The sequence below is a fragment of the Rheinheimera sp. 1928-s genome, from assembly GCF_029269265.1.
Taxonomy (GTDB): Bacteria; Pseudomonadota; Gammaproteobacteria; order Enterobacterales; family Alteromonadaceae; genus Pararheinheimera.
Map to the genome: position 1 here is coordinate 173015 of NZ_JARIXP010000004.1, position 115343 is coordinate 288357.

Genomic DNA, 115343 nt, shown 5'->3' on the forward strand with positions numbered 1-115343 from the left:
AATTTTCAGGCTGCCTATGGTAATGACGCACGACAACAAACACAAGCAAGGGACTGTCACACAGGTGAAATTTACGCTAAATATGCTAAACTTCGCAGCCGTTTTTCATTCAGAGACATCAACTTAGCATGCCACAACAATTGGTCGTCACTGCAATAGGTGCAGACAGAACAGGGCTGGTCAGCCGTCTTGCCCGCCTGGTTACAGACTGTAACTGCAATATAGTCGATAGTCGTATGGCTATTTTTGGTAATGAATTCACTTTTATTATGTTGTTATCCGGTGATGCAGTGGCCATCAGCCGTATTGAACATTTATTGCCTGGATTAGGTTTTGAACTTGATCTGCTGACCATGACCAAACGTACATCTGCTCAGCCAACCGCAGCGGTCAGTGCACATTATGTGCTGGAATACACAGGTAAGGATAAAGTAGGCACTTTAGGCGCCATTGCGACTTTGCTTGCCAATCACCAGATTTATATAGGTGCACTGCGCACCGAAACTTTAACCCAGGCTGAGACTCAACAGCTTTTAAACCATTGCACTATGACGGTACAACTGCCACAAGGTGCACAAGTTGAGCTGATTAAGCAGGACCTGTTTGCATTACTTGACCAGCTTCAACTGACAGGGCGTTTTGAAGCCCAGCTTTAATTAAAGGAAAAGTGAAACCCCATGAACAGATTAACAGCAGGACAACAAGCACCGGATTTTAGTTTGCCAGACCAAAAAGGGCAGATAGTACAACTCAGCACTTTGTTAAAACAAAGCCGTGTGTTGGTGTACTTTTACCCTAAAGCCATGACGCCAGGTTGCACAGTTCAGGCCTGTGGCTTACGTGACAGCAAAACACAGCTTGCACAATACAAGGTTCAGGTTGTGGGGATCAGCATCGACGCCCCTGCCCGTCTGGCTAAATTTGAACAAAAAGAGCAATTAAATTTTACCTTGTTGGGTGATGAAGATCACAACGCAGCTGAAGCCTTTGGGGTTTGGGGTGAAAAGAAATTTATGGGCAAGATTTACGACGGTATTCATCGTATTAGTTTTTTAGTAGAACAGGATGGTACAGTCAGCAAAGTCTTTGATGACTTCAAAACCAGCAATCACCATGATGTAGTGTTAGCTTACCTGAAAGGTCAGGCTTAACTCCGTTAATCCCGTCCATCTGGATAACAGCCGCATTTTCGGTACTTTTTTTCGGTATCCATTATGCTCAATTTTTTAATTTGTTTAAAAAAGGATCTGTTGTATGCATAAACTGTCCCTGCTCAGCCTGATTGTAGGCCTTAGTCTGACCGCTCAACCTCTGTTGGCCGAATCTTTAAAAACTGAAAAAGTGACTCTGGACATGCAAACGCTATCCTCCGGACTCAGTCACCCATGGGCCATGCAGTTTTTGCCAGACGGCTCCTTCCTGGTTACAGAGCGCACAGGCACTTTGCGCTACATTAGCAAAACTGGTGAAAAAAGTGAGCCTATTCAAGGTGTTCCAGCTGTTCACGCCAAAGGTCAGGGTGGTTTATTAGGCTTGGTACTGGATCCGGATTTTGCCAAAAATAAAATGATCTACATCAGTTACAGTGAACCTCGCGATGGCGATGTCAATGCAACAGCTGTGGCCAGCGCAATACTGGATGGCCAGACATTAAAAGAAGTGAAGGTGATTTTCCGACAGGCTGAAGCCATCAACAGCAACCACCATTACGGTGGCCGTCTGGTATTTACCCCTGCCGGTGAATTGTTTATCACTTTGGGTGATCGGGGCTCACGTCGTGATGACGCTCAAAAATTGTCAGGTCACTTTGGTAAAGTGGTCAAAGTAAATAAAGATGGCTCAGCAGCTGCTGGTAATCCTTTTGCAACCCAGGCTGATGCCAAAGCCGATGTCTGGTCTTATGGTCATCGCAATATTCAAGGCGCTGCCATTCACCCACAAACCGGCCTGTTATGGACTCATGAACATGGTCCTCAGGGTGGCGATGAAATTAATATCGCTACTGCTGGTAAAAACTACGGCTGGCCTGTGATCACCTATGGTGAGGAATACGGCGGTGGTGTAATAGGCAACAAAACCAAAGCAGGTTTAGAACAACCATTGCATTACTGGGTGCCATCTATAGCCCCTAGTGGTATGAGTTTTTATACCGGCAGTCAAATAAATGGCTGGCAAAACAACCTGTTAGTTGGCTCACTTAAATTTGGTCAATTGGTTCGTTTAGAACTGACGGGCGATAAAGTCAGCCACGAAGAACGTATTCGCATCGGTTCGCGGATACGTGACGTACAGGCAGGACCTGATGGCGCAGTCTATCTGCTGACAGATGAAAATGACGGTAAGTTATTACGTTTATCACCACAGTGATGAGAACCTTCTCTAAATGAATTATTTACCTTTTAAACTGAGCGCTTTAGCGCTCAGTTTTTTTTCTGTAGCCCTAAGCGCAGAAGAAAATAAAATTCCCGATGAAATCCCGAACGAAATAATAGTGATCACAGCTCAGGCACAACAATCGCCCTGGCTCGGCAGCGCTGCCAGTAGTTTTCGCAAAGACTTTAACAGCCCCTCGCTGCAGATGGATGCCGCCGCTTTATTACAACATATTCCAGGTATTCAGGCCGACAGCAGAGCCAACTATGCGCAGGACAGCCGTTTAAGTGCCAGAGGCTTTGGCAGTCGCAGCAGTTTTGGCATTCGGGGCATTCGCCTGCTGCAGGATGGTATTCCGCTGTCCAGTCCGGACGGTCAGGGCCAATTGAGTTCAGTGTTACTGGATCAACTGGCATCCGTTGAAGTGCTCACAGGCCCGCTTGCAGTCTTGTATGGTAATGCAGCTGGAGGTGTAGTCGCGCTGCAAAGCCGCTGGCCAACAGAAAACTCAGCCTCAGTACAATTAAGTCACAGCCCGTTTGCCCGCCAGCAGCTGCTATCAGGCGCTTTGGTGCAGGGCAATCATGCGACGTCCCTGAGCCTGAAGAATGCAGAGTTACAAAGCTCTCGCCCCCACAGCAATGCAAAAAAACAACAGGCGCAGTGGTTATGGCAAAGCAGTTTTGACAATGAGCTCAAACTACAGCTGCGCTACGATTGGTCTTATGATCCGCTGTTACAGGATCCATTGGGCTTAACTGCACAAGAGTGGCAAGACAATCCTCGCCAGACTGCGGCCAATGCGCGCAATTTTAATACCCGTAAATTTACCAAACAACAGCAATGGAGTCTGAACCTGTCGCAACAATTGGCGGAGCAAAGCTGGCGTCTGGCAGCCTGGTCTGGTCAACGTGATGTGGGTCAATACTTAGGTTTTGATGGCATAGCCCCAACCTCAGCCGGTGGTGTAGTTGATTTGAGCCGGCCCTATCAGGGACTGGATGCGTCGTACAGCTGGCAATTGGAGCAGCTTCGTTTCAGTATCGGCGGCGCTTTGGAACAAAGCACAGACGAACGCCGGGGTTATGTCAATAATCAGGGCATACAAGGAGATTTACGCCGCGATGAAGAAGGTGAAGTGCAGTCAGCTGATTTGTATAGCCGTTTTGTGCTGGATTTAAGCTCTGCCTGGCAATTAAGCGGCGGAGTACGACACTCTGAACTGGATTTTGATGTGACAGATTTTTATATCACAGCACAAAACCCGGATGACAGCGGTTCCACGTCTTTTGCCAAAACCTCTGCAGCTTTAGCCCTTAATTTTGCCCAGACTGAGCATTTATCCTGGTATATCAGTGCCGGTCGTGGTTTTGAAACCCCAACCTTTACTGAAATGGCCTACCAGAGTAATGGCGATGGTCTGAATCTCGACCTCAAAGCCAGCACTAATCAGCAATGGGAACTGGGGAATAAATGGCAGCAAAATAACTGGCGTTCCAGTGTGGCTGTGTTTTTAGTTGAAAGTGAAGATGAGTTAGTGGTGGATCAGTCGCTTGGCGGTCGCACCAGCTACCGTAATGCCAGCGAAACTAAACGCACCGGGGTCGAATTATCAGCCTTATGGTTTGCTTCTGCTTCATGGCAACATCAATGGACTTTGACTCAACTCAATGCCAGTTTTGTGCAGGGTGATCTGGACGGTAAGTTACTGCCAGGTGTCGCTAAGCAACAGGCTCAGTGGCAAATCAGCTGGATGCCATTGCAAAGTTCAGAATGGCTGTTGCAACTGGACACTTTGTATCGCAGCAAAGTAGCAACCAGCGATCAAAACCTGTTATTTGCGCCCTCTTCTACTGTGTACCACCTGAAACTGATGGGTGAATCAAGCTTGTCCTCTATGCAACTGCGCTACTGGTTGGGTTTGGACAATCTGACCGATAAAAACTATGTCGGAGCTGTTGTCGTTAATCAGGCCAATGGACGTGCTTTTGAACCTGCTTTGCCCCGCTCAGTTTCTTTGGGACTTAGCCTGAGTTTTTAATAGTATCGCAGAGCTTCTCTTTAACGGGGTAAGCTCTGCGTTCTGTTAAAAAACAGATTGTGTTGAACTTCGTCGGTTTTTTTCTGCCAAAGACAATGAAATTAATCAGTGGCTTACCAACATTTAACTGAACCACTGTAGACTCTGTTTTACCTTTGCTTTGTTAAACACCATGGCACAAATATAGAGATGATCTATCTCTTTGCTTTGGTTGCAGATTTATCAAAAAAAGCTGGGGTAAGCAGACCAAGTGAATTAAAATTGCCTGTGTTTAAAGCCGGTATGACTGAGTTCAAAAAATAAATGAAGCAATTTGCAGTAAAAACACAACTCGTGAAACTGAGCCTGTTCAGTTTATGTTTAGCTCTGGCCTCCGTAAACGCAGTGCAGGCAAACACTGCTTTGCCTGATATTGGCGGCAATGCCTTTTCAACCTTAACGCCTGACAAAGAAAAACAGTTGGGCGATGTGATGATGCGTCAAACCAAAAGCCAGCTGCCTATGGTATATGACCCCTTACTCGACGAATACCTGAACTCCATGGGCAACCAAATGGTGGCTAAAGCTCAGGACGTCAAATTTCCGTTTCGGTTTTATTGGGTCAATGATAAGAACATTAACGCCTTTGCCACGCTCGGCGGCAATATAGCGTCCCATACCGGAACTCTGGCTGTTTCAGACAGTGAAAGTGAATTTGCCTCGGTAATAGCACACGAAATTTCTCACGTCACGCAGCGCCATATAGCCCGTTCTGTCGAAGCCCGCTCACAAAACGGGCCATTAACACTTGCTGGTATTTTAGGTTCAATTTTGCTGGCGACAGTCAATCCTGAAGCAGGCATGGCCGGGATTATGGCGTCTCAGGGGCTGGCACAGCAAAGTGCGATTAATTTTACCCGTAGTAACGAACAAGAAGCAGACCGTATAGGTATTCAACTGCTGGCCGATGCAGGCTACAACCCTTATGCTGTGCCTGAGTTTTTTAACAAGCTGGCGGAAAAAAGCCGTTTTGCTAATACTCAGCTGGCTTTTTTATACACTCACCCTTTGTCACAATCCCGGGTTGCCGACTCACGCTTAAGGGCGGAACAATACCCTAAACGTTTTGTTGCAGACAGTCAGGATTATGCTCTGGCCAAAGCCCGGGTGATGGCACGCTATCACTACAAAACCAAAGATGCACAAAGCTATTTTTTGCGTAAACTGGCAGAACCAGGCGGCAATACCAAGGCCAACCAGTATGGTCTGGCTTTAGCTTATTTTGATGACAAGCAAGTGGGGAAAGCGGATCAAATTATCACTAAGCTGCGTCAGCAAGAACCAGATAATTTGTATTACATAGATGCTTACACTGACATTCTGCTAGCACAAGGCAAAACTGAACAAGCAATGACCATGCTGGAGCAACAGTATTTACTCAAACCAAACAATCAGGTGGTGACACTGAATTATGCCAATGCGGCTATTCAGGGAAAAGCCTACCGACTGGCTGTTCACTTGCTGCGCAATTTACTTTATTACAAAGATGATCTTTTCCCAGCCTATGAAATGCTGGCAGATACCTACAAAGCGATGGAAGATTTTGCGCGTTACTACGAAGCCAGAGCTGATGTGTATTACCAAATGGCAATCTACCCTAAAGCTATTGATGATTTAAACGAGGCATTAAATCATCTGGAGCCAAATAACAGCTTAGAAAACCGACGGATTGAAGCTAAGAAAAAACAATGGCAAACCGAATTAAACCGTCTGAAACGTTTATAAACTCAAGGCACTATTTATGATTACGCTGTATCACAACAATCGTTGTTCAAAAAGTCGTGAAGCATTAGCTCTACTGGAGCAAAGCGGTAAAGATTTTTCAGTTCGTTATTATCTGGAGCAACCTTTATCTGCAGATGAGCTGACTGTGTTACTCAAAGCGCTGCAGTTACCTGTGCGTGATTTATTGCGCAGTAAGGAAGATGAATACAAGGCGCTGGATCTGGCAAACCCTGTTTTGTCGGAACAGCAACTGATTGAAGCTATAGTGCTGCACCCAAAGTTGATGGAACGGCCTGTACTGCAGGTGGGGAACCAAGCAGTGATAGCTCGTCCTGCCGATAAAATGCTGGCACTGCTGGCATGAGTGTTCAGCTTTTAATTTTGTATTATTCCCGCCACGGCTCTGTTGCGGCTTTAGCTGAAAAAATTGCTATTGGTGCCCAGCAAGCAGGCGCAGATGTGATACTACGCACAGTGCCAGCTTTGGATGGCTCTGCTGTGGGTATGCATCCGCATGTGACAGAGCAGGATTTACTCGCCGCTGATGGCTTTGCCTTTGGCAGCCCTGTGCGCTTTGGCAATATGGCGGCCCCTCTGAAAGCCTTTTGGGATAACACCAGTAGCCTGTGGCTTAAAGGCGCGTTAATGGACAAACCTGCTGGTGTTTTTACCTCCTCCGGCAGTATGCATGGCGGTAATGAAGCCAATTTACTCAGTATGATGTTACCTTTGTTGCATCACGGTATGCTGATTGTTGGGCTACCTTACCTTGAACCAGAATTGCATCATACTCAAACAGGTGGTACTCCTTATGGTCCAAGTCATGTGAGTGGTTTGTCTGGTTCAGACAAGTTAAGTAAAGATGAACATCAACTGGCTGTTCAATTTGGCAAACGTTTGGCATTAGCTGCTATCGCATTAAAAACTTCCGGATTCAGTACTTTATGACACATTCTTCTGTAGCTATGGCCTCCTCCACCCGCCTTTATCTTTGGCTTGGCCGTCTTGGTTTTAGCGGGCTTTTTCTACTCATCCCTCTCTGGGTTTTATGGTTAGCACCGCCGGAGCTTGGCAGCGCCAAAGTTCTGCTTGCTCTGTTGTGGACACCTTTGTGGTTCCCACTTTGGGGTATGATCACCGGCAAAGCTTATACCTTTGCCTGGGCAAATTTTATTGTAATGCTGTATATGATCCACAGCCTGACCCACTTGTGGGTAAGTTCCGGCACAGAGTTTTATCTGGCGCTACTGGAGCTGCTGTTTTCCTGCCTGATGTTTGTTGGCTGCACTTATTATGCCCGCAACAGAGGCAGGGAACTGGGCTTAAAAATCCCTAAATTAAAAGATGATCCAATAAGAACAGTCAAAGACTAATCTAAAGCAACAACGCCAGCGTACATAACCGCAGAGTAGTTAACGACATGCGGTTATGAACCCAACAATAGCTTTATTTCCACTCAATACCTTGCTGCTGCCCGAAGGCAGAATGCGTCTGCGTTTATTTGAACCCCGTTATTTACGCCTGATGAAAGAAGCCAGTAGCGGCACCAGGCCTTTTGCCATCGCCAGTATTAATCCTTTGGTGAGCCAGCATCATCAGGACAGAATTTGTCCTGAAGTCACACTGGTTTCTATTGTTGATTTTGAACAATTACCCGATGGTTTACTTGGTATCACAGTCGAAGGAACCGGACGTTACCAAATAAGCAAAAGGTGGCAGGAATATGATCAGTTGCATGCAGCAGAGCTGACGCCGATCCCATTTTGGACCGCGCAAAACACCAGCGCGGAGCAACAGCTGTTGTGGCAAAAATTACAACTGGTTTTTAAACAGTATCCTGAACTGGCCACACTCTACCCTCAACCAGAACCACACAACTTATGCTGGCTGGTATCACGCTGGATGGAGTTGTTACCACTGACGCCTCACTTAAAACGTCAGTGGCTGAAACAGGACCTCGCTGAAACAGCCAAAGATCTGGAACTCTGGCTGGAAGACAGTCTGGAGGAAATTAGCTAGTTTTTTGTTAGTTAATGCCAAGATACTTGTGCACTTGCACACTTAAACGCCAGTTGTATTGTTTACAGAACTCAATAGCCAACTGAGTGGCTTTGGCTTTTTGGCTGATAGGCTGCAAGTACACCAAGGTATTGGTTAAATCCAGGTCTTGCAGCAGTTCCAGTAGCTCGTCGATATGTTTTTCCATAGCTACCGGATGCTTAATTTCGTTCGCGCGCTCCAGCGCTGTACGCAGTACTTCATAGCCACCTTTCATATTCACTTTGGGTGATACTGTGACCCAGGTACTTTGGGGCGCCAGAATTTCAAAGGTACCGCTGGTTTCAATTTGCGTAGAAAAACCACGTTCATGTAACAGCTCACACAAAGGCCTTAAGTCATACATACAAGGCTCGCCGCCTGTGATCACTACATGTTTAGCGCGGTAGCCTTTGTCGGCAAACAACTGCAGCACTTCGGCACCAGATAAACTGCACCAGTGATCCGAATCAGCTTTTTTCTCTAAAATGGCAGCGGGGCTTAATTGCAGCTCCGGATCTATGTCCCAGGTCTGTTTGGTATCACACCAGGAGCAGCCTACAGGACAGCCTTGTAAACGCAGAAAAATAGCAGGAGTACCGGTGTAACTGCCTTCACCCTGAATGGTCTCGAAAATCTCGTTTACTTTATACACTTTATGGGGTTTTCCTTTAGCTACAGGCTCAGATACAGTACAATGCGCGCCCGAAATTTTGCCTATTATAGCGAGAGAGCCTGACAGATGCCGCAAAAAGTTGTTGTGATCTATTCCGGCGGTATGGATTCATTTACCGTGTTGCACAAAGCCATAGCAGATGGTCATGAAGTTTATGCCCTGTCTTTTAACTATGGACAGCGCCATGTTAAAGAACTGGTCTGTGCCAAAAGCGTCTGTGAAGAATTAGGCGTACCACACAAAGTAGTAGATATTTCTGCGATAAATCAGTTACTGGCAGGGTCCAGCCTGATGGCGCCGGACAGTACTCATGAGGATATTCAAATTCCTGAAGGCCATTACGCTGCCGATACGATGAAATCCACTGTAGTACCGAACCGCAATATGATTTTATTGTCGTTGGCCGTCGGTTATGCGGTGTCGCTGAATGCTCGCGCTGTGTATTACGGTGCGCACTCTGGTGATCATTTTATCTATCCGGATTGCCGTCCTGATTTTGTGCATAAAATGAATGAAGTTTGTCAGGTGGCTAACTACGAGCCGGTAGATATTGTCAGTCCGTATTTAAGCCAGACCAAAATTGAAATTTTACGGGATGGTTTAGCCATGGGACTGGATTACGGCAAAACCTGGACCTGCTACAACGGCCGCGAAAAAGCCTGTGGTAAATGTGGTTCCTGCCAGGAACGCCTCGAAGCGTTTGAATTAAACAAAGCAACAGATCCTCTTTCTTACGAAGGCTGATGCAGGCTTATTTGCTCTAACAACTGTCGCAGCGGGTTAGCCTCTTGCTGCCCCTGTCGACAGGCTGCGTACATAGTTCTGAATAAACCTTGTTCTCCTATCGGCAGAACCGCCAGCAGGCCCTGAGCCCTATAAGGCTCCATCAGCCAACGTGGTAATAACGCCACCCCCTGCCCCGCAGCAATCAACTGCAAAATCTGGCTGCTTTGCGCCACAGCTCTGAATTTTGCCTCCAAACCAGCCGGCGCCAGTACATAGCGGTATAAATCCTGCCGGTCCAAAGGCAATGGATAACCTAATAAAATGTCCTGCTTTAATTGAGGTGCTTTTACAAAAGGTTGCTGCGCCAATGGATGATCGGTGCTGACTCCCAAACACAACTCCATTTCAAATAAAGCTGAAAAATAACAACCTGCCAGCTCACGTTGGTCTGTCGTCAGCACCAAATCCAGCTCATCGCTCAATAAGGCATCCAGCGCATTGTGTTCAATTTCAGCAGAAAACTCGACCGGGCAGTCAGGCTGTAACAGCCCAAAAGCTTTCACAGCAGGCATTAGCCAATGAAAACAAGCATGGCATTCCACAGCCAATCGAATACGGTTTAAACTTTTGCCTTTGAGCTGTGCTTCCGCCTGCGCCACCAAAGGCAGGACTTGTGCGGCTAAATCCAACAGCAACTGACCTTGCGGGCTAAATGATACAGGCTGGCTTTTACGCAGGTAAAGTGCAGCCCCAAGATAAGACTCAGCCTCCTTGAGCTGGTGCGATAAAGCCGACTGTGTCAGACACAGTTGATCAGCAGCAGCCACTAAGGTGCCGGTCTGTTGTAACGCCTGTAAGGTACGCAGCAGTTTTAAATCGATCATCTTTCACTCTCTTTATGTCGAACTTGCTGCATCTTCAGTTTGCTTCATTCTGATCATGCATTTATTTGGTTGTCTCTATTTAGCATAACCAGCAAGATGAGCCATGTAAACATCCAGACATCTAAAATAAAAAGGATAACATAGCTTTCGTACATCCCCCTGCACATTGCGTTGGTATTTACTGATGAAATACAGGATGTAAAGCAGGCGGGTATAGGCATTATTCAGATTTATGGTACATATGCTGAAAATCTGTCAGGAGCGGCGGCAAGAGTTTGCCCTTTCAGCTGCAGAGAAACAAAAAGGGCCAGCAAGGCCCTCTGTGTTGTCTGGAAAGGCTACTTAATCGGCAGCTCAAATTTGGCAAACATTCGGTCTATATCGTCCTGGTTACGCAGCATATTGGCTTTTTCTACCACCTCACGGGTTAAATGCGGCGCAAAACGTTCAATAAAATCATACATATAAGTACGTAAAAAGGTGCCTTTTCTGAAACCAATTTTAGTGGTGGAGGCAGCAAATAAATGACTGGCGTCTATAGAGACTAAATCTTTATCTAACTCTTTATCCATGGCCATCGAGGCAATCACCCCTACGCCCAAACCTAAACGGACATAAGTTTTAATGACATCGGCGTCTGTGGCAGTAAAGACAATTTTAGGTTCTAAGCCTTTTTCACCAAAAGCACGGTCCAACTCAGAACGACCAGTAAAACCAAACACATAAGTGACAATAGGATGTTCAGCCACGTCTTCCACTGCAATTTTACGGTTTAAGGTGGCCAGCGGATGGTCGTGGCGCACTATCACACTACGGTTCCAGTGGTAACAAGGCAGCATCACTAAGTCATTAAATAAATGCATAGCTTCAGTGGCAATCGCAAAGTCTGCATCACCACGGGACGCCGCTTCGGCAATTTGTGATGGTGTGCCCTGATGCATATGCAAAGATACTTTGGGAAATTTCTTCATAAAGCCACTGATCACAGGAGGCAAGGCATAACGGGCCTGAGTGTGTGTCGTAGCTATGTTAAGCTTACCTTGATCAGGCAAGGTATGTTCTTTGGCAACCGCCTTGATACTCTCAACTTTTCCTAGTATTTGTTGAGCGATTTCAATAACATCTCTGCCAGCTGGTGTAACATGAGTTAAATGTTTACCGGAACGGCCAAAGACCTGGATACCCAGCTCATCCTCCAGCATCCGCACCTGTTTACTGATGCCGGGCTGTGAGGTATACAAACTCTCTGCTGTTGCAGAGACATTCAGGTTGTGGTTTAGAACTTCAACAATATAACGTAGCTGTTGTAATTTCATGTGTCAGTGATCCGTTCTTGGCATATGATATAAACACTATACATATTCATCTGGATATTCCAACTTATTTTGATTTACTTGGAATATATAACCAATAGTAACTAAAAAAACTGCTGTTTAGTTATCCATGGCAGTACAACGGGATCATCGGGGACTGTATGTCAACTTCAGACTCATCCATCGACTTTGCTACAGTGCTGGCATCAGCGGCACATGATATGAAAAACTCTTTGTGCTTATTGATCCAGTCCATTGATAACCTGCAACAAGAGCAGCAACAACTGGACAGCAACGGCCGGGAAGAATTGTCCCGTATTCATTACGAAGCCAACAGACTTAATATCAATCTGTTGCAGTTACTGTCCTTGTATCGTATTGAAAAAAACCAGTTACCTTTGCAAATCGACCAGTATTATATCTCTGATTTATTTGAAGAAATCCTTCTGAAAAATGAAATGTACAGCAGTCAAAAAGATATTCAGGTGGAAGTGCAGGATGGCAGCGACCTACTCTGGTATTTTGACAGCGATCTGATCAGTAACCTGCTCAATGATATGTTTGTGAACGCGCTACGCTACACAAAAAGTAAATTATTATTAAGGGCTGAGCTGACAGAACATGGGTTGGCGATTGAACTGCATGATGATGGGCCGGGTTATCCTGAATTTATGCTGGAAAATGCCGATACCCTGATGAAAGACTTAAATTTAGCCGCTGGTCGTACTGGTTTAGGCCTGTTTTTTGCAGGATTAATCGCCAAAGCGCATAAAAATCATGGTAAAACTGGTTTTATTCGTTTAAGCAATGGGGGGCTGTACGGCGGCGCTATGTTCAGCCTGTATTTACCTTGATTTGCACTTAACATAGATATTTTTCAAAGCTCGGCTTAAAATCGGCCACAGCTGAAATTCCCCGATGAATCTGGGGGCAACGGAGTTTGGATGCTTTTTACTATTATCATTGTGCTGGTTGTTGCACTGGTGATTATCGCCGTGATTGTCAACGCTGTGCAGCAACATAAAGAGCGGCTGGCGGCATTGAAAAGAGCTGAGTTTTCTAAGCTCCGCACTTTGCTGGAAGATACAGAAGACATTCTGCTGAATGCTGCCAACGTACCTATCACCAAAGGCATCATACAAATGCTGCTCAAACGTATAGTGGTTACGCTCAAAGCTATGCTGGAGCTGGAGCCTAATTCAAAGGATCTGAAAAAACGTATTGGTGAGACTGAAGCCCGCTTAAATGATACCGCTGTTGGCGATATGACAGTCGAAGGTTTAACCATGCCTGATAATGACAAACAAATCATTGGCATGATCCAGGGGATTAAAAAACTACGGACTATTTTGCGAAGCGAACATGCCCGCGGCAACATTGATACTCAAACTGTAGTGCAGGAAGACAGACGACTGGAGATGTTGCAACTGCGCATTAATGTGGAAAGCCAGATTAAAAGAGGCAATCAGGCTCGCGCAGGCAATATGTTGGGTTCAGCCCGTCAGTGTTATGAAAAAGCACTCACCACTATGTCAAACTGTGCTCACTCAGACGATTATATCACCACTCGTAAAAGTGAAGTGATGACCATACTTGAAGACATTGCCACCGAGTTGAAAGAAGGTAACCTGCGCGACCGGCAGAAAAAAGCAGAGCAGGAAAACAACGATTTGGATGTATTATTTGCTCCTAAACGTAAGTGGTAATAAAAAAGGCGCTTAAGGCGCCTTTTTTAATGCTTTGAAATTACTTCGCTTTTTCTTTTGTCACTACCCAGCGTCCATTTTCGTACCAGGCCGACCATCCAGTGGCTTTGCCATCTTTTTCCGTCATCACATACTGCTGCTTGGTCTTACGACTCCAGCGGATGATAGTCGGATTGCCTGTAGCGTCAGCTGCAGGCGCTTCTGCCAGATAATGGAACTTCGGCATAATACGGTCTTTAAAACGAGCCAGTTCAGACACCAGTGGCGCTCGTGTTTCCCTCGATTTAGGGAAAGTCGCGGCAGCCAGGAATAAACCTGCAGCGCCATCACGCAGTACAAAATAAGTATCTGACTTTTCACATTTGAGTTCAGGCAAATGCACCGGATCTTCTTTTGGCGGAGCGGCTTCACCATTTTTCAACAGTTTACGGGTATTTTTGCAGCTGTCATTGGTGCAACCGAAATACTTACCAAAACGGCCTGATTTCAGCTGCATATCCGAACCACACTTCTCACATTCGATCAGTGGGCCATCATAGCCTTTGAGTTTAAACACACCAGCTTCAACCAGATAACCGTCACAACCCGGGTTATTACCACAGACATACAGCTTGCGCTGCTCGTCAATCAGGTAATGATCCATGGCGGTGCCACATTTAGCACAACGTTTTTTATGACGCAGTATTTCGGTTTCTAATTCGTCTTCATCTGCCACTTCTACCGCATCATCACCAGGAGTAAGGTTCATAGTGGTAGTGCAGCGCTCTTTTGGCGGCAGGTTGTAGCCTGAACAGCCTAAAAACACGCCGGTGGATGCAGTGCGGATCCCCATCTGACGACCACAGGTAGGACAGGCTATATCCGTCAGCACAAACTGATTGGTGCGCATGCCGCCTTGTTCTGGGTCAGATTCCGCCGTTTTTAGCTGCTGTGAGAAATCACCATAAAACTGGTCCAACACTTTACGCCATTGCAATTCACCATGAGCAATATCATCAAGGCGAACTTCCATATTGGCGGTAAAGTCATAACTCATTAAATCGCCGAAATTTTCTACTAAACGGTCTGTGACTATTTCGCCCATTTTTTCAGCATAGAAACGGCGGTTGTCGACTTTGACATAACCACGTTCCTGAATAGTTGAAATAATGGCAGCATAGGTTGAAGGACGGCCTATACCGCGCTTTTCCAGCTCTTTAACTAAACTGGCTTCACTAAAGCGAGCCGGTGGCTTGGTAAAGTGTTGAGCAGGAGTTAATTGCTCCAGCTTTAAGCTTTCGCCCGGTTTTACATCCGGCAATTCCAGCTCTTCTTCGTCTTTGCGCTTCTGCGCAGGCTGCACTTTAGTCCAGCCATCAAAACGTAATACCCGGCCTTTGGCTTTTAATTCAAAGTCTGCTGCAGCCACTGTGATCACTGTGACATCATACTGGGCTGAAGGCATTTGACAGGCCACAAACTGGCGCCAAATCAGCTCGTAGAGTTTACGGGCATCGGCTTCCATATCCTGCAGGCTGCTGGCCAAAACAAACACATCCGATGGACGAATGGCTTCGTGCGCTTCCTGAGCATTGGCTTTGCTGCCATAACTTAATGGCTGTTCCGGCAAATACTTAGTGCCAAAACTTTGTTCGATATAGTCACGACAAGCAGTCAGTGCATCGGCACTTAAATTCGTCGAGTCGGTACGCATATAGGTAATATGGCCCGCTTCGTATAAGCGCTGGGCCAGCATCATGGTTTTTTTCACGCCGTAACCTAAACGGGTACTGGCGGCTTGTTGTAAGGTTGAGGTGATAAAAGGCGCCTGAGCCTTACTGCTCGATGGCTTATCTTCACGCTCAATGACTTCGTAGCTGGCTTTTTGCAGTACGGCAACCGCAGCATCAGTCTGAGCTTTATTTTCAGGTCTGAAGGCTTTTCCGGCCTGTTTAGCTACATCCAACTGCAGGTTAACACCAGCCTTGGTTTGCGTATCAGCAGCAACAGTCCAGTATTCTTCCGGCACAAAGGCTTTAATTTCGCGCTCACGCTCCACCACCAACCGCACAGCCACAGACTGCACACGACCAGCAGATAAGCCCCGGGCTACTTTTTTCCACAGCAATGGCGAGACCATAAAACCAACAACCCGGTCTAAAAAGCGACGGGCTTGCTGAGCATTAACGCGGTGCTGATTGACTTCACCAGGTTCAACAAAAGCATTTTTTATAGCATTTTGAGTGATTTCGTTAAACACCACTCGCTTAAACTTCTGATGCTCGCCACCAATAATTTCCTGAAGGTGCCAGGCTATCGCCTCCCCTTCGCGGTCTAAGTCTGTTGCCAGATAAACGGTGTCCGCTTTTTCAGCCAGAGCTTTGAGCTCTTTGACGACTTTCTCTTTGCCGGGCAAAATTTCGTAACGGGCCTGCCAGTTATTGTTTGGGTCTATGCCCATACGTTCAACCAGAGCCTGATACTCTTTTTGCTCTTTGCTGAGCTTCGTTTTGTCTTCTTTGACTTTATCTTTGTTACTGCTGGTAGGCAGATCGCGGATATGACCAACGCTGGATTTGACGATAAAGTCATTTCCAAGGTATTTGTTGATAGTTTTAGCTTTCGCCGGTGATTCGACTATGACTAGTGATTTCGCCATTTTGTGATTGAGATCCCTGACCTTTTGGCGTGCCGGTGGGCACTTCTTTTTTAACGTATATCCGTAAACTCAAGTTGTGACAAGAGAATAAGTTCATTATTATGCCAGAAGGTCACAATTTAGTGACTTTTCGCTGAATAAATCAGCGGAGCCTGCATAAAGTAATAAAATCCGCAGCGCGGCGGCAAGCGAGCTAGACCCCGGGAGCATAGTTGTCCTATGTGACTGGGGTAAGTAGCGCAGCCCACAACGCTGTGGCTTTAAGTACGCAGGGTTGTTACCCAAAGTACTTAAAGCGAAAGCTTTAGTACACAGGGAAAAAATGAAGCAACGGCCGCAATAATAATAAAAGCAGAGCCCCTTCCCAAAAATGAAGGAATAAAGCAAAAATGAAGTTCTTTGAAGCAAACTTTGACGGCCTGGTCGGGCCGACGCACAACTATGCCGGATTATCCATCGGCAATGTTGCCTCGCTAAATAACGCCAAAAACACCTCCAGTCCGAAACAAGCCGCTAAGCAGGGTTTGCAGAAGATGAAGTCTTTGTCTGAATTGGGTTTAGTACAAGGCGTACTGGCTCCACAGGAACGACCTGATGTCTATACGTTAAGACGTTTAGGTTTTACCGGCACAGACAGCGAAGTGATAAGTTTGGCGGCAAAACAAGCGCCCGCTGTACTCAAAGCCGTCTGTTCGGCTTCCAGTATGTGGACTGCCAATGCTGCGACTATTTCACCCAGTGCAGACACAGCAGACGGTAAAATCCATTTTACGCCGGCGAACTTAACCAACAAGTTTCACCGTTCACTCGAGCCTTTAACCACAGGCCGTATCCTCAAAGCCATGTTCAGTGATGACAAACATTTTGCGCATCACCAGCATTTGCCGGATAACGATCACTTTGGTGACGAGGGCGCAGCCAACCATACCCGCTTATGCAGTGATTATGGCGATGCTGGCGTTGAATTGTTTGTCTACGGTCGTTATGCCTTTGATTCGTCTAAACCAGCGCCAAAACGCTTTCCGGCCCGCCATACGCTGGAAGCCTGTGAAGCAGTCGCTCGTTTACATGGACTGTCAGAAAATGGTGCTGTGATGATGCAACAAAACCCTGACGTCATTGATCAGGGCGTGTTTCACAATGATGTGATCGCGGTTGGCAACCAAAACGTGTTGTTTTTCCACGAGCAGGCTTTTGTTGATACCCAAAGCAAACTGGATGAAATTCGGCGTAAGTTTGGCACAGCAGCAGATTTACACTTTATTGAAGTAAAAACCTCTGAAGTATCAGTATCAGAAGCTGTGAAAACCTATCTGTTTAACACTCAGTTGGTGACCTTGCCAAACGGCGATATGGCCATTATTGCGCCAACAGAATGCCGTGACAGCGACACTGTATCGGCTTATCTGGAGCAACTGACAGGCCGGGGTACTCCGGTACGTCAGGTGCATTACTTTGACGTGAAACAAAGTATGCAAAATGGCGGCGGTCCAGCTTGTTTACGTCTGCGTGTGGCGATGAGTGCTGCTGAACATCAGGCGGTTAATCCGGCTGTGCTGATGAACGACAGCTTGTTTATCCGCTTAAATCAGTGGGTAGACACACATTACCGTGACCAGATCAGCGAAGCAGATTTAGCCGATCCGCAGCTGTTGATTGAAAGTCGTCAGGCACTGGATGAACTGACACAAATCTTAAAACTAGGGTCTGTGTATCAGTTCCAGCGTAATTAATTGTTTGAAACTGAGTAAAAAGGCGGATTTTTTTCCGCCTTTTTTGTATCCGTTTTTTAATCCGTGTTATGACAGAACGCACCAACCCCATAAGGATTTCGGGCAGGCCCTGAGTTTTCATCTGCAACATAAGGCCCTGACACTATAGTGACAAACTCCCGGCTGGAAACGTTCTCTGTGCCATCCGCAAAACCTGATACTGTCAACAGGACCGTTGTCCAAGGAGCTATATCTCGGGGGTAAGTTAAATCAAAAGTCGCAATACCGTTTGTATCAGCCCGCACTGTCCGTGGCACAGAGGCCACGTTTCCCGGAGTTAACTGGCCATCACCATTGAAGTCTTCACCAGGATCCAGGATGCCGTTGTTATTTACATCTTCACTGACACAACCATCTATTCCATCATTAAGATCAGGGTCAAAGGAAGTCACCACTGGATCCCAGTATTCAAAATCTACTAAGTCAGGAATAGGCTCCCATCTACCTTTTCTATAGCTGACAGGCAGCACAGAGACATTCAGGTCCTGTCCTGCCACCGGATTACCAGATGAATCAGTCACCAGAATAGAGAACTCTTTACTAAATAAAGAAGCTGTTGGCTCCTCAATGTTATTACCTGTACCAAAGCGAAAGAATAGAGTTCTGGTTCCCACAGAAACGGGAGTAGCACCACTGACCACAGGTGCAGTATTAAGTACAGTAGCCTGTACATTTAAGTTAGCTCCAGTGCCCGCTCCCGTAGTGTTGTCTGCAGTGAAAACTGTACTGGCTAAACCTTGCGAGTCTGTTATAGCTGTCGCAGGATTAATTTGTCCGCCAGGAGCGCCATCCAAAGTAAAGGCCACAGTGCGGTTTTTCACCGGATTATTGTTTCCGTCCCTTATAACTGCACGCACCACACTCTGTTCCCCAGGTCCTAACTGAGTCGGAAAAGCTGAAACGCTTATTGTATTTGGCACTGTGGCAATAAATTCGATCTGGGTCTGGGTAGTCAATAAATCAGTAGCGCCGGGGCGAATCTCTGTTGCGGCTACATTAGCGAAACCAGCAAAACTGGAGGTGACCAGCACTGAAGCCTGTCCTTGCAGATTGGTCGTTTGGTCAACAGATACCACAGTCAAATTGCCTGTCAGCAATCCCAAAGTGCCCCTGGTAGTGGTTAAATTCAGAGATTTATTTGTATTAGGTAAATTGTTCACCAGCCATTCCACAGTGAGTTGCTGCTCCGTGCCCAAAGGTACTTCAATCACTTCAGTATTTAAAAACTGAAACTGGTCGGATTGAACGCTGATAACAGCAACAGCGGTAGCACCTAAACCAGCAACCGTTAGCTCATCTGTGCCGCCCTGTGTTGCTCTGTAGGTAAACGTCACCCGGCCACTATTACCGGCAGTCACCAGTGAAGTACTGGTAATAGGGTTATTTAATGAAGAAGTCACAGCTAAGGTCCGCCCCTGAATACCTTTGCCGTCAAAGTCGGTTAAATCCGCGGTAATAGTTACTTCATCGGACAAGACCATGGAGCGCGGAGCGCTGATCAGAATCGAGGTGCCAACTACATTAATATCAACAGTCGCGCTCTTATCCCCGACCGCAGCTGTCACTGTGACTGTGCGCAATGACGGGTCTACACTGCTGGATAAATTGGCCTTGGCGACTCCATCTGATTCTGTGACAGCACTCACCACTTCCAACTCCCCAGAGGATGAGCTGAACTGTACTGTGACTCCAGGTTGTAAGACATTATTGGTGTCCAGAACCACTGCAGATAAAGCGACTTGTGCTGTACTGCCGGAACCTAACTGCAAAGTATCCGCAATTAAGCGCAGTGAACCGACCGGCTTTTCAGGTTCTACATCATCAGCATCCCCCGCGGAAGCAAAACTAATGGTAGTGGATTGTCCTCCTGTTAAAGTAGCGGCTATGGTACCGGCACCACTTTTGGTTCCGACCAGCACTCCTATCACAGCAACACCATTGCTGTTGGTTTGGGCTGTGCCAGCTTCATTATTAAAGTTGGCTAAAAGTGCATCATTGAGACTAAAAGTTACCAGTTGCCCTGCCATAGAGCGACCGGTTGACGAGGTTAAAGTGGCTGTTAATGTCAGGGGCTGCGCTTTACTTACTTCAGAGGATACCACTGCGGCTGCGTTGGTCAGTACCAGACTTATAGTGATCACTTCGGTTGTACCACCGTCGTCGTCATCATCAGTAATAGTGCCTCCCCCCCCACAAGCAGCTAACAGGAACAACAAAACGACGATAAAGTAGCACCTGACTCTAAGCATCTGGATTCTCCATTGGATGCGCTAACTTATTGTAATTATTCTAGCTTAGTCGAAACTTATTCAGTGGGCTAAGTCAAAGCGCAAAATAATTCCGTCAGTTGCGGTTTTTCTTTTGGCTCGCAAACTGTTAGGCTAAGCAGCATTTTCCGGGCTGATAACAAAATAAAAATGACTGTAAAAAAGAAATTAGGTCTAACCCCACGTATTCTGATTGGTATGGCACTAGGTGTTCTGGTTGGTGCTTTGTTTAAATTCTTGTTAGCAGGTGAAGCTGAACGAACCTTAAGTTTGTTTGGTGCAGAGCTGGGGTTAAGGGCATTTTTTGTCGACGGCATTTTTCACGCGGGCGGACAAATATTTGTCGCCAGTTTAAAGATGTTGGTCGTCCCCTTGGTTTTTGTATCCTTGGTCTGCGGTACCAGCTCGTTAAGCGATGGCAGCACGCTTGGGCGTCTGGGTGGTAAATCTGTTGGCTTGTATATACTGACCACGGCTGTCGCTATAGCAATAGCTATCTTTTTCGCACTTCTGGTCTCCCCCGGAACTGGTGTACAAATGACTGCGGATGCACAATTCAGCGTGCAGCATGCTCCCTCTATAACGCAAGTGTTTATCAATATGTTCCCCAGCAACCCGGTTGAAGCCATGGCCAAAGGCGAAATGCTGCAGATTATCGTGTTCTCTGTGCTATTTGGTTTAGCTGTTGCGTTAACAGGGGAAGCAGGTTCCAGAGTACGGGCTTTGTTTAATGACTTAAACGAAGTGGTGATGAAGCTGGTTAGTTTTATGATGGCCCTGGCACCTTATGGTGTATTTTTCCTGATGGCCAAACTCTTTACGACCTTAGATTTAAAAGATTTGGAAAGCCTGGGCTGGTATTTCAGCACTGTACTTTTTGTGTTGTTTTTCCATGGTTTTATTGTCTATGGCCTGTTTATCTCCATTTTAGGTCGCTTAAACCCACTGATGTTTTTCCGGAAAATGAAAGATGCTGCTCTATTTGGTTTTAGCATGTCCAGCAGCAACGCCACTATTCCGGTTAATCTGGAAACCACCACCAAAAAACTGGGGGTCAGTAACAACATAGCTTCTTTCACTATACCTTTGGGCGCAACCATCAATATGGATGGCACAGCCATTATGCAAGGTGTGGCGACTGTATTTATCGCTCAGGTGTTTCAGGTAGATTTAACCACTACGGACTATCTGATGGTGATTCTGACCGCCACTTTAGCCTCTATAGGTACTGCTGGTGTGCCTGGTGTAGGTTTAATTATGCTGGCTATGGTATTGCAGCAAGTGGGCTTACCTGTCGAAGGTATAGCGCTGATTATTGGCGTGGACCGCTTACTGGATATGACCCGTACTGCAGTGAATGTCACTGGTGATGCTATGGTGTCTTGCCTTGTCGCCAAAAGTGAAAATCAGTTTGATGCCGAGTGCTTTAACAACCCGGATGCAGGCAGAAACGTTTAAGTTTTCCTGATAAAAAGACGCCGCTTAATGCGGCGTTTTTTATGTCTTTTGTGATGTTACCACTGGATCCAGAACGCTTTTTCAAGCAGTTGACTGACGTTAAACTGGCGCTGCGCAAAAGGTCGTCCTGTCAGATTACGTACCGCCAGCAGTTGAATTGATTCGGCAAAATCAAACAAGCTTCTGACTTCCTGCTCTGTCACCGAAAACGGCGGGCCGGACATTTCTGCTTGCGGGTATTCCAGACTCAGCAGTAACAAAGAAACAGGTGCTGTACACAAGCGTTTGATCTGCTGCACATAGTCAATTCGCATCTGAGCAGGCAAAGCGATTAGTGCCGCTCTGTCATAAATCAGCCCGATATGGCCTAATTGTTGTGGTTCTAAAGCGAAAAAGTCACCTTGCCATATATCAACAGCCGGATGACTAAAGTGCTGAAATTCGTTTTGTAGAGAAATGGAAAACTCTTGCTGCTGCTCATGAAAAAACTGCTGACAAGCCAGTTCGGATAATTCAGCTCCAATCACTTTTCCATACCGAGCCAACCACCACAGGTCCAAACTTTTACCGCACAAAGGTGCAAAAACAGCTTTAGACTGATGCCAGTTCAGTTGAGACAATACCACAGGCAGCAGCGGGTGAATTTCATGTTGATGAAAGCCTATTCTTTGTTGCTGCCAGCAATTGTGCCAAAACTCAGACTGCATAACTTAACGCCAGAAACTAAGTTGCGACAATTTGTTCATGCTGGCAGTCAGCGCAGAGCTTGCAGCTAAACCAACTTTTTCCGCCAGTTTTCGCTTGATCTGGTATTTCACCTGCACTACTTTTTTGGTTTTGAATTGCTGCACCAAATAGTCATCGCTGGTTTGTAACTGGTCTATTAAATTTAAATCCAGAGCCTGATAACCAAACCAATGCTCACCTGTGGCCACTTGTTCCATCACCAGTACAGGCCGGTGTTTAAATACAAAATCTTTAAATAAAATATGGGTCTGTTCCAGCTCTTGCTGAAACTTTTCGCGGCCTTTGTCGGTGTTTTCCGCAAAGACGGTCACTGTGCGTTTAAATTCACCTGCAGTAAATTGTTCTACATCTATATGATTTTTCTTCAGCAGCTTATGGAAGTTAGGCAACTGAGCCACGACGCCAATAGAACCAACAATAGCAAAAGGCGCTGCTAAAATACGGTCGGCAATACAAGCCATCATATAACCACCACTGGCTGCAACTTTATCTACAGCGACCGTCAGACGGATATTTTGCTGCTTAATTCTGTCAAGTTGCGATGCAGCCAAACCATAACCATGCACTACCCCACCCGGGCTTTCCAGCCGGATCAGCACTTCATCTGTTTCTGTTGCAACGGCAAGCACAGCTGTCACTTCTTCACGTAATGCTTCGACTTCATGCGCATCCATACTGCCATTAAAATCCAGCACAAAAAGCCGCTCTTTTGGCTCGTCTTTTTGTTTTTGGTTTTTAACCCAAACTTTATAAGCTTTTTTATCCAGCAGCTGTTGCTGCAAATCAGCGGTTAAATCACGATAATCTTCAGATAGATCGCTAAACTCCAACTCACCTTTTTTAGCTTTTTGTTTAGCTGACAGCACAACAGCAACAATAACTGCGACAGCAATCACCACTGTGGCTGTTTTCGCTAAAAATAAACCGTATTGATATAAAAATTCCACTTCTATTCCTTTTAAAGAAAAACTAAGGGCATTGTAGCCTGATGTAGTATTAAAAAATATCGCTATGGTTATAACACTGTCGACACAAGTCCCGACCAGAGGCGCATCGACACTTTATTTTCGCTATAAAAAAAGCCCGGCATCAGAGCCGGGCTTTTACAGACGTAAAAGTATTAGTTAGCAGGAGCCATTACAGCACCGTTGGCAACCACAACACCAGCACCACGACCCATAAAGAAGCTCACGCTTTGGCCTTGCATTTCAGTTGTTGCTGCTGCACTGGCGGTTGGGCTCAGGATAGAGCTGTGTCCACCTGCAATAAAGCGGCTTAACGCTGTGCCAGTCACAGGATAAGTACCTGCCACATTATTGACAGCAGAAGCACCTAATAAAGCAGCCAGAGGCTCAGTACCAGCCAAAGGCATAGCTGCAGAGCTATTTGGGATCACCTGATCCGGTAACTGATCCGAGCCGTTGCCTACCACTTCAATGATATAAGTTGGGGTTTCAGAAGCCACCAGCATAGAAGCATAGTTATTTGGATCACCCGCATCTGTTACTGTCTGCGCTGCAAAAGCAAAAGACGAGAACGAAGCGTTTAATGTGGCCAGTGCTGCCGGATTAGATACAGCAAGCGCCTGAACAAAGTCATTAAAACAAGCAGCATAAGGAGCTGTCTGACCTGCGCCACACGCGTTGTTTGTAGCAAAGTCTATGTAACCCTGAGCAGTTGCACCACCAGCACCTAACAAGACGCTGGCTTTAATGGTTGGGCCAAAAGCAGCTGAATCCAACAGGAAGTTAGCAACAGCACCACCAGGCATAGCTAAGGTTGCAGAGCGAATGTTATATAAGGCATCCAGTTGTGCGCTGCCGGTTGTGCTGTTGGCTAATGCCACCATAGCAGTACCAGATATTGCACCCAACGAGTGACCTAAGAACTGCACGTCCTGAGTATTTAATAAACCAGGCTGGTTATTAAAATTCATGCCTAAACGTAAGCCCAGCATATCAGCGATACTTTGACGTAAATTGTCGCGAGTTACCAACAGGTTCGAGAGATTCATATAGTCTGTGGCGCTGTTAGTTGAAGCATTGATCACCAAATCGCCCACTGTAAAACCGCGACTACCATGTAACGGATGGTCAATCGCAATAGTGGCAAAACCACGAGCAGATAAAGCACCTGTGATGGCCAGCATATCTTCTTTTCTGGAGGTAATACCATGTTGCAGTATCACTACAGGCCAGCCTGCTGCAGGTTTCACCAAACCTAAAGCGGCACCACGAACCTCGTCAGGTACTGTGACCTGCACAGCTAAGGTCTGAGTGCTGTTTACTTTAGGGATCACGTTAAACTTAGTCAGGTGACGTTGTTTGTCCAGACCAAAATCACGTAAAGCACCACCTGAAGCTGCCTTACAGAAGGCATCATTCCCCGCCTGAGCCGGATCAGTGATACTGTTTTCCAATGCAGTAATTTGCTCCTGACTCAAAGAAGCGATAATAGCGCCTGAATCACAACGAGCCATCCAGCGAGTGCTTAAAGGAGCCATTGCGTTTTCAGCTGTTGCAGCACCCAAATAGTACGGCAGGTTAATAGTACCGCTGTACAGTTTTGCCAGTTTAAAAATAAAACGTGGGTCTGCCAGACTATCAGCGACGGCTTGTCCTGGGAACAACAGATCAGAGACCACTGCACCAGTATCCGCAATAGCGACTGAAGGAGGCGTATTGCCATTCAAAGGGCTTGGTGCCATCAACTGTTTGATAGTGGCAAACACCGGGGCAGTAGATTGAGTCGTAATAGCAGCAGTGTAGATAATGCCGGCTTTGTTAATCGACTGCGCCGAGACTGCATTTTCAAAACTGTTAATTACGCCTTGTAAAGCCAGCTGAGCCGCAGTACCTAAAGGTTTAGTCGCGATGTCTTGTTTGACCAACTCGTAAGTCGTCGAAGGAGCAACAGAACGGCCTTCACTATCTTTTAACGCATCAGTGAACACCAGAATATAAGTGGTGGCAGGTTTTAATGGCTTTAACGGGATCACAGCAATGCTGTTGCCACTGGCTCGGGTCACATAATCAACACCAAAGGTCAGACTGCCCACAGCCTTACAGGCAGCGCCACGAGGAACAGTACGACAATCTGCATCAGGTGAAGCAGGGTCGCCCATCAGGGTTTCCACTAAATAAACTGAACCTGGTTGCTGCACACTGGCCGCATCTAAGCTGACACCAGAGGTAAAGCTCAGTGCAATAGTAAATGGGTTTTGGGTAGACCAGCCATCTAATGCGCCTAACGCTGTTGAAGGATCGGCGTAATTTGGTGCATCAAGATGGGCACCGGCTGCATTTTTTTCACCTGGCATAAACAAGGTACCATCTGTAGTGCCTTGTAATAACAAATCGTTAGGTGGTGATAACACGCCGTTGGCCGGGTCATAAACAACACGTGATAAAGGGATCTGAACCTCACCACCTGTTTGAGTATCGTCTTTAATTTCGTCCAGTGATTCGCCACCACAACCGGCTAAACCTAACGCACTGGCAATAGCAAAGCTAAGCAAAAGCTTGTTCATATCTTCTCCCCGTGTCCTGTATTTTTCTTATTCTGCCCCGATAGTTACCTAAAGGAGTCATTCGTTTTGTGATATTAGCTTTTAACAGCTACGACCAGTTAAACTTAACCCAATCAGAAAAAATTCGCTAGCTCAAATTCAAGCTTGTTGAAGAAAGGTGCAAAATTAATACAGAGCAGGTATGCTGCCGCCGTTTTTCAACGTCTGGGACCCCTTTCTATGTTTAATTATCAAGCTAAGCCGCAAGCACTGGCAGACAAAGTTATTCTGGTAACAGGCGCTGGCGACGGCATAGGCAAAGCTGCAGCTCTTTGTTACGCTAAACACGGCGCTACTGTTATATTGTTAGGCAAAACCACGTCCAAACTTACAGCAGTCTACGATGAAATAGTGGCCGCTGGCTGGCCGGAACCCGCTATTGTTCCACTGGATTTAAAAGGCGCAACAGCCAAACACTATCAAGACATGGCGAGCACTATTAAAGCAGAATTTGGTAAATTGGACGGAGTACTGCACAACGCCGGAATTCTAGGGGTATTAAGCCCTTTTGAACATCTTGATTTACCCACCTGGCAGGATATTTTACAGGTGAATGTTACAGCAGCCATGCTGATGAGTCAGGCTCTGATCCCAGTGCTAAAATTAGCCCCACAAAGTTCAGTTGTCTTTACCTCTTCAGGTGTTGGCCGTCAGGCCAGAGCCTATTGGGGCGGTTATGCGGTATCAAAGTTCGCCACCGAAGGTTTAATGCAACTGATGGCTGCTGAGTATGAAGGCACCACGCTAAGAGTTAATACAATTAATCCTGGAGCGACGCGCACAAAAATGCGCAGCAAAGCTTATCCGGGTGAAGATCAGTTAAGTTTGCCGACAGCAGAACAAATTATGCCTTTGTATTTGTATTTAATGAGTGACGACAGCAAGGCCGTGAATGGCCAGTCGCTGGATGCCCAGCAGAAGTAACAAGCTTCGCTGTTCCAACAGCACTTTTTCAATGCATAAAAAAACCGGCTCAAACATGGCCGGTTTTTTTATGCTTCTGCGAAAACTACTTCTTCGACAGAATTTCTTCGCCGTTGGCCTGAGCCCATGCGTTCCACACGTCAACTTTGCTATTGAAGTTTTCAACAGCTTGAGTACCAGCTTCAGCTAATAAAGCTTCGATGTCCTTGCTGTATTTGCCTTCCACTTTATGAAACGGCACCACTTTAATACCACGGTCAACTAAGGCCTTTTTCATCGTATGTGTTTTCAGTAAATTTAATTTACCTGCATCTACATAGAAAAATTGGCTCTCTTTATTGATGGTTTTAAATTTAGGTTTAACCGGACGTTTACCTTTTGAATCCGAATCATCGTCATGGCTGACAACTACATCAGCATTCATTTGGTAGCCCAGCTGTTCCAGAGTAAAACCCTGAGCTTTAGCTAATGCACGGATCTGAGATAAAACTTCAGTTTCTTTCTGGCGTTCTACCAACACTGAATTTAACGTCTCAATGACTTCGTGCAGTTTAACTGTAGTGATTTCTTTCGCGGCTTTTTTCAGTTCTTTTTTATCGAGTAACAATGACATGAAAATCTCCCATGGATAAATACTATCAAGGATAGTACAGAATCATTCTGCTAAATTAAAGCTTAAATACAATCTTATTCACTAAATAAGATTGTATACAGCGAAGTAGAGATAAAATCTAACTGTGCGCCACCACTCATAGTGAGGTTAATGAAAAAAATGATAAGCCAAATAAAAATAACCTTCATCTTTCCCGAATTAGTCTTTTAACAGATACAATTCTTTCAAATAGTTACGGAATTCGTCGGACAATTTTTTGTCCTGCAGCGCATACTCCACCACAGCTTTGAGATAGCCGATTTTACTGCCGCAGTCATGCGACTTGCCTTGTAAATGATAGGCTTCAATTTTTTCAATCAATAATAAATGATGTAAAGCATCTGTCAGCTGAATTTCGCCACCAGCACCCGGAGCTGTTCGTCGTAACAAATCCCAGACTTTGGCCGATAAAACATAGCGCCCGGTAATCGCCAGGTTAGAAGGTGCATCTTCAATATCAGGCTTTTCCACCATAGTTCGGATTAAAGCAGATTGCCCTTGCAGCAGTTCTTCGCCCGAAATATCAACTATGCCATATTTATTTACTTCCAGTGCCGGTACTGGCTCCACCATAATCTGGCTGGCCCCTGTGGTTTCAAAACGTTCAATCATGGCTTTTAAGTTATGAATGCGGGCATCTGCATGATACTTGTCGATCAATACATCGGGCAGAATGACAGCAAAAGGTTCATTGCCCACTACAGGTGCGGCACATAAAACTGCATGACCCAAGCCCAAAGCCACAGGCTGGCGTACCGAAATCACCGTGACATTTTTTGGGTTTATAGAGCGAACATCTTCCAATAAAGACCTTTTTACCCGTTTTTCAAGCTGGGTCTCCAACTCAAAACTGGTATCAAAATGGTTTTCTATCGAGTTTTTACTGGAATGAGTCACCAGTACTATTTCAGTGATCCCGGCAGCAGCGGCTTCCTCTACTACGTACTGGATCAATGGCTTGTCCACCACCGGTAACATTTCTTTTGGAATAACTTTGGTGGCCGGCAACATTCGCGTGCCTAAACCCGCCACAGGGATCACTGCTTTTTTCAGCTTTACCATGCTGTATAGTTCCTTCAGATGAGCTTTAACTTATTGTTCTATCATACAGTGACCACAATTAAGCAGCCAGATAGATTTACAGTCGCTGAATTTATTTGTCTGCGCCATCTCTAGATTCAGTGCTGGTCGGTGTTCTCCAACAGGTAAGATCTGTTATCGTAGCGCCAGTTTTCTACAGGGTGATTCCATGCGTTCCTTAAAACATTTATTTGCCAATAACAGGTCATGGGCTGAGCGGGTTGAGCAGGAAGCTCCTGGTTTTTTTAAGCAACTCTCAGAACAACAGGCGCCTGAATATTTATGGATAGGCTGCTCCGACAGCCGGGTTCCGGCCAACGAAATCGTAGGTTTATTGCCGGGCGAACTTTTTGTTCATCGCAATGTGGCCAATCTGGTGCTGCACTCCGACATCAATTGTTTATCTGTACTGCAATACGCTATCGATATCTTAAAGATAAAGCATATTATTGTCTGTGGTCATTATGGCTGTGGTGGCGTTGCCGCTGCGATGAACAAACAGCGTATTGGTTTTGTCGATAACTGGTTGCGTAATATTAAAGATGTGTATGCGCTGCACAGAGAAGAGCTGGACGGTTTTGCCGATGATGGTGAACGAGTCAACCGTCTTTGTGAGCTTAACGTGATGGAACAAGTACGTAATGTGTGCCATACCAGCTTTGTGCAGGACGCCTGGGAGCGTGGTCAGCCTCTGACTGTACATGGTTGGGTATACAGCCTGCGCAACGGTCATATTAAAGACTTACGCGTCAGTCATTCCAGCGCTACTCAAATAGATAATATCTACGCACTGGAGCCGACTGAAGAATTTATTATCGAAAAATAACTGCCTTTAGCGAAACTTCACTTCGGTTTGGGGCACACGTTTATACAAAGCGCTGTGCCCTTTCACCCATTTACCGTTTTGTAAATACTCTGAACTAACTTCCAGTTTTCCGCTTTGATCCAGCACTGAATGTGAACGCACTTGCGTGATCCCCTGAGCATTATTTTCTACCTGCTCTACAGCCTCAATACTTTTAGTGACGGCGTTATAACTCATAGTGCCATGGGTATAAAAACCTGCTGTTGTAAAATAATAGTAGGCAATTTTTTGTTGTTTTTGATCCCAAAAAATCATGCTCTCGCCACCATAATCCCCATCATTAATCGAATGCACAGTTTTAATGGCCTGACCGTTTAACGCCCTGCTCCAGTTGGAGCGATCAATCATTTTTTTCTCTTTGCCAGGTTCTGTTAAATCACCTTCCCAGTGGCTATCCAAAAAAGGTCGGAATATTTCCAGTTCAGGGTGTAACACTGGCTCTGCAGCAACGGATGAAAAACTGAAAAGTACAAGAATTAAATACAAGGCTTTCATTGATGTTTCTCCTGATAAAAATCCAGCATGTTTTGTTCTACTTCTTGCGAAAAGGCTTTGGTTTTTACTGCATAAGCCTGTAAAAATTTGTCTTCTTCTGTTTGTGGCACCCAGGCTGGCACTGATGCTGTGTTGCCTTGTGCATCCAAAGCAACAAAACTGATAATGCAGTGGTTGGTCTCCAGCATGTCGCCGCCTTTGGTATCACCAGAGCGCACCTGCACCAGCACATGCATACTGGTATTGCCTGTGTAGACAATACGGGCGATCAGCTCCACCTGATGCCCCACCAGAATAGGCCGGCGAAACCTGATAGTACCCACAGAGATGGTGACACAATACAAACCACTCCAGCCGGCTGCGCAGGCATAAGCGACCTGATCTATCCATTTCATCACCATACCGCCATGCACTTTGCCACCGAAGTTGACATGGGTAGGTTCTGCTAAAAATCTGAATTCAACTTCTCTTTTACCTGACATCTGAAGGGGCCTTATTTTGTTTTCCTGAGCATAGCCGTTTTAGCGAAAAAATCGAGACAAGCCGCTGATCTGTCGTCCGTTTTATAAAACATCTGCTATAAAATCACTGTTTTATTGCCATGCACAAACACCCGGTCTTCGAGCACCAGCTGCAAAGCTTTACTCAACACGTTTTTCTCCACATCCCGACCCGCTTTCACCATATCCATAGCGCTGTAGGTATGATCCACCGGCGTTACCAGTTGCTTGATAATGGGGCCTTCGTCCAGATCGTCCGTGACGAAATGCGCTGTGGCGCCAATAATTTTGACGCCTCTTTTATGCGCCTGATGATAAGGATTAGCACCAATAAAAGCGGGTAGAAAACTGTGATGAATATTGATAATGCGCTCTTTGTAGTGTGCGACAAAAGCCGGGCTTAATACCCGCATAAACTTAGCCAGCACCAGATAATCAGCCTGATAAGGGTCTATCACCTGCTGCAACGCCGCTTCATGCTGTTCGCGGCTTAAGTTGATATGGCTGACAAAATGGTAAGGAATATCAAACTTCTCTGCCAGGCTTTGCAAATCCGGATGATTTCCCACTACTGCAGCTATATCCAGCTTTAGCGAGCCATCGTAAACCTTCATTAAAATATCACCGAGGCAATGCGCCTCCTTAGTCACCAGAATCACGACTTTTTTTCGCCCGGCGGCTACTAGCTGACGGCTGCTGCCTTTTGGCAAGGCCCGGTCTAAATCCAGCATCAGAGTTTTGTCATTAAAAATGCCCTCGAGCTGAGTACGCATAAAAAACTGCCCTGAATCCGGGTCAACATATTCAGTATTACGGATAATATTGAGCTGGTGTTTGTAGCAAATATTGGTAATTTGTGCGATTAAACCTTTTGAATCCGGGCATTCAATTAATAAAACTTTCTTTTCCATTATCAACTCTCGTCAAGCCATAGCAAAAACACAGCAAAGCGCTGCATAAAACAAAGTGGATTCAGGTGGTTTTGGTTATTGGTTTATGGCGGCTTTAGCCGCTCTTTGCTGCTTACTGCGAACCTGTTACCAATAAAACCGGTGCCAGATGATGCAATTGCCTGTTATTAATCCCAAGTTTTAACTCTGTTGTAAAGCTATTTTCAACTTCAGGCTTTTACCACTTTGCTTGTCCTTTAACTCTTGCAACGCCATAATAGACTTCGTTTTTTGCCGTCTGCTGGCTTTTTATCTACTGAGGATCTGATGCCCTCTTATCAAATGCAGGTGCTGGGCACCATTCGCTCACCCTACAAACAAAAGTTCGCCATACCCCGCCAGCCGGGCTTAATTGCCGAAGCTAAAGCTGAACTGGTGTTGGAAGCGGGTTATGACGATGATGCCATAGTACGGGGCATTGAAGCCTTCAGTCATTTATGGCTGGTGTTTGTGTTTCATGAAACCGCAGACAAAGGCTGGTCGCCGCTGGTGCGGCCGCCGCGTTTGGGTGGCAATGAAAAAAAAGGCGTTTTTGCCACTCGCGCCACATTCAGACCAAACCCAATTGGCCTTTCTGTCGTAAAACTTGAAGGCGTAGTACGTAAACAAGGTCGTTTGATCATTCAATTGTCCGGTGTAGATCTGCTGGATGGCACGCCCATACTGGATATTAAACCTTACCTGCCCTACGCCGATGCCTTGCCGGATGCAGCAGGTGGTTTTGCCGACGCGGCACCAGAAACTGATATGACGGTCAGTTTTGAACCTGCAGTGTTGGAATTTTGTCAGCGGCAAAAAGATCAGCCGGAATTAGCAGTATTGATAGAAAAGGTGTTAAAACAAGACCCGCGCCCTCCTTACAAAAAACAAAAAGCGGAGCAACAAAGCTACGGCATGACGCTGTATCACTTTAATATCAAATGGACAGTGAACGGAGTACACAATCATGTTACAGAAATCAGGCATGTTAAAGAAAAACAACAGGATCATGAAGTTCAGCCTCTGTCTGACTCTTAGCGCACCTTTATGGCTTCATGCTGCTGAATTACCGGCCTTACCTGAAGCCGTGAGTAATAATCTGGTGATGAGCACCAGCGTAGCGGGCCGCACTTATGTCAGCAGTTTTATGGGGCTTTCTTCAGGGAAAACCCATGCCGATGTTCATAACAGAGTCTGGCAATGGACTGTAGGTGAACCCACCTGGCTGAAAGCCCCTGTAGTGCCGAGCCGTCAACGTTTAAGTGGACGGTTAGCCAGTTCTGGCGTGACCTTACAAAATCACTTTTTTATATTTGGTGGCTACACGGTAGCGGCCAATGGCACTGAAGTGTCCAGCGCCGAGGGTTATCGCTATAGCCCTGTCACTAAAAGCTATAACAAGCTGCCAGATATGCCGGTGGCTGTTGATGACAGTGTGGCTTTGGCTTACAAAAACAGATATATCTACCTGGCCAGCGGCTGGTCTCAGGATGGTAACGTTAACTTAATACAGCTGTTTGATAACTTCACTCAGAAGTGGAGTCAGGCGACACCTTTTCCTGGCACCCCGACTTTTGGTTTAGCAGGCGCTTTATCAGACCAGCATATGCTGTTGTGTGATGGGGTAAAAATGAATTATCAGACCTTGCCACGCCAGTATGAAACCGAAGCTCAGTGCTGGTTAGGTGAAATCAATGCATCCAACGCTAACAGAATTAGTTGGCAGCAAATTACGCACCCGACAGGCAAAGCCCGTTATCGTATGGCGGCGGCGGCCGTGAAGCAGGATGGTAAAGACTTGATTGTGTTTATTGGCGGCAGCGAAACCGCTTATAACTACAATGGTATTGGCTATAACGGCACCCCGGCAGAGCCTTCAGCCCAGGTTTGGGCTTATTCAATTACAGACAAAAGCTGGCTAAAAGCTGAAAATACCACGGCGGTGATGGATTTACGCACCTTAGTCACGATGAACAATGAACTCTACAGTTTAGGTGGTATGGTCGCAGGACAAAATCTGACGGCTGAATGGATAAAACATCAGATTAAGCTACTGCCGCAGTGACAGGCTTGCTAGAATACGGCCAATTTCCAAAGCAATTAAACTTAAAAACACGGAACTATTTATTTATGCGGACAAGTCAGTATTTACTCTCCACTATGAAAGAAACCCCGGCCGATGCCGAAATTATCAGCCATCAATTGATGTTACGTGCCGGTATGGTACGTCGTCTGGCATCAGGTTTATATACCTGGTTGCCTAGTGGTTTGCGGGTTTTGCGTAAAGTTGAGAACATTGTCCGCGAAGAAATGAACAAAGCCGGTGCCATCGAAATATTAATGCCTGTAGTGCAGCACGCTGAACTGTGGCAGGAATCGGGTCGCTGGGAAAAGATGGACGCTGAACTGCTGCGTTTTAAAGACCGTCACCAGCGTGACTTTGTGCTTGGTCCAACGCACGAAGAAGTAGTGACTGATTTAGTGCGCAAAGAAATCAGCAGCTACAAACAACTGCCTATTAATTTGTACCAAATTCAAACCAAATTCCGTGACGAACGTCGTCCACGTTTTGGTGTGATGCGTGCCCGCGAATTTTTAATGAAAGACGCCTACTCTTTCCACTTAAGCCAGGAAAGTTTGCAGCAAACCTATGACGCTATGTATCAGGCGTACTGCAATATCTTTACCCGCTTAGGTTTGGACTTCCGTCCTGTATTGGCGGACACCGGCGCCATTGGTGGCAGTATGTCTCATGAATTCCATGTACTGGCTGCATCTGGTGAAGACGCTATTGTATTTTCTGATGGCAGCGATTACGCAGCTAATATCGAAAAAGCAGAAGCCTTGCCACCTCAAGGCCAGCGCCCTGCCGCCTTCCAAAATAAAACCGAAGTGGCAACCCCAGATGCCAAAACTATTGAAGAGGTCTCCGCCTTTTTAGCAGTGGATGCCTCTGCTATCGCCAAAACTTTATTGGTACAGTTGAACCCGGAACTTAGCTTTGATGAGTTAAAAGCTTTATTGGCCAATGCAGGTGCTGAAACACTGGAAAACACCTGGCGCTCTAAAGTCGTAGCTTTGGTACTACGTGGCGATCACGATTTAAACGAAATCAAAGCAGAAAAACACCCGTTGGTTGCATCTCCGCTGCAGTTTGCTTCAGAAGAAGATGTGATTGCAGTTACTGGTGCTAAACCAGGTTCTGTGGGCCCTGTGGGCTTAGCTATTCCTGTTATTGTGGATCATGCAGCAGCTCATTTGGCCGATTTTGTCACAGGCGCGAATAAAGACGGTTTCCACTTCACTGGGATAAACTTCGACCGCGATATCACGACTTATCAGGTTGCTGATTTACGTAACGTGGTTGAAGGCGATCCAAGCCCATGTGGCAAAGGTAATTTAGTCATTCGCCGTGGCATTGAGGTAGGTCATATTTTCCAGTTAGGTGACCGTTATTCATCAGCCATGAAAGCTGGCGTATTAAACGAAGAAGGCAAACACCAAATTATGACCATGGGTTGTTATGGCGTGGGTGTGTCCCGTATTGTTGCTGCCGCTATTGAGCAAAATCATGACGAATACGGCATTAAATGGCCTGTGGCTATAGCACCATTCCAGGTCGCTATTGTGCCAATGAATATGCACAAGTCGGTACGCATCCAGGAAGCGGCGGAGCAGTTGTACAAAGAACTAACGGCTGCAGGCTTTGAGGTGCTGTTTGACGACAGGAAAGAACGCCCTGGTGTGATGTTTGCCGATATGGAGCTGTTAGGTGTGCCGTATCACATCATAGTAGGCGAACGTAATCTGGATGAGCAGAAAGTTGAGTTGAAGAACCGTCTGACTGGTGACAAATTAATGCTGCCACTTGGCGACGTTGTAGCTCAGTTAAAATCGCTCTGATTTTTGTTGTATGTAAAAAAGGCCCTGTAGTAACGGGGCCTGTTTTTTTGGAGTCTGCCCCATGTATTTTAGTAGTCAGAATATTCCTGAACTCAAAGGCCTTAAGTTTGCACAGCGGATGCAGGTGATCCGTAGCGCCACAGCACAAGTGCCGATACCACAAAAACTACTGCTGAATTTGCTCAAACTGGCTATTTTGATTCCGCTGTTTTTAGTGATAGCGCAATGGGACTCATGGCAAAGCACTGTCACCATAGCAGTGTTGCTGGCCGCTTATCCGCTACTGACCCGCCCTCTGACTTTTGCTTTATGCCGCCCCCACTTACAGCAAGCCCGTACTAAGCTGAATTTACATTAATGCAGTCACCCTGTTACCGCAGGGTTTTGTTATTCCAACAGACAATACAGCCTCAACCTGAACTGGTTGAGGTATGCTGCATCAGATAATGCTGATATGAATAAATAGGAAAAACTGTCTTTTATGCTGAAGTTTTTGTGTGACATCGCTAATACCAGTAAAGAAAGCCGCAGTTGCCCTTTACAGCAGCGGTTCAGCAAAAAACAGCTGGCAATAGCCGATCGCGAGCAGGAACTGCTGCATATTGCTAAGCAACTGGTCGAAGCTGAAGGTTATGCCAATCTGACGATGGATAAACTGACGGCAGCCAGCCCCTATTCCAAAGGCACTATCTACAATCACTTTGCCAGTAAAGAAGATGTGATCACTGCTTTATGTAATGCCTCTTTACGGCATGAAATTAGTTTATTTAAAAAAGCCCTGCAGTTTGAGGGGAACACCAGAGAAAAAGCGCTGGCGTTGCATCAGGCTTATTTATTATCAGCGAAACTGCAACCGATTTTGTTTAGCTGTGTACTGACCGCCAAATCGCCTTGGGTACAGGAAAAAAGCTCACCTGCTCGTTTAACTGTGCAGCAGGAACTGGAAAAAGAAATCTCTCAGATGGTCGATGTGTTGCTGCAACAAGCCATAGCTGCCAATGAGCTGCAACCTAAAACCGGTGCTACCGTCGACTTGATGGCTTTTGCGAATTGGGCTATCTCCTTTGGCAGTATAGCGCTGCTGAGCAGTGCCAGTGAAACCTACAGCATTGACCGACTGCAAGGAACTCACCCTTTTTTATTTAATTTAAACTGCATGTTAGATGGCATGAACTGGTTACCACAGAGCTCGGACTGGGACTACAGCCAAAGCTGGCTGCGGATTGAAAAACAGCTCTTTGCCACTGAACTGCAGCAAATATCTAGAGCTATACCAGACGTATTAAAATAGGTTAGTCTGCCTGTTCAGGTATTTTTTCAGGCAGATGCAACTTTTTCTTACTAATTAGTACAAATCAGTGCAGTAAAGCGGATGATCCAAATCATGCTTTACCAGTATAATCATCAACCTGTTATCTTTATTTATCCCCAAAAAACGGATGCAAATTTATGGTCTTACGCATGAAGCCTGCTTTAATGTCGTGCCTGGTACTGCTGATGGCAACGGGTTGCGCCAGCAAAAAAGCAGCAGACGAACAACAAGCACAAAGCAATTATCAGGATCCACGGGACCCTATCGAATCCGTTAACCGCAATATCTGGGATTTTAACTACGATGTGCTGGACGCTTATGTGCTGCGCCCCGTCACTGTAGGTTATATGACGGTCGTGCCGAAACCTGCCCGTACAGGTCTCGCTAACGTGGTTAATAACCTGAGCGAACCTGCCAGTTTCGTCAATGGATTACTGCAAGCCAAACCTAAAAGTGCAGCCATCAGCCTGGGGCGTTTTGTCTTAAACAGCACCTTAGGTTTATTTGGTTTATTTGATGTGGCAAGCCGTATTGATTTAAACGCGCAAGATGAAGACTTTAATCAGACATTGGCGGTTTGGGGTGTGGGTGATGGCGGCTACCTGATGGTTCCTGCTATGGGTCCAACTACAACAAGAGGTCTGGTGGCTGGAGTGGTCGATGGACTTTATTTCCCTTTAGGCTTGTTAAATTCAAATCTGACAATCACTCGTTTTACTCTGTCTGCATTGGATGGACGTGAACAAATGATGTCGATGGAACAGTTGCTGAACGAATCAGTAGACCCATACGCTTTCATTAAAGAAGCTTATTTCCAGCGGGTTGAATTTAAAGTCTACGACGGCAATCCACCGAAAAAAGCTGAAGAAGACGAAGCTTATCTGGATGAATATTTGCCTTAGTAAAAATGGGGTCAGAACACATTAGTTATGCATAACTAATGTGTTCTGACCCCATTTTATGGTTTAGCGGATAGTTACTTTTTCCAGTACAGCGCTGGTTTGCTTCAACCCAGCCACAGTAGCGCCCCCTATCACATAAATAGCATCATCCAGTGTCACAGCACCTAAACCATGACGTGGAACCGGCATTTCACTTTGCTGTTGCCAACTGTTGTGTTCTGGTGAATAAGCCCATACTTTGCTGAACACGCCCCCTCCCTGCTGAAAAAACTCTCCACCCAGTGCCCATAGTTTGCCATTGAGCACTGCTGCAGCTAAGCCAGCCTGAGCTTCCGGCATTGGGGCTAACGCCAGCCATTGCTTACTTTTTGCGTCAAAACTATGTACATCAGCTTTATTGCCAGCCTGTACTTGCCGTCCGCCCAGCAGATAACCTTTTGAGTCGTGGACCACTGCTGCAGCACTATTTTTAGCTTGCGGTACCAGTGGCGCAGTTTCCGTTGTTAAGCTATCCGGATCAAAAACCCAATGCATGGCTACATCGGCCTGATCCTGCCACTGACCATTTGCTTCGGTCGCAGGCGAGCGACCAGAAAGCAAATGAACTTTATCCTCAAGCACCCAACTGACTGTCTCGCTTAACGGCTGTGGCAAACTGGCGACCTTTAACCAGCGCTGCTGTTGCAGATCCAGCTTCAATACATCAGCACTGGCACTCCAGTTACCGCCATTGGCCTGAATAAAACCACCAAATAAAAACAACTGCTCGTTTACAGCCACCAACTGAGCATGGTGGCGCCCTTCAGGCAAAGCAGGGCCATAACGCCATGTATTGCTTTTTGCATTGTAAATTTGCACTGCATCTGTCATCTGGCCCTGTTGTTTTGGCAGTTCAGAACTCAGGCCACCCGCAACATAAATTTCGCCCTGAAAGACGGCCGGATAAATTTCCTGTACCGGAATTAACAGATCAGCTTTTCTCTGCCAGTTCAGCGATCCCGCCATTAGTTGAAAACTCAGGAAGCCACAGAGCACATAAACTAGTTTCATCTTTCACTCCCAAAAAAATAAGGCCAGAGGATTTCTCCGTCTGGCCTTTATTTATAGCTCTACAGCTTTAGCTTTGCATACGCTCAGCGCCATGCATCCAGCGTACTAAAGTACCGGACAACATCCACAGCAAAGCGGCAAAAAATACCAGTGCGACAGCTATACCACCAAACACCACCAATAAACCGGCGTGAGCGGCCTGTACACCAAAGGATGCGGCGAACTCAACCACAGCATTGTTGTCACCGGCAGTATCTGAATAAGCGCCAACAAAACCAGCCAGATAGTGAGCTACAGCAGGCATCAGGAACCAGACGCCCATCACCAGAGAAGCTAATTTCACCGGAGCCAGCTTGGTCATTAAAGACAAGCCGACAGGAGAAATACACAGCTCACCTAAAGTATGGAATAAAAACGCTAAAGTTAACCACATCATGCTGGATTTAGCTGAAGGGTTCACCTGCATCTCAAATACACCCACGATCAGGAAAATAAAGCCGATAGAGGTCAGCAACATACCAAACAAAATTTTAATAGGTGCGTCAGGCTGTTTGTTCATCGCATTCAGTTTCACCCATAACCAGGCAAAAAGTGGTGCAAACATCAGAATAAACAGAGGGTTTAATGATTGGAACCAGCCGGCCGGAACTTCAAAAGCACCTACCATACGATCGGTATGTTCAGCAGCAAACAAACTCATTAAGCCACCAGCTTGCTCAAAGGCCAGCCAGAACATAGTGACAAACACAAACAGGAATAACACCACACGTAAACGGTCAAATTCTACTTTAGTTAAAGGTGTTGGCGTACCCGAAGCGTTACGTGACGAAATACGACCTGGCACTTTCCCTAAATCACCTAAGTACTTTTGAGCAAACAACAGCTGAATAACCACAGACAAGGTCATACCAATACCGGCTGCTAAGTAGCCATAACGCCAGCCGAATGCATCACTTTCACCTAAAGAAGAGGTGACTAAAGGCGCAATAAAAGCACCTAAGTTAATACCCATATAGAAAATAGTGAAACCGCCGTCACGACGTGCATCGCCTTGCGGATACAAGTCACCCACTATGGCAGAGATATTTGGTTTAAATAAACCATTACCGGCAATAATAAAGCCTAAACCTACATAAAACAGCGACATGCTGTGTGGTGTGGCAGCAAACAAAGTGTACTGGCCAATGGCCATTAAAGCGCCACCCAAAATAATAGATTTACGCTGGCCTAACATGTTGTCTGCAATCAAACCACCAAACAAAGTAGCGGCATAGACCAAACCTGTGTAGTAACCATAAAGTAATAACGCATCGCCATTACTCAAGCCGAAACCCGGGTTAGTGGATTCAGTGGCGGCAACTAAAGTCAGAATAAGTAAAGCGCGCATTCCGTAATAGGAAAAACGCTCCCACATTTCTGTGGAAAAAAGCAGGAAGAGTCCTTTCGGATGACCGAATAAAGTCCCCGAAGCTGGCGGTTGATTCATAACGTAATCCTAGATTGTGGGTTTATTTTAATTATGGTTTGGAGTAAATACATCCTTCGCAAGCCTCTATTACAGGGGCCAAAACAGCAGGACATAGTTTTTTAGCTGCCGTGTTATAGCCTATTGCAGATCAAATGAAAAGAGGCAACAGGACAGAAGGGGGAAGCAAAAGGCCAGAGCATGACCTTTTGCTTATTTAATCATCAATTTGAAGCGTTTTTTTTACTGAACTTCAGCTTGTATTAAGGCTGCAAGCTAAGGCTCAGACGAAGTGCTGCTTCGTCAAAACTGAGTTCGTCAGACTGCACCTGCGGACCATTTTCATCATTCAGCACCTGGCCTGATAAAGACAAACGAGCACTGATTTGAATACGATCTGCGTTGGCTAAAGTCCAGCCTTGCTGCATCGCCTCAGCTTCACTCAGTGTTATGGTCTGAGTGCCACTAAATACTGCCAGCTTTTGCACAGCCAAAGGCAAAGGCGGCCCAGCCACAGCTTTGGCAAATACAAACAAAGTACCGGTTTTGTATTTCTCTGCCAGTTCAGGGCTGATGGTTAATTCAATACTGACCTGACGACCTGATACTTTTGCTGTAGTGTTTTGCTCCGGAGCTGGTGTCAGCCCAAGCTTTTGCTGCACCAGCGCATAGCGTGGGTCATTGGTCTCCAGCTTAGGCAACAATAATTTCCATGCTTGCTGTGCCTGTTCTTTATCGCCCCGCTCTTCTGCCACCATAGCCAGCATAGATAACGCATCTGTGTTATCCGGATCCTGCTGCAACACAGCAGACAAACTGCGTGCCGCTTTCGCCAGATTTTCATCACCAGCAGCCACTAATAAGGCCTGACTGTAGCTGATCAGCACATTAATACGGTTCGGCGTTAAAGCCAGCGCCTTTTCAAAAGCTTCAATAGCATCATCTAATATGCCTTTGGATAACCAGATACGGCCAATCACAAACCAGGCTACTGCGTCATCGCCTTCTTTACTGATCTTGGTGCGCAGCGCCAAAGCAAACAGGTTAATTTCTTCTTCAGTTAAAGGTTCACCTTTATTCAAAAGCGCACGCTCACCGAACTCTGGCAGCTGTTGCTGCGCAGTTTGCCAGTTTTGTAGCGCGGTAAAATGACCGGTCAGGCTGTAAAGCCATACGGTTCCTAATAACACCAGAACACTGGTTCCCAACACCCAGCCAGTTGCAGAACCTGAAACCCGCTGCTGATTTTGTTGCTGCTGCAGGTATTGAGTTTTTAATTCAGCAGCCGCCAGCGTGAAGTCCTGTTCGGCTAATTCACCATTATCACGCGCCTGAGACAATAGTTGCAGTTTCTCTTCAAACTGAACCACAGGACTTAGCTGCGCTCCTGCGCCTTTGCGACGAAAAAACAGCAGTAACAAGACAATTAGTGCCAGCATTAACCCGCCAGCATAACTTAACGACATAAGCATCAGCTTTTTCTCCTGTACTGCTCAATCAGCTGGTCTAATTGTTTCTCTAATTGCTGCGGTGGCTGAGCTTTATCGCCAGACTCCATAGCCACAGCAGTGCGTTCTGCTTTGCGTCGCAGCAGCAATACCAGCACCAGGCCAAAGGCCATTAATGCAGGTAACAACCATAAAATCAGCGTAAATTTATTCAGTGGTGGCTGGTAATGCACAAAATCGCCATAGCGGCTTTTCATATACTCCAGCACCTGCTCTTTGTCTTGCCCTTGCTGCACCAGCTCCAGCGTTTTATTACGCATATCCACAGCCACTACAGCATTGGAGTCGGCAATATTCTGGTTTTGACACTTAGGGCAACGTAATTCCTGAGTCAGCTCTTTAAACAAGGCTTGCTGCTCTGGGTTTTGAAACTCTATCAAAGCTTGTGAGGCTTGGGCTGTTGCAGTAAACAGCAGCAGGCTTAGAAAAAATGCTTTCATGCCCTACTCCTCTAAACTTTGATAAGCAGCGGCTAACTTCTGTTGCCAGACTTGCGGATTAATATCACCTATATGGTGATAACGAATCATGCCTTTGGCGTCGATCAAAAAGGTTTCCGGCGCACCTGTGACCCCTAAATCAAAAATCAGGCTGCGATCTTTATCCAGTATATTCCACTGGTATGGATCGCCTTGCTGTTCCAGCTTCAGTGCCACTTCCTGCTGCAGTGCGGCCAGGTTAAACACCTCGCCAAAAGCGGCATCGCTGGGTTGCTGATAATACAAACCTACAATCATCACGCCCTGCTCACGCAGTTCGGTCAGATAAGCCAGCTCTGCATTACAGGTTACACACCAGGTGCCCCAGACATTCAGCAAATAAGGCTTACCTTTGAGTTTGTCTGCAGTCCAGAGGTTATCCGGCTGCTGCAAATCCGGTAACGAAAACGCAGGCAAGGCTTTATTTAATACCGAGGATTCACGCTCCATCGGATCAGAAAACAAGCCACTGAACAAAAATACCGACAAACCAATAAAGAGCACAAATGGGATAAAAAATGCCAGTTTACGCATCAGCAGTATCCTTCTGTTCGACGGATGCAGTGCGGCGGCGATAACGCTTATCACAAAGCGCTATTAATCCGCCCAGCGACATCAGTAAACCACCTAACCAAATCCAGCGCACAAAAGGCTTCACGTACAAACTTAAAGCCCAGCTGTCCTCAGAAAGCGACTCACCTAAAGCCACATACAAGTCACGGCTTAAACGAGCATGCACTGCGGCTTCGGTCATGACGCTGCGCTGCACTGTATAAAAGCGTTTTTCTGCATGCAAATGCGTGACGTAGTCGCCCTGGTAACTGACATCCAGCTCAGCTGCTTCGCCGTTGTAGTTAGGGCCTTTTAAGTCATAGACTTCTACCAGCTTAAACTGATAACCAGCCAGTTCGACCTGATCACCGGCTTTCATTCTGACTTGAGTTTCCACGCTGTAGGTTTTGGTCATAGCAACCCCAACCACCAGCACAGCAAAACCAATATGCGCCAGCGTCATACCAAAATGACTGGCATTGAGTTTAGTTAAGCCTTGTTTGATCGAACCAAACTGCTGCAAACGCTGCAGCAACTCAAAAATAGCGGATGAACCAACCCAGGCGCCTAACAACAATCCTAACAAGGCTAAATTGGCCTGAATACTTTGAGTTGCCGCCATAGTTCCCAAAGCCAGAATTAACGTCGCAATGGCAATTAAACTCATCGGCTTTAACAGAGGTTGGACTTGCTGCTGTTTCCAGCGCACCCAGGGCCCTAAGCCCAGCAATAATGAAAACGGGATCACCAGGTAATAAAACAGCTGATTAAAAAACGGCTCACCAATAGAGATAGAACCTAAACCCAACTCTTTATGCACCAGCGGAAATAAAGTGCCCAATAACACCACTAAGGTAGCGGTTAGCAGGAAAATATTATTGCCCCACAGCAGCACTTCTCGGGAAAACAATTCGTAACGGGCCTGGCTGCGTACTGAGTTCATCCGAATGGCATACAGCAGTAACGACCCACCGACTACCAGCAGTAAAAAAGCAAGCAGGTACAAACCACGATCCGGATCGGCCGCAAAAGAATGCACAGACACCAGTACGCCTGAACGCACTAAAAAGGCACCTAGCAAACTAAGCGAAAAGGCGCCTATGGCCAACAACACTGTCCAGGATTTAAAAGTACCGCGTTTTTCTGTTACAGCTAAAGAGTGGATAAGTGCAGTACCAACCAGCCATGGCATAAAAGAAGCGTTTTCAACCGGATCCCAGAACCACCAGCCGCCCCAGCCTAATTCAGCATAAGCCCACCAGCTGCCGAGCATAATGCCCATGGTCAGGAACATCCAGGCCGCTAAAGTCCAGGGTCTGGCCCAACGTGCCCAGGTACTGTCAAACTTCCCGCCCATCAGCGCTGCTATGGCAAAAGCAAAAGACACTGCAAATCCTACATAGCCCATATACAGCATAGGCGGGTGAATGATCATGCCAAAATCCTGCAACAGCGGATTTAAGTCACGACCATCAACAGGGAAATACGGCAGACTGAGCATAAAAGGGTTGGACATAAAAAGCACAAAGGCATAAAAACCCACAGCTATTAAACCCATCACACCTAAAATACGGCCCTGAAACTGCAATGGCAGGCTACGGGAAAACAAGGCCACTGCGGCAGTCCAACCAGCCAAAACCAGCAGCCATAACAGCATAGAGCCTTCATGTCCGCCCCAGACGGCCGTTAAACGGTAGTACCAAGGCAATAAAGAATTCGAGTTGCTGGCTACATAAACGACAGTAAAGTCGTTGGCCCAAAAGGCGTAAGACAAAGCCCAAAATGAAAAGGCAGTCAGAAAAAACAGTGCATAGGCCAGCGGATTACCCAGCTCTAATGCAATTTGATTGCCTTTAAAGCTGCCATACAATGGCACTACAGCTAAAGCCAGAGAAATACAAAACGCAAACGTCAGCGCCAGTTGACCGTATTCTGCAATCATGGCTGCTGACCTTTATCAGACTCTTTATACAGCTGAGACGGTGGTACATGCTTAATACCTTTCATGGCTTCAGCCACTTCAGGCGGCATATACTCTTCGTCATGTTTGGCTAATACTTCTGAGGCCAGTATAGTGGTTTTATCCACCAGTACACCTTGAGCTACTATGCCCTGCCCTTCACGGAATAAATCCGGCAGTATGCCTTCGTATTCCACAGTGACTATTGGACCTGTGTCGACTAAATCGAAGCTGACTTTCAGTGAATCAGGAGCACGGCGTACCGAGCCTTTAACGACCATGCCACCTATACGCAGGCGCTGGCCCACTTCAGGTTTTACTTTTTTATCGCCTATGCCGTCTATCAACTGGCTGGGCGTATAAAACAAATCAATATTTTGCTGCAATGCATACAGCATGGCGCCTATAGCACCACCTAACAACAACACAAAGGCCGTTACAGCCACTAAGCGTTTCTGACGTCTCGGATTCATCTACTTCTCTTTCTCCTGATGTTGCCGCACCCGTTGCTCCCGTGCTGCTTTGGCACGGATTTGTTGTTGTATGTTGTTATGTTGCCGCTTGCTGTACCACCACAAGCCAAGCAGCAATCCGTAAGTGGTACCAAAAGATAACCAGACAAAAAGCGCGTAACCGCCCATGGCCCAAAAGTCTGCCCAGGATGTAAAAGCCATTAGTTCTGCTCCTTCTGATGTGAAGCGGCCATTGAGTCAACCAGCTGTCGAACCCAGGGTCTATGCTGTTCAAACATCAAAATTTGACTGCGTAACCGTAAACAGGTGAGAGCAGCTAACAACAAGGCGAAACCTAACAGGCTGATCAAAAGTGGCCACAGCATCGAAGGGTCAATCGAAGGTTTGGCAAACTTCGTGATGGTGGCACCCTGATGCAAGGTATTCCACCATTCCACCGAGAAGTGAATAATGGGCAGATTCACCACACCCACTATGGCCAGCAAAGACGCCACTTTAATACCACGCGCCGCTTCTGAAAAAGCACCAGCTAAAGCAATGACGCCTAAATACAAAAACAACAACACCAGCTCAGAAGTTAAGCGGGCGTCCCATACCCACCAGGTGCCCCACATAGGTTTACCCCAGGCAGCACCAGTAATTAAAGCGATAGCGGTATACACAGCTCCTATAGGAGCTATGGCCAATACGGCCCATTGCGCCACCCGGATTTGCCAGACTAAGCCAATAAAAGCAGCAATAGCCATACTGCTGTATGCGCCCATGGACCAGATGGCAGAAGGCACATGAATATAAATAATGCGGTAACTGTCGCCTTGCTGATAGTCGGCAGGGCTAAAAGCCAGGCCCCAGATATTGCCCAGCAACAAGGTAAATAAAGCCAGTCCCATCAAATAAGGCAATAAGCGGCCACACAGATGGTACAAAGTTTCAGGTTTGGCGTAAGGATCTAACCAACGGAACATACTACCCCACATTCATTCGAAGTGCCTGACGCACGGCCAGAGGCACCAGCGCTAAGGCAAATAATAAAAAAGCCAGCAGTACAGCTAGCTGCCCTGTATAAGGCAAAGCTGTGGCTGCGGCTTCCATAGCACCACTGGCAAAAATCAGCAGTGGAATATACAAAGGTAAAATAATCAGCGCCTGCAATATACCGCCTTTGTCTGCGGCCATAGTTAGCGCGGCGCCTAATACACTTAATAAACTTAATACGGGCGTACCCAGTATCAGGGTCACTACTAATACTTGCCAGCTTTGCCAGTCCAGCCCAAGTAACACCGCAATCAGAGGCGACACCAGAATTAATGGCACACCTGTCGATAACCAGTGACAACAAATTTTCGCCGTAACATAGCTAAATAAACCTTGTCGTCCCGCCACCAACTGTTCTATCACACCATAACGATAATCATCTTTAAATAGGCGTTCAGCCGACAACAACACGCTTAGCAGTGCAGCTATCCAGACCAGACCTGGCGCTATTTGTTTCAGCATACCGGGTTCGGGTCCAATCCCCAGCGGAAACAAGCTCAGCACCAATAAAAAGAATACCAGCGGATTCAACCAGTCGGCTTTTTGCCGTCCCAGCAATTGTAATTCGCGTTTGATTAAAGAGCTCCACATCACCATCTGTACTCCAGTTCTATCGCCTGAAGCTGCGGGTAAGAAGCGGACAAGACCTGATGACTGGTCAAAACAATAACCCCGCCTGCCGACAGATGCTGTAAAAAATGCTGTTCTAGTTTGGCTATCAACTGCTGATCCAAGGAGGTAAAAGGTTCGTCCAGTATCCACAGTGGTTTAGTTGTGAACCACAATCGAGCCAAAGAGACACGGCGCTGCTGACCGGCTGAGAGCATAAAACAAGGAATATCTTCCAAACCAGCTAAACCTAAAAAGCCTAATAACTGATAAGGATCGGCCACCTGCTGTTCGGTCAAAGCCGACCAGAAAGCTAAATTTTGTAAGGCGGTCAGTTGAGGATGAATACCACTCTGATGGCCAATAAACAGCAGTTGTTCTGCAAAAAGCTCAGCCACAGAGCTTAGAGGTTTACCGTGGAATAAAATCTGACCGTCTTCAGGCAAGCTCAAACCCGCCAGCAGTCGCAACAGCGAACTTTTACCGGCTCCGTTTTTTCCTTGAATATAAAGCACTTGCCCTGCACTTAACTGAAAATTTAAGTTTTCAAATAACACTCTGTCCTGGCGGACACAGCTTAGTGCTTCGGCGGCCAAAATTATCGACAAAGGGCAAACTCCCAAAAAAAGTCGCGGCATCTTAGCATATTGGCAATAGAATACGAATGCGCTATAACCTTGAAACCGCAGGCATTGTCGAAATTAATGTTTCAGATCAAAACCACAATTGCCGATATATTTGTGCAACTATGCCTGATGACCAACAATGGACCTGACTATAAGTGAACCAGATAACGATAGATAGCGCGTTAAGTGCCCAAACCAAAGGGTCTGTGCCCGCTGCTGTGCTGGTGGAAGAACACAACTATCAGGCGCTGTTAAACATTGGCAAAGATGGCATAGGCCAGTTAAAGCTGCACACTCCTGCGGGTATGGTGCTGATCCAGGATGCCAAACTGAATTTACCAGCCTTGCAAGGTCAGCTCATGGTGCAATTGACTCAGGCGTTGTCAGGCCAGCTGCAGTTAAAACTCAGTCAAAACGGCCCTCAGCCTATGCCTGTTCAACTGACTCAGCCGCAATTGCAACAGTTAGTGACACAGCTCAGTGCACAACTATCGACTCAACCCAGCTCCCAGCCCAGTACTCAGCTCACCACTCAACTGAACACTCAATTAGCAGCCCAGCTGCACACGCAGGCAAGCACTAACCTGGCCAAAGTCGTGCAGGTGCAGGTACAAATTCAGCGCCAGGATCAGCAACTGGTTTTGCAGTTGGGGCAAAATAAAGTTCAGTTGCCCTTACCAGCAGCGTTGCAAAGCTTGCCGCCAAGCCAATGGCTGGACGCTAAGCTGCAGTTAAAAGCCGGGCAATTAAGCCTGGTGTTGCCAAAAGCTGCTTTGCTGCCACCTTCAGCTGATACCACTCAGGGCAAAAACTCTGGTCCATTATCAGCAAAAGCGCCTGATGTACTGACTGTTCCGCTGAAAAGCGAACCCACATCAGGCAACATAAAAACTCAGCCGCAGCCTGCTGTATCGGCATCGACAGCAGCACCATTAAAAATACCAGCAGCAGGCTCAGCTCAGCAGCAAACTATTATTCCGTTATCTGCGCCAGTGCAGCAACGCATTTTGCCTTTGGTATTGCCACAGCTTACCAACGCAGCATCTGGCACTGTGTTGAGTTTAAACGAGTTAAAAACGCTACCTATACCACAGGCGATGAAACAACAACTGGCTGATCCTCACTATCAGCTGCAACTCACCCCACAAGGTCAGTTACAGCTCAAAGCTATACCAGAACAAAAAACCATACAGATAGACCCTCAGCCCAAAGTGCTGCAATTGCAAAGCTCTAAAACAGACCAACCCCAAACTGTATCAGGGACAGTGGAAGCAACAAAGTTTGTAAAACCTGCGATAGAACCCGCAGTGCTTAATCAGGCATGGCGGCAATTATTGCCTATGCTCAATCCGGAGTGGGAAAATCTGGCTGAAATGCCTGATTTACCAGAGGCAGTCAAAGCTATTTTACAACTGGTACGGCAAAGCCAGCCTGATGCCAGTAAGATGACCAATCTGACTCAGTTGCCGGCCCAACTGCAGGCCTTGTTGCAATTTAACCCACTGCAAAATGTGACTATGCCGCAAACCGCAGCTGGCACCTTAGCTGTGGCTATTCAGTTATTATTAGGCCGTTTGGGGCAAAGTCTGCCGCAAAATGACAAAGGCCCAAACAAAGATCATAAGCTGAAAGAATTTGTTGCACAGTTGGATCAAAGCCAAAGTAGTCAGTTGTTAAAACAGCTGTCCAGTCAAAGCTCGTCATTGCAACAAGCCCAGTTGGCTACGCTTGAGCAACAAAGCAAAGACCCGTTGCAGCAGATCTTCTTAACCTTGCCGATCCAGAATCAACAGCTGTCTGACTTTTGCCAGATAGCCATAACACAGCAAGAAGAAGAGCAGGAAAAAGGCAAAGGCAAGTCAACCCAGTGGCAACTGTCGATGAAGTTTGATTTAAAACAGCTGGGGCAGTTGTTGGCGATCAGCAAGTTATCTGGCTCGTCCCTGTCGTTGCAGTTGTATACCGACACCACCATGCTGAAGTTATTAGCCGAAAAATACCTGCCGCTGTTAAAAGACAGATGCAAAGCTCAGGGTATAGAGGTGACGGAAGCTCATTGTCAGCTTGGAAAAATCCCGGATAGTTTAATGCCCAAAACCACCAGCTTGCTGGCCATTCGGGTCTAAAGGATACAGATGAAAGACGTGACTAAAACCCCCGATGCTATAGACATAGACGCCAGCGCGGTTGCATTGGCTTATGATGGTAAAAATGCACCACAGATTGTGGCCAAAGGCCATGGCGAACTGGCGCAGGATATTATCGCCACAGCCAAAGAACATGGGGTTCTGGTACATGAAGATGAAGAGCTGGTGAAAGTGCTGCAACGTATTGAGCTTGGCAGCGATATCCCCAAAGAGCTCTATATCATTATCGCCGAGCTTATCGCCTTTTCTTATGTGCTACAGGGTAAATTCCCGGACGAGTGGCACAATATTCACCAGCGTATCGATTTAAAAAGCTAAAACTCTTTAACTCTCTTTCACTTTGCTAACCAACATAGTACGGCTGGACGATACGGCCGGATGCGAAATCTGCACCTGAATATCACTGATCAGCTGATGTAGCTCAGAATCGTCAATGGCCTGTTTCATCTGCAACTGAAACTCCAGACAAGCATGACCATGCCAGTGGGTCACACCTAATAAATCCCAGTCTGACAGCTGCGGGTGACTTAGCGTATGACCACAGTCCCGCGCTACTTCATCTAAATCGGCATCATCGTCTGACAAATCAACTTCAAGGTATAAATACAACATCATCAATTCCTTATTCTACCCACCGCCCTAACCTCCTAAATAACGGACAGAGAATAGTCGGCGGCCTTTTGCGCATGCAATGCTGTGGTATCAAATAACGGCACAGCGCAATCTTCAGCGCTCACCAATAAACCTATTTCAGTGCAGCCTAAAATAATAGCTTCTGCGCCTTGCGTCACCAGATCAGCCATGATTTGTTGATACTGCAGCCGTGACTTTGGATTCACCACTCCCAGACACAACTCCTGATAAATGACCTGATGCACCAGGTTCCTGCCCTCTTCGTCCGGTACCAGCACTGTTAAACCATAACGCTCCGTCAGGCGTTTTTTATAAAAATCCTGCTCCATGGTAAAACGGGTGCCTAATAAAGCGACTTTGTGAAGGCCAGCTTGTTGTATAGCTTCGGCCGTGGCATCAGCTATATGTAACAGTGGAATAGCCACAGCAGCTTCTATGGCCGCTGCTACTTTATGCATGGTGTTAGTACAAAGCACCAAGCACTCAGCGCCAGCTGTTTGTAGCTTGAGCGCAGCATCTGCTAACAACTGACCGGCTTTATCCCAGTCGCCACTGCGCTGCAGCTGTTCAATTTCAGCAAAATCTACACTGTATAAAATGATTTTGGCGCTGTGCAGACCACCCAACTGTTGCTTGATACGCTGGTTAATCTGACGATAATAAGGAATAGTCGACTCCCAGCTCATGCCGCCTATTAAGCCTATGCTTTTCATTGATATTTCTCTAAGGGGATGATGGAGTTACAGTAGCAAGGTACGCAGATACAAGTAAATAACAAAACCCGTTGAAAGGTTCAACGGGTTTTTATCAATGACGGAGCGCTATCACAAGCTCAGTAATAAATATCCGCTTTTTGATGCAGCTGAGGTTCGTCCTGCAGATCATCAAAAGACACTGCAATGTGCTGATCTTTATTATCCAGATCAGATAAATACACAGCTCTATCTTGTGCGTCTATCCAACTCACTACACCTATGCCTTTTTTGGTCTGGCACACCATGCCTAATTTCAGCTCTAATACATTCATCGCACATCTCCTCAGGCTCAATAACTTAACTTCAGTACTAAGTTAGACGCCCAAAGATGTCATTTTGATGTCCGACCAGATAAATTAATGCTAACTGAATGAAATAAGGTGAAATTTAGTTTGGGTCAGAGTGTTTACCCTGACCCAAAAGATACAAAAGTTAGGGCTGGATCAGATGCGGGTACGTTTTTTCTGAGTTTGTTTTGGCTTTTTCGCTTTGGCTTTTTCGGCTGCTGCTGCTTTTTCTGCTCTCACCACTTCTGGCTTAACACCCGACTGCACCATGATTTGATGTTTACGCACTGCACGTTTTATGCCTGCCATACGACGACGACGCTCATCGCGGTCTTCCGGTTTCATCAAGCTTTCAGTTTCAGCCGATAAATGCACCAGCTTACGTAAATAGTTCACATCTTCCAGCGGATATTCGGCATAACCACCTGCTGGTAAATGTTTAGGCAATAACAAATCACCGTAACGAATACGAATTAAACGGCTAACCACAGCCCCCTGCGATTCCCACATACGGCGAACTTCACGGTTACGGCCTTCAGTCAACACCACATGGAACCAGCGATTAATGCCTTCGCCGCCCATAGCTTTTACTTTTTTGAAGTTGGCTTTACCATCTTCCAGCTCCACGCCTAAACGTAATTTCTGGATCATCGCATCGTTGACATCACCAAATACCCGTACTGCATATTCACGTTCTACTTCAAACTTTGGATGCATTAAACGGTTGGCCATTTCACCATCTGTGGTGAACAGCAATAAACCACTGGTATTGATATCTAAACGGCCAATGGCAATCCAGCGTGAGTCTTTAATTTTTGGCAGGCGGTCAAATACAGTAGGACGACCTTCAGGGTCGATACGCGAACAAATCTCACCTTCTGGTTTGTGGTAGGCAATCACACGGCATACCTGTTCAGCTTCTGCTGCAATTTTGACCGGATGGCCATCGACTCGCACTTGTTGATTTGCATTGATGCGGTCGCCTAATGTCGCCACTTTGCCATCCACAGTCACACGTCCAGCACTGATGTATTCTTCCATCTCGCGGCGGGATCCAACACCGGATCGCGCCAGCACTTTCTGTAGTTTTTCACTCATGATTTAATGTATCTCTTCAGTCATCACGACTGGGTTAAAAAAATCCGGCGTTGCTTGAAACTCGGCCAGAGCAGGTAAATCGCTTAAATCCTTTAAGCCAAAATAATCTAAAAATGTCGGCGTCGTGGCATACAAACCAGGACGACCCGGTACTTCTTTATGCCCTACCACTTTGACCCAACCCCGGTCGAGCAAAGTCCGCATAATCTGACTGCTGACAGTCACACCCCGCACTTCTTCAATTTCGCCGCGGGTAATAGGCTGACGATAGGCAATCAACGCCAACGTCTCGAGCACAGCACGGGAATAACGGGGTGAACGTTCTGGCCAGAGTAAAGCCAGATATTCACTTAAATCAGCGCGGGTCTGAAACCGAAAACCTGAGGCGGTTTCAATCAACTGAATACCCCGGCCTAAATAATCCTGTTGCAACTGACTTAAGGCCTGCTGCAGACGTTTTCGGGTTAACTCAAAACTTTCCAGCACAGTACTTTGTAAGTCATTGACAGACAAAGGTTTGTCAGAGGCAAAAATAGCGGCTTCGACTAACTGCAGCAGTTGTTGCTCGTTAATTTTTTTCGCCATGCCCGCTCCTTAGTCTGTAGCTTCAAATACGCCGGTTATTATGCCAATTTCACGTGGATCTGACCATAAGCTTCTACTTGTATGACTTGTATCAGCTTTTCTTTGACCAGCTCCAGAATAGCTAAAAAGCTGACGACTACACCTTGTCGCCCTTCAGCTAACTCAAAACATTCAGCAAACTCAAGGTAGTCAGAGCGGCCTTTAAGCAACTCCAAAATCTTACTCATGCGCTCACGAGTGGATAAATGCTCTTTTTTAATTTGGTGATGCTGAAAATCTTTGGCGCGTTTGGCAATGTCTTTCAGTGCCAGCAAAATCTCCTGCAACGACACTTCAGGTAAAATCACATAAGGCTCAAAGTTATCATCCAACCCTGCTTTGGCAGGGAAATAATCCCGCTCCTGGCGTGGCAATAAATCCACGTCAGTGGCTGCTTTGCGGATAATTTCGTATTCCTGCAACCGCCGGACTAAATCAGCTCTGGGGTCGGTTTCTTCATCGGCTTTATGGTCGTGCTGCGGCAGTAATAAACGTGATTTAATCTCCGCCAGCATAGCCGCCATTAACAAATACTCCGCTGCCAGCTCAAAGTTCATATCCTGCATTAAATCAATGTATTCCATATACTGCAGGGTGATTTCGTTGATGGGCAAATCGACAATATCAAAACGGTGACGACGAATTAAATACAGCAAAAAATCCAGCGGACCTTCAAAACTCTCCAGCAATACCGACAGCGCTTCAGGCGGAATATACAAATCTTCTGGCTTATCCAGCACAGCCTCACCGCGGACAAAAGCCAGCGGCAAAGGCTGCTGTATCGTCAGGCTGGCAAAGCTGTCGGCGAGTGGCTCAGACATTACTGCTCCACAGATTATAGGAAAGCACTGCTATCGCCTGCGCCCTGACGAATAACTACTGGATTGTCTTCGGATAAATCAATCACTGTGGTGTGGTTTTCAGCTATCACGCCACCGTGAATTATTAAATCCACCTGACGTTCTAATTGATCGCGCATTTCTTCCGGATCCGATTCAGCAAAGTCATTGCCTGGCAACACTAAGGAACTCGACATCATAGGTTCACCCAGCTCTTCGAGTAACGCCAGCGCAATTTTATTTTGCGGAATACGTAAACCTACGGTCTTTTTCTTTTCATTTAACAAACGCTTAGGCACTTCTTTGGTGCCACGCAAAATAAAAGTATAAGCACCAGGTGTATGGTTTTTGATTAAGCGAAAGGCGCTGTTTTCGACCTTGGCATACACAGACAGCTCGGAAAAATCGCGGCACATCAAGGTAAAGTGATGTTCTGTGCTCATCTGACGGATTTGCAAAATACGCTCAAGCGCGGCTTTGTCACCTATATGACACCCCAGCGCATAGCCTGAATCTGTCGGGTAAATCACCACCCCACCTTGCTTGATAATATGCACAGCCTGTTTAATTAAACGTTGCTGTGGATTCTCAGGATGAACATAAAAAAACTGGCTCATAAATTCTTCTTATTCTCTGCACTTGTCACTAAAGTATGTTTAAGAAATAGCAATAAATTTGTTAAAAATCAAGATGAAAGCCGTGCTGATTCAGGCTCTGGCAACTGCCAGTCATGCCATACTGGAGTGACATCGTCGGTAAAGTACAACTGGCGTCCCAGCTCATTCCATGGCGTTTCCTGATGAAAATCAGAACCCGCCGACGCCGTTAAACCAAACTTTTGACACAGCATCCAGACCTGACGTTTTTGCACTGGCGTCATTTGAGCTGACGCCACTTCCATGGCTTTGCCGCCAGCGGCAGAAAACTCTTCCGCTAAACGGGTGAGCCAACGGCCATTTAGTTTGTATTTGAGCGGATGGGCTAAAACAGGAGTGCCGCCTGCAGCTAAAATCCACTGAACAGATTCTTGCAGCGGCACCCAGTTATTCGGCACATAACCTGTATTACCGCGGCTTAAGTACTTTTTAAATACGGTATTCATCGAACTGGCTTTACCAATCTGCACCAGATAACGGGCAAAGTGAGTGCGGGTTAACGCAGCGCCATTGGCAATTTTTAATACATTTTCCAGCACGTCCGGTATTTTGTTTTTCTCTAATCGACGTGCCATCTCTTCAGCCCGTTCGACACGGCGTTGCTGCTGGGCAGCTAAATGCTGTAAAAACAGCGGGCAGTCGGTATTGATATTTAAACCGACAATATGAATTTCAAACTCGTACCAGCTGGTCGAAATTTCCACACCTGGGATCAAGGTCAAAGGCAGCTTTTTTTCAGCAATAGCGGCGCGGGCTTCGGCGAGTCCTGCAATAGTGTCGTGGTCGGTAATGGCAAGCACATCCACGCCTTTACTGACAGCACGCTCAACCAGTTCGGTTGGGCTTAATACGCCATCTGAGCAATAAGTGTGGCTGTGTAAATCAATTTTCATGAGAAGTACCTAAATAAACGGCCGTCATTGTGCCACAAAAGCGCTGGCTGAGCTTGGGTTTCTGCAGCGCTACACTAAGGTGCTTTTTAGCCATCTATCCGCTTATACGTTTTTTTTTGGACTTATAACTAAACAAGGCTTGACGGCCATTTGATTTCAGGGTTTTATAGAGGCGTTTTCAGAGCGACTCACTTCAGAGTTGCCGACTAACAACGGATTTATAGCCAATGCAATTTCAGACAACAACTCAAACTCACATTTGGTGGTGGCATACTCCTTAACGGGCGTGTGGAGGCGTTGTATTCGCTATAAAACCAGGCCCGTTTCGAAAGATGCGGGCTTTTTTTATGTCTTTTTACAGAGTTTTATCAAGGCTTTTAACAAAAAACGGGTTAGAAAAAATGAAAATAGCACAACAAAGATTCTGGCGTTGGTGGCGATTTCCTGGTTAGCGGGCCGGACAATTATTGTCCGAATACAGCCAAAAAGCCCGCTTGATGCGGGCTTTTTTATTCGCAGCCATCCATGGCGCTCCCCTATGGGCCAACGCTTCGCGTTGTTAAAAATAGTTCCTGACGATTTTTTGTTTCAAGAATTTAGGAAAAACCATGAATTTACAGCAAATCACCACCACCACGGGCCAAGTAGCCAGCTTCAGTCAAACACTGAGCATTCAGCCTGATCCGCTGCAAAGTTTCAGAGCCTTAACCAGTCAGGGCCAAATGGCGTTATTACTGGAATCGGCAGAAATTGACAGCAAAAACAGTTTAAAAAGTCTGATGCTGATTGATGCTGCTTTGCGTATTGAATGCAATGCCCTAAAGGTGCAGGTTGAAGCTTTAACCGAAAACGGTAAAACCCTGCTGCCTTATCTGGCGTCTTTGCTGCAAGGCAAAGCTGAACTTGATTTGTCGTCCAACCAACTCAAAATAGAGTTTGCCAAAGCAGACCCTTTGCTGGATGAAGAAAGCCGTTTATTACTACCTAACTCACTGACGGTTTTACGTTTACTGCAGCAAAAGCTGCACAACAACAGCGACGAGCCATTAGCCATCTTTTTAGGGGGTGTCATAGGCTACGATTTAGTGGCCATGGTAGAAGACTTGCCCCAAGTGCCTAGCGCTGAAAACCAATGTCCTGACTACCTGTTTTATCTGGCTGAAACTTTGTTAGTGGTGGATCATCAGGCAGGCAATAGCCGTCTGATTGGCAATGTGTTTTGTGGTGCGGCAGCCCAGCAGCAGTATTTTGTGATTGGTCAGCGTTTATCAGAGTTGCAGCAGTTATTACAGCAAGCAAAGAATACAACAACGGCGCAGACCATAACAGCAGGGCCTTCAGCCAAAACTGAAGTCAAAGTAGATATCAGTGATGCCGACTTTGTCGCCCAAGTCGAAGCATTGAAACACAACATAGTGGCCGGTGATGTATTTCAGGTGGTGCCATCGCGCTGTTTCAGCCTGCCCTGCCCTGATCCACAAGCGGCTTACGCCAAACTGAAACAACAAAATCCCAGCCCTTATATGTTTTACCTGCAAGACAGAAACTTCAGCCTGTTTGGTGCTTCTCCTGAGTCGGCGTTGAAATATGAAGCCAAAACCGCACAAGTAGAAATTTACCCTATTGCAGGCACCCGTCGCCGTGGTTTTGCCGCCAACGGCAGTATTGACCGCGACTTAGACAGCCGCATTGAGCTGGAACTGCGTCAGGACGAAAAAGAGAAAGCCGAACACTTAATGCTGGTCGATTTAGCCCGTAACGACGTAGCCCGCATCAGTGTGCCGGGCAGTCGTTATGTCAAAGAGCTGCTGAAAGTAGACAGATACTCCTATGTGATGCATTTAGTCTCCCGAGTCGTTGGTACCTTAAAACCAGAACTGGACGCTTTGCATGCCTATCAGGCCTGTATGAATATGGGCACTTTAGTGGGTGCGCCAAAAGTGCGGGCAGCGGAACTGATACGTGGTGTCGAGAAAAAACGCCGTGGCAGTTATGGTGGCGCAGTAGGTTATTTAGCTGGCAATGGTGATTTTGACAGCTGCATCGTCATTCGTTCGGCTTATGTGCAAAACGGCATGGCTTATATTCAGGCCGGCGCTGGTGTGGTCTACGACAGCGTAGCGCAAGCCGAAGCGGATGAAACCCGTAGCAAAGCTCAGGCGGTGATTAATGCGATTCAATCTGCAGGCCAAGCTGTTGAACAAGGAGTATCAGCATGAGCGTGGTATATCTGTTAGATAATTTAGATTCCTTCAGCTACAACCTGGTGGATGAAGTGGCGCAATTAGGCTTTAGCTTAAAGCTGTACCGCAATACGGTGCCTGCTGCTTATATATTTGAAAAAATGCAGCAGGAACAACAGCCTGTGGTGTTGTTATTATCACCAGGCCCGGGGGCACCTTCACAAGCAGGCTCAATGCCGGATCTGATCGCACTCTGTGCTGGCAAATTCCCCATGCTGGGCATTTGTTTAGGCCATCAGGCGCTGGTGGAACATTATGGCGGAGTGGTCGGTCGTGCCGGCGAGACCGTACATGGTAAAACTTCTATTATTGAACTGAGTGATCATCCGGTGTTTGGTGCTTTACCTAAACAATTCCCTGTGGCGCGTTATCACTCTTTAATGGCGACTGAAGTGCCCAATTCTTTGCAAGTCATAGCTGCCTATCAGCATATTCCTATGGCGATAGTGCATGAGGAGCACAAAGCTTTGGGTTACCAGTTCCATCCTGAGTCTATCCTGACCACTTTAGGTAAACCGTTGCTAAAACAAAGTCTGGATTACTTAATGGCTACAGCACTGGATAACGGAGATACAGAATGAGCCAATCGATTTTAGGCCTGGTGCAGCAAAGCCTGAAAGGTGAAGCCCTGTCCTTTGAGCAAAGCCATGCTTTTTTTAGCGCAGTTGTTCAAGGTGAAGTGGAACCTGTGTTATTAACAGCGCTTTTAGTGGCGCTGAAAATGCGTGGCGAAACAGCAGATGAAATTGCCGGAGCTGCCGCTGCGATGCGCGCTGCCGCCACCGAATTCCCAGCTAGTGTTGCTGGCGCTATAGATTGCTGTGGCACAGGCGGTGATGGCTCCAATACCATCAATATTTCCAGCACTGCAGCTCTTGTGGCAGCCAGTATGGGATTGCCAGTGGCCAAACATGGCAACAGAAGCGTATCCTCTCAGTCCGGTTCAGCCGACTTGCTGGAGCAATTAGGCATCAACATTCAGATGAGCCCGGCAACAGCAGCCAAAGCTTTAAGCCAAAGCAACAGCAGCTTCTTATTTGCGCCTTTGTACCATGCAGGTATTAAGCATGCGATGCCGGTGCGTACAGCATTAAAAAGCCGCACTATTTTTAATTTATTAGGGCCGCTGATTAACCCGGCGAAACCTGATTATCAGCTGCTTGGTGTCTATGATCCGGCTTTAACGCCAGTGATGGCAGAAGCACTGCAGCAACTGGGGGTAAAAGCCGCCTGGGTCGTGCATGGCAGCGGTTGTGATGAAATTGCTTTACATGGTGTGACTAACGTCAGCGCAGTGACCAGCGCAGGCGCTATTGAACACTTTGAACTGACACCAGCAGATTTTGGTTTACCTTCGGTAAGCTTGTCCGAGCTTGCCGGGGGAAACCCTGCACAAAATGCAGCAGCCACTTTGGCGATTTTACAAGGCACTGGCCAAACAGCGCACAATCAGGCTGTGGCGGCTAATGTAGCTGCAATGCTGTATATCAGTGGCGCAGATATAAAGCGCAAAGATCTAAAACAGCTCACCCAATCTGTGCTTGAGCATTTAGCTTCAGGCCAGGCTTTTTCGACATTGACGCAGTTAAGGGAACTTAGTCATGGCTAATGTGTTAACCACTATTATCGATCACAAAAAACTGGAAGTGGCAGAGCGCAAGCAAAAGCTGCCACTGGCGCAGTTTCAGCAGTTGGTGCAACCCAGTCAGCGTAATTTCTTAAAGGCACTGCAGCAAAAAGGCCCGCGTTTTATTCTGGAATGCAAAAAGGCGTCGCCTTCAAAAGGTTTAATTCGCAGCCCTTTTGATTTAGAAGAAATTTGTGCCGCTTATGGTCAATATGCCGACTGCATTTCTGTGCTGACCGACGAGAAGTTTTTTCAGGGCAGTTACGATTATCTGGCGAAAGTGCGCGCCAAAGTTAACCAACCGCTACTGCATAAAGATTTTATTATCGACGCCTATCAGATTTACCTTGGCCGTTTGCAAGGCTCTGATGCTGTGCTTTTGATGTTATCCGTGCTGAACGATTTAGAGTATCTGGAACTCGCCGCTGTTGCGAAAAGCTTAAATCTGACGGTACTGACCGAAGTCAGCAATGAGGCGGAAACCTTAAGGGCTGTGGCTTTAGGTGCTGAACTGATTGGTATCAATAACCGCGACTTACGTACTTTAGATACCAACTTAGAAACCAGTTTCAAGCTCGCTCGCCTGATCCCTGATGGCATTACTATCGTATCCGAATCAGGCATCTATAGCTCGCAGCAGGTTCGGCAGCTGGCCAAAGTGGCAGATGCTTATCTGGTGGGTAGCTCGTTAATGGCACAGCACGACTTAGCCAATGCCTGTCGCTCGCTTATTCGGGGCGAGCATAAAGTCTGTGGTTTAACGCGAGCCGAAGACAGCAAAGCTGTGTTTGCCGCAGGTGCTTATTTTGGCGGTCTGATTTTTTATCCGAAATCACCCCGTTTCGTCACAGTAGAACAAGCCAAAGCTGTGCAGCAAGGCGCACCAGCTCTGCATTATGTTGGTGTTTTTGTTGATGAAGCAGTGGACACTGTGGCTGCAACAGCACGGGATTTAAAACTGGCCGCAGTGCAGTTGCACGGTGATGAGTCCGACTTGTATTTACAAAAACTGCGGCCTTTATTGCCCAAAACTACAGAGATTTGGAAAGCCTACCGCGTACAACACAAGCTGCCAGAGCTGACACGTTATGCCGACCGTTACTTACTCGATGCTTATCATCCAGAGCAGGCGGGCGGCACAGGGCAACAATTTGACTGGCAATTATTGGACGAACAGCTGCTGGATAAAAAAGTGATGCTGGCTGGTGGCTTAACACCGGACAATGTCATTGCAGCACTGAAACATCAGGTACTGGCCGTGGATCTTAATTCTGGCCTCGAATCCGCTCCCGGCATTAAAGATACGGGCAAAATTCAACACGCTTTTGTGAACATCAGAGAATTCAGTCATGACTAAACTCAATTTAAACCCTTATTTTGGCGATTTTGGTGGCATGTTTGTGCCTGAATTGCTGGTCCCTGCTTTAGTGCAACTGGAGCAAGCTTTTGTTGATGCGCAGCAGGACCCGGCTTTTATTGCTGAATTTCAGGCGCTGCTAAAAGACTATGCAGGTCGCCCTACTCCTTTAACTTTATGTCGTAATGTATCACCTAACCCACTGGCAAAAATTTACCTAAAACGTGAAGACTTATTACACGGTGGTGCGCACAAAACCAATCAGGTATTAGGTCAAGCCTTATTGGCTAAACGTATGGGTAAAAAAGACATTATTGCTGAAACCGGTGCCGGTCAGCATGGCGTAGCTACAGCCCTTGCTTGTGCTTTGTTGGGCCTCAATTGCAAAATTTATATGGGCGCTAAAGATATTGACCGTCAGCAGCCGAACGTATTTCGCATGAAGCTGATGGGCGCTACTGTGATTCCTGTGACAGCAGGTTCTGGCACTTTAAAAGATGCTGTCAACGAAGCCATGCGTGACTGGTCCGGCAGTTATGCCACCAGCCATTATTTATTGGGTACTGCGGCTGGCCCTCACCCATTCCCGACTATAGTGCGCGAATTCCAGAAAATGATTGGTGAAGAAGCCAAACAACAAATCCTGGAAGCTGAAGGTAAATTACCGGACGCTGTGCTGGCTTGTGTCGGCGGAGGCTCCAACGCCATTGGTATGTTTGCTGATTTCATCAAAGAAGAAGGTGTACGCTTAATTGGTATTGAACCTGGTGGTATGGGCATTGAAACCCATCAGCATGGTGCGGCGTTAAGTACCGGCAGCTTTGGTATTTTGCACGGTGCTTATACCGCTATTATGCAAACCAAAGATGGCCAGATTGAAGAGTCGTACTCTGTCTCTGCAGGTTTAGATTACCCGGCTGTAGGGCCACAGCACACTTATCTGCAAAGCATAGGCCGTGCTGAATATGTGGCTATTAACGACGACGAAGCTTTAGCGGCTTTCCAGCATCTGGCAAAATCAGAAGGAATAATTCCAGCGCTTGAAAGCTCTCATGCTTTAGCTCATGCGCTGAAAATGGCCGCTGCTGCCACAGAACCTTTGGTGCTTTTAGTCAACCTGTCAGGCCGTGGTGACAAAGATTTAAACCACGTCTATTCCATTATTGGCGAAGCCCATATCAAACCTAACAACATGGCAGAGCGCAGCTAAGGAGATTTTCATGCAACGTTATCAGCAGTTATTCAGCCGCCTCGATAGTGCCAAACAAGGTGCTTTTGTGCCATTCGTCACTATGGGCGATCCAGGCCTTGAGCTGTCTTTTGACATTATCAAAACTTTAATAGATGCAGGCGCCGATGCGTTAGAGCTGGGTATTCCCTTCTCCGACCCAATAGCTGACGGCCCTGTGATCCAAAACGCCAATATCCGCGCTTTGGCCGCTGGTGTGACGCCAGCTCAGTGTTTTGAGTTGATTGGCCGTATTCGTCACTACAACAAAGACATTCCTATTGGTTTGTTGCTGTACAGTAATCTGGTGATGGCTAAAGGCATAGATAGTTTTTACCAGCAGGCGCAGCTGGCTGGTGTCGATTCTATTCTGATTGCCGATGTGCCACTGCATGAAAGCAAGTTATTCAGAAATGCGGCGATGAAACATGACATAGCGCCTATTTTTATCGCACCGCCGAATATCACCGATGACAGCTTACGGGAGCTGGCCTCTTATGGCCGTGGTTATACGTATCTGTTGAGCCGCGCCGGTGTTACAGGCACTGAAACTCAGGCTACTATGCCCGCCAGTACGCTGATTAATCAGTTAAAAGAATACAATGCGGCCCCTACGCTTTTGGGTTTTGGCATATCCAAACCAGAGCATGTCAAAGCTGCTATTGAAAGTGGTGCAGCAGGTGCTATTTCAGGTTCGGCTATAGTGCAGATTATTGAAAAACATCAACATCAGCCAGAAACTTTACTCAGCGAACTGGCAACTTTTGTTCGTGCCATGAAAGCCGCAACCTGACCTATCACCTCAGCCAAAAGCTGAGTCAAAAGCAAAACAAAGCCTGGCCATCGCTGGGCTTTGTTGTTTCTGCATATGAATTTTTGCCTGTTAAATAATTTCAGTTACAGCCTGCCGCAAAAAAAATCTCCTGAATCAACAACCTTTGCTCCAACACCCCAGTTCCAGGATCTGGATCAACAGCACCAAAGATCAAGTGTGTGCGGCTGCGCACACAGTTGTCAGATATGGCTGTGTATGGTGGCAGTGAGGACTTGTGATCACAGTCATTGGAATGGCAAAAAATGAAGCCAATATCTTATTGTTTTATTTTTTGCTACAGCAACTTCACCCTAAGACAGTCAAGCTCTAAGGGTGGTTAACAGGATGTAGCTATGAACACGCCCACAAGTTTCAAAAAGGAAGACAGTGGTTTTGGCTTCCTGAACAGGTTTTTAGACATCATCGCTATAGGCGCAGCTTTATACCTGAGTCTGAAGTTATATGGCGAGGTCGTAACGACAAGTTACATTATGTTGTATTTTTCTGTCATGGCCGTTTATCTGTATACAGCGGAGTCGGTTCAGTTGTATCGCTCCTGGCGTATCGGCAGCGTGACCAGCAATATCGCTGTTGTCATGCTGTGTTTATTCGTCGCTTTTAGTTTGATGCAACTTGTTACCTTTGGCTTAAAAAGTACCGCTGACTATTCAAGAGTGGTGATAGTCGGCTGGTTTGCTTTGTCTTTTTGTTACACCTCAGTCTGGCGTATCGCTGCCAGGTTCCTAAAAAACACCCTGCATAAAAATGGCTACAATCTGCGCCGTGTGGCAGTGATTGGTTGCACCTTCAATGCAAAACGCCTGATTGATGAAATGACCAATAAACCACAACTTGGACTGCAATTTTGTAATGTGTACGACGACAGAGAAGTGGATCGTCTGCCTGAATGCGGTAAAACCATCACAGGGAAAATTGATGAATGCGTCGAGTCCGCCCGAGATGGTGCCTTCGATAAACTTTACATTACCTTACCTTTATCCGCAGATAAGCGTATTGCCGACATTATTCAGCGCCTGGGGGATACCACGGTCGATGTACACATAGTGCCTGATTTCCTGCTGTACAACCTGATGCATGCACGACTTGGCACTATAGGTGATGTCGAAACCTTAAGTGTATTTGAGTCGCCCTACTACGGTGCCCATGACTGGTTAAAGCGCTCCTTTGATGTCACCGTCAGCTTTATCGCTTTGCTAGTACTGGCTATTCCTATGCTGGTGATAGCAGCAGCCATCAAAATCACCAGCCGTGGTCCGGTGTTGTTTAAACAGGATCGTTACGGTTTGGACGGTAAAGCGATCCGGGTGTTCAAGTTTCGCAGCATGACAGTGCAGGACAACGGAGCCAATGTGGTCCAGGCAAAAAAAGGCGATGCCAGAATAACGCCCTTAGGCGCCATGCTGCGCCGCACCTCACTGGACGAGTTACCGCAGTTTATCAATGTACTCAGAGGGGAAATGTCTGTGGTTGGACCTCGCCCTCATGCTGTTGCGCACAATGAACAGTATCGAAAGCTGGTCGCCTTTTACATGCTCAGACACAAAGTGAAACCAGGCATTACCGGCTGGGCACAAATCAACGGCTGGCGTGGTGAAACGGATTCATTAGAGAAGATGGAAAAACGTGTCGAATTTGACCTGACGTATATCAAAAACTGGTCATTGTGGTGGGATACAAAAATTGTATTTTTAACTTTTTTTCGCGGTTTTACAGGAAAGAACGTTTATTAAAGGACTACTTATGAAATCAAGGTTAACTATGATGACAGTACTGGCATGTGCCAGTATTGACGCATTTGCAGTCGATCCTCAGTCTATTCAGACAGAGTCGGGTTTCGATATTACGCCGCTTCTGAGCAGCGGCTTAAAATACGATAACAATATCGCCAGCAGCAGTAGCAACGAAACCGAAAGCTGGATTTTTACTCTGACCCCTTCTGTCAGGGCTGTGCTGGATGACGGCGTCAGCAAAACAGAACTTAGCGCTGCGGCCTTTAACGGTACTTACTTTGACAGCAGTCGGGACAATTTCACAGACGTCTTGCTAGGCGGCCTTTTTGATACCAGTTTGTCAGAACAAGGCAAAATAAACCTCAAAGCCGACTTAGTCTGGGGCCATGAAGACAGAGGCACTGGTATTACAGAAGGTCTGAATACGGATCAGGACCAACCAACCCGCTTTAACACTCAAACGGCCTCTGGTTATTATGAATATGGCAGTACAGCAGCTCCTGCCCGGGTGCGTTTCGGCACAAAGTACTATAACAAAGAGTATATGAACCAACACGAAGTGACGCAGTACCGTGACTACGACGCGCTGCTCGGCGGAATTAACTTTTATTACGATACCCAGTCCGGCACTACCGCTGTTCTCCAAAGCAGCATTGAGCATATCAACTACGACTTAATTGACCCACAAGCAACACGCGATAACAAAGATACTCATGTCAAAGTGGGAGCCGAATGGCAAATCACGTCCATCACTTCGGGTGACGCCAAAATTGGCTATCAAAATAAGAAATTTGATGACAGTAGCAGAGAAGACTTCAGTGGTTTGGCCTGGACTATCAACGCCAAATGGTCGCCATTCACCTACAGCCACTTTAACCTTGGTACAGGCCGCAGAGCCAAAGATCCGTTGCAAGACGGAGATTACGTCAAGGAAACCACCTTCTTGCTGGGATGGACCCACAACTGGACAGAGTCCGTTCAGACCCAACTGCACTACAACAGAATGGAAGAAGACTATGTCGGAGTCAGCCGTGAAGACAAAAACAACGCATACACCGCAAGCGTAAAGTATGCGTTTCGCCGTTTTATTGATGTCACGTTCTTTACCACTGTAACAGACAAAACCTCCTCTGTTCCGGGCATAGAATTTGATCGAAACATCATAGGTCTGAGTTTCGACTTTTCGCTTTAACTTACTTTATTACAGGCTAAATTCATGCAACAACATGCATTATTGCTGGTTACTTTGTGTCTGAGCTTCTCGTCATGGGTCTTTGCCCAGGATGATATGGCATATCTGTTAGGTCCTGGTGACAAAATCATCATTCAGGTCTACGGCGAAGAAGAGCTGAAAATAGAAACACAGCTAACCGACAGCGGTAAAATTAACTACCCATTCCTTGGTGAAATAGCAGCCAAAGGCCTAACCATCAAACAGCTGGAAAGCCGCATTTATACTGGCTTAAAAGGCGATTTTTTTATTGAACCTAATGTCTTTGTTGGCATGGTGGAATACCGGCCGTTTTTTATTCACGGCGAAGTGAAAGCTCCGGGCGGATTCCCTTACAAACCCGGCATGACAGTCAATCAGGCCGTAGCTTTGGCCGGAGGACTGACTGAACGAGCCTCGAGGGAGAAAATATTTATCACCCGCGAAGCCAATAAAAGCAAGCAAGAAAACGCCAACCTGAACACTAAAGTGAATGCAGGCGATACCATCACCATCGATCAGAGATTCTTTTAATGACAGCCTTAACGGATTTAACGGGCTCCTCCCAGCAGAATGTTATCGATCTGCGCAAATACATGTCCATCATCAATATCAATAAATGGCGCATTCTGAGCATGGCTGTACTGGTCAGTATTCTGGCGGTATTGGTGGTGCTGAATATCCAGTCCAGATATGCTTCTACGGCTACCTTATTGATAGAAAGTCAGCAGGCAAAAGCTGTCTCTATTGAGGAAGTCTATGGCATGAACTCTAGCCAGCAGGAATATTACCTGACTCAGTTTGCCATATTAAAATCACGCTCTATCGCAGAAGATGTAGTCGATAAACTGAATTTAAAAAACCACCCTGATTTTGTAGCAAAGCCTGATGTCATCGACAACCTCAAAGATTTGTTGGCTTTTATTCCTAAAAAAGATACTGAGTTAACGGCAGAGCAAATTGAGTTTCGAGCCAGAGAAAAGCTGATCACTGAATTTCAACAGCGCTTAACTATTAGCCCAATTGCAAAAACCCAGTTGGTACAAATCGGCTTTACCACCTTTTCAGCAGAGCTGGCCTCACAAGTCGCCAATGCGGTCGGAGAAGCTTATGTCCATAGCCAACTCGAAGCTAAACTCGGCATTACCCAAAGAGCATCCAGCTGGCTTGGCAGCCGTTTAGCGGAATTACGCATTGAGTTGGACGAGTCTGAAGCGCAACTGCAAGCCTATCGTGAAAAAGAAGGCCTGATTGATGTTGAAGGTGTACGTGGTTTAGGTGGAAAAGAGCTGGCAAGATTGTCGGACGAATTAACCGAAGCCAGATCCCGCAAAGCGCAAATCGATGGCTTTATCCGGGTAATACGCCAGTACGGCATCAACAATATGGAACAACTGGAAAGTCTGCCGGAAATTACCGCGCATAAAGGCGTACAGGATGTAAAAACTCAGTTGGTACTGACAGAACGCAGGGTATCAGAGCTGTCAAAAGTTTATGGCGCCAGGCACCCTAAACTGATGGCAGCCCAAAGTGAGTTGACAGCGGTGCAGGATAATCTGCATGGCCAGATCAGAAAGCTAATTTCCGGTATTGAAAATGAAGCCCGCGCTGTGCAGGAGAATGTTAGCTCGCTGGAAGCTGAACTGTCGAAAGCTAAAATCCAGTATCAGGATGTAAGCTTAAAGGAAACTTCCTACCAGCGGCTGGAGCGTGAAGTGTTAACTAACCGCCAGCTGTATGAAACATTTTTAGCCCGGCAAAAAGAAACCCAGGTGACCAGTGACTTTAATTCAGCTATTGCCCGTTTTACGGATATAGCGGTAACGGCAACAGAGCCAGTCGCGCCCAAACGCAAGCTGATCGTCATACTGGTTTTTATCGCCACCTTGGGTCTTGGCATACTGGTGGCTTTTGTTCTGGATGCGTTAAACGACACCATTAAATCGCCTTATGATGTAGAAAATCATTTAGGTCAGCGAGCCCTGGGGTTTATGCCTGAACTTTCACATAAAAAACACCAGGATTTGCCTTTATACAGTTTCTTTTCCGATCAGCAGAAACAATATGCCGAAGCAGTTCGCAGCATCAGAACCAGTCTGACGCTGCTGTCTCTGGACAAGCCCATGAAGTTAATAGAGCTGACCTCTTCAGTGCCCTCAGAAGGTAAATCTACGGCGGCTGTCAATTTAGCCTTTGCTTTTGGCCAGATGGAAAAAGTACTGCTGATTGATGCAGATATGCGCCGGCCTTCGCTGGCTAAACGATTTGGCTTACCGGCCTATCAACCTGGTCTTGCCAATTTAATTGCCGGTCGTGAACAGCTCGATGATTGTATTGTGCTGGATGAAAAATCAGGGATCAGTGTATTGCCTGCCGGTAACGTACCGCCCAATCCACTGGAGCTGTTGTCCTCTCCCCGCTTTGCTGAACTATTAAAACAGCTGGCACAACGCTACGACCGAATTATTATTGATACGCCGCCAGTGCAGGCAGTAAGCGATGCTTTACTGATCGCCAAGCAGGTAGATGCAGTGATCTATGTTGTGGCAGCTGACCAAACCCGCGGCACTGCGGTACAAAACGGTATAGCCAAGCTGCTGCAAACCGAAAATAACTTCTCTGGTGTGATACTGAACAAAATAAACATGAAAAAAATAGCACAAAGTTATGGTGACTACAGTCACTACGGCTATGAGCATTACCACAGCAACGAGAAAAACTAATGTATGACCTGCATTGTCATTTATTACCAGGTCTGGATGATGGTGCCCAAACCGCAGCAGAGGCGCTGAGCCTGCTGCGACTGGCTCAGCACAATGGCATCAGCCATATGGTGATCACACCTCATATCAACCCTGGCCATTTTGACAACACCAAAGCCATGATCCACAAGGGCCTGGTGGCTTTAAAACAACTGGCGAAAGAGCATCAACTGACAGTGCGACTGGCCGCTGCGGCAGAAGTGCGTTTATGTGCAGAGCTGCCCAGCTGGGTGGAAACATCGGTCTTACCTTATCTGGGCGAATATCAGGGCTATAAGGTATTACTGCTTGAGTTGCCGCATAGCCATGTACCCGAAGGCACGGATCGCTTAGTGAAATGGCTGTTGGGTAAAAATGTACTGCCGATGATCGCTCATCCGGAGCGGAACAGGGAAATCCAGAGCGATCTGAAAAAACTGCAGCCCCTCCTGCGTTTGGGCTGCTTAATGCAGTTAACCGCCAGCTCAGTGCTGGGCGACATGGGTGAGCGCAGTCAACAGACTGCACTTGAGCTGTTGCGTCAAAGGACTTTTCATATAGCGGCCACCGATAGTCACAATCAGCACCGTCGCCCCCCAAAACTGGCCGAAGCTCGTGACCTTATCGCTTCCTTGTGCGGTGATGACTATGCACAGCTATTGGTTGTAGAAAACCCCAAAGCAATCAGCCAGATCCACTTTAATGATAAGACTTATGTCTGAACCTTGCCTCTCGTCCGGTGACAAGCTAAAAGTACCGCGCTTTGGCACCACCATAAGCCGTACTCTGGCCATCCCTGCGTTGTTGTTGCTGGCAGCCACAGCCTGGTACATAGCTCCGACTGGGCTTGCCAGTGTCTGGTATTTTAAAGCCAGCAGCTCGCTGGAGCTTTGGTCAAAGCAACCGACTTTATTGAGTCTGGGTAGCTGGCAGCAAGCAAGTAGTGCTATCGATCAGGCCGTCCGGCTGCACCCCAAACATCCGCATTATTTGTTAACCAAAGCAAAAATCAATGAATGGGGCTGGTATGCGGGTTTTATGACAGGGAAAGAGTTGAAAGCAACTGAGCAGTATTATCTGGCTGCCATCAAAACCAGACCCAACTGGCCTAATGCCTACGCAGACTATGCTTATTATCTGGCCGTAACTCAGTTACGGCTCACTGAAGCTTTTGAGCAATTAAAACTGGCGAAACGTTACGGTCCTTATACGCCGGAAACCTTATTGCGTCAGTTAGCCGTCGGATTTTTGCGTTGGGACTCCCTAAACCCTGTGCAAAAAACAGAAACTCTTCAGACATTAAAAACAGTAGTGCTGACGGGCTACCCCATGCATAGTCAGGCCAGGATCCTTGTCAAAGAGACAAAACAACAGCAGGTGGCTTGCATTTATCTGACGGCCAATAAAAACGACTTTCCGGCGGATATTCAACAACGCATCCAAAAAGACTTTTGCCTTAAGGGTGCAGACTCAACGCAAGCACTTTAGCCAGAACTTTCCCGACCAGCGCTTTGGCTTTTTGTTCAGATACAGACTCCGCATAACATCGCAGTTCAGGCGCATTGCCAGAAGGGCGTAAATGCACTATGTCGCCATTACTCAAACTTAACCGCAGCCCATCTGTGGTATCGACAGACAGCACTTTTGCATCCAGCCCTAACGCAGAGACAAAAGCCTCAGTGTTGATCGCCGCTTCGCTCAGCAGTTGCTGACTCAGCTCTGTTGCAAAGTGACTCAAGCGCTGACTTGCAGTAAAGCGCTCTGGTAACTCTGATAACAGCTCTGACACCACTCTGCCTTTGGCAAGCTCTATCAGGGCCAGTAAAGGTAATACCGCATCCCGTGTCGGTAACGCAGTCAAACGTCTTGCCTGCTGTTGCAAATCACTGGCCAGTAAAAAACCACCATTGGCTTCAAAACCCGCCACAGCCTGATGCTGCTCTAGCTGACCGAATGCTTCAATCACATAAGGTGAGCCAATACGACTGCGCAGTACCTGCAAGAAATAACCAGACTGTTCAATGGCAGTATTGCAACTGACAGGTACAGCCAAAGCCTGAATGTTTAATGCTTTGGCAGCCAGCAAACCAAGCATATCCCCGCGCAGCCAACGGCCCTGCTCGTCCGCTACCAGTGGCCTGTCGCCATCCCCATCGGTAGAAAACAGCAGATCCAGTTGATGTGCCTGAGTCCACTGCACAGCTTTTTGTTCATCTTCTTCAGATACAGCTTCGGTATCTACAGGCACAAAGTGATCTGAACGCCCCAGTCTGATCACACAAGCCCCTAACTGCTGCAGCAACTCAGCGTAAATATCACGTCCTGCGCTGGAATGCTCATAAATGCCTATGGTTAAGCCTTTGGCCAAATCCTTTGGAAACCAATCCAGATACCGTTGTTTATAGTCTTCGGCAGCAGCAGGGTTCGCCGTCAATGTTGCAGAGTGAGCAGGCCGGCTGAATGGCACCTCCACAGCAAGCATCTGCAGTTCGTCCTGCTTGGTAATTTCACCTTGGGGACGATAAAACTTCAGGCCATTGCGGTCAAAAGGAATATGGCTGCCTGTCACCATAATGGCTGCTATACCCTGCTTCATCGCGGCGTAAGCCAAAGCTGGTGTAGGAATAACCCCATAATAATCCAGCTGAATCCCCAACTGCTGCACAGCAGCGGCACACCAGGCAGCTATTTCAGGGCTGCTGGGTCTGTTATCTATGGCCAGAGCTATACGCTGTACATCAGCGTTTTGTTGCAGCAATTGAATAAATGCCAGAGTAAAGGCACAACACAGCTGTGGTGTAAAATCGACGACCAGACCACGGGCTCCACTGGTGCCAAATTGCACTGAGCTTTGCCGGATCAGCTCGCTACTGATGAAGTGAGCCATCTGGCCTCCTTAAGTTCTGCCATACCTGTCTTCAAAACGCACTATATCGTCCTCACCTAAATAACTGCCCGATTGCACCTCAATCAGTTCCAGCAGCACTTTTCCCGGATTCTCCAGTGCGTGCACTGCGGTGACGGGAATATACACCGACTGATTTTCAGTAATAAATTGTTCAACCCCATTAATAGTTACTCTGGCAGTACCAGAAACCACTATCCAATGCTCGGCTCTGTGATGATGCATTTGTACCGACAGTTTAGCACCTGGCTTGACGCTAATACGCTTGACCTGAAAACGTGGGCCCAGATCCACAGAATCATACTTGCCCCAGGGACGGTACACTTCACGGTGAACATTCACTTCAGGACGGCAGGCCGCTTTTAGCTGGCTGACAATATGTTTAATGTCCTGGGTATGATCTTTGTGAGCCACAAGCACCGCATCCTTGGTATTGACGATCACCAGATCCTGTACCCCAACCACAGCAATCAGTTTGTCGTCAGAATGCACATAAAGATGATGCGAATTGTGCAGGAATACTTCGCCGCGCAGTACGTTATTTTGCTCATCTTTGCTGGCCACCTGCCATAAGGCAGCAAAGCCCCCGACATCATTCCATCCTGCGTCTAAAGGCACCACCACAGCATCTTTAGTTTTTTCCATCACCGCATAGTCGATAGACTCTTCAGGGCAACGACGAAAAGCTTCGTTATCAATGCGGATAAAATCCAGATCTTCGGCCAGTTGCGCAACTGCATCCTGACAGCATTGGTAAATGTCAGGCCTGAACTGCTTCAGCTCAGCTAAATAACGGGATGCTTTAAACATAAAGATGCCGCTGTTCCAATAGTAGTCACCACTGGCCAGATAAGCTTCAGCAGTTGCCATATCTGGCTTTTCAACAAAAGCCATCACCTTATAGACAGGATCATCCAACAGACCTGTCGCTGTCACCTCACCCCGCCTTATGTAGCCATAACCTGTTTCAGCATGAGCAGGCACCACACCAAAAGTAACCAGCTTACCCTGCTCTGCCAACTCAGTGGCCTGAGCCACAGCGGCATGAAAAGCCGCAGCATTCTTTATAAGATGATCAGCAGCCAGTACCAGTAACAAAGGGTCCTCGCCTTGTTTGCGGGCGATAAAAGCGGCGAGCGCTATGGCTGGCGCTGTATTGCGCCCTACAGGTTCAAGCAAAATAGCGGTCTTCAGCAGTTTTAACTGTTTCACCTGCTCCGCGGTAATAAAGCGGTTCTCTTCGTTACAGATAATCATCGGCGCGTGGTGATCCATGCCATTTAACCGCAATAAGGTCTCCTGCAACATACTGTATTCACCACAAAGCGGGATAAACTGCTTTGGATAATTACTGCGCGATAAAGGCCACAAACGGGTGCCGGTTCCGCCAGCAACGATAATGGGATAAATCATATAACTTCCTTGTCAGACTTTCTGTGCATCAAATCGAATCCATACTGGCCAGCAAATACGACAGCACAGATGGCCAGTGACAATAACGAAGCTTGAACAAGCATTAGTGTGGACGACAGGTAATCCGGCTCTGGCAGCGGAAAAATCGGCTCGAAACTGTACATCACAAAAGGCAGCATGATTAAAAAGCACACCTTGTAAAAGACATAAGAAGGCTTGACCTGAAAAATAAAACGGTACATCACAAAAAAACAAAACAGGTAATTGATGACAAAAGAACAGACGATTAACTGACAAAGTAACAAAATATTTTCCACATAAGCACCGACAGAAATTGCAATGAAGGTGCTGATGACGGAAAAAAGACCACAATAAAACTGCAGTCTGGATTGGCCAAAAGATTGATAGATGGCTCCGGTTGCACTCAATACCATCTGCAGCGGAATGGAAACGGAAAAAACAGTCAGAATTGGATTAACGCTCTCCCAACCCGGACCAAATAACAAATACACTAAAGCACCAGAGCCATTATAAAAAACCATGGATACAAAAAGGCCTAAATAAGCCAGAGGTTGCAGTACCCGCAAAAACTCCGAAGCCACAAAACTTACATCCGCTTTGTGTTTAGTAAGCGTTGGCTGAAGAGCAGGCGTAATTGCAAAGGTAAAGAGTTGCAACGGATATCGCATCACCTGATAGGACTTGTCGTAAAAAGCAGTCACATTCAGGCCAAAAAATTTCGCAACAATAATGGTATCGAGGTTTCTGGAGAAAAAATTCACCAGGTTAAACAAAAACTGGAATTTGACAAAACTCACTATAGTTTTAAACACCACAAGGTCGCGGCCTAAGGCCGGCCGTCCGACTTCGGTTTGCGCAGACATCTGATAGTAAAAAATAAATCTGAATACAAAAGGAGAGCAGACTTTGAATAGCAGCGCATAAAATCCATAAGAAAAGTAAAACAGCACCAGACACATCAGTAAAGACACTGTTTCTGCATAGATTTCTGCTCGTGCAATCAGGATAAATTTGGAGCCACGCTGCAGTGAAGCCAATGGCGACGTAGTCAGACAGACAAAAAATACCGTGACAGCAATAAAAAGCGCTGCATAAGGCATGTCTTTCATACCAATCCAAAAGCAAACCAATGGAAACGCAAAGAAACTTAAAGTTGCCAGCAACAACCCCAGCAACAGGCTTAATGACATCAGGCCATTGCGCTGACTGACCGAAACATCATCCAAATACACCATGGCCGGAACAATGGAGGTGGAGCTGATTAGCACCATCAGGGTGATAAATACCTGAACAATAGCCACATAACCGAAATCGCCAGGGGCAAACAACCTGGCCAGCAGCACCATGGAAAAAATCTGAAATGCATAGAGACTGTACTTGCCTAACAAGCTGCGTTTTATCGCTCGGTTTAACTCCAAACCAGATTGCTTCCTCATAGGACCTCTGCCAGATTTCTGATTTCCCCGGCAAACTTATGATTCACAATATCGATAGGAGTTTGAATAATTTTAGTTGCGGCTAATTCTTCATAACTGATGTCAGGAAGTTCGGTTTGATTACTGACGATATAAAACTTGTCGCTGACCAACTCGTCGGCGATCTGTAGCTGATGGTCATCAGAAAACTCGTCAAAAGCCTGCAATCGTGGAATAAAAATCACGGTTTTGCGGTAAGACAGCATTAAATTAATACTTCCTATGCCGCAATGACTGATCACCAGCGCCGACTTTTGCACATAGTTTTCCACGTCCTGCCGGCTCAAAGTGCTGATCATCCTATGATTAGTTTCTGTAGCAGAAATGAGATTAGGACCAGTCTGGATCACCCAATCGACTCGTTTGTCTTGGTACAGCGGCATAGATGCGATGTACTCAAAGAGTCGGGCAAACATGTACACATTTGTCCCTACGGTTACAAAGATAAGCGGTCGTTCGACAGCAACTTCTGCCTCTTTTGGATAGCTGTTTTCCGATAAGATATCAAAACATTTGCCTAAATACAGGCAATCAAATTTCTCTGCCATAGCTTTCCACTGACAAATAAAATAATTTGCCAGTTTCAATTTTTTAATCATTTTTCCTGTATTTGACAGCTCCTTTACACGAGACAAGGTATCGATAAATATCACCTTGCAACCAAACAATCTGGCCAATACAGCAAAAGGTAAAAATATCGGGCCACCCGTGCTTATCACCACCTTAGGCATAAAACGGGCAAATAAATAAAACCCGATAAAGAAGTTCATCAGATGGATAAAAAAGTTAAACTGAGTACTTCTAACCACAATAACTTTGTTTGGAGTCCCGATCAGATTATTTATATTGGTAACAATAATAAAATCATCCAGCGCTGAGCATGCACACAATGCTTGGGTCATATGACCACCCGATGTCGCAATAACAAATATTTTATTCGACATGACTAGCTCCCATTGGGTCTCTGAATCGCACTATTTTTGCCGGCACACCAGCCACAATGGCAAAATCAGGAACGGAATGGGTCACTACAGCACCAGCACCGACAATAGCTCCTCTGCCAATGATCACTCCGGGGAGTACCACTGCATTTCGGCCAATCCACACATCATCAGAGATGGTTACTGCACGTTCCTGGCTATAACCTTGCAGGCTCATCGGAGTGTCTGTTCGATCAAACGCATGCATCCGGCTTAAAATGGAAACATTAGGTGCTATAAGGACATTATTGCCCAACGTTACTTTTTCTAAATAAACATTTTCATTGATCCGGCAACCGGATCCGATTTTGATATTCTTACCATTCCCTATATAAAGATTAGGACCGATCATGGAAGGATTACCTCCGGGTTGAATAATTTTCATCACCCTTGTCAGATAGGCCACTCTCAAGTCACAGAAAAAAGAAACAAATCGTGCCGAAGGAAGTTTTGATATCAGCAAATAATATAAAATCAACTTAAACATAGGTCACCCATTCAGAGCATTAATATAACGTTCAACGATGTGTTCAGATGTAAATGTCTTAAAAAAACCTGAATCAATCAGCTCAGTAATATGATGACGAAACTCATCTCCTCTCTCGGTCAAAACTAAAATGGCCTTGGCGATCTCCTCCGGGTCTTGTGTTGTGACAGACACACCAATTAAATCATCAGAGAAAATGCCGTCTATTCCGGTTCCTTTCATATATAAAACAGGAGTTTGGCTGGCGATCGACTCTAGATAAACCATGCCAAAGGTCTCATCCAACGCCGGAAGTAACATGCCATCTGATCGGGCAATAATACGCAGAAGCTCAGCATGCTCCAGCAATCCGCTATATAAAATCCGATCAGACAACAGCAGAGAAGAAACGTGGGATTGTATAATTTTAAGGACTGAATCATCTCCACCACCTATAATATTCAGTCTGATATGAAGTGTCGGAAATCTATCCTTTAATACGCTGATGGCACTTATAAGGTTTAATATGCCTTTCCTTTTATACTGATGAAAACTCAGTACAGTGGTGTACTCAAAATGAGTTTTTTTCTTTTTATCATCGTCACTGTCAGTTTGACTGCCACGTTTGAGCTTGAATCGGCATAAATTAGGCATAACAATCGCATTGTCTAAATGAAGACCACTTAGTTTTTCCATACTTTGTTTTGCGGCCGGGGTTAAAAATATGACTTTTTTCGCATCGGTCAGAACTTGGTTAAATATCGCCTTACAGTCATGCATTCTGCTGTAAAACCTGAAATCAGTTCCGCCTCTGATGGTAACCAGATAGCCTACAGACCAGGCCGCTGCTAAGTACTTTGCAACTAGTCCCTCAGCGGTTAATTTATGGGCATGAATGACATCAAACTTCATTTGATTCAGGTAAAAAAAGCGGATCAAAGTAGCCCAAAAAAACAGCAGAAACCTATGCACATAAGGCAGCGGCAAAGAAAAATAAACCACACAAAGCCCACGCTCAAAGGGCTTTACAGATATCCTGAACGGATTGCTGGTTCTGTGTAGCGACAATACATAACTGCTGATATTGCTGTTTGCTTCAACAGCTTCAATCAAATTCAGTACAGCCTTGGTATAGGGATAAGAACTGCCGTCCGGAAAATCCTGATGGATATGCAAAATGTTCATCTTGCCACCAACTGGAGTAATGCAATGCGGGACCTCAACTTCTCTCTGAACGCGACATCAGAAAATGTTTCGCTATGGGTCCGGATCGCCGCGACATTAAATGCGACCGGCATCTGCTCAAATCTGTTGATACATTCAATAATACTTTCTGTTGACTGTTCACTGAAGAATAACCCTGTCACTCCATCCACTACGGTTTCAAGACTGCCGCCTTTGCCAAAGGCCAGAACCGGTGTACCTGTGGCCTGCGCTTCAACAGGCATGATGCCAAAATCTTCTTCAGCCGCGAAAACAAAGGCTTTGGCATTTGACATGTAAGCCAGCAGACTGACATCGTCCTGATACCCCAGCACTTTAATGTTTGGATAGTCTTTGGCCAGAGCTGCAATTTTTTTCATCTCAGGACCATCGCCGATAACAATCAACTTCTTATCTTTAAGCTGTTGAAAACTAGAAACAATTAAGTCTATTCTTTTATAGGGAACCAGCCTGGAGGCGGCAAGATAATAGTCGCCTTTTTTCTCGTGTAACACGAAACGGGCTATATCCACAGGCGGATACAAAGTTTCTGATAACCGGCCATAACATTTTTTGATTCTGGCTTTTATAAAGTTTGAATTGCTGAAAAACAGATCTACGCCATTTGACGTGCGGGTATCCCATATTCTGAATTTATGCAGAAAGTAGCGTGCAATAAAGGACTTCACGCCTGAATTCATATTCGCTTCCTTCAGGTACTCATGCTGCAAATCCCAGGCATAACGGGCAGGTGAATGGCAATAACAGATATGCGTCTGATTTGGGCCTGTGATCACCCCTTTTGCCACCGAATAACTGGAGGAAATCACCAGGTCATAGCTGGACATATCAAATTGTTCTATCGCGAATGGAAACAATGGAAAATAATTCCGGTACCACGTTTTTGAAAACAATAAATCTTGTATAAATGAAGTATGGATAGTGCAACCATTTAACCAACCCGCATCTTCTTCAGGAAGGAAATTCACCAGTGTATAAATATCAGCCCCCGGATACAGAGTTATAATTTCTTTAAGAACCTTCTCTGCACCACCATTGACTATTAGCCAATCGTGAATTATTGCCACCTTCATGCTATTTCTTCCTTGAGCTTGGGCGCTCAGCAAATATTAATATTGAATAAAGAAATAAAATCATGATTAAAAATGCTGATATTTCCAGGACTTTACTCGCATATCCAAAAACAAAATAAATGAAAAATGATGACAAAAATAATGTGTAGTGCAGCACATAGGCCAGTAGACTATTTCTGCCTACCGTATTCAACACATCGACTATCCATTCCGGAACAAGGCTTCTCTGAATTAGATAGGCATTGATTAAAACAATAATGATAACCACACCTATATACAGCAACATGTACGATACTGCGGGTGGTGCTTTTAATCCTGCGTTGGCGAGCACCCTAAGCACATCGCCGGACGTTCTCATAAAAATAAAAAATGAGCACAATATCGAAACCAGGCTAACACTTAAAAAAAATATCGTCCGATGACGATCGGCGGACCAATGAGAATACATTTTTGAAAAAAAGAACCCCAACAACACAAGGCCATAAAACGGAAAAAATGGATACACATCATAAAAGAACAGCCGGAACAATATAGTTTCACGCAAGTGCTCAAAATTACTGCCAACAGCATATCCAAACCCATACACAATGACCGCGATGCATAGCAACCACAGCGGATTTAACGCCTTTACAAAATGCAGCACCAGCGGTGAAACTGCCAAGGCAAGCATATAAAAAGTAAGAATTTCTCCAGATCCAGACGTTTCTCTGTACAGCAGAATATTCATCAAATTCTCAGATACATACTCATACCGAAAGGCGCTGATCAAAACAATAAGCTCTCTGGCCAGAAATATATAAAAAATCTTGCTGGCTAATTTTTTGTATAAAAAAGACACATCCGACATACTCTCTACTTTTCTTGAAAAAATAGTAAAGAACGTAAAGCCAAATATAAGAATAAAGAACGGTGTTGCCACCCTTAGCACGGCTTTAACACCAAGCATTACGTCTTCGGAGATAATATCCCGAGTTTCAAGCGCCCCTACATAATGGATGAGAATCAGCATTAATATGGCTAATCCTCTACTACTATCTAGCCAACCGATTCTTTGCATCATAATCTCCCTTTATACAGCTGTACGATATGATGAAAATTGTAAAAAACCATACCATAGAGTCATCTTTGACAACTGAGCTTTCAGTGAAGTTATGAACAACTGGCAGAATTAACGCGGCAAAAATATATTTATCTTTTATGAATTTGGCGACCTTTAAAAATATGTACATAATACAAAGAGACAATGTAGTCCCCACATGAAGCAACATATCTAAGTATCCATTGTGTGTACTACTTATAAATCTGATGAAGCTAAAACGATTATCAAAGAAATAAGGTAAGACGGGCACACCGAAGTAAGAGCCGTAGCCATAGCCCAAGCCAAATTTATTGAAATGATGCAGGTCGTAATACAATGTATTCCAGATAAAGCCCCGCCCCGTGAGGGTCTCATCACTGACGATGGTGAGCATATTATCCATGGAACCAAAATAATGTACGTAACTTGGGTAAACTATAAACAAAGACACACAGGTGACGAATAACGACGTAACAATCCATCGCTGAGTAAAAAATGACAGCTGGCTTAATACAACAAATAATAACAAGATGAACATCGAGGTTTTACTATGCGAAAGCAGTAGGACCATCAGAGCTAGCGCTATCAGATAACTTATATTTCTGACCTTTATATTCATGCTCTTGTAGAGCAGAACCAGCATTAATGTCAGGCATAACATGTTCATGCCCAGAGCATTTTTACCTTTTGCGTAGCCAACCATATCGCCATTTGGATGAAAGGCTGTACCTAAAAGAACAGAGACCGCTATCAAAAAAAATGCACTGTAGGCGGCATACTTAATATTTTCACCGATCAAGCCATGTTGGTAGCAATACAATGTGGATGACATCACAGTAAAAACGAATATCAGCTGAAAGATGGTTCGCTTTATCGAAATGCCAGGATAAGCAGCCCATAAGGCACTAATGAAAAAGACTAAACAAATAAGTAAAAACAGGACCATGGCCGCGCTGAATCTTTTCCCTTCGGCCAATAAACGGGTATTCAGGCAATGTTTAGTCAAAAAGAATAAGAACAACCCACCCCACAACAGCTGCTTTAAAATACTGCCGCTTGAGATTTCTGCTATTTGCACGTCTAAATCAGTGTCGACCAGGCTAATTTTTGCTGCCAGTTGCGGCTCCATTAAGCCCATGCAAAAAAGCAGGATCAGCGACAGAGAGTATCGTTCCAAAAAGACACTCATTTATACAGTTCCACTTTCGCCCCGCTAAATACGCAGGCTACTTTTCCATATTTATCCAGTGCTTTCAGATAAAGCTTTAAAAACAGCTGCTTATTCACAGGATAGGAAAACAAACTGACGATGGAGATGCAGATCAGCAGCAACATATTTTTAACTGTGAACCAGAGTTTCTGCGCTACTGTTGCTTGTTCTAACCGGTATCGCGCATAGGTTTGGCCTACTCTGAGCGCGCGCTTCTTCAGATAACTTAGATTCAACCTGTCACTTTCCACACCTTCGTACACTATTGCATCTTTACAAAAAACTAATTTGGCGCCGCGGCAAAACATTCTGAAAAACAGCTGTGCATCCTCACCGCCCGTAGTGCCGTAGGCGACGTCAAATTTCATGTTGTTTTTTTCCAGAAATAATCTGTTGATCAAGGTACAACCACTTCCACCGCTACTTAATTCAGTTCCGGTTTCATGTGTTTTTCTCGAAAAGAAATTGCCTTCTTTAATCCAGGCAGGAGTATGGTCAGGGTAACAAGGGACAACATGGCCAAACACAACGTCTGCAGCATAAGTGTCAGCTGTCTCTTTAAGTCGGAGCAGCCATAACTCATCGGCCACTTCGTCATCGTCAATCGAAGCTATCCAGTCTCCCCTGGCTTTTTCAAGCAGCTTGTTTCTCGCCGCTGAAATGTTTTTTACCGGCTCTGAGTAATAGTTCAGTTGATGTGGAAAATCGCCCTGAAAAGCATCTATGGTAGCCCTTGCGCTAAGCTGTTCATCGTTATCAACAACAAGAACTTCAACATCCACTCCCTGTGGAATAACCAAACGGGCTATGCTTTGCAAAGTCAGCCGCAGATGTTCCCGCTTGTAAGTGCACATGCAGATCGAGATCAGCATATAGAAGGTCTGCCGATGGAATAGTACTTCACCCCCTGTTCAAGCATTTTTGCAAGGTTAAACAAGTTACGGCCATCAAACACAACCATATCTTTCATATTGCTTGCTAAAATTTCTGCATTTAATGTCTTAAACGACTTCCATTCGGTGCAGATCACCAAGGCGTCAGCGCCCTTTAATGCAGACTCTTTAGTCCCGGTTAATGCTAATTTATCTGTGCTGCCGTAAATACGCTGCGCTTCCTCCATAGCTTCGGGGTCATACGCCTGAACTTTGGCTCCTGCCGCCCAAAGCTGTTCCATCAACACCCGGCTTGGTGCCTCACGCATGTCATCTGTGTTGGCTTTAAAAGCCAAGCCCCATAATGCAAAAGTTTTGCCTTTTAAACTGTCTGTTACATTGCCTTTGCCAGTGGTGGTTTCCACTTCGTAATGCTTGCAAATCAGCTCAAATAGCTTTTCTTTTTGCTTAGTGTTTACCGCTTCAACGGCGTCAAGAATGCCCGGCACGTAACCATATTGTTTTGCTGTTTGTGCCAGCGCCTGCACGTCTTTTGGAAAGCAACTACCACCGTAGCCACAGCCTGCATAAATAAAGTGGTAACCAATGCGGGGATCGGAACCTATTCCTTTGCGCACATTTTCAATGTCAGCCCCCACCAGCCCGGCAATATTAGCCATCTCATTCATAAAACTGATTTTGGTGGCTAACATGCAGTTGGCGGCATACTTGCTCAGCTCACTGCTGCGTACATCCATCACTATTATTTTTTCGTGATTGCGGTTAAAAGGCGCATACACCTCACGCATAATGCTTTCGGCAGAGTCGGAGCTGGTGCCAATTACAATGCGGTCTGGCCGCATAAAATCGGCTAAAGCTGCGCCTTCTTTTAAAAACTCGGGATTGGAGACAACATCAAACTCAGCAACACTATTTCGCTCTTTCAGCGCCTGCTGAATGACAGCTGTTACCTTGTCCGCCGTACCGACAGGCACGGTGCTTTTGTTGACGATCACCTTGTAGTTGCTCATCAACTGCCCTATGGTCTCGCCAACTGCCATCACATATTGCAAGTCAGCTGAGCCGTCTTCATCGGGTGGTGTCCCTACCGCAATAAAAATAACCTCTGCATGTTGCACCGCTTCTTCAGCGCTGGTGGTAAACCTTAAATTGCCTTGTGCAATATTACTTTTCACCACACTTTCCAGACCAGGCTCATAAATAGGGATCCCGCCCTGTTTCAGGCTGTCAATTTTACTTTGATCGATGTCCACACAAATAACATCGTGACCTACATCAGCCAGGCAAGCCCCGGTGACCAGCCCTACATAACCTGTACCAAAAATACTTAACTTCATCTGTTATTCCTTTGACTTTGAAGCATTATAAAAAGCGGTTCGCTCAACAATAGAAAGCACTGTAGGGAGCACTGTGCATGGCAAAAACCAAGCCTGTTCAGGCGATCAGGCTTAGCTTTTTATTGCTTAATAAAGTCTGCAGATAGACGCCAAATTCCGCCCCTAAGGCAGGGTCTTTCAGTGCATAAGTGACGATCGCTTCCAGATAGCCCAGTTTGCTACCGCAGTCATGACTGCGGCCCACAATCCGATAAGCTTCCATGTTTTGCTCTTTCAGCAATTGAGCCAGGGCGTCTGTCAACTGAATTTCATTGCCAGTCCCAGGTTGGGTAAAACGCAGGATGTCCATCACAGCAGGAGACAACACATAACGACCGGTAATCGCCATATTAGAAGGAGCTTCATCTATGGGCGGTTTTTCAACCATGGCGTGCAGCCGCACAGATTGCCCCGCTGCAATAGGTTCACCGTTTAAGTCAACCACACCATAAGAACTGACAGCGGCATCCGGAACCGCTTCAACCATCACCTGACTGGCGCCGGTAAGCTGGTAACGATCAAGCATGGTTTTGAGGTTTTCTTGTTTTAAATTGCTTTCGTACTTGCTGATAAGAACATCAGGCAGCAATACCGCAAAAGGTTCGTTCCCAATCACTGGCGCAGCGCATAAAATGGCATTCCCAAGACCCAGAGCCATGGGCTGACGCACAGAAATCACTGTGACATGTTTGGGATTAATAGAGCGCACTTCTTCCAGCAAGGAGCGTTTTACTCTTTTTTCCAGCTGGGTTTCTAATTCAAAGCTGGTATCAAAATGGTTTTCGATCGAGTTCTTGCTGCTGTGAGTAACCAATACGATTTCAGTAATACCTGCAGCGGCGGCTTCTTCAATCACATACTGGATCAGCGGTTTATCCACAACAGGCAACATCTCTTTAGGAATGGCTTTTGTTGCTGGCAACATACGGGTACCCAAACCCGCAACTGGAATAACGGCTCTGGTGACTTTACGAAATTCTGACAACTGCATTAGCGCCTTCCTTCTGTTGTGTGCTGATTACTTTGTTGTGCAATGTTGGTGTTTGCTCACAAGAACCTCTGGTGATGCAACAAACACCTCGCTACATGCCTGAGCAAAGAGCATTCCCGACGATCATAATTTGATAAAAACGATAATTTCATCTGCTTTTTTTTAGTCTACCCCAGGGGGCTATGCGTGATTGGTGCGGTAGCGCTCTAAACTCATGCAGAAGATTTGGCGCCTTAGCCAACAGGTGAAAACTGAGAGATTGAAGTGGCTTCTTAAGCCTGAGGGTTTTCGCCACCATCAGGTGTTTCTGATTACACAGAATAAAAATTGCAGCAGCGTATGCCAGCGCACTGAAAGCGCACTGCAAAAGGTTCCTTATAGATAGCTTGTGGCAGATCAGTCACGGCATTAGCGCCAAGGTGCTGGCCTCTTTTACTGAATGTAAACAGAACAAGGATATGTGTTGCGTTTAGAGAGCTCATGGCGGTTCAGAACAACGGGTTGCTTTCACCACAAAAGGTCAATGTACAGGTAGAAAAATCTGGTTTTATGAGGGAATTCATCAACCTGAAGTTGCTGCATTCGCCCAAACTTTAACCCCAAAGGACATTCGGAATGAAAAAATTCACTATTCTTGCTGCTTTATTTGCAGCTGCAATCTTTAGTTCAGGTCAGGCGATGGCGCAGGATGCGGCGACTGTTGAAGCAGTCATAACTCAGTACCAAACATTGGTTGCGCACTATCAAAGCCAAAACATGACCTCAGGACAAGCCGGAACTCAGGCTCTGGCGGATATCGAAGCTGAAATTCAGGCCATGATTGAAGCGGCGCGGGATCAGGAAACCAAAGAAGCAATACTGCAGGCAGCTCTGGAAGCCGCTGCAGTATTGTGTATTGTCAGGCCAGGAGATCCGGTTCTGAATCAAAATCTGACGCTGTGTAATGACGCCGTAAGTGCAGTGCTTGCCGCTGCCTCTGCCGCAGGCATGACTGCAGATAGCATCGCTGCTGTTGCGGCTGCTTCAACTGGTGTAGATCAGGACCTGATCGCAGAAGAAACAGCTTCAGGTGGTGGTGGCGGTCTGTCAGGCCCTGGTACCTCAGCTCCCGGAGCTCCTGGTTTTGGCGGTGGTTCAGGCGGCGGCGGTGGCACTGCATCCGGTAATTAACACCAGCATTGTCCGGCTAGATAATGAGGGTCTGTTGGCCCTCACTATTTGATTTGTTCACTAAACCTGATGAATATTCTTCTTGAATTCTTCCTTTTAAGTTCAGTATTTTCTGAAACAACTAGGATTGGATCGCAACCCAGAAATAATCACAAAAAATTTACATTGCAGTATAACAATGCACCTCTGTAGACATACTAGAAACGCCATAAAAAATGGCTAAAATAGGTCCGCATCTCATGCCGTTGTAGATTTTATACACGATTTTTTTTAACTCATAAGCGATAAAACACAGCCTGATTTTTGCGACACTTTTTGTACATTAGAAAAAAAACATGTTAAAGATCAAGACAAACTGAGCATAAAACCAACACCCTCTCCTTCCAAACCCGCACTAGAACTACAGGTGAATATTTTTCAACCAGTTGAACATTCATATTTTTTAGTTAAGCCTGTTTAAGACGGCTGTAACAACTTCTGATTACAGTCGCAAACAGGGCAAAAAATTTTGAGCCAAGTACTCGTCGTTTTAATTTTTTTGCTGTATAAATTCTAACCAGCAATACTTTTGCGAGCTGGTGGTTAACAGGATGTTACTATGAACACTCACACAAGTTTTAAAGCTGAAGATAGTGGTCTCTGCTTCCTAAACCGACTTTTTGACATAGTGGCCATTGGCGCCGCTTTATACCTGAGCCTTAAACTTTATGGTCAGGTCGTGACAACCAGTTACATTATGTTGTACTTCACTGTGATGGCTGTTTACTTATATGCAGCGGAGTCGGTACAACTATATCGCTCATGGCGGGTTGGTTCTTTTTCACACAATATCCTTTTTGTAGGGATTTGCTTATTTTTAGCTTTTAGCATGATGCTGCTAATAACCTTTGCCTTAAAAAATACGGCTAGTTACTCGCGTGTAGTTTTTATGGGCTGGTTTACTTTGGCTTTTTGTTTTTCGGCACTGTGGAGAATTGCAGGCCGTATGCTGAAAAACACATTGCATAAAAGAGGGTTTAGCACCAGACGAATTGCTGTTATTGGTTGCACAACCAATGCCAGACGGCTTATTACAGAGATTGCCAATAAACCAGAACTCGGGCTACATTTTTTTGGCGTCTATGATGACCGCGTGCCTGATCGCCTGCCAGAGTGTGGCGAAATGTTGCACGGTAAAATTGATGAATGTGTGGAATCGGCCAGAAATGGTGCCTTCGACAAACTTTATATCACTTTGCCATTATCTGCAGATAAACGTATTTCGGAAATTATCCAACGTTTAGGCGATACCACTGTCGACGTGCATATAGTGCCGGATTTACTGCTGTATAACCTGATGCATGCCAGATTGGGCAATATAGGCAGTGTCGAAACACTAAGTGTATTTGAATCGCCCTATTACGGAGCCAGAGATTGGATCAAGCGCTCATTTGATGTCAGCGTTAGCGCTATAGCCCTTTTATTACTTGCTGTTCCGATGCTGGTTATAGCGGCAGCAGTCAAGCTGACCAGCCGTGGTCCGGTGTTTTTTAAACAGGATCGGTACGGATTGGACGGCAAGCCAATCAAGGTCTATAAATTTCGTAGCATGACGGTCCAGGACAACGGCGACACTGTAATTCAGGCAAAAAAAGGCGATGCACGAGTTACTCCTTTGGGCGCGGTGTTACGCCGGACATCACTTGATGAGTTACCACAGTTTATTAATGTATTAAAAGGGGACATGTCTGTTGTTGGTCCTCGCCCACATGCTGTGGCGCACAATGAGCAATATCGTAAGCTGGTTGCCTTTTATATGCTCAGACACAAAGTGAAACCAGGCATTACGGGCTGGGCACAAATAAACGGCTGGCGCGGTGAGACAGATTCATTAGAAAAAATGGAAAAACGCGTAGAGTTCGACCTGAATTATATTAAAAACTGGTCACTCTGGTGGGACGCAAAAATTGTATTTTTAACCTTTTTCCGGGGTTTTACAGGAAAAAATGTCTATTAAAAGGGAAACTTTATGAAATCCAAGTTAGCTGTTATGGTGGCATTGGCATGTGCCAGCTCGCAGGTGTTTGCTGTAGAACCGCAGTCTATTCAGACTGGGTCAGGTTTTGATATTACGCCACTACTGACCACTGGTTTAAAATTTGACGACAACATCACCAGCAGCAGTGCCAACGAAATAGACAGCTGGATCCTGACCGCAGTACCTTCAGTAAAAGCAGTGCTGGATGATGGTGTCACCAAAACAGAATTCAGCGCAGCTTTATTTAACGGCACTTACCTAGACAGTAGTGATGACAATTTTACTGACACTATGCTGGGTGCTCTGTTTGACACCCAACTGTCAGAGCAAGGAAAGTTTAATGCCAAAGCAGATTTTGTCTGGGGTCATGAAGACAGAGGTACAGGTATTACTGAAGGCCTGAGCAACAGTCAGGATGAGCCTACCCGATTTAATAACCAAACTGTATCTGGCTACTATGAATACGGCGCTCAAGCAGCCCCTGCCCGCGTGCGTTTTGGTGCTAAGTACTTTAATAAAGAGTATATGAATCAGCGCGAAGTAACACAGTTCCGTGACTACGACTCAGTACTGGGTGGTGTGAACTTTTATTACGATACCTTATCCGGCACTACGGCAGTACTGGAAACAAGTATTGAAGACACCAGTTATGATTTTGTCGACCCTACAGCACCACGCGACAGTAAAGATAGCAATGTGAAAGTAGGTGCTGAATGGCAAATTAGTGCTTTAACTTCAGGTGAAGCAAAAATTGGTTATCAGAAAAAGGATTTTGATGACAGTGCACGCGAAGATTTCAGCGGTGTATCCTGGATAGTGAATGCCACTTGGTCACCACTGACTTACAGTAATATTAATGTAGGCACAGGCCGCAAAGCCAAAGACCCGTTGCAGGGCGGCGATTACATTAAAGAAACCACTTATGTTGTAGGCTGGAGCCATAACTGGACTGACGCTATGCAAACCAATCTGTCGTACAACAGAATGGAAGAAGACTATGTGGGTATCAGCCGCAAAGACGAGAACGATTCTTACACGGCCAGTGTAAAATATGCCTTCCGTCGTTTTGTTGACGTGACGTTGTTTACTACTGTGACAGATAAAACCTCTTCTGTGCAGGGTATTGAATTTGATCGCAATATCACAGGCTTGAGTTTCGACTTTTCGCTGTAACGCAGTGTTTTTAGTTCGTATTCATAGTGTTCACAAACTTTAGGCTAAACCTCATGCAACAACTCGTAGTGCTGTTTGTTGCCCTTTGTATCAGCTGGTCGTCCTGGGTAGTGGCCCAGGACGATTCCGGTTATTTATTAGGGCCAGGCGACAAAATTATTATTCAGGTATACGGTGAAGAAGAGTTGAAAATAGAAACTCAGCTTACCGACAGCGGCAAAATTAATTACCCTTTTCTTGGCGAAATAATGGCAAAAGGCCTGACGATTAAGCAGCTGGAAAGCCGCATTTATAGCGGCTTGAAAGGCGACTATTTTGTTGAGCCCAACGTATTTGTCGGTATTGTGGAATACCGGCCATTCTTTATACATGGCGAAGTAAAACAACCTGGAGGTTACCCTTATAAACCGGGTATGACGGTCAACCAGGCCATAGCTTTGGCCGCAGGTTTAACTGAACGCGCCTCTAGGGAAAAAATCTTTATTTACCGCGAAGGCAATAAAACGCAAGCCTTAAACGCTAACCTGAACTCGAAAGTCAGTGCAGGCGACACCATTACCATAGAACAGAGATTCTTTTAATTATGGCAGTAACGGACTTAGTGGTTAGCCCTGCACCACAGCAGGATGTAATAGACTTACGTAAATACTTCAGCATTATTAATATTCATAAATGGCGCATTTTTAGCCTGGCTGTATTGGTTACGTTAATTACTGTATTAGTGGTATTAAATATTCGCTCTCAGTACTCAGCTACTGCCACTTTATTAATAGAATCCCAGCAAGCCAAGGCTGTATCTATTGAAGAAGTTTATGGCATGAACTCTAGCCAACAGGAGTATTATTTAACCCAATTTGAAATTTTAAAATCCCGCTCTATTGCTCAAACTGTAGTGGAGCGTATGGATTTAACCAATCACCCGGACTTTGAAGTAAAACCAGGCTTAATGGCGCGCTTACGCGATTTATTACCTTTTTTACCTACCACCGAAAGTACCTTAACCGAAGCCGAATTAGCGCATAAAGCCCGCGAAGATTTAATTAGTGCGTTTCAGCAGCGATTAACTATAAGCCCTATCCGTAAAACCCAGCTGGTCAATATTAGTTTTCAAACCTACACGCCTGCGTTAGCTGCAGATATAGCCAATGCTGTTGCTGATACTTATATAGAAAGCCAGTTAGAAGCCAAACTGGGTATTACGCAAAAAGCCGCCAGTTGGTTAGGGGGACGTTTAGGTGAGTTACGGGCCCAGTTGGATGATTCCGAAGCCCGTTTACAGGCCTACCGTGAAAAAGAAGGTTTAATAGACGTAGAGGGTGTGCGTGGTTTAGGCGCAAGAGAGCTGGAGCGATTATCAGAGGCTCTAACCGAAGCGCGTTCCCGCAAAGCTCAGGTCGATGGTTTTATGCGGGTGATACAGCAATATGGCACAGATAAAATTGAGCGCTTAGAAAGCTTGCCTGAAATTACCGCCCATAAAGGTGTGCAGGATGTTAAAGCCCAACAGGTTTTAACTGAGCGCCGGGTATCTGAACTGTCAAAAATTTATGGTGCCAAACACCCAAAACTATTAGCAGCCAAAAGCGAACTGACTGCAGTGCAGGATAATTTGCGCAGCCAGATTAAAAAGCTAATAGCAGGTATAGAAAACGAGGCTCAGACCATACAGGAAACTGTAAATTCTTTAGAGGCGGAAATAACCAAAGCTAAAACTTTGTATCAGGATGTAAGCCTGAAAGAAACTACTTATCAGCGTTTACAACGTGAAGTGGCAACCAATAAACAGCTATTTGATACATTTTTATCAAGGCAAAAAGAAACTGAAGTCACCAGTGACTTTAACTCCGCCATAGCACGTTTTACGGATAAAGCGGTAGCAGCCACAGAACCAGTAGCGCCCAAACGTAAGCTGATCGTAGTGTTGGCTTTTATAGCAACTTTAGGCTTTGGTGTAATGCTGGCCTTTGTGCTGGATGCGTTAAACGACACTATAAAATCACCACAAGAAGTAGAAAGCTTATTAGCCCAACGTTCCTTAGGTTTTATTCCTGCTATACCTCATAAAAAGACAGTGGATTTACCTATTCATACCTTTTTTAGTGAGCAGCATAAACAGTATGCCGAGTCGGTGCGCAGCATACGTACCAGTTTAACCTTGCTGGCGCTAGACCGTAGCTTAAAAACTATTGAAGTGACCTCTTCAGTGCCAGGTGAAGGTAAATCAACAGTAGCTGCCAATATAGCTTTTGCTTTTGGCCAGATGGAAAAAGTATTACTGGTAGACGCTGATATGCGCCGCCCTACTCTGGCCAAACGTTTTGGTTTACCAGCCTATCAGCCGGGTTTGGCCAATATTATTGCCGGCCGCGAGCAAATAGACGACTGTATAGTGGTAGATGAAGCCTCAGGCATTAGCCTATTACCAGCTGGTAATGTGCCACCTAACCCGTTGGAGTTGTTGGCTTCAGAACAATTTAGCAAAGTAATAGCAGAGCTGGCATTACGATTCGATCGCATTATTGTCGACACCCCACCAGTGCAGGCAGTCAGCGACCCGCTGATCATCGCCAAACAAATGGATGCAGTAGTTTATGTAGTGGCTGCTGATCATACCAGAGGCGGTGCGGTAAAAAGTGGTGTAGCTAAGTTACTGCAAGCCGAAAACAACCTCTATGGTGTGGTACTGAATAAAGTAGATATGAAAAAAGCAGCTCAGGTATACGGCGATTATGGCCAGTATGGTTATTACCACTACTACAGTAGCGAAAAGAGTTGACACTGTGAGCCGCTATTTAGGGGGAAGCAGCTGTGTATGATCTGCATTGCCATATCATTCCTGGCATAGACGATGGTGCCAGGGATATGCAAGAAGCTTTGGCTCTGCTGCAAATAGCAGAGCAGGAAGGCATCAGCCATATGGTGATTACCCCCCATATTAATCCTGGCCATTTTGACAATACCAGTAGCATTATTCAGCAAGGTTTATCCGAACTTAAAGCCGCCAGCAAAAATGCCGGCCTGCAGATACAACTGGCCGCGGCAGCTGAAGTGCGTTTATCTACAGAGATACTGACATGGGCTGAGCGTGATATGTTGCCTTTTATCGGCAGCTACCAGGGCTTTCATGTCTTGCTGCTGGAGTTTCCTCATAGCCATATTCCGGCTGGATCAGACAAACTGGTGAAATGGTTGTTAAGTAAAAATATCCTGCCGATGATAGCTCACCCGGAGCGTAACAGAGATGTACAAAGTGATCCGGCAAAATTAGCACCTTTTATCCGACTAGACTGCTTATTTCAGCTGACTGCCAGTTCTGTACTGGGTGATATGGGCGAACGCAGTACAGCCTTATCTGTGCAGTTACTAAAGCAAAAGCTCTTTCATGTGATGGCCACTGATAGTCATAATTTATTGCGTCGCCCGCCTAAGTTAAAACAAGCGGCGCAGCAGGTCAGCGAACTGGTCAGTGCAGACTATGCAGAACAATTAGTACTGCAAATGCCAAAACAAATCAGCGAGGTGTTGTTTGCAGGCTAAAGTAAGCAGTTCTAACCATAAGCACAGAAGTGAGCTGATAACAGATAGTCATGGCACACCATACTATGTGTTAACACATAAAGTGTTGCCTGCGCTGCTCTTGCTGTGCTGCTGCTGGCTGGTTTTTTACATTACTTCTAAAGGTTTGGCTAATGCATATTATTTTAAGGCCAACTATTATCTGGGGTTATGGCAACGTAAGCCACAAACGCTGATGCTAGAAAGCTGGCAACAAGCGGCTGATGCCATTCAAACTGCAGTAAAATACCACCCAAAGCACCCGCACTATTTGTTAACTCAGGCTAAGATAAACGAATGGGCTTGGTATGGCAGATTTAAAACTGCTGACAAAATTGAAGTGAATGACCAGCTTTACAAAAAAGCAATTCAGTTAAGACCTGGCTGGCCTAACGCTTATGCTGACTATGCTTACTATTTGGGCGTTATTAACTTTAGAATTACCGAGGCCTTCGAAGAGTTGGCTAACGCCAAGCAAGTTGGACCATATATGCCAGAAACATTTCAGCGTACGTTAGTGGTCGCTGCAACCCATTGGCCATTACTAAATGCAGTCCAAAAAAACCAAGGCTTTCATGCGATGGAGCATATGGTGACAAATTCATTAACCACCTATCGCCAAGCGTTACAAATAAGCCAACAACACCACTTGCAACGACAATTTTGTATCTATCTGAAAGTTAAAAAAGCAATGCTTAAACCAAGTACCAATAAAATGATAAAAAGAGACTTTTGCACGAATCCGGCGTAACCGTTGGATGGAGTCATTTGAAATATATGCACAACAGCTGTGAATAAATTAGGATGGAAGTCATTGAGCAGTTAATCAAAACTCAGACTACGACTGTATCTTGATTTGTTATTTTTCCAATCTACCCCGGTAATCCCCCCGCCATTCAATTCACATAAATTTCACCCACATTTAAACCATTAATATATTTATTACGTACGTTATTCGGCCATTGATCATTTGTTGATTCCACGACGTTTATGATAGTTTCATTATCGAAAACAAAAGCGGGGGCATTTGAATTGAATATTCTATTATTTTCCGTAACAATTACACTTATATTGGCCACACCTTGGTTTAAAACTCTCACAGATCTGAAGTAGCAGGAATTCTCCGCATTCTTCGATGCATTTCTTTTAATCTCGATTAGATCTATTGTTCCTGTAAGTTCAGCCAATACAAAATCAGTTAACTTGTCTGCTTCTATCTCAGATATTGAAATTTGACTTACACCAGCATCTCTAATATATAACACAGATTTCGCATTTTTAACTGTGCCACCAGAAATTCTGATGAGGCCCGACTTTATGTCGCCATATAACCGATATGCATGTGCCTTTTCGTCAATCATATTTATACTATTTCCAACACATTCAACACTAATCACATTTTTAAAACCAATTCCAGCACTTACTGTATCCGTCTTGCTAATATCATTAATTGTATTACATATTATCTTAAGATTTTCAGGCCTTGCGGCGCTGTTCACTGAATTGTCTGCAGCAATAATTCCAAAGAGATCACTATTTTCTATTACATTACCAACAGCTATACCAGATCTGTTAAGCCTAATGCCTGAACCACCAAGGTTATATGAGCCTGCGCCTTTTATACTGTTGAATGACGCTACAGCGCTATAAGAGTTGCCAGCAAACGCTATTGAGTCATCACCAGTGTTGATTAGAGTGCAAAGAGAAACCCTTGAATTAACGCTGTTTAACAAGAATATACCATCCCTTGCTGTCTCTTCTATTCGACATAACAGTACATTAATCCGTTCACTTGACTTGTTAAAATTAATACCCTGTTGAAACGTACGATATATACTTACACTATAAATTGTTATATCTGTAACATGCTCATCCGCATATATCAGGCGCGCATTTCCTATATCGTATTCTTCAATTGACGCATCATTTGTATAGGCGCCGTAATTTAATCTCGAACCGGAGCATCCGTTAAGATTAAAAAGGGGTTTATTTTTTGTTCTCTGACATATCGTTGCTCCTTCGGCATTTAGTGTAAACTTTCTCAGTGGCTGAATAGTATCGTTGACTAAAAAATTATATTGCCCTCGACACTCACACACAGGGAAGTTCTGTAGCATCTTGTTAAATGCAACTGAGTTATCCGTACCTTTTTTTTTCTTATTGTCGTAATCTGCTACCGCACCAAACATAAGCACATGCGGTACTTTAAAACCAACCCGTTCAAAGCAACCAACACCTATACCTTTCCAGTTCAAAAATTCAAGAACTGTTGCGACAGTGCCATCGTACACATCAAAAGCTGCAGCAGCAAACAGTATACCTCCATTCGGTCCAGGATGAAGATGCAATGATTGGTCTGCGTCTGGCAGCCATACAAAATCCCCGCCGCCTACCCCCGAATAATTATGGAAGCCGAGCGTGCTCTGAATTTGATGAGGTACCATCTTAAGATGTTTTATACCGGGTAATCTATGGATAACAAACCTCACTTAATCATGCCAATACCAATCCATTAAACCTGATTTCTTGCATCAAATTTAAGTTATCTCATCTAAAATTCGGCACCTAACAGCTCGAACACTTAAATAAATGATCAGGGTATTGATTTTAACCTACGTATAGATATTAAAGTTCGTCCGGCATAAACATATAGAAGGAAAAGCCTCAAAAATGAAGATAAAACAAATGACCAAGCCAAAGATGCCAATCCATAATGATCAATAAAAAGCAGCATAAGAAACAAATTAATCACAATGCAAAACAACATTATATCTCTCTGTAGCTTATACTTCTCACAAGCCGTAAGCACCACAGTGGAGAGTGAGGCGATATAGTTAAAAGAAACACCCAGCAGACACACGGTAAATATATAATAGCAATTAGCTATATCAGAGTTATAAATGTACTCCAATATGACTTCACCAAAAAAATAAGCACCCATCATCAACAATGTAGACATAAAAAACAAAACGATTGTTAAAACGACAAAGTAAGATATTGCTTTCTCAACCGAACTATTTGAAATGAGCTTAGAAAACTTGGGTAATATTACTTGAGAAAAACCTGTAACTACAGGAGTAAGAGCTAATGAAAGTTGCAATGAAGCAGCAAGAACAGCTGTATCGAACTCAGAAAGATACATACCGCTCATGATCCGCGACAAATTCAGGTTTAAATTAATCAGAAACAATCCAACACCAAGAGGAAATGCAAATTTAACAAACTCAAAATCACTACGATTTAGCATAAAAACATTGAAAAAACTTAAGCTAACTAATTCCTCTTTAAGTTTTGGCAGCTCGAAAAATACGATAGAAGCAAAATGAAGAGAAGAAATAAAAAACAATATTTGCGTCAAGGTGAAACCTTGTTTTATTAAAAAATAAACCAGAAGACCAGATAATAAACTTTTGAAAAAAAGCAACTTACTCTGATAGTTATGATTTTGATACTTTTGAAAATATGCATAACCAATTTCACTAATAGACTCAAAAAACTTAATCGAAGAAATCAATAGGCACAAAACAAAGTAGTCTGGCTTCAATAAAAAACCTACAACCGAAACAAAAACCATCGAAATAATAGAAAGAACAAATCGAACTTTCATATATTGAGATGTGTCATGATAAATAGAACTTGTGACAATCAACTGGCGAAAGCCAAGATTTGTGAGAAAGAATACTATTGTCGACAATGAAAAGAAAAAAGCATAAACACCTAAATCTTCCATTGTATAAAACTTACTTATCAATGAAAGCAAGATAACTTGGTAAATAGCATTACTACCAACGCCGATAAACGTGCTTATTAACTTCCGGATGAAGTTCATTTATTTTCAAGACTATAAATATTTTTTAAAGCAGTAACTTGATTTTCGAAACTACATATTTCATTAACTTTCACAAACTGATCATTCACGTTATCATTGCGTGTAACGAAATGTTCAAATATCAATTGCGCACACCCCTCTGGAGTACTCGATAACTTAGTCAGCCCGATAGATTCAAGAGAAGGAATTCTCCTAGCTACACATGGCATTTCCATTCGCGAAATTTCTAATACGGACATTGGATTACCTTCCCAACTCGCACTATGAAAATACAAATCGCTACTCATAACATCCTTCAATAAATTTTCCCTAGATAACCAACCACTACATCCTATACCATTATTCAGCAATTTATCTACGCTACTTTCATTACCGTCTCCAATCCAATAAAACTGTATAGACTGGTCTAATAATTTGATTTTATGATACGTATCAATGAAAAATTCAGCATCTTTTTGTGGACAGATCCTGCCGATCATAATTACTCGTTTAGTGTCGTTTTCCGGACGTTTCCACTTCAGGCTAATGTTAGAGTAGTTTGTCAAAAAAATATTATGCATCCTACTTCTAAAAATTTTCAAAACCAAATCATTTGCCAAATTAACTTCCCGAGGAGAACATCCGGCTACAGTCACTGGTTTAAGCGACAGCAATTTCTCTGCGTAGTAGAAAAATTTTCTTGTTGCTAAAGAGACATCAGTGCGCTCAAATGCGTAGCAATGAGGTGTATATATCAGTTTTTTATAGAATGGAAACATCAATCTCCCGATAGCTCCAGCCATGGAAGAATGCAAATGAATATGTGTAGGTCTTATTTCTCTATAAATTCTGTAAATATCAATCAAACCCGTGATATTCATTTTTATAAAATAACTTTTCACTAGGTTGTCAGGGTTAGACAGATTAATTTGGCAAGAGTCATCATTAGCAGCGATAAGAAAATGCTCAGCAAAGGAGCTATTTACTACATAGCTTTCCAACGCACTTATTATCCCACCACCATGAGATAATGATAAATGCAAAACTTTAGGCTTCATGATTTCTCTCCCTAACGGCTTTATAAAAAGCTTCTCTTCGCTTTTGTACTATTTCACCTTTGTAATCTTGGGATGTAATTAGGTTTTTCTTTGATTGAAGCTCCATTACCTCCGGGTTACTACACAAATATTCAACCTTCGACGCTAATGCCTCAGCATTGTCAACTTCAACTATAAAATTCGAATCTAATAACTCAGAAACCCCACCTACATTTGTACCAACACAAGGAAGAGCGCGACTCATTGCTTCAATCATTACCCGAGGTAGGCCCTCTTGCCGTGATGGTAGTAAGAATATTTCAGCCTCATCATAGTATTTTCTAATCGATGTTCGATCTGATATTTTTCCAACAAATTTTACTTGGTCTGAAACATCCAAATCTACTGCTAATTTTTCGAGGAATTCTTTATACTCACCGTCGCCAACAAATGTTACAAAACACAGAAAATTTCGCTTTTTTAGTATAGAAACCATTTCTAGAATCACATCTTGCGCTTTGTACAACTGGACCATCATTCCAATATTAAGCAGATGAACAGATGTTAATTTATCATAGACCCTTGATTTTTCCACGAACCACTCGTTACCCAAATTGAGACTTGTGTAATTGGTGGTCAAATCACTACCTGGCGGATATCTTTTTTGCAAAGCAGACTTTGTAACATATGCCGCGCCTATCGCTCTTTTACATTGCCATTTCAAAAAGCTTGAATATAACTTTTGAAAGAAAATTCGGATGGGGTGCTTTACAGCTCCTTTGCTTAACTGGTCATGAGGATCAGCAACGACTTCCACTGCAAAAATTTTTCTCTTTAAGAGCAAAATTATCGAAAATATAAATGGTATTGTTCCTGGAGTTCTTAGAAAAACAGCGGTGTCATGCAGATCAATACTCCATAACAACTTTAATATAATTGGCATCTTAAATAAAAAGCTTTTAGGGCCCACATATCCTGGGACACCTACAAATGATGCATTTTTTCCAATGACGGATTGAGCACCATCATCGGGATGATTAAATAAACGACCAACAATAGTGACAGTATCAAATTCGTTTAAGTATCGCTTCGCGAATAATTCATAATTAAGATGATATGAAGATGGGATTCCGTGATTATCATAAAAACGCCCATCAAACACAACTAAAGCTTTCATTCTTCGTATCCTCTTTTGACACGCCGAATTATGCTAAGCATTAATTCCCTCTTTTCCAATATTGAATCTACACTTAAACTAATTTTTTTCCAGTATTCGCTGGAATCAGCCTTCAAATCATCAGCTTGCTTCTTCACTAAATTAGGATCAAAACGTTTAAAGCCATGACAATACTCTGTGATACCAAGATCAGAGAACGCACCAAACCCCTTGCGTTCATAAGATAAATGTATCGAGGGACAACCTGAAATCATACTCTGCAAGGAGCCGTGTAATCGAACAGAGATAACGACACCTCTATTTTCCGGATTATCAAGTACATCTTTGACTTTACGCAAAGACCCGTGCCAACCCAGCTTTTTATAAAAGCTAACATCATTATTACCTCTTCCTTCACTTTGAATAAGGGGCTCCAAGCCAGGTATACTATTTTTTAGCTCCAACAATTTTTTAATATAATCTTCTTCACCATGCACACTAACAGCTCTCGCAATCAAATAAATTTTATCAAATTTATTTTCTATATTTGTAGCCTTATATGACATAGCCAACTCTTGAACAGCTAAGTCAGGTACGCGAATTACGTTGTCTAAGTTTAACTCTTTAACGGTTAAATCATCCCTTGCGAAAATAACATCTAAACATTTCATTTTATTATGAATTAAAGCTCTCATTGGTCCTTTAAAAGGCCCTATACTTTGCGGCAAATATATAACTGGTGCAGTCTTTTGCCTACTAGCCCAGATAAGTTGTGGACCATGCGCTAAAAATGTTTTTAGACTCTCAATTAGAGTCCTGCCCCTCATGTAACCACCGCCCACAGCGAGAATGATTTCTTTCGGATTATCTGGCAAGTACCTTTCAAACAAATCTATTTTAATAAAAACATTCAATAAACTCTTGAATGCATAATTAATTTTCCCGAGAAGGCCTGAGTTAACAATCATTGGTTCATATATAGAATCAAACCCACTGAAGGATTTCTTATCCAAAGCAACTAATTTACTTATAGGACCTAAATTTGTCTCAACTCCAACTTCTTTTGTAAGCTCAACCAACAAACCATCACCACTATTTTTCGTACTGTATGAATGTAAAACTATCATCAATAAGCCACCTTAGGAGTCATGGTTATATAATCAATTGTTACTTTTAACTATTTTTGGGCAACACAATAACACGATTAAAGGAACAGTTAGAAATCTAAATAAAAACTGAGAAACGACATTGCTATCAGACATAAGAAGTTGAATAGAGAGGAGAACTAATACTGGGACAATCAAATTGTATACACCATCTTTTGGAAAAACTTTCGAGTAGCCATCAATCCAGGAGATTACAACCCCGAATATGTAGAAAAAAGTTAACCCGAAAAATATACCAAAATTTATTACGAACTCTCCATAGCCGCCTGCAAGCAAAGTAGTGTAACTGCTATCAGTGAAACTGTAGTCACTCCAAAATATACCAGTCTTTTCTTTTATTGCAGTGACTGGTTTATTAGGCAACAAAAAGCCCGGCACAAACGAAACAGCGCCTGCAACCAAAGTCCTACCGTATGATAATGGATACTCGTCATTCCAGTATGTTTTCAGAATATATGACTGCACGTCTGCTCTTCCTGCATCCCTTACAAGAGCAAATTTTTCCGAGTCCTCTATATATTTCTGCTCAAATACCTGCGCTTTAATATCTTTATCCCATAGACCTTGCAACCCTTCAATACCGCCAAACTTATATAAACTATAGCTGGTCATAAACAGGAAAAAAATAGCACCTAGAGCTACCAACAACTTCAAACTTAGCTCTTTAACATTATTATGATATACAACAACAAACCAGAACAATGACCATACAGTAGTGCTCCTACTGCCTCTCAAACCACCAAAAAGCATATTTAACAGAAACAAAAACACCAACAAAGAAACCAACACTTTAACATCTCGGGACCAAGACTTATCTTTGATAAATAAAACCAAATATATAGCAACTAAATTAGGAAGTGATTCTGAAAATGTAAATAAGAAACCGAAGCCATCGTATGGGTTATAATTTTGTATGGAGTCCTCTAATCTTAACTCATATGCATTTAGATAACCGTCATACCCTCCCATTTTCACTAGAACGACAATCTGACATATAAGACAAAAAACAATACCAACAATAAAAGGCATGTGCATTTTATTTGTGTCTATATGATAATTAAGTGGACGCCTAAAATTGACCTTTGTGCTTTTGCAACCAATCGCTGTAATAAAAAAACCTAACAAGCAAAGAATAGCCCAGCCTCCGACCCAGCCGCTCATTCCATCGGCCACTGGAATACTCGGCCAGTAATCCCATATTAATTGATTAAACGGGACAATATAAAAAAAAGAGAATCCGAAAGCTAAAAATATCGACAAAGCTGAAAAATAACTTTTCCTACTATTCAATGTGTATAAGTTTTCATATAAAAAAACCACACCCAAAATTGTAACAGGAAAAAAAGACCATACCATACTAGCCCCCTCATCAATCAACCTGAAGAGTGTATATGATACAATTGCAATAAAGCTAAAAATCAATAGAACCACATCTATTGATTTATTATCCTGCCTTATAAAACTCACATTTCACCTTAGTAGTTATATACGTTTTACTATTCTACTTAACGCGGGAACGATTTCATTTTCAAGCCTAACATCACCACAAATAACCGATGACGTATATACTGTTACATTATTCAGGTGAGGGTAACAGCCTCTGTTCACACCTAATGTTACATTCTGATAAATAACATTTGTCCCCTCTAAAACAACACCTTCACCTATTACGATTCCCAACGGATGCGGCATGATTACGGAGCCTTCAATTTTGCACCTTGGATTAATATCACAACCAAATAAAAAATAACTAATTAGCCAGAGAAACCTACCCAAAACTCGGAAAACGCTACCTAAGTTGTATATATAGGAATAAAGCCTGTATGCTACCAGCAGTAGATAGCCCGGAGTCATTAACACTTGGAACAGAGCAAAACGACTTTTATATTTATAAAATGATACATAACATTTATAATCTGCAATAAACTTAAAGTTAGCCATCTACATTAATACCTACGATACCAATTCACAAAGTTGTTAATTCCCTCTTGTAATTCAGTGTTCGGTCTAAAACCAACTGCAATCTCCAGACTACAGACATCAGCAAAAGTTGTCACAACATCACCATCTTGCATTGGTAAATAGTGTTTGTTCGCTTTTTTCCCTAGAGCATTCTCAATACAATTTATAAAATACTCTAGAGCTACCGGTTTATTATTACCTATATTATAGAGTTTATAAAAATGCGCCCCATCTGCTAACGTTTCATTATTCACAGCTGCTGTCGGTACAACATCCTGAATACGGACAATACCTTCGACAATATCATCAATATACGTAAAATCTCGCTGCATTTTGCCATTATTGAATACCTTGATAGGCTGATCATTTTCGATGGCGTTGGTAAATAAAAAGGGAGCCATATCTGGACGACCCCAAGGGCCATAAACAGTAAAAAACCGCAGACCCGTAGTTGGTAGCTGATATAAATGGCTATAGGTATGCGCCATTAACTCATTTGCTTTTTTGGTGGCTGCATAAAGTGATATAGGATGGTCGACTCTGTCATCTTCAGAAAATGGGATTTTTTCCTGATTACCATAAACCGAGCTACTAGAAGCGTATACCAAGTGTTCAACTTTGTTGTGGCGGCACCCTTCCAGTATAGTCATCATGCCAACCAGGTTTGAATCTACATAAGCCATTGGGTTATCTATGGAATAACGTACGCCAGCTTGCGCAGCCAGATGTATTACGCGCTGAAATTGTTCAGTAGCAAACAATGAAGCTATGCCTTCTCTGTCAGCTAAGTCCATTTTCAGGAAACGAAAATTGTCTTGCTTATCACGTTCAGTAAGCAAGTCTTCAATACGTTTTAAACGCGCCAATTTTAAGTTTGGGTCGTAATAGTCGTTTAAGTTATCTAAGCCAATAACATCATGGCCTAGTAAGGCTAATTCTTCTGCTACACGGCTACCAATAAAACCTGCCGCTCCTGTAACCAAATACTTCATAGTTTAAACACCAGATACTTTTAAAGTATCACCACGGCCTATCGCATAATAAGCCAGACCATTACGATGCACTGTTGCAGGCTCAAATAAATTCCTGCCATCAAAAATAACGGCATCACTGATATTTTCTTTTACAGCGCTAAAATCTGGCGCACGGAAGTTTTTCCATTCAGTACAAATCACCAACGCATCGGCTTTATTAATTGCGGCCTCTTTAGTGCCACATAACACTAAGTCAGCTCTGTTACCGTAAATACGTTGAGTTTCTTCCATAGCCTCAGGGTCGTAGGCTTTGACTGTAGCGCCTGCCAGCCATAAGTTTTCCATTAATACCCGGCTTGAAGCTTCACGCATATCGTCGGTATTAGGTTTAAAAGCCAGGCCCCACAAGGCAAAGGTTTTACCTTTCAGAATATCTTTAATTTCGCCTTTAGCCGCTTGCTGCCAAACGCCGTAATGCTTGCAGATCAATTCAAACAGTTTGTATTTCTGCTTGTCGTTTACTTGCTCCACCGCGTTCAGAATTTTTGACTCGTAACCATACTGCTCGGATGTGCGGGCTAAAGCCTGTACGTCTTTAGGGAAACAGCTACCACCATAACCACAACCAGGGTAGATAAAGTGGTAACCGATACGGGGGTCTGAACCAATACCTTTTCGCACGTTTTCGATATCGGCCCCTACCCGCTCGGCTATATTGGCCATTTCGTTCATAAAGCTGATTTTGGTGGCTAACATGCAGTTGGCGGCGTATTTGGTCAGTTCAGAACTGCGCACGTCCATTACTATCACTTTGTCGTGGTTGCGGTTAAAAGGTGCATAGACCTCGCGCATTATGTCTTCGGCAAATTTAGAGCTGGTGCCTATCACTATACGATCTGGCCTCATGCAATCGGCAACTGCAGCACCTTCTTTTAAAAATTCAGGGTTTGACACCACGTCGAATTCAGCTTTAAAGCCACGCTCGTTTAAAACCTGCTGAATAACAGCTGTGACTTTGTCTGCGGTGCCTACAGGCACGGTGCTTTTATTGACTACCACTTTATAAGTTTGCATCAGCTGGCCGATGGTTTTCCCTACAGCCATTACATACTGTAAGTCAGCCGAACCGTCTTCGTCTGGTGGTGTGCCTACTGCTATATAAATGACTTCAGCATGCTGCACTGCTTCTTCAGCGCTGGTGGTAAAACGCAAATTGCCCTGGCTGACATTGGTTTTAACCACGTTTTCCAGACCTGGTTCGTAGATTGGGATAACGCCTTGCTTTAAACCGTCAATTTTGGCCTGATTTACATCTGCACAAATAACGTCGTGGCCCACATCAGCCAAACAAGCGCCAGTAACCAGGCCAACATAGCCTGTACCAAAAATGCTAATTTTCATTCCCTTTCCTTTCTATCTATATGGCTTTTAAACCCGCCATACTTTGCTTTCCGGGCGGAGATAAACCCCGCCCCTACGTTATGCTCGCCTGATTTTTCGGACAGAGATAAACACCAAACCTACATCAGATCAGGCAATTAAACTCAGTTGAGTACCTGTAACGACCTTTTTTAGCAGTGCCGCAAAATCGGCGCCTAGTTTTGGGTCTTTTAAGGCGTAATCTACTATAGCCTCCAAATAACCTAATTTACTGCCGCAGTCGTGGCTTCGCCCCACTATGCGGTAGGCTTCCATAGCTTCTTCGGTTAGCAGTTGGGCTAAAGCGTCAGTTAACTGTATTTCATCGCCAGCGCCAGGTTGAGTGAAGCTTAAAATTTCCATGACGGTAGGGGATAAAACATAACGCCCGGTGATAGCCATATTGGAAGGCGCGTCGTCTGCATCTGGCTTTTCAATCATAGCTTTCAAACTGACCGAATGCCCTGCCTCTATCTGCTGGCCTGATAGGTCGACAATACCGTAGCTGCTGACTAAATCACGTGGCACTGGTTCTACCATAATCTGGCTGGCGCCGCTTTGTTCGTAGCGGTTGATCATGGCTTTGAGATTGTCTTGTTTTAAGTTGCTGCGGTATTTGTCGATGAGTACGTCGGGTAATAACACTGCAAAAGGTTCTTTACCTACCACTGGAGCCGCACACAAAATGGCATGGCCAAGGCCCAGGGCCTGATGTTGGCGCACAGAAATTACCGTTACGTTTTTAGGATTAATACAGCGAACTTCTTCCAGTAATGAACGTTTTACCCGCTTTTCCAGCTGGGTTTCTAATTCAAAGCTGGTGTCAAAGTGGTTTTCGATGGAATTTTTACTGCTATGCGTGACCAATACTATTTCGGTAATACCAGCGGCAGCGGCTTCTTCAATCACATACTGGATTAAAGGTTTATCTACCACAGGCAGCATTTCCTTTGGTATTGCTTTGGTTGCAGGTAACATGCGGGTGCCAAGACCTGCAACAGGAATAACAGCTCTGGTTACCTTACGAAATTCAGACGGTTGCATAACAAACTCCTTCTCTATTTTTCTGCCGAATCAAAGTTGTATTGAAACTGTTGGTATTCGCTCAACTGCTCAGCAAAGGCCGTTCCTTGCCCAAAATATGCCTAAAATCGAAGGCTGGTATTCATCAACTTTATTTGTGCATTGTGACAACAAAGTTAAAACGCGATCGACTATACAACAGGACTAAATTGTTCACAAATTAAGCATTTATTGTGCCAGTAAAAAATTAGTAAATTCGATAGTTGCGATTTGATAAATTTGGCAAATATGGTAAATTTGATTGATGTTTTCCTTAATTCACTCCAGCGGTTCGGGCTATGTTGGTGCATGATCGCCCCAAACTAATGCACAAGCTCTGACTATTAATTATTCATGATCCTGCACCTTGGCAAGTCAGGTAGAAAGTGGCAAATTAATGTATCTTTTTCAACCAAATCTGGTTTACTCAAAACAAAGCATCTCTTTAAAACGCTTCGAATGCGGATTAGATGGAACCCTATGTCATGGAAGTTACCTGAGTGAGTGCTAATGTCAGACGCACAGCAGGTTGCGCTGGGAGGTTTATGCTACACAAGTATGCTTTTGTAGCAGTGCTGTCTCTTTCCATATCTGTCTTTAGCAATGCCAGTTATTTACTGCCAGTGTTTAAGCCAGAAATGCTGGAGAGTATCCGCAAGCAGTATGGCGACCAAGCGTTGAGCAGAGTGGAACTTTGGCGTGATTTGCTTGAAGAAAGCAAGGCTGAATCTGACTGGGTCAAAGTAAATAAGGTTAATAAATTTTTCAATGATCAGATCCAATATAAGTCTGATCAAGCACATTGGGGACAGGCGGATTATTGGGCCACGCCACTGGAGACTCTTGGCACTGCAGCTGGCGACTGTGAAGACTTTGCGATAGCAAAATATGTATCCCTGAGGGCAATGGGTGTACCGGATAATCAACTACGGATCATGTATGTCAGGGCATTGTCAGTAAATGAACCCCATATGGTGCTCATTTATATGGAAACTGAAGACTCAGTCCCATTGGTTTTAGACAATCTGATAAAAAAAGTTCAGCCGGCAACCCGCAGACCTGACCTGAAACCTATTTACGGCTTTAACGCCGAAGGGTTATGGCTTGCAAAAGCTCAGGGACTGGGACGTAAGGTTGAAGGTAAAACAGGCGGTTCGAACTGGCAGGATTTGCTAAACAGAATTGAAAAGGGAATGTAACTGTTATGGCTCATAAATTTTGGGGGAAACTCCCGGGTATTTCGTTAAGAACACAGCTGCACTTATTGATAGTGCTGGTGGCCTTATTTACCTTTTCGTTCAGTTTGTATATCTCGGTGCAAAGTACACAGAATTATCTGAATACTCAGATGAAATCTCATGCTCAGGATGCTGCAACAAGCTTAGGTTTGTCGATGTCAGCTTATATGGACGACCCGGATCTGGTTATAGCTCAGACCATGGTCAATGCTATTTTTGATTCAGGCTACTATGCAGATCTTGAATTTAAAACCAGCAAAGGCGAAGTAAAAATTAAGCGACAAAACCCTATTGAATACGACGAAGTACCCCAATGGTTTGTTGCGCTTTTTCCGCTATCGCCACCAATACAAAGCAGCGAAGTAAATAATGGCTGGATGGTTGCGGGTGTATTGTCCATTCAGTCGAACCCGGGTATCGCTTACAAAACGCTGTGGCAACAGGCCAGGCAGAGCTTTTATAGCATTGCAGTGATCACTTTATTAAGTGCGCTCTTTATTCAGTTGATTGTGTTTGCTGTGCTGAACCCGTTACGCCGCATTGAGATTCAGGCGCAGGAAGTGGGTAAAAAGAACTTTTTACAACAGGAAAAGCTACCTTTTACTACTGATCTTCGCTCTGTGGTGAAAGCCATGAATGCGATGGTGGCAAATATTCAACGTAGTTTTAAGTCCTTGAGCTTGCAAGCTGATGAGCTGAAAGTAAAAGTTTTCACCGATATGCTGACAGGCCTGGGCAACAGAAGGCTGCTGGAGCAACGCTTCACTGCAGAGAAGAATGAGCAAAAAGCCCATGACTTACATCTGCATATTGGCATGATGAGCCTGCATTCTCTGACAGATGTGCATCACCGCCAGGGTTTTGAAGCTGCAGATCAATATATCTTGCTGGCAGTTAAAGAATTTAAAGAAGCGCTGGAACAGATGACCAATAACCAGCTGTTCCGGCTTGGCGGTAGTGATTTCATCTTTTTAAGTCATGCCAGTGCAGACGTGCTGGAGCCTCAGGTGCAGCAGTTAAGTTCTAAGTTGAAACTGCTCGACAGTGTATTTTTCCCAAATGGTTTTGCCTCAGTCGCACTGATGGAGGTGGAACCCGAAGACACTCTCCCCCACTGCCTTTCCACTTTAGATAGCGCCATTATTCAACGTGCGCAGCAGCCGGATTTACCTTTACTTATTAAAGACGAAAGTATGCTGATTAAGCCTGAAGGCAGAATGGCATGGCATGCAGTTATAAAAGATCTGATCCAGAACCAGAATTTTGAGTTGTGGGCACAGCCTGTAGTGAATCCGGATAAGTCTATTGAGTACATTGAAACCTTCGTGCGATTTTATTATCTGCATTCCCAGCTGTCGACGGCTGAGGCTTATGCCATGGCTGAACAGCAGGGGTTGTCGTTGCAGTTGGACCAACAGGTGATCCATTTTATTCTGCAACAAGTGAAAAACGAACCTAGCCACACTTATGCGATTAATTTGTCCCAGGGCGCCGTTAGTTCAGCGTCGTTTTTACAGTGGCTGGATAAAGAGTTGCAGCAACTGACTGTCAAAGTTCGTCTGGTGTTTGAGGTGTCTGAGTACTCTATTTTGCGCGCACCTGACGAAACCAAAGCTCTGATGAACACAATTAAACGCAACAGATGCAAAGTATGTATCGAACGTTTTGGTTCAAGTATGACCACCTTCAAATACCTGCAAGGTCTGAATGTGGACTATGTAAAAGTTGACGGAGCCTACATCACAGCTCTGAATGATCAGGACAACAAGTTCTTTATCAAGACCTTATGTCAGATTAGTCACGGCATAGGTATCAAGGTTCTGGCACCTCATATCGAATGCGAACAGATCATGGATAATTGTTTTGCAGCAGGCGTGAATGCTGTTCAGGGAAACTGGTTGCTGGCGCCGCAAAAAGTAAATGTACAGATGAAAAAATCTATCTTGACACAACCGTTCATTAACCTAGAATTGGTTCATTCGCCTAAATATTAATCAATAAGGATATCTGATATGAAAAAAATGAACACTATTGCTGCAGCGGTGTTTGCTGCTTCGCTGTTCAGTACAACTGCTATGGCTCAGGACACTTCAGCTGTTGATGCTGCTGTTGCTCAATATTCAACTTTAGTTGCTCAGTATCAGGCTGAAGGTATGACTGAAGAGCAAGCTGAAGCCGCTGCTGCCGAAACAATTGAAAGTCAACTGCAAGCTTTAATTGCTGCTGCTCCGACCGCAGAAGCAAAAGAAGCTTTAGTAGCTGCTGCTCTGGCAGCCGCTGCTACTTTAGGTGATGCAGCTGTTGCTGCTGTAGCTTCAGCTGCTGCTGCAGCCGGTGTACCAGCTGATACTATCACTGCTATCGCAGCTGCAACTCCTGGTGTGAACGTTGCTACTGTTGCTCAGGCAACTGCTGCTGGTCCGGCCACTGGTGGTGAGGGCGCTGGAGCTGGCACTGGTGCAGGCACTGGAACAGCTGGTGCTCCTGGTGGCGCTGGTTTTGGTGGCGGTTCAGGTGGTGGCGGTGGCACAGCCTCAGGTAACTAATAACTGTAACTTTTCAGTAATATGAGGGCCGCAAGGCCCTTTAGTTTTTATACTCTGATACATTTTGAGTATCGGTGCGATATGGAAAGCGCTCTCCGATGGCTACACGACAATTTCTGTTCACTGTTATCCGAGCCCTGTGTTGTTTCACCCTATTTTGGTGTCCTATTCCGCTGGCTAGTAACAGACCCTGGGCCTGGGCTATCCTGGAACTTCTGGTCGCACTCATTTTCAGCCTGCACTTAATTTCAGTGTACCGTGGCCGTTCGCCCTGGTTTGCCGGACGCTGGCAACAACTCAGCCTTGTGCCTTTTATGGCTGTATTAATAGTGCTTGGCGCGCAACTCTGGTCTCCAGCTCCCTGGCTCAGCACTGTGGATCCCAATCAGACGGAGATCCTGTGGTTTAAAACACTATTTTACGGGCTCTTTGCCTGGATGATCAGCAGCTATTTCCGCACCGATAGCGAACTTAAACTGTTGTGCTACGTCGTTGTGGCCAGTGGTGTTTTTCAGGCTACTTATGGCTCCATCCTCAATTTACAAGGCGTTGAAACCTCGCCGGTTTTTGGGGTGCCTGAAGGCAACAGAGCTCGCGGTTCTTTTGTATACCAAAACCATTTTGCCAACTATCTGGCCATGACTCTGGCACTGGGAGTAGGCTTACTGATGGCAGAGTTATCCAGTAGGGCTATGCAGTGGAACTGGCGGAATTTCAGCCGCACTGTGCTGGAGTCTTTACTCAGTACCAAAATTTTGCTGCGTCTGGCGCTGGTGATTATGGTAATTGGTTTGATCTTAAGCCGCTCCCGTATGGGCAACGCGGCCTTTTTCACCGCCTTGCTGGCGATATCTTTGTACGCCATTTGGTTTTACAAAAACAAACCTGCCTTGCTTAAACCTCTGGTGATCAGTATTTTTGTGCTGGATATGATTGCTGTAGGGTCTATTTTTGGCATTGAAAAGCTGCAGCAGCGTTATGAAGAAACCTCCTTTAGTTCGGAAACACGGGATGAAGTGGTCCGGGACAGCTTGCCTATTGTTGCTGATGCTCCTTGGTTTGGTCATGGTGGCGGCACTTTCTATACAGTATTCCCGGCTTATCAACCGAGCCACTACTCTGCCTTTTACGATCACGCTCACAATGAATACCTGCAATTTTCAATTGAGATGGGTATTCCCTTAACTCTGCTGCTTGGGCTCTGGCTGTTATGGATGTTGTGGCTAAACTTACAAACCATGAGGTTAAAACAGAATAAACTAAGCAGAGGCATAGCTTTCGGCTGCGCCATTGCTATTGTGCATATGTTGATCCACAACCTGGTGGATTTCAATTTACAGGCACCCGCTAATGCGGTGCTATTTATCACAGTGTTGTGTTTAAGTTGTATTGTTTTTACACGACAAGACATAAGAGGAATAGGTTCCACTCCAGCCTAATGCCTGAGGAACAAGGGAAGTCTGTTATTCGGCTGGAATTGATTTAGCAACCATTGAGTTGCAAGGATTGCAAATATTATGGGGAACTCACAAGGTTTGACACGTCGCCAGTTTTTACAGCTGTGCGTGGCAAGCCCTTTGCTGGTGACTGCGGCATCAGCCTGCAGCAATAGAAAAGCTTTTAGCCTTGGGGTCTACCAACACCCAGGGCATGAAGCGTTTTACTTAAGCGAGCATTTCAATTTACTGCCCACCGATGTGATACTGCGAAAAAGTCAATCTGCCGACGCTGTGGTAAGCGCTATGCTGTCAGGTCAGCTGGATGCTGCTGCTCTGGCACTGGATGAAGTACTGATCTGTCTGGCCGCAGAGATCCCGCTGCAGGTGATCCTGGTACTTGCCCGCTCCTGTGGTGCCAATGCACTACTATCCCGCCCTGAGCTGAGTAATGCGGCGCAATTGAAAGGGAAAATTATCGCATTGGAATCACGCGCTGTGACAGAGTTATTGCTGGAACATTACCTGCAAAAATCAGGACTGCAACGCCAGGACATAGACATAGCGTACCTGCCACAACTTAAACAACTGATGGCCTGGGAAAATGGCCAGATTGACGCTGCAATAAATTCTCCCCCAGTGTCCCACTATATCGAACGCACAGGTGCTACACGATTGTTTGATAGCAGTCAGTGCCCACCATTTATGTTTCAAGTGTTGGCAGTGCGTACGGACAGAATTGACTGGCTGAATGACATTCCGGCGCGCTTGCTCAACAGTTACTATCTGGGGATGCAGCACCTCCGGCTTTTTTCCGGTGACAGTATCAGGCGTACCGCACTGTGGCGTAATCTGACCTTAAAGGAAACTCATAGTTACTTTGCCAGTGTGCAGTATCCAACACCGCATCAGAATATGTCTCTTCTATCTGGCTCCGGCACTATGCATAATGCCATGCAGAAGCTGATCGCATTTATGCCAGCCACTGATCAGCTCAGATCATACAACCCGGATTTATTTAGTTCCTCAGCGCTGCAACAACTGGTGCTGAACTCATGAAGAATCTGCTGCTCTGCATACTCTCTTTGTATTGTGCCACTGTGCAGGCCTCTTCTGCACCTGTCCGCTTTGGCATACTGACACACTATGACATTCACGAAGCAAAACAACATTATGCAGCTCTGCAGAGTTTTCTTTCTGCGCAGATGACGCCAGAGCAAGTACAGTTGGTTGTGATTGAACCTGCCAATCTGGAGCTAACTGACATTCAGACTAAAACCGACTTTCTGCTGACTGATCCTTATCATTATCTGCAGTTGAAAGCGAAAGGCGATTTACCTACGCCGCTGCTGAGCCAGGTCACGTTGACGGCCTCTGGCCAGTTTGAGTTATCAGGTGGCGTTATTCTTTGCCTGGCTTCAAATCCACTCTGTGATTTAAGCCAAATATCTCAAGCCCGGATTGCTGCTACAGGCCCCTTTTCCTTGCTGGGCTATGTTGCTCAATTAAAGGAGCTGCAGCGGATGAGGCTCAGCCTGAATCCACACTTATTGCATCATTTAACCTCAGATAAGGCCGTAGTTGCCGCGGTAAAAAATAAGCAGATGGATATAGGTTTTGTCCGCAGCGGTGTGCTGGAAACTATGATCCGGCAAGGGAGCATTGGAAGAGAAGAAATGAAGGTGCTGAACACACAGGCACTGGCAGAGTTGCCTGTACAAAGTTCAACCCGCCTTTACCCGGACTGGCCTGTACTGGTGATGCCCGGCGTGCCATCGGCTTTATCGAACCGGATGATGGCATCGCTGCTGCAGTGGGAAAAGCAGGCCAGAGCATCAGGGCTTTCTCAAGCCTTTGGGGTGGCTGCTGATTATCAGTCTGTTGAACATAGTTTACAGGCGCTCGCTTTGCCTCCCTATCAAGACACTGGGGTGCACAGCTATCTTCATAGCTGGAGTGATCACAAAGGAGTACTGTTTTTTGTAGCGCTGCTGCTGGCATTCATTCTTGTGCTGTACATTGCGTTTCGACAGCGAAACACTCAGCTTCGCCTGACGAATGACAAACTGCAACAGTTGAATCAAAAGCTGATGTTGCAAAAAAACCAGATGAGCACAGTGTTTAATAATACAGTTCACGTGCTGTTATTTGGTTTGGATATGCAAGGCCGTATTGTGCATTTTAATGACAATGCGCTGAAGCTTCTGCATGTCACTGAAGATAGTCTGCAAGGGCAGTTTTTAATAGACTGGTTACCTGATCCTGGCCAGAGATCGACACTGCAATCAGCCATGCAATGCCTTCAGGATAAACCGCATGAAGCTGTGGTACTCAGCCTTAAAATTCAGCTGGCCAACGGCAAAGAGCTGTATTTGGATTCAGATTTGTTCCATTTGCCCGGAGCTCCAGCTGATGGTTCAGACTTTGTGTTGCTCTGCACCGATGTAAGCCGGCGTCACTGGATAGAAAAACGTCTGCAAAAGAGCTTTAAACGACTGGATCAACTGATTGAACGCAGCCCCTCTGTTATTTATGCTTTTGACCCCGTCACCATGAGACTGAATTACATTAGTCCGAACTGCTTTACTATGTATCTGAAAAGTTCGATGGAAATAATGCGCATGGCCAATTGGTGGGATCTGTCAGTGGGTCCGGATGACAAGCAATTGATTGCTCAAAAGTTTATGGACTGGGTCGGTGCAGGTTACCCCGGCGTGTTGAAATACAGTTGTACCCAGGAGCGTAATGTCGCGAACTCAGGACTTTATGCCGAAGAGTCCCAACAAAAACATCAGCAGATCTGTATTGAAAACCAGTTGTGTGCTTTGCGTGATGAGCATGGTCAGGTGACTGAAGTAATAGGGTCACAACTGGACATTTCGGAACGGCATCATGCGCAAATGAAACAGGAACTGGCCGCCAGTGTGTTTATTCAAGCCCGCGAAGGTATTTTTATAACGGATGCCACAGGCACCATTCTGGATTTAAATCACTCTTTCTGCCGAATTACAGGTTATACCGAAACAGAAGCCTTGGGCTGCCATCTGGCGCTGTTGGGAGCTTCACAGTCAGACAAACTGTATTTCGAAGCCTTATGGCAGGAACTAAGCCGGGCAGGTTTCTGGGAAGGCGAAATTCAAGGGAAACGCAAAAACGGCGAATCTATCGTATTGGCTCTGACTATCTCAGTAGTGCAGGATGTTCAGCATCAGGCTGTGCACTATGTCGCTTTGTTTTCTGATATCACGGTGCAAAAAGCTCAGGAAGATAAGCTACGTTTTATTGCCCATTTTGATGCGTTGACAGGTTTACCAAACCGACTGTTGTTAAAAGACAGGATTGCGCAAAACATGGCGCTGGCCAAACGCAGAAAGCAGCTGATGGCTGTTATTTTTATTGATATAGATGGATTCAAAGCAGTGAATGATAGCCTGGGTCATGAAGCCGGTGATTATCTGCTGGTGGAGCTGGCAAACCGGATGCGTTGTGTGATGCGGGAAAACGACACGCTGGCCAGGTTGGGCGGTGACGAGTTTATAGCCTTGTTAACTGAATTACCCGGCGAAGCTGAATGTATTCCTCTGATTGAACGTTTGCTTTACAGCGCCAGCAAACCTTTTGAATTGCATGCGCAGCAAGCTCGTGTCAGCGCCAGTATCGGTATTACCTTTTACCCACAGAAAAAACCAGTGGATGATGCAACCTTAATAAGACAAGCCGATATGGCTATGTATCAGGCCAAACACTCAGGGAAAAACCAGTACGCTATTTTCGCCAGTAGTGATAAAGAAATGGTGGGTTAGCACTAAACCACACAACATGAAAAAGGGAGCAGAACACATAAGTTATGTGTTCTGCTCCCTTTTTTCATTATTCAATCAATATTGGGTATTTCAGGTAGTTCTGATCGTAGTACGGCATGCGCTGGTACAACCATTGCAGCTTGGCGTTTGAGTCTGCCGCCAGCTTTTTATCCTGCTTCAAGGCTTCGTCAAATTCAGCTTTGAGCTTTTTGTCCTGCTTCAGCGCAGTTTCAATCAAGGGCACTATAGCGTAGGTTTCAAAGTACTCTGTCCGCTCAAACATGCCAGGCATATAACCCCAGCTGAATAACGAATCCGGTGCTGTGGGTTCCAGTAGCGCCACAGCTAAAGCACCTAAAGGCTGATCGGTGCTGACGCGGACTGAACCTGCAGGTAAACGAATTTTTTGCCAATTGCGGCTAAACTGCGCAGTGACACCAAAACGGCCCTCAAAAGGCTTATTTGCAAATTGATGCGACGTTGCAGTTAACTGCTGCAACTGCACGGTTTTTGGTGATTTTAACGTCGTAAACTGCACACCATGTAGGGCCAGCTTAGCGATCACGTCCTGTTGCTCTGGCGGGATCCAATAGGCAGTTGGTACTTCAATTTCTGCCGCGACTTCTTTTTCCCAATAAACTGGCAACTGCTCAAACAACAGTGGCTTTCCTGTCCAGGTTTGGTAAGTCACCCCTGTAATGGCATCTTTTTTCTGTACCGCTTCAACGCCTTTAAAGCTGATAAAGTCTGGTGTTTCACTAGATTTCCAAGCCAGAACCTGACGCTGAGGGCGGGCATTTTCGTCGGCTTTTTTAGCCAGTTTCAGCACTGAACCTTGTTGTTGCAGCAATTTTAAACTCTGCTCCAGCAGCACATAAGTACCTAACACTCTTTGTTTGTAAGGCTTTAAGCTGTGGTTTTCCACCAGTACTGTCGGAATATGCCGCACATCACCATAACCATTAGAAAAACGCGGGCTGGACGTTGAACCTGCCAAGCCTTTACTGAAATCAGTACTGTCGTAGGCAAACACCAGAGGACCTGGAATATGACCCGCTTCGCTCAGCGCCTGATCCATAGCAGGACGGAAACTACTGGCAAGCCAACTGGCAGCATTAGGACTGGTCGCAGCAAAAGGTTCGTTAAAACCATAAGTGATGTCGTACTGATAATCTTCACCGTCTGTGACATGCAAGTCCAGATATAAATCCGGCTGATAACGATTCAACAGTTTCAGCAGCGCCTGCATCTCTGGCGCTTCCGCTTTCATATAATCACGGTTTAAATTTAAGTTTTGAGCTGTGGCGCGCCAGCCTTGCAGTTCTGGCCCACGTTGATTCATACGGTTGTATTTACCGCTGCGCTCATGACCGTCCACTGAAAAAATAGGAATAAACAGCAGGTTTACTTCTTTTAATAAATCAGCCTTGTCGCCATGCACTATGTCGCGCAATAGCATTAAACCTGCATCCTTGCCGTCAATTTCTCCGCTGTGGATCCCGGCCTGTGCCAATAATACCGCTTTATTATCCCGGCCTATCATATCCGGATCTGTGCCTGCTTTAACCAGATAAATAGCCCGGCCCTGTGGGCTTTGGCCTATCACTTCCAGCTTGACTGATGAGGTGCTTGCAGCCAGGCGTTCCAGATACTTGATGGTCGTTTCGTAGTCAGGGGTTTCCGACAGATCAGACACTTCTGCCGGAGTCACCCAGGGGTGCTGGGCAGGTTTAATCAAACTTAAACTGGCGCCTTGCCAGTCAGGCAAAGGCGGTAAATGGTCGGCAGCAGTAACAGAGAAGACAAAGCTGCACGCCAGAACAAGGGCGAGTTTTTTCATTCTAAACAGATCCATTTCAGGGCTTTAATTCATATCGAACCAGTTTTTACCATTAACAGCCAACACAAGCCATAGCTAAATTACAAAAATGGGGTCAGATCACATTAGTTATGCGTAACTAATGTGATCTGACCCCATTTTAATCTTAGGTTTTTGACGGGATGCGGTAAACAGAACAATACATCAAAGGTAAAAACAGCAAGGTCAGGACAGTACCAAAACCTAAACCAAACATAATCACCACCGCCATGCTGGCAAAGAAGTCATCAGTGACCAAAGGTAACATACCAAGGATAGTGGTAATGGCCCCCATGGAAACAGGACGAACCCGGCTGACGGCACTGTTAAATACGGCCTGATAAGGTGCTAAACCCTGAGTTAATTCCAGTTTGATCTGATCCAACAGCACTATGCCGTTTTTAACTAACATGCCCGATAAACTTAAAAACCCCAACAGGGCTAAAAAGCCAAAAGGCACGTTCACCACCAACAGGCCCAGCGTGACGCCAATCAATGCCATAGGGACACAAGCCCAAATTACCAGTGCATCCCGCATTGAACTGAACAGCAGCACAGTGATCACAAACATCACCAGATAACCCATAGGTAAGGAACTGAACAAGGCTTTTTGTGCTTTGTTTTGGGCTTCCAGCTCCCCTCCCCAGCTCAGGGTATAACCCGGTG

General features: G+C 45.2%; 105 protein-coding genes (1 of these 105 cut by a window edge). 49 read left to right on the top strand and 56 right to left on the bottom strand.

Annotation, left to right across the window (positions count from 1 at the left end; all coding sequences use genetic code 11):
- Positions 1-128: 128 nt before the first annotated feature.
- The 9 genes from P3C17_RS11110 (at position 129) to P3C17_RS11150 (ending at position 8197) form a co-directional block, all read left to right on the top strand.
- A complete protein-coding gene (locus P3C17_RS11110) occupies positions 129-656 on the top strand; it encodes an ACT domain-containing protein (protein ID WP_233077875.1) in 528 nt (175 codons plus the stop codon).
- Between the two features lie 21 nt (positions 657-677).
- Positions 678-1151: a thioredoxin-dependent thiol peroxidase gene (bcp, locus tag P3C17_RS11115; protein ID WP_300929504.1), complete on the top strand. Its 474-nt coding sequence runs from the start codon at positions 678-680 to the stop codon at positions 1149-1151.
- A 103-nt stretch (positions 1152-1254) separates the two neighbouring features.
- A complete protein-coding gene (locus P3C17_RS11120) occupies positions 1255-2367 on the top strand; it encodes a PQQ-dependent sugar dehydrogenase (RefSeq protein ID WP_300929505.1) in 1113 nt (370 codons plus the stop codon).
- Between the two features lie 16 nt (positions 2368-2383).
- Entirely contained in the window at positions 2384-4414 is a 2031-nt protein-coding gene (locus P3C17_RS11125) for a TonB-dependent receptor (RefSeq protein WP_300929506.1), read from the top strand.
- A 303-nt stretch (positions 4415-4717) separates the two neighbouring features.
- Positions 4718-6178, top strand: a complete 1461-nt coding sequence (locus P3C17_RS11130; protein ID WP_300929507.1) for a M48 family metalloprotease — start codon at positions 4718-4720, stop codon at positions 6176-6178.
- A gap of 16 nt (positions 6179-6194) precedes the next feature.
- On the top strand, positions 6195-6542 hold the full coding sequence (gene arsC, locus P3C17_RS11135) for an arsenate reductase (glutaredoxin) (protein WP_300929508.1): 348 nt from the start codon (positions 6195-6197) through the stop codon (positions 6540-6542).
- On the top strand, positions 6539-7126 hold the full coding sequence (gene wrbA / locus P3C17_RS11140; protein ID WP_300929509.1) for an NAD(P)H:quinone oxidoreductase: 588 nt from the start codon (positions 6539-6541) through the stop codon (positions 7124-7126). Before arsC ends, wrbA begins: the two co-directional genes overlap by 4 nt.
- A complete protein-coding gene (locus P3C17_RS11145; protein WP_233077882.1) occupies positions 7123-7551 on the top strand; it encodes a DUF2069 domain-containing protein in 429 nt (142 codons plus the stop codon). Before wrbA ends, P3C17_RS11145 begins: the two co-directional genes overlap by 4 nt.
- Positions 7552-7606: 55 nt before the next feature.
- Entirely contained in the window at positions 7607-8197 is a 591-nt protein-coding gene (locus P3C17_RS11150; RefSeq protein WP_300929510.1) for an LON peptidase substrate-binding domain-containing protein, read from the top strand.
- Positions 8198-8204: 7 nt separating this feature from the next.
- Here P3C17_RS11150 and queE read toward each other — a convergent pair whose 3' ends face one another.
- Positions 8205-8870, bottom strand: coding sequence for a 7-carboxy-7-deazaguanine synthase QueE (gene queE / locus P3C17_RS11155; protein ID WP_300929511.1), 666 nt, complete (start codon positions 8868-8870; stop codon positions 8205-8207).
- Between the two features lie 87 nt (positions 8871-8957).
- On the opposite strand from queE, the gene queC reads away from it, so the two are divergent.
- Positions 8958-9635, top strand: coding sequence for a 7-cyano-7-deazaguanine synthase QueC (queC, locus tag P3C17_RS11160; RefSeq protein WP_300929512.1), 678 nt, complete (start codon positions 8958-8960; stop codon positions 9633-9635).
- On the opposite strand, the gene P3C17_RS11165 is transcribed toward queC, so the two are convergent.
- Positions 9623-10501 carry a LysR substrate-binding domain-containing protein gene (locus tag P3C17_RS11165; RefSeq protein ID WP_300929513.1) on the bottom strand — a complete coding sequence of 293 codons (879 nt, stop codon included), beginning with the start codon at positions 10499-10501 and terminating at the stop codon, positions 9623-9625. The genes queC and P3C17_RS11165 overlap by 13 nt on opposite strands.
- 338 nt (positions 10502-10839) lie before the next feature.
- Positions 10840-11817, bottom strand: a complete 978-nt coding sequence (gene cysB, locus P3C17_RS11170) for an HTH-type transcriptional regulator CysB (protein ID WP_233077887.1) — start codon at positions 11815-11817, stop codon at positions 10840-10842.
- A gap of 158 nt (positions 11818-11975) precedes the next feature.
- Here cysB and P3C17_RS11175 point away from each other — a divergent pair, with 158 nt between their 5' ends.
- A complete protein-coding gene (locus P3C17_RS11175) occupies positions 11976-12668 on the top strand; it encodes a sensor histidine kinase (RefSeq protein ID WP_233077888.1) in 693 nt (230 codons plus the stop codon).
- 90 nt (positions 12669-12758) lie between these two features.
- Positions 12759-13520 (top strand): hypothetical protein, encoded by a 762-nt coding sequence (locus P3C17_RS11180; protein WP_300929514.1) that lies wholly within the window; start codon positions 12759-12761, stop codon positions 13518-13520.
- Between the two features lie 40 nt (positions 13521-13560).
- Here P3C17_RS11180 and topA read toward each other — a convergent pair whose 3' ends face one another.
- Positions 13561-16158 carry a type I DNA topoisomerase gene (topA, locus tag P3C17_RS11185; RefSeq protein ID WP_300929515.1) on the bottom strand — a complete coding sequence of 866 codons (2598 nt, stop codon included), beginning with the start codon at positions 16156-16158 and terminating at the stop codon, positions 13561-13563.
- 389 nt (positions 16159-16547) lie between these two features.
- Here topA and astB point away from each other — a divergent pair, with 389 nt between their 5' ends.
- The gene (astB, locus tag P3C17_RS11190; RefSeq protein ID WP_300929516.1) at positions 16548-17891 is read left to right on the top strand and encodes an N-succinylarginine dihydrolase; all 1344 of its coding nucleotides are present in this window, start codon (positions 16548-16550) and stop codon (positions 17889-17891) included.
- Between the two features lie 56 nt (positions 17892-17947).
- On the opposite strand, the gene P3C17_RS11195 is transcribed toward astB, so the two are convergent.
- Positions 17948-20179, bottom strand: a complete 2232-nt coding sequence (locus tag P3C17_RS11195) for an Ig-like domain-containing protein (RefSeq protein WP_300929517.1) — start codon at positions 20177-20179, stop codon at positions 17948-17950.
- A gap of 168 nt (positions 20180-20347) precedes the next feature.
- Here P3C17_RS11195 and P3C17_RS11200 point away from each other — a divergent pair, with 168 nt between their 5' ends.
- Positions 20348-21655: a dicarboxylate/amino acid:cation symporter gene (locus P3C17_RS11200; protein WP_300929518.1), complete on the top strand. Its 1308-nt coding sequence runs from the start codon at positions 20348-20350 to the stop codon at positions 21653-21655.
- Between the two features lie 56 nt (positions 21656-21711).
- On the opposite strand, the gene P3C17_RS11205 is transcribed toward P3C17_RS11200, so the two are convergent.
- The 3 genes from P3C17_RS11205 to P3C17_RS11215 all read right to left on the bottom strand — a co-directional run bounded on the left by P3C17_RS11205 (position 21712) and on the right by P3C17_RS11215 (position 25931).
- Positions 21712-22362, bottom strand: a complete 651-nt coding sequence (locus tag P3C17_RS11205) for a thiopurine S-methyltransferase (protein ID WP_300929519.1) — start codon at positions 22360-22362, stop codon at positions 21712-21714.
- A gap of 3 nt (positions 22363-22365) precedes the next feature.
- On the bottom strand, positions 22366-23355 hold the full coding sequence (gene sohB, locus P3C17_RS11210; protein WP_300929849.1) for a protease SohB: 990 nt from the start codon (positions 23353-23355) through the stop codon (positions 22366-22368).
- Between the two features lie 167 nt (positions 23356-23522).
- Positions 23523-25931, bottom strand: a complete 2409-nt coding sequence (locus P3C17_RS11215; RefSeq protein WP_300929520.1) for a VolA/Pla-1 family phospholipase — start codon at positions 25929-25931, stop codon at positions 23523-23525.
- Between the two features lie 219 nt (positions 25932-26150).
- On the opposite strand from P3C17_RS11215, the gene P3C17_RS11220 reads away from it, so the two are divergent.
- Positions 26151-26894 (top strand): YciK family oxidoreductase, encoded by a 744-nt coding sequence (locus P3C17_RS11220; protein ID WP_300929521.1) that lies wholly within the window; start codon positions 26151-26153, stop codon positions 26892-26894.
- Positions 26895-26979: 85 nt separating this feature from the next.
- On the opposite strand, the gene P3C17_RS11225 is transcribed toward P3C17_RS11220, so the two are convergent.
- Together P3C17_RS11225 and galU (P3C17_RS11230) are read right to left on the bottom strand one after the other, a co-directional pair.
- Entirely contained in the window at positions 26980-27507 is a 528-nt protein-coding gene (locus P3C17_RS11225) for an H-NS histone family protein (RefSeq protein WP_233077897.1), read from the bottom strand.
- A 198-nt stretch (positions 27508-27705) separates the two neighbouring features.
- Entirely contained in the window at positions 27706-28608 is a 903-nt protein-coding gene (gene galU / locus P3C17_RS11230; RefSeq protein WP_300929522.1) for a UTP--glucose-1-phosphate uridylyltransferase GalU, read from the bottom strand.
- Positions 28609-28795: 187 nt separating this feature from the next.
- On the opposite strand from galU (P3C17_RS11230), the gene can reads away from it, so the two are divergent.
- Entirely contained in the window at positions 28796-29452 is a 657-nt protein-coding gene (gene can, locus P3C17_RS11235; RefSeq protein WP_233077899.1) for a carbonate dehydratase, read from the top strand.
- Between the two features lie 6 nt (positions 29453-29458).
- Here can and P3C17_RS11240 read toward each other — a convergent pair whose 3' ends face one another.
- The 3 genes from P3C17_RS11240 to purU form a co-directional block, all read right to left on the bottom strand.
- Positions 29459-29986, bottom strand: coding sequence for a hypothetical protein (locus P3C17_RS11240; protein ID WP_300929523.1), 528 nt, complete (start codon positions 29984-29986; stop codon positions 29459-29461).
- On the bottom strand, positions 29983-30468 hold the full coding sequence (locus P3C17_RS11245; RefSeq protein ID WP_300929524.1) for an acyl-CoA thioesterase: 486 nt from the start codon (positions 30466-30468) through the stop codon (positions 29983-29985). The genes P3C17_RS11240 and P3C17_RS11245 overlap by 4 nt, the downstream gene beginning before the upstream one ends.
- Before the next feature lie 95 nt (positions 30469-30563).
- Positions 30564-31397 carry a formyltetrahydrofolate deformylase gene (gene purU, locus P3C17_RS11250; RefSeq protein WP_300929525.1) on the bottom strand — a complete coding sequence of 278 codons (834 nt, stop codon included), beginning with the start codon at positions 31395-31397 and terminating at the stop codon, positions 30564-30566.
- A 306-nt stretch (positions 31398-31703) separates the two neighbouring features.
- Here purU and tsaA point away from each other — a divergent pair, with 306 nt between their 5' ends.
- From tsaA to P3C17_RS11280, 6 genes are all read left to right on the top strand, one after another.
- The gene (tsaA, locus tag P3C17_RS11255; RefSeq protein ID WP_233077903.1) at positions 31704-32453 is read left to right on the top strand and encodes a tRNA (N6-threonylcarbamoyladenosine(37)-N6)-methyltransferase TrmO; all 750 of its coding nucleotides are present in this window, start codon (positions 31704-31706) and stop codon (positions 32451-32453) included.
- Entirely contained in the window at positions 32383-33480 is a 1098-nt protein-coding gene (locus tag P3C17_RS11260; RefSeq protein WP_300929526.1) for a kelch repeat-containing protein, read from the top strand. The genes tsaA and P3C17_RS11260 overlap by 71 nt, the downstream gene beginning before the upstream one ends.
- A gap of 65 nt (positions 33481-33545) precedes the next feature.
- Complete coding sequence (locus tag P3C17_RS11265; protein ID WP_300929527.1) at positions 33546-35318, top strand: proline--tRNA ligase; 1773 nt, start codon at positions 33546-33548, stop codon at positions 35316-35318.
- 61 nt (positions 35319-35379) lie between these two features.
- The gene (locus P3C17_RS11270; RefSeq protein WP_300929528.1) at positions 35380-35676 is read left to right on the top strand and encodes a DUF6170 family protein; all 297 of its coding nucleotides are present in this window, start codon (positions 35380-35382) and stop codon (positions 35674-35676) included.
- Positions 35677-35799: 123 nt separating this feature from the next.
- Positions 35800-36609, top strand: a complete 810-nt coding sequence (locus P3C17_RS11275) for a TetR/AcrR family transcriptional regulator (protein ID WP_300929529.1) — start codon at positions 35800-35802, stop codon at positions 36607-36609.
- Between the two features lie 170 nt (positions 36610-36779).
- On the top strand, positions 36780-37532 hold the full coding sequence (locus P3C17_RS11280) for a VacJ family lipoprotein (protein ID WP_300929530.1): 753 nt from the start codon (positions 36780-36782) through the stop codon (positions 37530-37532).
- A gap of 63 nt (positions 37533-37595) precedes the next feature.
- Here the strand turns inward: P3C17_RS11280 and P3C17_RS11285 are convergent, their stop codons facing one another.
- The 11 genes from P3C17_RS11285 to ccmA form a co-directional block, all read right to left on the bottom strand.
- Complete coding sequence (locus P3C17_RS11285) at positions 37596-38582, bottom strand: kelch repeat-containing protein (RefSeq protein ID WP_300929531.1); 987 nt, start codon at positions 38580-38582, stop codon at positions 37596-37598.
- 67 nt (positions 38583-38649) lie between these two features.
- On the bottom strand, positions 38650-40068 hold the full coding sequence (locus P3C17_RS11290; protein ID WP_233077910.1) for a peptide MFS transporter: 1419 nt from the start codon (positions 40066-40068) through the stop codon (positions 38650-38652).
- A 242-nt stretch (positions 40069-40310) separates the two neighbouring features.
- Positions 40311-41519 (bottom strand): tetratricopeptide repeat protein, encoded by a 1209-nt coding sequence (locus P3C17_RS11295; RefSeq protein WP_300929532.1) that lies wholly within the window; start codon positions 41517-41519, stop codon positions 40311-40313.
- A complete protein-coding gene (locus P3C17_RS11300) occupies positions 41519-41995 on the bottom strand; it encodes a cytochrome c-type biogenesis protein (protein WP_300929533.1) in 477 nt (158 codons plus the stop codon). Before P3C17_RS11300 ends, P3C17_RS11295 begins: the two co-directional genes overlap by 1 nt.
- Before the next feature lie 3 nt (positions 41996-41998).
- Positions 41999-42568, bottom strand: a complete 570-nt coding sequence (locus P3C17_RS11305) for a DsbE family thiol:disulfide interchange protein (protein ID WP_300929534.1) — start codon at positions 42566-42568, stop codon at positions 41999-42001.
- Positions 42561-44528: a heme lyase CcmF/NrfE family subunit gene (locus P3C17_RS11310; protein WP_300929535.1), complete on the bottom strand. Its 1968-nt coding sequence runs from the start codon at positions 44526-44528 to the stop codon at positions 42561-42563. Before P3C17_RS11310 ends, P3C17_RS11305 begins: the two co-directional genes overlap by 8 nt.
- Positions 44525-45019, bottom strand: a complete 495-nt coding sequence (gene ccmE, locus P3C17_RS11315) for a cytochrome c maturation protein CcmE (RefSeq protein ID WP_300929536.1) — start codon at positions 45017-45019, stop codon at positions 44525-44527. The genes P3C17_RS11310 and ccmE overlap by 4 nt, the downstream gene beginning before the upstream one ends.
- Entirely contained in the window at positions 45020-45220 is a 201-nt protein-coding gene (gene ccmD / locus P3C17_RS11320; protein WP_300929537.1) for a heme exporter protein CcmD, read from the bottom strand.
- On the bottom strand, positions 45220-45984 hold the full coding sequence (locus P3C17_RS11325) for a heme ABC transporter permease (RefSeq protein WP_300929538.1): 765 nt from the start codon (positions 45982-45984) through the stop codon (positions 45220-45222). The genes ccmD and P3C17_RS11325 overlap by 1 nt, the downstream gene beginning before the upstream one ends.
- A 1-nt stretch (position 45985) precedes the next feature.
- Positions 45986-46651 carry a heme exporter protein CcmB gene (ccmB, locus tag P3C17_RS11330; RefSeq protein WP_300929539.1) on the bottom strand — a complete coding sequence of 222 codons (666 nt, stop codon included), beginning with the start codon at positions 46649-46651 and terminating at the stop codon, positions 45986-45988.
- Positions 46645-47271, bottom strand: coding sequence for a cytochrome c biogenesis heme-transporting ATPase CcmA (gene ccmA, locus P3C17_RS11335; RefSeq protein WP_300929540.1), 627 nt, complete (start codon positions 47269-47271; stop codon positions 46645-46647). The genes ccmB and ccmA overlap by 7 nt, the downstream gene beginning before the upstream one ends.
- 173 nt (positions 47272-47444) lie before the next feature.
- On the opposite strand from ccmA, the gene P3C17_RS11340 reads away from it, so the two are divergent.
- Positions 47445-49415: a flagellar hook-length control protein FliK gene (locus P3C17_RS11340; RefSeq protein WP_300929541.1), complete on the top strand. Its 1971-nt coding sequence runs from the start codon at positions 47445-47447 to the stop codon at positions 49413-49415.
- Between the two features lie 9 nt (positions 49416-49424).
- The gene (locus tag P3C17_RS11345) at positions 49425-49754 is read left to right on the top strand and encodes an EscU/YscU/HrcU family type III secretion system export apparatus switch protein (RefSeq protein ID WP_300929542.1); all 330 of its coding nucleotides are present in this window, start codon (positions 49425-49427) and stop codon (positions 49752-49754) included.
- A 6-nt stretch (positions 49755-49760) separates the two neighbouring features.
- Here the strand turns inward: P3C17_RS11345 and P3C17_RS11350 are convergent, their stop codons facing one another.
- The 8 genes from P3C17_RS11350 to P3C17_RS11385 all read right to left on the bottom strand — a co-directional run bounded on the left by P3C17_RS11350 (position 49761) and on the right by P3C17_RS11385 (position 55221).
- Positions 49761-50051 carry a hypothetical protein gene (locus P3C17_RS11350; RefSeq protein WP_300929543.1) on the bottom strand — a complete coding sequence of 97 codons (291 nt, stop codon included), beginning with the start codon at positions 50049-50051 and terminating at the stop codon, positions 49761-49763.
- Between the two features lie 32 nt (positions 50052-50083).
- The gene (locus tag P3C17_RS11355; protein ID WP_300929544.1) at positions 50084-50782 is read right to left on the bottom strand and encodes an aspartate/glutamate racemase family protein; all 699 of its coding nucleotides are present in this window, start codon (positions 50780-50782) and stop codon (positions 50084-50086) included.
- Between the two features lie 119 nt (positions 50783-50901).
- On the bottom strand, positions 50902-51096 hold the full coding sequence (locus tag P3C17_RS11360) for a hypothetical protein (protein WP_053424663.1): 195 nt from the start codon (positions 51094-51096) through the stop codon (positions 50902-50904).
- 171 nt (positions 51097-51267) lie between these two features.
- The gene (gene rluB / locus P3C17_RS11365; RefSeq protein WP_300929545.1) at positions 51268-52209 is read right to left on the bottom strand and encodes a 23S rRNA pseudouridine(2605) synthase RluB; all 942 of its coding nucleotides are present in this window, start codon (positions 52207-52209) and stop codon (positions 51268-51270) included.
- A gap of 3 nt (positions 52210-52212) precedes the next feature.
- Positions 52213-52794, bottom strand: coding sequence for an SMC-Scp complex subunit ScpB (gene scpB / locus P3C17_RS11370; RefSeq protein ID WP_008898391.1), 582 nt, complete (start codon positions 52792-52794; stop codon positions 52213-52215).
- Positions 52795-52832: 38 nt separating this feature from the next.
- Positions 52833-53654 carry a ScpA family protein gene (locus tag P3C17_RS11375; protein ID WP_300929546.1) on the bottom strand — a complete coding sequence of 274 codons (822 nt, stop codon included), beginning with the start codon at positions 53652-53654 and terminating at the stop codon, positions 52833-52835.
- A 14-nt stretch (positions 53655-53668) separates the two neighbouring features.
- Positions 53669-54289, bottom strand: coding sequence for an L-threonylcarbamoyladenylate synthase (locus tag P3C17_RS11380; RefSeq protein WP_300929547.1), 621 nt, complete (start codon positions 54287-54289; stop codon positions 53669-53671).
- 68 nt (positions 54290-54357) lie between these two features.
- Positions 54358-55221, bottom strand: a complete 864-nt coding sequence (locus P3C17_RS11385; protein ID WP_300929548.1) for a PHP domain-containing protein — start codon at positions 55219-55221, stop codon at positions 54358-54360.
- A gap of 608 nt (positions 55222-55829) precedes the next feature.
- Between P3C17_RS11385 and P3C17_RS11390 the strand changes: the two genes are divergently transcribed.
- The 12 genes from P3C17_RS11390 to P3C17_RS11445 all read left to right on the top strand — a co-directional run bounded on the left by P3C17_RS11390 (position 55830) and on the right by P3C17_RS11445 (position 69680).
- The gene (locus tag P3C17_RS11390; protein ID WP_300929549.1) at positions 55830-57440 is read left to right on the top strand and encodes an anthranilate synthase component 1; all 1611 of its coding nucleotides are present in this window, start codon (positions 55830-55832) and stop codon (positions 57438-57440) included.
- On the top strand, positions 57437-58045 hold the full coding sequence (locus P3C17_RS11395; RefSeq protein WP_300929550.1) for an aminodeoxychorismate/anthranilate synthase component II: 609 nt from the start codon (positions 57437-57439) through the stop codon (positions 58043-58045). Before P3C17_RS11390 ends, P3C17_RS11395 begins: the two co-directional genes overlap by 4 nt.
- The gene (gene trpD, locus P3C17_RS11400) at positions 58042-59073 is read left to right on the top strand and encodes an anthranilate phosphoribosyltransferase (RefSeq protein WP_300929551.1); all 1032 of its coding nucleotides are present in this window, start codon (positions 58042-58044) and stop codon (positions 59071-59073) included. The genes P3C17_RS11395 and trpD overlap by 4 nt, the downstream gene beginning before the upstream one ends.
- Positions 59066-60448 carry a bifunctional indole-3-glycerol-phosphate synthase TrpC/phosphoribosylanthranilate isomerase TrpF gene (gene trpCF / locus P3C17_RS11405; RefSeq protein ID WP_300929552.1) on the top strand — a complete coding sequence of 461 codons (1383 nt, stop codon included), beginning with the start codon at positions 59066-59068 and terminating at the stop codon, positions 60446-60448. Before trpD ends, trpCF begins: the two co-directional genes overlap by 8 nt.
- On the top strand, positions 60441-61658 hold the full coding sequence (trpB, locus tag P3C17_RS11410) for a tryptophan synthase subunit beta (protein ID WP_233008954.1): 1218 nt from the start codon (positions 60441-60443) through the stop codon (positions 61656-61658). Before trpCF ends, trpB begins: the two co-directional genes overlap by 8 nt.
- Positions 61659-61668: 10 nt before the next feature.
- Positions 61669-62469: a tryptophan synthase subunit alpha gene (gene trpA, locus P3C17_RS11415; protein WP_300929553.1), complete on the top strand. Its 801-nt coding sequence runs from the start codon at positions 61669-61671 to the stop codon at positions 62467-62469.
- Between the two features lie 374 nt (positions 62470-62843).
- Positions 62844-64241: an undecaprenyl-phosphate glucose phosphotransferase gene (locus P3C17_RS11420; RefSeq protein ID WP_300929554.1), complete on the top strand. Its 1398-nt coding sequence runs from the start codon at positions 62844-62846 to the stop codon at positions 64239-64241.
- A 10-nt stretch (positions 64242-64251) separates the two neighbouring features.
- Complete coding sequence (locus tag P3C17_RS11425) at positions 64252-65433, top strand: outer membrane beta-barrel protein (RefSeq protein WP_300929555.1); 1182 nt, start codon at positions 64252-64254, stop codon at positions 65431-65433.
- A gap of 24 nt (positions 65434-65457) precedes the next feature.
- Positions 65458-65985, top strand: a complete 528-nt coding sequence (locus tag P3C17_RS11430; RefSeq protein WP_300929556.1) for a polysaccharide biosynthesis/export family protein — start codon at positions 65458-65460, stop codon at positions 65983-65985.
- Complete coding sequence (locus P3C17_RS11435; RefSeq protein WP_300929557.1) at positions 65985-68174, top strand: polysaccharide biosynthesis tyrosine autokinase; 2190 nt, start codon at positions 65985-65987, stop codon at positions 68172-68174. The genes P3C17_RS11430 and P3C17_RS11435 overlap by 1 nt, the downstream gene beginning before the upstream one ends.
- Positions 68174-68914 (top strand): CpsB/CapC family capsule biosynthesis tyrosine phosphatase, encoded by a 741-nt coding sequence (locus P3C17_RS11440; protein WP_300929558.1) that lies wholly within the window; start codon positions 68174-68176, stop codon positions 68912-68914. The genes P3C17_RS11435 and P3C17_RS11440 overlap by 1 nt, the downstream gene beginning before the upstream one ends.
- Entirely contained in the window at positions 68907-69680 is a 774-nt protein-coding gene (locus P3C17_RS11445) for a hypothetical protein (protein ID WP_300929559.1), read from the top strand. The genes P3C17_RS11440 and P3C17_RS11445 overlap by 8 nt, the downstream gene beginning before the upstream one ends.
- Here P3C17_RS11445 and P3C17_RS11450 read toward each other — a convergent pair.
- From P3C17_RS11450 to galU (P3C17_RS11505), 12 genes are all read right to left on the bottom strand, one after another.
- A complete protein-coding gene (locus P3C17_RS11450; protein WP_300929560.1) occupies positions 69649-71079 on the bottom strand; it encodes a phosphomannomutase in 1431 nt (476 codons plus the stop codon). The genes P3C17_RS11445 and P3C17_RS11450 overlap by 32 nt on opposite strands.
- A 9-nt stretch (positions 71080-71088) precedes the next feature.
- Positions 71089-72510, bottom strand: a complete 1422-nt coding sequence (locus P3C17_RS11455) for a mannose-1-phosphate guanylyltransferase/mannose-6-phosphate isomerase (protein ID WP_300929561.1) — start codon at positions 72508-72510, stop codon at positions 71089-71091.
- Positions 72507-73967, bottom strand: coding sequence for an oligosaccharide flippase family protein (locus P3C17_RS11460; RefSeq protein WP_300929562.1), 1461 nt, complete (start codon positions 73965-73967; stop codon positions 72507-72509). The genes P3C17_RS11455 and P3C17_RS11460 overlap by 4 nt, the downstream gene beginning before the upstream one ends.
- Positions 73964-74950 (bottom strand): glycosyltransferase, encoded by a 987-nt coding sequence (locus tag P3C17_RS11465; RefSeq protein ID WP_300929563.1) that lies wholly within the window; start codon positions 74948-74950, stop codon positions 73964-73966. The genes P3C17_RS11460 and P3C17_RS11465 overlap by 4 nt, the downstream gene beginning before the upstream one ends.
- Complete coding sequence (locus P3C17_RS11470; protein ID WP_300929564.1) at positions 74940-75473, bottom strand: DapH/DapD/GlmU-related protein; 534 nt, start codon at positions 75471-75473, stop codon at positions 74940-74942. The genes P3C17_RS11465 and P3C17_RS11470 overlap by 11 nt, the downstream gene beginning before the upstream one ends.
- 3 nt (positions 75474-75476) lie before the next feature.
- Positions 75477-76637 (bottom strand): glycosyltransferase, encoded by a 1161-nt coding sequence (locus tag P3C17_RS11475; protein WP_300929565.1) that lies wholly within the window; start codon positions 76635-76637, stop codon positions 75477-75479.
- On the bottom strand, positions 76634-77749 hold the full coding sequence (locus P3C17_RS11480; protein ID WP_300929566.1) for a glycosyltransferase family 4 protein: 1116 nt from the start codon (positions 77747-77749) through the stop codon (positions 76634-76636). Before P3C17_RS11480 ends, P3C17_RS11475 begins: the two co-directional genes overlap by 4 nt.
- 1 nt (position 77750) lies before the next feature.
- Positions 77751-78809: an acyltransferase family protein gene (locus P3C17_RS11485; RefSeq protein ID WP_300929567.1), complete on the bottom strand. Its 1059-nt coding sequence runs from the start codon at positions 78807-78809 to the stop codon at positions 77751-77753.
- Positions 78781-80004, bottom strand: coding sequence for an O-antigen ligase family protein (locus P3C17_RS11490; RefSeq protein WP_300929568.1), 1224 nt, complete (start codon positions 80002-80004; stop codon positions 78781-78783). The genes P3C17_RS11485 and P3C17_RS11490 overlap by 29 nt, the downstream gene beginning before the upstream one ends.
- Positions 80005-80012: 8 nt before the next feature.
- Entirely contained in the window at positions 80013-80909 is an 897-nt protein-coding gene (locus P3C17_RS11495; RefSeq protein WP_300929569.1) for a glycosyltransferase family 2 protein, read from the bottom strand.
- The gene (locus P3C17_RS11500; protein WP_300929570.1) at positions 80903-82267 is read right to left on the bottom strand and encodes a UDP-glucose/GDP-mannose dehydrogenase family protein; all 1365 of its coding nucleotides are present in this window, start codon (positions 82265-82267) and stop codon (positions 80903-80905) included. The genes P3C17_RS11495 and P3C17_RS11500 overlap by 7 nt, the downstream gene beginning before the upstream one ends.
- A 97-nt stretch (positions 82268-82364) precedes the next feature.
- Positions 82365-83297 (bottom strand): UTP--glucose-1-phosphate uridylyltransferase GalU, encoded by a 933-nt coding sequence (gene galU, locus P3C17_RS11505; RefSeq protein WP_300929571.1) that lies wholly within the window; start codon positions 83295-83297, stop codon positions 82365-82367.
- Positions 83298-83912: 615 nt separating this feature from the next.
- Here galU (P3C17_RS11505) and P3C17_RS11510 point away from each other — a divergent pair.
- The 7 genes from P3C17_RS11510 to P3C17_RS11540 all read left to right on the top strand — a co-directional run bounded on the left by P3C17_RS11510 (position 83913) and on the right by P3C17_RS11540 (position 91963).
- Positions 83913-84467 (top strand): hypothetical protein, encoded by a 555-nt coding sequence (locus P3C17_RS11510; protein WP_300929572.1) that lies wholly within the window; start codon positions 83913-83915, stop codon positions 84465-84467.
- A 598-nt stretch (positions 84468-85065) separates the two neighbouring features.
- The gene (locus P3C17_RS11515; RefSeq protein WP_300929573.1) at positions 85066-86463 is read left to right on the top strand and encodes an undecaprenyl-phosphate glucose phosphotransferase; all 1398 of its coding nucleotides are present in this window, start codon (positions 85066-85068) and stop codon (positions 86461-86463) included.
- Between the two features lie 12 nt (positions 86464-86475).
- A complete protein-coding gene (locus P3C17_RS11520) occupies positions 86476-87657 on the top strand; it encodes an outer membrane beta-barrel protein (RefSeq protein ID WP_300929574.1) in 1182 nt (393 codons plus the stop codon).
- Positions 87658-87710: 53 nt separating this feature from the next.
- Entirely contained in the window at positions 87711-88238 is a 528-nt protein-coding gene (locus tag P3C17_RS11525; protein WP_300929575.1) for a polysaccharide biosynthesis/export family protein, read from the top strand.
- A 2-nt stretch (positions 88239-88240) separates the two neighbouring features.
- A complete protein-coding gene (locus P3C17_RS11530) occupies positions 88241-90433 on the top strand; it encodes a polysaccharide biosynthesis tyrosine autokinase (protein WP_300929576.1) in 2193 nt (730 codons plus the stop codon).
- A gap of 32 nt (positions 90434-90465) precedes the next feature.
- On the top strand, positions 90466-91194 hold the full coding sequence (locus P3C17_RS11535) for a CpsB/CapC family capsule biosynthesis tyrosine phosphatase (RefSeq protein ID WP_300929577.1): 729 nt from the start codon (positions 90466-90468) through the stop codon (positions 91192-91194).
- Positions 91184-91963, top strand: a complete 780-nt coding sequence (locus tag P3C17_RS11540; protein WP_300929578.1) for a hypothetical protein — start codon at positions 91184-91186, stop codon at positions 91961-91963. Before P3C17_RS11535 ends, P3C17_RS11540 begins: the two co-directional genes overlap by 11 nt.
- A 145-nt stretch (positions 91964-92108) precedes the next feature.
- On the opposite strand, the gene P3C17_RS11545 is transcribed toward P3C17_RS11540, so the two are convergent.
- The 10 genes from P3C17_RS11545 to galU (P3C17_RS11590) all read right to left on the bottom strand — a co-directional run bounded on the left by P3C17_RS11545 (position 92109) and on the right by galU (P3C17_RS11590) (position 103778).
- On the bottom strand, positions 92109-93656 hold the full coding sequence (locus tag P3C17_RS11545) for a hypothetical protein (protein ID WP_300929579.1): 1548 nt from the start codon (positions 93654-93656) through the stop codon (positions 92109-92111).
- Positions 93657-93805: 149 nt separating this feature from the next.
- Positions 93806-94942 carry a hypothetical protein gene (locus P3C17_RS11550; RefSeq protein ID WP_300929580.1) on the bottom strand — a complete coding sequence of 379 codons (1137 nt, stop codon included), beginning with the start codon at positions 94940-94942 and terminating at the stop codon, positions 93806-93808.
- A gap of 95 nt (positions 94943-95037) precedes the next feature.
- Positions 95038-96078: a glycosyltransferase gene (locus tag P3C17_RS11555; protein ID WP_300929581.1), complete on the bottom strand. Its 1041-nt coding sequence runs from the start codon at positions 96076-96078 to the stop codon at positions 95038-95040.
- Entirely contained in the window at positions 96068-97234 is a 1167-nt protein-coding gene (locus P3C17_RS11560; RefSeq protein ID WP_300929582.1) for a glycosyltransferase, read from the bottom strand. The genes P3C17_RS11555 and P3C17_RS11560 overlap by 11 nt, the downstream gene beginning before the upstream one ends.
- On the bottom strand, positions 97231-98340 hold the full coding sequence (locus P3C17_RS11565) for a polysaccharide pyruvyl transferase family protein (RefSeq protein WP_300929583.1): 1110 nt from the start codon (positions 98338-98340) through the stop codon (positions 97231-97233). Before P3C17_RS11565 ends, P3C17_RS11560 begins: the two co-directional genes overlap by 4 nt.
- A 33-nt stretch (positions 98341-98373) precedes the next feature.
- A complete protein-coding gene (locus P3C17_RS11570; protein ID WP_300929584.1) occupies positions 98374-99735 on the bottom strand; it encodes a hypothetical protein in 1362 nt (453 codons plus the stop codon).
- A 126-nt stretch (positions 99736-99861) separates the two neighbouring features.
- Positions 99862-100320, bottom strand: coding sequence for a hypothetical protein (locus P3C17_RS11575; protein WP_300929585.1), 459 nt, complete (start codon positions 100318-100320; stop codon positions 99862-99864).
- A 5-nt stretch (positions 100321-100325) separates the two neighbouring features.
- Positions 100326-101333 carry an NAD-dependent epimerase gene (locus tag P3C17_RS11580; RefSeq protein ID WP_300929586.1) on the bottom strand — a complete coding sequence of 336 codons (1008 nt, stop codon included), beginning with the start codon at positions 101331-101333 and terminating at the stop codon, positions 100326-100328.
- Positions 101334-101336: 3 nt separating this feature from the next.
- Positions 101337-102716 carry a UDP-glucose/GDP-mannose dehydrogenase family protein gene (locus P3C17_RS11585; RefSeq protein ID WP_300929587.1) on the bottom strand — a complete coding sequence of 460 codons (1380 nt, stop codon included), beginning with the start codon at positions 102714-102716 and terminating at the stop codon, positions 101337-101339.
- A 129-nt stretch (positions 102717-102845) separates the two neighbouring features.
- Positions 102846-103778, bottom strand: coding sequence for a UTP--glucose-1-phosphate uridylyltransferase GalU (galU, locus tag P3C17_RS11590; RefSeq protein ID WP_300929588.1), 933 nt, complete (start codon positions 103776-103778; stop codon positions 102846-102848).
- A 563-nt stretch (positions 103779-104341) separates the two neighbouring features.
- Here galU (P3C17_RS11590) and P3C17_RS11595 point away from each other — a divergent pair.
- The 6 genes from P3C17_RS11595 (at position 104342) to P3C17_RS11620 (ending at position 112819) form a co-directional block, all read left to right on the top strand.
- Positions 104342-104995: a transglutaminase-like cysteine peptidase gene (locus tag P3C17_RS11595; protein WP_300929589.1), complete on the top strand. Its 654-nt coding sequence runs from the start codon at positions 104342-104344 to the stop codon at positions 104993-104995.
- 5 nt (positions 104996-105000) lie between these two features.
- Positions 105001-107028 carry an EAL domain-containing protein gene (locus P3C17_RS11600; protein ID WP_300929590.1) on the top strand — a complete coding sequence of 676 codons (2028 nt, stop codon included), beginning with the start codon at positions 105001-105003 and terminating at the stop codon, positions 107026-107028.
- A gap of 18 nt (positions 107029-107046) precedes the next feature.
- Positions 107047-107580 carry a hypothetical protein gene (locus P3C17_RS11605; protein ID WP_300929591.1) on the top strand — a complete coding sequence of 178 codons (534 nt, stop codon included), beginning with the start codon at positions 107047-107049 and terminating at the stop codon, positions 107578-107580.
- A gap of 98 nt (positions 107581-107678) precedes the next feature.
- On the top strand, positions 107679-109019 hold the full coding sequence (locus tag P3C17_RS11610) for an O-antigen ligase family protein (protein ID WP_300929592.1): 1341 nt from the start codon (positions 107679-107681) through the stop codon (positions 109017-109019).
- Between the two features lie 78 nt (positions 109020-109097).
- Positions 109098-110075 (top strand): ABC transporter substrate-binding protein, encoded by a 978-nt coding sequence (locus tag P3C17_RS11615; protein ID WP_300929593.1) that lies wholly within the window; start codon positions 109098-109100, stop codon positions 110073-110075.
- Positions 110072-112819: a diguanylate cyclase gene (locus P3C17_RS11620; protein WP_300929594.1), complete on the top strand. Its 2748-nt coding sequence runs from the start codon at positions 110072-110074 to the stop codon at positions 112817-112819. The genes P3C17_RS11615 and P3C17_RS11620 overlap by 4 nt, the downstream gene beginning before the upstream one ends.
- Positions 112820-112886: 67 nt before the next feature.
- On the opposite strand, the gene P3C17_RS11625 is transcribed toward P3C17_RS11620, so the two are convergent.
- Together P3C17_RS11625 and P3C17_RS11630 are read right to left on the bottom strand one after the other, a co-directional pair.
- Positions 112887-114659: a M14 family metallopeptidase gene (locus P3C17_RS11625; RefSeq protein ID WP_300929595.1), complete on the bottom strand. Its 1773-nt coding sequence runs from the start codon at positions 114657-114659 to the stop codon at positions 112887-112889.
- Positions 114660-114804: 145 nt separating this feature from the next.
- Positions 114805-115343, bottom strand: the end of a protein-coding gene (locus P3C17_RS11630; RefSeq protein WP_300929596.1) for an efflux RND transporter permease subunit. 2527 nt of this gene lie beyond the right edge of the window; 539 of the gene's 3066 nt are visible here — the last part of the coding sequence; its start codon lies beyond the right edge, outside the window; its stop codon occupies positions 114805-114807.

What these genes read in the sequence shown, in the direction of transcription:
- P3C17_RS11110 (WP_233077875.1), top strand. Translation starts at nt 129, where the DNA reads ATGCCACAACAATTGGTCGTCACTGCAATAGGTGCAGACAGAACAGGG.
- bcp (WP_300929504.1), top strand. Translation starts at nt 678, where the DNA reads ATGAACAGATTAACAGCAGGACAACAAGCACCGGATTTTAGTTTGCCA.
- P3C17_RS11120 (WP_300929505.1), top strand. Translation starts at nt 1,255, where the DNA reads ATGCATAAACTGTCCCTGCTCAGCCTGATTGTAGGCCTTAGTCTGACC.
- P3C17_RS11125 (WP_300929506.1), top strand. Translation starts at nt 2,384, where the DNA reads ATGAATTATTTACCTTTTAAACTGAGCGCTTTAGCGCTCAGTTTTTTT.
- P3C17_RS11130 (WP_300929507.1), top strand. Translation starts at nt 4,718, where the DNA reads ATGAAGCAATTTGCAGTAAAAACACAACTCGTGAAACTGAGCCTGTTC.
- arsC (WP_300929508.1), top strand. Translation starts at nt 6,195, where the DNA reads ATGATTACGCTGTATCACAACAATCGTTGTTCAAAAAGTCGTGAAGCA.
- wrbA (WP_300929509.1), top strand. Translation starts at nt 6,539, where the DNA reads ATGAGTGTTCAGCTTTTAATTTTGTATTATTCCCGCCACGGCTCTGTT.
- P3C17_RS11145 (WP_233077882.1), top strand. Translation starts at nt 7,123, where the DNA reads ATGACACATTCTTCTGTAGCTATGGCCTCCTCCACCCGCCTTTATCTT.
- P3C17_RS11150 (WP_300929510.1), top strand. Translation starts at nt 7,607, where the DNA reads ATGAACCCAACAATAGCTTTATTTCCACTCAATACCTTGCTGCTGCCC.
- queC (WP_300929512.1), top strand. Translation starts at nt 8,958, where the DNA reads ATGCCGCAAAAAGTTGTTGTGATCTATTCCGGCGGTATGGATTCATTT.
- P3C17_RS11165 (WP_300929513.1), bottom strand. Translation starts at nt 10,501, where the DNA reads ATGATCGATTTAAAACTGCTGCGTACCTTACAGGCGTTACAACAGACC.
- cysB (WP_233077887.1), bottom strand. Translation starts at nt 11,817, where the DNA reads ATGAAATTACAACAGCTACGTTATATTGTTGAAGTTCTAAACCACAAC.
- P3C17_RS11175 (WP_233077888.1), top strand. Translation starts at nt 11,976, where the DNA reads ATGTCAACTTCAGACTCATCCATCGACTTTGCTACAGTGCTGGCATCA.
- P3C17_RS11180 (WP_300929514.1), top strand. Translation starts at nt 12,759, where the DNA reads ATGCTTTTTACTATTATCATTGTGCTGGTTGTTGCACTGGTGATTATC.
- topA (WP_300929515.1), bottom strand. Translation starts at nt 16,158, where the DNA reads ATGGCGAAATCACTAGTCATAGTCGAATCACCGGCGAAAGCTAAAACT.
- astB (WP_300929516.1), top strand. Translation starts at nt 16,548, where the DNA reads ATGAAGTTCTTTGAAGCAAACTTTGACGGCCTGGTCGGGCCGACGCAC.
- P3C17_RS11195 (WP_300929517.1), bottom strand. Translation starts at nt 20,179, where the DNA reads ATGCTTAGAGTCAGGTGCTACTTTATCGTCGTTTTGTTGTTCCTGTTA.
- P3C17_RS11200 (WP_300929518.1), top strand. Translation starts at nt 20,348, where the DNA reads ATGACTGTAAAAAAGAAATTAGGTCTAACCCCACGTATTCTGATTGGT.
- P3C17_RS11205 (WP_300929519.1), bottom strand. Translation starts at nt 22,362, where the DNA reads ATGCAGTCTGAGTTTTGGCACAATTGCTGGCAGCAACAAAGAATAGGC.
- P3C17_RS11215 (WP_300929520.1), bottom strand. Translation starts at nt 25,931, where the DNA reads ATGAACAAGCTTTTGCTTAGCTTTGCTATTGCCAGTGCGTTAGGTTTA.
- P3C17_RS11220 (WP_300929521.1), top strand. Translation starts at nt 26,151, where the DNA reads ATGTTTAATTATCAAGCTAAGCCGCAAGCACTGGCAGACAAAGTTATT.
- P3C17_RS11225 (WP_233077897.1), bottom strand. Translation starts at nt 27,507, where the DNA reads ATGTCATTGTTACTCGATAAAAAAGAACTGAAAAAAGCCGCGAAAGAA.
- galU (WP_300929522.1), bottom strand. Translation starts at nt 28,608, where the DNA reads ATGGTAAAGCTGAAAAAAGCAGTGATCCCTGTGGCGGGTTTAGGCACG.
- can (WP_233077899.1), top strand. Translation starts at nt 28,796, where the DNA reads ATGCGTTCCTTAAAACATTTATTTGCCAATAACAGGTCATGGGCTGAG.
- P3C17_RS11240 (WP_300929523.1), bottom strand. Translation starts at nt 29,986, where the DNA reads ATGAAAGCCTTGTATTTAATTCTTGTACTTTTCAGTTTTTCATCCGTT.
- P3C17_RS11245 (WP_300929524.1), bottom strand. Translation starts at nt 30,468, where the DNA reads ATGTCAGGTAAAAGAGAAGTTGAATTCAGATTTTTAGCAGAACCTACC.
- purU (WP_300929525.1), bottom strand. Translation starts at nt 31,397, where the DNA reads ATGGAAAAGAAAGTTTTATTAATTGAATGCCCGGATTCAAAAGGTTTA.
- tsaA (WP_233077903.1), top strand. Translation starts at nt 31,704, where the DNA reads ATGCCCTCTTATCAAATGCAGGTGCTGGGCACCATTCGCTCACCCTAC.
- P3C17_RS11260 (WP_300929526.1), top strand. Translation starts at nt 32,383, where the DNA reads ATGTTACAGAAATCAGGCATGTTAAAGAAAAACAACAGGATCATGAAG.
- P3C17_RS11265 (WP_300929527.1), top strand. Translation starts at nt 33,546, where the DNA reads ATGCGGACAAGTCAGTATTTACTCTCCACTATGAAAGAAACCCCGGCC.
- P3C17_RS11270 (WP_300929528.1), top strand. Translation starts at nt 35,380, where the DNA reads ATGTATTTTAGTAGTCAGAATATTCCTGAACTCAAAGGCCTTAAGTTT.
- P3C17_RS11275 (WP_300929529.1), top strand. Translation starts at nt 35,800, where the DNA reads ATGCTGAAGTTTTTGTGTGACATCGCTAATACCAGTAAAGAAAGCCGC.
- P3C17_RS11280 (WP_300929530.1), top strand. Translation starts at nt 36,780, where the DNA reads ATGAAGCCTGCTTTAATGTCGTGCCTGGTACTGCTGATGGCAACGGGT.
- P3C17_RS11285 (WP_300929531.1), bottom strand. Translation starts at nt 38,582, where the DNA reads ATGAAACTAGTTTATGTGCTCTGTGGCTTCCTGAGTTTTCAACTAATG.
- P3C17_RS11290 (WP_233077910.1), bottom strand. Translation starts at nt 40,068, where the DNA reads ATGAATCAACCGCCAGCTTCGGGGACTTTATTCGGTCATCCGAAAGGA.
- P3C17_RS11295 (WP_300929532.1), bottom strand. Translation starts at nt 41,519, where the DNA reads ATGCTTATGTCGTTAAGTTATGCTGGCGGGTTAATGCTGGCACTAATT.
- P3C17_RS11300 (WP_300929533.1), bottom strand. Translation starts at nt 41,995, where the DNA reads ATGAAAGCATTTTTTCTAAGCCTGCTGCTGTTTACTGCAACAGCCCAA.
- P3C17_RS11305 (WP_300929534.1), bottom strand. Translation starts at nt 42,568, where the DNA reads ATGCGTAAACTGGCATTTTTTATCCCATTTGTGCTCTTTATTGGTTTG.
- P3C17_RS11310 (WP_300929535.1), bottom strand. Translation starts at nt 44,528, where the DNA reads ATGATTGCAGAATACGGTCAACTGGCGCTGACGTTTGCGTTTTGTATT.
- ccmE (WP_300929536.1), bottom strand. Translation starts at nt 45,019, where the DNA reads ATGAATCCGAGACGTCAGAAACGCTTAGTGGCTGTAACGGCCTTTGTG.
- ccmD (WP_300929537.1), bottom strand. Translation starts at nt 45,220, where the DNA reads ATGGCTTTTACATCCTGGGCAGACTTTTGGGCCATGGGCGGTTACGCG.
- P3C17_RS11325 (WP_300929538.1), bottom strand. Translation starts at nt 45,984, where the DNA reads ATGTTCCGTTGGTTAGATCCTTACGCCAAACCTGAAACTTTGTACCAT.
- ccmB (WP_300929539.1), bottom strand. Translation starts at nt 46,651, where the DNA reads ATGGTGATGTGGAGCTCTTTAATCAAACGCGAATTACAATTGCTGGGA.
- P3C17_RS11345 (WP_300929542.1), top strand. Translation starts at nt 49,425, where the DNA reads ATGAAAGACGTGACTAAAACCCCCGATGCTATAGACATAGACGCCAGC.
- P3C17_RS11350 (WP_300929543.1), bottom strand. Translation starts at nt 50,051, where the DNA reads ATGATGTTGTATTTATACCTTGAAGTTGATTTGTCAGACGATGATGCC.
- P3C17_RS11355 (WP_300929544.1), bottom strand. Translation starts at nt 50,782, where the DNA reads ATGAAAAGCATAGGCTTAATAGGCGGCATGAGCTGGGAGTCGACTATT.
- P3C17_RS11360 (WP_053424663.1), bottom strand. Translation starts at nt 51,096, where the DNA reads ATGAATGTATTAGAGCTGAAATTAGGCATGGTGTGCCAGACCAAAAAA.
- rluB (WP_300929545.1), bottom strand. Translation starts at nt 52,209, where the DNA reads ATGAGTGAAAAACTACAGAAAGTGCTGGCGCGATCCGGTGTTGGATCC.
- scpB (WP_008898391.1), bottom strand. Translation starts at nt 52,794, where the DNA reads ATGGCGAAAAAAATTAACGAGCAACAACTGCTGCAGTTAGTCGAAGCC.
- P3C17_RS11375 (WP_300929546.1), bottom strand. Translation starts at nt 53,654, where the DNA reads ATGTCTGAGCCACTCGCCGACAGCTTTGCCAGCCTGACGATACAGCAG.
- P3C17_RS11380 (WP_300929547.1), bottom strand. Translation starts at nt 54,289, where the DNA reads ATGAGCCAGTTTTTTTATGTTCATCCTGAGAATCCACAGCAACGTTTA.
- P3C17_RS11385 (WP_300929548.1), bottom strand. Translation starts at nt 55,221, where the DNA reads ATGAAAATTGATTTACACAGCCACACTTATTGCTCAGATGGCGTATTA.
- P3C17_RS11390 (WP_300929549.1), top strand. Translation starts at nt 55,830, where the DNA reads ATGAATTTACAGCAAATCACCACCACCACGGGCCAAGTAGCCAGCTTC.
- P3C17_RS11395 (WP_300929550.1), top strand. Translation starts at nt 57,437, where the DNA reads ATGAGCGTGGTATATCTGTTAGATAATTTAGATTCCTTCAGCTACAAC.
- trpD (WP_300929551.1), top strand. Translation starts at nt 58,042, where the DNA reads ATGAGCCAATCGATTTTAGGCCTGGTGCAGCAAAGCCTGAAAGGTGAA.
- trpCF (WP_300929552.1), top strand. Translation starts at nt 59,066, where the DNA reads ATGGCTAATGTGTTAACCACTATTATCGATCACAAAAAACTGGAAGTG.
- trpB (WP_233008954.1), top strand. Translation starts at nt 60,441, where the DNA reads ATGACTAAACTCAATTTAAACCCTTATTTTGGCGATTTTGGTGGCATG.
- trpA (WP_300929553.1), top strand. Translation starts at nt 61,669, where the DNA reads ATGCAACGTTATCAGCAGTTATTCAGCCGCCTCGATAGTGCCAAACAA.
- P3C17_RS11420 (WP_300929554.1), top strand. Translation starts at nt 62,844, where the DNA reads ATGAACACGCCCACAAGTTTCAAAAAGGAAGACAGTGGTTTTGGCTTC.
- P3C17_RS11425 (WP_300929555.1), top strand. Translation starts at nt 64,252, where the DNA reads ATGAAATCAAGGTTAACTATGATGACAGTACTGGCATGTGCCAGTATT.
- P3C17_RS11430 (WP_300929556.1), top strand. Translation starts at nt 65,458, where the DNA reads ATGCAACAACATGCATTATTGCTGGTTACTTTGTGTCTGAGCTTCTCG.
- P3C17_RS11435 (WP_300929557.1), top strand. Translation starts at nt 65,985, where the DNA reads ATGACAGCCTTAACGGATTTAACGGGCTCCTCCCAGCAGAATGTTATC.
- P3C17_RS11440 (WP_300929558.1), top strand. Translation starts at nt 68,174, where the DNA reads ATGTATGACCTGCATTGTCATTTATTACCAGGTCTGGATGATGGTGCC.
- P3C17_RS11445 (WP_300929559.1), top strand. Translation starts at nt 68,907, where the DNA reads ATGTCTGAACCTTGCCTCTCGTCCGGTGACAAGCTAAAAGTACCGCGC.
- P3C17_RS11450 (WP_300929560.1), bottom strand. Translation starts at nt 71,079, where the DNA reads ATGGCTCACTTCATCAGTAGCGAGCTGATCCGGCAAAGCTCAGTGCAA.
- P3C17_RS11455 (WP_300929561.1), bottom strand. Translation starts at nt 72,510, where the DNA reads ATGATTTATCCCATTATCGTTGCTGGCGGAACCGGCACCCGTTTGTGG.
- P3C17_RS11460 (WP_300929562.1), bottom strand. Translation starts at nt 73,967, where the DNA reads ATGAGGAAGCAATCTGGTTTGGAGTTAAACCGAGCGATAAAACGCAGC.
- P3C17_RS11465 (WP_300929563.1), bottom strand. Translation starts at nt 74,950, where the DNA reads ATGTCGAATAAAATATTTGTTATTGCGACATCGGGTGGTCATATGACC.
- P3C17_RS11470 (WP_300929564.1), bottom strand. Translation starts at nt 75,473, where the DNA reads ATGTTTAAGTTGATTTTATATTATTTGCTGATATCAAAACTTCCTTCG.
- P3C17_RS11475 (WP_300929565.1), bottom strand. Translation starts at nt 76,637, where the DNA reads ATGAACATTTTGCATATCCATCAGGATTTTCCGGACGGCAGTTCTTAT.
- P3C17_RS11480 (WP_300929566.1), bottom strand. Translation starts at nt 77,749, where the DNA reads ATGAAGGTGGCAATAATTCACGATTGGCTAATAGTCAATGGTGGTGCA.
- P3C17_RS11485 (WP_300929567.1), bottom strand. Translation starts at nt 78,809, where the DNA reads ATGATGCAAAGAATCGGTTGGCTAGATAGTAGTAGAGGATTAGCCATA.
- P3C17_RS11495 (WP_300929569.1), bottom strand. Translation starts at nt 80,909, where the DNA reads ATGCTGATCTCGATCTGCATGTGCACTTACAAGCGGGAACATCTGCGG.
- P3C17_RS11500 (WP_300929570.1), bottom strand. Translation starts at nt 82,267, where the DNA reads ATGAAGTTAAGTATTTTTGGTACAGGTTATGTAGGGCTGGTCACCGGG.
- galU (WP_300929571.1), bottom strand. Translation starts at nt 83,297, where the DNA reads ATGCAGTTGTCAGAATTTCGTAAAGTCACCAGAGCCGTTATTCCAGTT.
- P3C17_RS11510 (WP_300929572.1), top strand. Translation starts at nt 83,913, where the DNA reads ATGAAAAAATTCACTATTCTTGCTGCTTTATTTGCAGCTGCAATCTTT.
- P3C17_RS11515 (WP_300929573.1), top strand. Translation starts at nt 85,066, where the DNA reads ATGAACACTCACACAAGTTTTAAAGCTGAAGATAGTGGTCTCTGCTTC.
- P3C17_RS11520 (WP_300929574.1), top strand. Translation starts at nt 86,476, where the DNA reads ATGAAATCCAAGTTAGCTGTTATGGTGGCATTGGCATGTGCCAGCTCG.
- P3C17_RS11525 (WP_300929575.1), top strand. Translation starts at nt 87,711, where the DNA reads ATGCAACAACTCGTAGTGCTGTTTGTTGCCCTTTGTATCAGCTGGTCG.
- P3C17_RS11530 (WP_300929576.1), top strand. Translation starts at nt 88,241, where the DNA reads ATGGCAGTAACGGACTTAGTGGTTAGCCCTGCACCACAGCAGGATGTA.
- P3C17_RS11545 (WP_300929579.1), bottom strand. Translation starts at nt 93,656, where the DNA reads ATGGTACCTCATCAAATTCAGAGCACGCTCGGCTTCCATAATTATTCG.
- P3C17_RS11550 (WP_300929580.1), bottom strand. Translation starts at nt 94,942, where the DNA reads ATGGAAGATTTAGGTGTTTATGCTTTTTTCTTTTCATTGTCGACAATA.
- P3C17_RS11555 (WP_300929581.1), bottom strand. Translation starts at nt 96,078, where the DNA reads ATGAAGCCTAAAGTTTTGCATTTATCATTATCTCATGGTGGTGGGATA.
- P3C17_RS11560 (WP_300929582.1), bottom strand. Translation starts at nt 97,234, where the DNA reads ATGAAAGCTTTAGTTGTGTTTGATGGGCGTTTTTATGATAATCACGGA.
- P3C17_RS11565 (WP_300929583.1), bottom strand. Translation starts at nt 98,340, where the DNA reads ATGATAGTTTTACATTCATACAGTACGAAAAATAGTGGTGATGGTTTG.
- P3C17_RS11570 (WP_300929584.1), bottom strand. Translation starts at nt 99,735, where the DNA reads ATGGTATGGTCTTTTTTTCCTGTTACAATTTTGGGTGTGGTTTTTTTA.
- P3C17_RS11575 (WP_300929585.1), bottom strand. Translation starts at nt 100,320, where the DNA reads ATGGCTAACTTTAAGTTTATTGCAGATTATAAATGTTATGTATCATTT.
- P3C17_RS11580 (WP_300929586.1), bottom strand. Translation starts at nt 101,333, where the DNA reads ATGAAGTATTTGGTTACAGGAGCGGCAGGTTTTATTGGTAGCCGTGTA.
- P3C17_RS11585 (WP_300929587.1), bottom strand. Translation starts at nt 102,716, where the DNA reads ATGAAAATTAGCATTTTTGGTACAGGCTATGTTGGCCTGGTTACTGGC.
- galU (WP_300929588.1), bottom strand. Translation starts at nt 103,778, where the DNA reads ATGCAACCGTCTGAATTTCGTAAGGTAACCAGAGCTGTTATTCCTGTT.
- P3C17_RS11595 (WP_300929589.1), top strand. Translation starts at nt 104,342, where the DNA reads ATGCTACACAAGTATGCTTTTGTAGCAGTGCTGTCTCTTTCCATATCT.
- P3C17_RS11600 (WP_300929590.1), top strand. Translation starts at nt 105,001, where the DNA reads ATGGCTCATAAATTTTGGGGGAAACTCCCGGGTATTTCGTTAAGAACA.
- P3C17_RS11605 (WP_300929591.1), top strand. Translation starts at nt 107,047, where the DNA reads ATGAAAAAAATGAACACTATTGCTGCAGCGGTGTTTGCTGCTTCGCTG.
- P3C17_RS11610 (WP_300929592.1), top strand. Translation starts at nt 107,679, where the DNA reads ATGGCTACACGACAATTTCTGTTCACTGTTATCCGAGCCCTGTGTTGT.
- P3C17_RS11615 (WP_300929593.1), top strand. Translation starts at nt 109,098, where the DNA reads ATGGGGAACTCACAAGGTTTGACACGTCGCCAGTTTTTACAGCTGTGC.
- P3C17_RS11620 (WP_300929594.1), top strand. Translation starts at nt 110,072, where the DNA reads ATGAAGAATCTGCTGCTCTGCATACTCTCTTTGTATTGTGCCACTGTG.
- P3C17_RS11625 (WP_300929595.1), bottom strand. Translation starts at nt 114,659, where the DNA reads ATGAAAAAACTCGCCCTTGTTCTGGCGTGCAGCTTTGTCTTCTCTGTT.